The organism is Bacillus sp. FSL R5-0443, from assembly GCF_038608285.1.
Classification (GTDB): domain Bacteria; phylum Bacillota; class Bacilli; order Bacillales; family Bacillaceae; genus Bacillus; species Bacillus velezensis.
The window spans coordinates 717,232-832,574 of the sequence record NZ_CP152013.1; the positions used below are offsets into that span (position 1 = coordinate 717,232).

The following is a 115,343-nucleotide window of genomic DNA, read 5'->3' on the forward strand; positions in this document are numbered from 1 at the left end:
AGGCGTAAATTGGATTTCCACTCAAGATGTTGCATCTGCATGCTTAATCTCAAAAAAAGATGTAAATGTTCGCGCAGGGAAAGCCTTTGACCTAACCGGAGCGGAAGTTATTAGTATGGAAAGACTCAAAGATATATTTGAACAAGATTTGGAAATGCAGATAGATTTACAATGTAAAAATAAAGAGGAAGCGATTAGGATGCTGATGCAAAATAACATGCCACTGGATCTAATAGAATGGTTGGTAGAATATCAGATACTGTCTTCCGATGACCGACTAGAACCAACTACTAATATTCTGGAACAGATAATTGGGCATCCGCCAAATGCAGCTCAATTATTTGAAAATAAACAAATTAATTAAGGAGGAATACAGATGTCTCAACAAACTCAATCTATTCAAACGGTTGTAAGGTTCAAATTATCTCCTCATATTACTTTGGGAGAATTGGAAGGAAGCCTGTTAAGCTTTAAAGCACAATCCATTACAAAAGTTGATGGAGAAGGAATCGTTGAATTCTTTGAGGCAATTTCAGAATATCTTGTATGTGAGAATGGAGTCTCAATTGAAGAACTGCACCAAAGGTTCAACCTAGAGAAAGATCAGTTAAGAAACGTCTTCGATTTCCTGGTGACGAACGGATTGTGTATACAATCTACTTCTAATTTTGACATGACTGCTTTTTTGGCATATGAGAGGGCAGGGGGGCAAGTGGAAGTCAACCAGATCTTACATAGATTAAAGACAAGCATAGTGGAAGTTGTAGCACATGGGGAAAATAACCTAGCAATAACCCTTACTAATAGCTTGCAGGAAACAGGATTAAACATAGATTGGAAAGAAAAACCGGATAATGGGAAGCCTTCGATACGTATTGCTGTAGCAGCTTCACATTTGGACCCGCTGTTAGAACAAGTAAATGATCAGTCATTAGAAGATCATGTCCCTTGGTTGTGTGTTATTCCATACGATGGTCAGACAGCTTGGGTTGGTCCATTTTTCATCCCGCACAAGTCTGCATGTCTCCATTGTTATAACCTACGTAAATCAGCAAACTTTTCAGATGAGGTATTTCGTTCAGAATTGATGAAGGTCAAGCCAGTCAACGCTGCGAAACAACCGGTATATAATCAGCCAGTTCATTTGGTACAGGCAGGAATAGCGAATAATCTTGTCACAGAGTGGATTACACTAAGAGACTATGCACCAAGCGCCGTTCCAGGTGGTTTTATAACTGTCAATTTGGATGACAGGGGAGTTTCAGTTGATAACCATCGTGTATATAGAGTACCGAGATGCCAAAAGTGTTCTCCTGCCGCTGACACAGGGTTTCCTCAAGTATGGTATCACGGCGAGGTGGCCAAATAATTATGGTGAGTAAATGGACGACATTAGAAGATTCATGGAAAGTCCTTGATAGTCTTGCTGATCCATATGTAGGTATAGTGAGAAGAGAGTATCGGAAATTACGCGATGTAGATGACGTTTGGGGACACTCGTACGGTGCTCATGGGACAGACAGTAAAATTTTATTCGGAGTCCCCTCTAATTCTTATAATGGAGGCGGATCGGATAATGCGGCTGCGGCAAGACTAGCTGCTATTGGGGAAACGGTGGAAAGATATAGTGCAGCTTATCTTCCATTTGATTCTGATGTTGTATGTTTTGGATCACAAAAGGAATTAGAGAAGGAGAATAAGCGTTTCATTGGATATAAAGATTGGGAATTGTACGCTCCAACTCAATTCAAAGATCCTATATTTCCTCATGAAGTTTGGAATGAAAATACTAAGCTGTGGTGGAGAAAAGGGACATATGCTAAAACAAATGAGGAGGTATGGACCCCAGGGCAACTAATCCATATCGCCAATCATACGGAATGGCCTGGGGACACTAATATAGGTCATGCTACAAGTAATGGTCTTGCTTGCGGAATTACCTTTGTAGAAGCAGCAATTTCAGGTTTATTTGAAACGATTGAACGGGATGCTTTTATGCTTACCTGGTATAACAAGCTGAGCTTGCCCCAGATTGATGTGAATTCTTCTCCGAGATTAAAACGCTTTTATGAAAGATATATTAAACCAACATCATTGCGGCTGCACTTAGTTGATATGACTGTATTTTCAGGTATTCCTTCTGTGCTAGCAGTTGTCAGAAATCCTCATACGAATTTAGCCCCTTTTGCAATTGGAGCCGCCTCCTCCTATTCAATAGAAAGGGCTTGTGAAAAGGCAGCAATTGAAGGTATGTATACAAGAACTTGGGTCAAGACGGAACAACGTTTAGGTAACGCATTAGTGAATGCGGATTTTAATAGGGATATCAATAGTTTTGAGGACCATATTAAGCTTTACGCAGGAACCGATATCGTCAAGGAAGCTGATTTCCTTACAAGTAACAGCACTTTAGTTGATGTTAACCAATTTAAGTCATTCGATGATAGTTCTCCTGATGTACTTTGGAATAGTCTAAATGATCACCTATATGAAAAAGGTTTCAAAGTGGCTACATTTGATTTAACAAGTCCTGATATAAAAGATGCCGGAGCTTATGTAGTAAAGTCCATCATTCCAGGGTTTAAACCTATAGATGTCCTTTACAGGGGAAGAATGTTGGGTGGAGAACGTATATTACGACATTCTTACGATTTAGGGTTAGTACCAGACCCGTTTACAATCGAAACACTTAATCCAGTACCTCATCCATTCCCATAAATACTAAGGTGAAAGGGGTTAACGAAATGAAAGAGATTGAAAGGCATGCCACTAATTTGGTTGATGTAGTCTATGGCAATGAAAAACTAAGATTTGATGATCCTTCTGAGAACTGGTTTGAGGCTTCGAAAGTTTATCGAAGCTCTATGGCGTGGGACGCGCCAGGAGTAGCAGGCCTAATGAGATCTGCAACATTACAGAAGATCGCTACTCATGCAGGTAAACGATTTGATGACTTGCCATTGATTACATTACCTTCCCCATTGAGGACAAGTGTATCATTAGATGAAGTTATTCAAAATAGGAGAAGTATCGAACAGTTTAACGGTGGTAGTACAACATTAGCACAGCTTTCTACCATTCTGCAGGGTAGTTATGGATTAATAGAGCGCCCTGAAGGTCCTAGACGCCCTATTCCTTCTGGCGGAGCTCTTTATCCGTTGGATCTGTACGTTGTTAGCAACAAGGTGGATTCTTTGGAAAAAGGTCTATATCACTTTGATCCTTATCGTAAGAGCCTAGTTCATCTAGGTGAGTACTCTGAAGAGGATTTCGGAAGAATAATGTTACAAGAAGAAGCTGTAAAGGACTTTTCTTTCGCTGTAATCATATCGGCTAGCTTTTGGAGGTCAAGGTTTAAATATGGCCATCGTTCATATCGATTTATATTTATTGAAGCGGGTCATCTGATGCAGAATATGATTTTATTGGCCACAGCCCAATGTATCCAGAGCCGTCCATACGGAGGGTTTATAGATGATGAGCTCATGGATCTTATTGGTGGCCATAATGGAGTAGACGATGCCCCTATATATACTTTAGTTGCAGGAACATGATGGAGTTAAGGGCATGCATCTTTATAGGGATCCTGATTCATTTGATGGGTCCCTATGTTTCAAAGCTAACAGTTATGTATCAAATCAAGCATAGAACTAAGGAATATAAACTGACTCGTCATATAACACCGCAGCGCAGTTATGATATTATCACCGTTTTTGGTGGAATTATGTGTTGTAGCATCTTCTTATTAGATGATAACTTTTTTTTAATACATAGCAATAATGCGTACGGTGTTTTATTATTTAGTGCCCTAGGTTTCTTTTTTCCTTATGTTATCTGGAAGGGGAAAAACAAATCCGTTGTATTTGTTAAAAGAAAAGTAAATAAACTTGATACATTGATTTTCCTGCCTTTATGCGCAGTTTCAGAGGAATTAATATGGAGAATTTGTATTCCTTTTCTATTTAAACTATACTTCTTTGATTCTGTCTTATTGTGTACGTGTATTAGCTCGATAGGATTCTTACTGCTCCATATTCCCCTCGGTGGTGTAAAGTCAGCCCCCTATATGACTGTATTTACTGTAATAGCTGTAATAGCTGCACAATTTGATTTTTTATCAGCAGCTGCATTCCATATTGTGCATAATTTAACTATCCAGTATTTTCGTCCTGTCAGCAAAAAGAAAATAAATCCATCTTCGCCGACAATGTCTCAAGCAGAGTGGTAAACTCTTTGGAGGTGTCACAGTTATATGGAAATTGAAACAATTGTCAGAGAGTCAGAAGCCAACAGAATTCAAGCACAAACATGGTTTTCTCATCCTGAGAAAAGTAAAGTGAGCTTTCGGTATGATGAGAGGGAAACCTCATCCATTAGAAGTATTTCAATTGAAACATTTCTGTCGTTTTACTCCAGTAAATTTAATAGAGAGCCGTATTCTGTATTAGATATTGGTTGCGGACAGGGGCAAGTAATTCAATATTTGAACAGTCGGTTTCAAAAGATCGAACTGACAGGTATTGATTCCTCTGCCCAAGCAATTTCTTCAGCAAAAAAACTCGGTATTAATGCATCTTTTATATGTTCAAATGCAGAAAATATTATGCAATATGTGTCTAAGAAGCAAGACATTATATTCATACATCTATGTTTTGGACTCTTTAAGAATCCTATTGCTATTGTAAATACACTCATCCATCTATTATCAGATCAATCATGTATCTATATTGTAGACTTGGACAGGAACAGTTTGGGAGAGGGCCTTAACACAGCGCAATCTCGTGAGGAAGAAGCCTATTTAAAAGATCAATATCGTGCTTCTTTAACACTGGAAGAATTTAAACAGCTGCTGCATGTTGTGACCAAAGAACAACATGGGGTGTCATTTCAGGTGGGTAATTCCTTTATTGGCGGGTTTGATGAAACCAGTTCACAATTTTTTTCGCTAATGAGAAACAGAAATTTGCAAGACGCGTTAAGGACCAGTGTTGGAGAACAGTTAAAGCAGTCACAAATGCCAGCTCTGCTGCATGGTTGGATTATAAAAAACAAAAGGTAAACGTGAAGAAAGCATTTTTGTATATCTTTAGGGTCTAAGCGATAATTTGACAGGTAAAGGACTGGATGACTCCAGTCCTTTTTTTACATCAGCCAAAAAAACCTTCAAGTTTTTTAACCCCTTTGCATACAATAACTTCAGCCCGCCTGTTGGGCGGCTGTCTTTGATATTCATTGTTCGTTTTTAGAAGTTTGTGTTATTCTTATATTTGGTATCTCCTATTTTCAGACCCGGTCTGATACGGTACCTTTTAATGCCAGAAAAAAATGTGAAACGAAGAACGGATATCCTGCGTCTAATGGCTGGCGGGATAAGATGTTCAATGGGCATGACACGAATGATAAATATATCGTTTTTTTAAATGGTGTGTTTATGGGGCTGTGTGATGCTTTCGTTTTGCTCGGAAAGCAGGAATTGAAGCAAAAAGTAAGAATACAGATTTAAAGTGTTTAGGAAAGTAGAGGTTGCCATGAAGAAATTATTTTCTTACAGACTTAGTTTTTTTGTACTGGCTATTATTTTGTTTTGGGCCAAAACGTATTTAGCCTATCATGCTGAATTCAACCTTGGGGTGAAGGGTCCGACGCAGCAGTTTCTGCTTGTGATCAATCCGTTCTCAAGCGCCATTTTCTTTTTAGGACTGGCATTGTTTGCGAAAGGCCGCAAATCAGCGATTATCATGGTGATTATTGATTTCATCATGACGTTTATTTTGTATGCAAATATCCTATTCTATCGATTCTTCGATGATTTCTTGACATTCCCGAACTTAAAGCAATCCGGTAATGTGGGAAATATGGGAGACGGCATCTTCAGCATTATGTCCGGCCATGATATTTTATACTTTGTTGATATTATTATTTTAATCGCGCTTCTGGTGTGGAGACGTGAGCTGAAGGAATTCAAGCTGAAAAAACGGTATACGTCATTAATTATCGTGACGGGTATTGTTTTGTTCTTCGTGAACCTGGCGATTGCCGAAGAGGACCGCCCGGAGCTGCTGACAAGAACGTTTGACCGCAATTACATTGTAAAATACTTAGGCCTTTATAATTACACAATTTATGACGGCGTACAGACGGCGCAGACGGAATCACAGCGGGCATATGCCAGCAGCGATGACCTGACGAGCGTTGAAAACTACACATCGTCGCATTATGCGAAGCCGAACGCCGAGTATTTCGGCAAGGCCAAAGGCAAAAACATCATTAAGATTCACCTGGAGAGCTTCCAATCGTTTTTGATCAACTACAAACTTGACGGAAAAGAAGTCACGCCGTTCCTGAATAAACTCGCCCGCGGTGGAGAGGACATGACGTACTTTGATAACTTTTTCCACCAAACGGGCCAAGGTAAAACATCTGACGCCGAGCTGATGATGGATAACAGCCTGTTCGGACTGCCTGAAGGATCAGCCTTCGTGACAAAAGGGGAAAACACGTATCAATCGCTTCCTGCCATCCTTGACCAAAGTGAGGGCTATACAAGCGCCGTTTTACACGGTGACTACAAATCATTCTGGAACCGTGACCAGATTTACAAACATATCGGCTACGATAAATTCTTTGACGCCAGCACATACGATATGTCTGATGACAACCTTGTCAATATGGGACTGAAGGATAAACCATTCTTCAAAGAATCCATTCCGAAGCTTCAATCGCTGAAACAGCCGTTCTACGCGCATTTGCTCACGCTGACGAACCATTATCCGTTTACGCTTGATGAAAAAGACGCAACGATCGAAAAAGCGAAAACGGGCGACGCGACTGTGGATGACTATTTCCAGACGGCGCGTTATCTCGACGAGGCGCTTGAACAGTTCTTTAAAGACCTGAAGTCATCCGGTTTATATGACAACTCGGTGATTATGCTTTACGGAGACCATTACGGAATCTCTGAAAACCATAACCGCGCGATGAAAGAAATTCTCGGCAAAGAAATTACGCCTTATCAAAACGCGCAGAATCAGCGTGTGCCGCTTATGCTTCGCATCCCCGGCAAAAAAGGCGGGGTGAACCATACGTACGGCGGTGAAATGGACGTTGTGCCGACGATCCTTCACTTGGAAGGCATCGATTCTAAGAAATATATTAATTTCGGCACCGATCTCTTCTCGAAAGACCATGATGATACGGTGACGTTCCGTAACGGAGATTACGTCACGCCGAAATATACTTCCATCTCCAATGTCGTATACGATACGAAGACAGGAAAAGAACTGAAAGGCAATCAGGAAACGAAAAACCTGAAAGCCAGAGTCACAGAGCAGCTGAAGCTGTCTGACAGCGTGATGTACAAAGACTTGCTCAGATTCCACAAATTGAGCGACTTTACGCCGGTTGATCCGTCTAAATATCATTACGGCAAAGAAAAGCTGAATCAGGATAATAAATAATAGAAAGAGCCTTACGGAATTTCCGTAAGGCTCTTTTTTTGTGTGTATCTTCACCAATCTGAAAAAAGAGAGAGCTTTTGGTCACAAAGGGCGCCAATCTCTCATATCTTACAGTAGATTTTGAAACCGGTGATAGAGAATCGGACAAATTATCGGGTTGGTTTCTCTTATACGGGCGGTTTCGAATCCAATATTCACAGAGAAGAGGGGTAGAGATGAAAGCAGTCATTCTCTGCGGCGGAAAAGGAACGAGAATGAGCGAAATCACCAATGAACGTCCCAAACCGCTCGCCATGATAGGCGGCAAACCGATTCTATGGCATATTATGAAACTCTATCAATACTATGGCGTGAACGAATTTATCCTGCTTCTTGGTTTCAAAGGAGAGATGATTAAGGAATATTTCTTAGATTATGACTGGAAGAATCACAGCATGACGCTGGACAGCTCTACCGGAGAAGTGCGGATATTGGGAAAATCCGAGCCGTGGAAAATCACTTTTTTAGACACGGGGGAACACACGCAGACAGCGGGGCGGCTTTTACAGGCGAAGGACATCATCGGTGATGAAACCTTTCTTATGACGTACGGGGACGGACTGGCCAACATCAACCTGTTTCATCTGATCAGCTATCATCAATCAAAAGGGGCTGCGGTGACCGTCACCGGTATAGAAAAGACCTCGCAATTCGGAACGCTGACGGTTGAAGACGGTATGGCGAAAAGCTTTTCTGAAAAAACCTCAAGTGACGGCATCATCAACGGCGGATTTTTCGTGCTCAGCCCGAAGGTATTTGATTATCTGCCGAAAGACAGGGATGTCATGTTTGAAGAAGAACCGCTGAAGGAGCTGGCGAAAGACGGCGAATTGGCGGTATACCGGCATTACGGTTTCTGGACGGCGATCGATACGTATAAAAACCTGCTGGAAATCAACAAGATGTGGGACCGGGGACAACATGTATGGAAGGTATGGTGATCAAGTTTGAGTTTCTGGAAAAATAAAAATGTGTTTGTGACGGGATGTACAGGTCTTTTAGGAAGCTGCTTGGTGAAGGAACTGATCGATCAGGGGGCCAATGTGACGGGACTTGTCCGTGACACTGTGCCCAAGTCGAACCTGTATCAGGGAGAACAAGTGAAGCAAATGAATATCGTGCAGGGCGCGCTTGAAGATCTGGATGTGATTGAGCGGGCGCTGGGCGAATATGAAATTGACACGGTCTTTCATTTAGCCGCTCAGGCGATCGTCGGCGTCGCAAACCGCAATCCGATTTCCACATTTGAAGCCAATATTCTCGGCACATGGAACATCCTTGAAGCGTGCCGCAGGCATCCGCTCATCAAGCGGGTGATCGTCGCGTCCAGTGATAAAGCGTACGGCGACCAGCCGACACTGCCATACGATGAAAACATGCCTCTTCAGGGCAAACATCCGTATGACGTATCAAAAAGCTGTGCCGATTTGTTAAGCCACACATATTTTAATACGTACGGACTTCCGGTCTGTATTACGCGCTGCGGCAACTTGTACGGCGGCGGAGATTTGAACTTCAACCGGATTATTCCGCAGACGATTCAGCTCGTGCTGAACGGTGAAGCGCCGGAAATCCGCAGCGACGGCACATTTATCCGTGATTATTTTTACATCGAGGATGCGGTCGAGGCATACCTTTTGCTGGCGGAAAAGATGGAGGAGCTCAATCTTGCGGGAGAAGCGTTCAACTTCAGCAATGAGATTCAGCTGACGGTGCTGGAGCTTGTAGAAAAAATTCTTAAGGCCATGGACAGTGACCTCAAGCCGAAAGTGCTCAACCAGGGAAGCCATGAAATCAAGCACCAATATTTATCGGCGGAAAAGGCGAGGAAGCTTCTGAATTGGACACCCGCGCATACCATTGATGAAGGATTGGAAAAAACGATCGAATGGTATAAAGCCTTTTTTCAAAAGTAACAGAAACAGAGGTGAGAGAAAGACGTGACAAGCGCATATTGCACAGTTTTATCAAAAGGAAGGCTGTATCAGGCTATCGCTTTGTTCGGCTCATTGAAAGCGGTTCAGGCGGACGCCCCCATTTTTACTTTGTGTATGGATCAAGACACCTATGACGTGCTTCAGGCAATGCGGCAGGATAATGTCACCTTGATTCAGGTGTCCGCACTGGAAAATGAGGAGCTCCTTGAACTGAAGCGGACGAGGGATCAGAGCGAATACTGCTGGACGGTGAAGCCGGTATTTCTCGAATTCGTGCTGGACGGACATCCGGAATTAGAGCGTGTCACGTACATTGATGCCGATTTGTTTTTCTTCGCTGATCCGCGCGCGATTTTTGACAATCAGCCGGATTGTTCGGTGCTTCTGTCACGGGGCGATATCGTCATTCCCTCATTTGAAAAACAGGAAATCGACATGCTGCAGCGTCTTTTAGGCCGGTATAATTCCGGTTTTCTCAGCTTCAAAACCGACAGTGCCGGCACAGATTGTCTCAGATGGTGGAAAGAACGCTGCCTGGAAGAATGCAAAAATGCGCCGGGCGAAGGAAAATTCGGAGATCAAGGCTACTTGGATTACATGTCCGGCCTGTTCCCGAATGTGTGTGACATCACCACGCCCGGCGTGAATATCGGCCATTGGAATTACGGCCGCCACACGTTTTCATGGAAGGACGGGCGTCTTGTGCTCGAAGACGGAAGTCCGCTGATTTTCTATCATTTCAGCGGATACCGGATCGTTACAGCCGGCGACATTCGGCAGATTCATGAGACGGACCGGACCGACCTGCCGTTTGTCCATCAGCTTTATCAGGACATTCTGAAGCGGGTGATCGGGACGGTCAGCGCCGTCTGCCCGGAGTTCAGCGGCTTTGCATCTGAGGATGATAACAAATAAATGATCATATACAGGAAGTGAACGAAAAGTGAAGGCAAGCGTCATTGTTCCCGCATATAATTCCAAGGAGCGGCTTTATAACAGCCTGCTGTCCCTGAATGAACAGGAATGCACAGAGCCGTTCGAAGTGATTGTGGCTGACAACGGTTCGGAAGACGGAACCTTATCCATGCTTGAATCATTCAGCGCGAATTTTCCGCTGATTTTTGTGAGAATTAAAGAAAACAGAGGGATCGCTTACGGCCGGAATCAGGCGGTCCGCAATGCCAGAGGCGATATTTTGATCTTCCATGACAGCGATATGCTTGCCGAAAAGGATTTGGTGGCGAAGCATATCAAGGCTCATGAGAACCGGGACGATCTTGTCGTATGCGGTATGTTCTGGAAGCGGATTTACAGCTTTTATTATGACCGTTTTGAAAAAGAGCATAAGGAAAAACTCGCCGAACTGTATGAAGAGCTGCCGGGCGATAAAGAGCCGCTCCTTGATGAAAGTGATATCAGAGACGGAAGTTTTCTTGACCAATGTTTTGATTTAGATACCGACTTTATCCGGGTGCTGAAAAGCATTTTGGAAAAATACGGAGATGATTTGAACGGCTACCGTCTGCCGTGGCGTTTTTTCATTACGAACAATTCGTCAGTCAAGAGACAGCACGTGGCAGATCTCGGCCTGTTTGATGAAGGCATTGTCAGATACGGCTTTGAAGATTATGATCTCGGCATCAGGCTTCATCAGTCGGGAATGAGATTTCAGCTGCGGCGCGATATCATGAGCGTCCATCAGGAGCATCCGAGCAACTGCGCTTCCGTTGATGATATCAGGGCGAATATCGCGTACATGTGCGACAAGTACAATGACATTCATTCGCTTGACGTGCACCTCGCGTTTAACGGCCCGTTTGACGCGGAGTTAACCAACAGCATGATGGCAGACATCGAAGTGCTGCTTGATTATGAGAAATATGAAAGCCTGCTGCACATTTTTCTCGAGCTGCTGCACGCGGTTAAAGACCGCAACCTCGACCCGGACTGGAAGACGAAAAGCCCGCGGATCACGGCGAACAGCTTCAATCTGCCGGAGGTCGGAAAGCTTTTGGCAAAAGCGGAAAAAAAGCTGGGCGTCACGCACTTTGCAAGGGCGTTCAAAGCGCTGGCTGCTGATTTACTGCATGTGGATCTTAAATAAATTGGATGTGATATGGTGAGTAAATATCATTTTTCAACCATTGTTTCCAGAACGCATATCTTTAAACTGATGCCGATGATTCATTCTCTCCATGAGCATTGCCGGGATTTTCATCTGTATGTGCTGTGTGTCGATCAGAAAGCGTACGAACTGCTTCAGCAGGTGCCGTGGGAACATATCACGGCGGTTCAGCTCCATGAAATGGAGGACCCGGAGCTGCTTGAAGCAAAGGGCGGCCGGACGTTTCATGAATATTGCTGGACGCTGAAACCGGCATTTCTGTTCCATGTGATGACGGAGTATGATGAAGCCGAATATTTTGCCCACTTGGACACCGATCTCTTTTTCTTCTCAGATGCGGGCGAGCTGTTTGCGGAAAAGCCGGATGCTTCCCTTTTTCTGACGGATCACCGCAATTCAGAACGGTTTGCGTCTTATTACAAGCTGACAGGGCAGTACAACACCGGGTTTGTCGGCGCGCGGAATACCGGGGAAGCGTATCGGGCGGTCTGGCAGTGGAGGCAGGATTGCATCTCCTATTGTACGGTGGAGATGAATGAAGAAAAAAAGACATACGGTGATCAAAGGTATGTTGAAAAGTGGCCCGCGCAGTTTGAACACGTTCATGTCACGGAGTCGATCGGCGCGAATGCGGCGCTGTGGAATATTGAGCAATATGACGTCAGCCTGCGCGGCGGGGCTGTATATGTCAATGACACCCCGCTGATTTTTTATCATTTTTCAGGCTTTACGCTCGTCACGGAGAACGAATTCAATCTATGCTGGTACTATCACATTGATGACGAGGCGACAGTCAATATGATTTACGTGCCGTACATCAAAAACGTAAAAAAATGGATTGATGAAATTCAAAAAGCGTTTCCTGATTTCAGAGACGGGTTTATTCCGAAATATGCGGTTCCTGACACTCATTTTTATACGGTTGAAACATAAAATCCCTGCCTTTTCGGCAGGGATTATTTTTATGAATGCCATTCTTTTAATGTTTTGTCGCTCGGCAGGACAAAGGCGAGCAGACCTAAAACGGGCAGAAAGGCGACGGCAGTCATGGTCGGCGTCAATCCCGCTGAATCAATAAGAGCTCCGAGCGCAACGGCTCCGATCGCGCCCATTCCGAAGGCGAGCCCGACCGTAAGCCCTGACATCGTTCCGATTTTGCCTGGAACAAGCTCCTGCGCGTAGACAACAGTCACGGAGAAGCTGGACATCAGAACAACACCGATCAGCGCCAGTACGCCATAGGCGATGACAGGTCCCGCAAACGGAAGGAAAATCGTCAAGGGAGCCGATGCTATCATCGAAACGATGATGACGTTCCGCTTTCCGAAACGGTCTGCAAGCGGCCCGCCGAGAAACGTTCCGACAGCTCCGAAAAATAAAAAGACGAAGATGTAGCTCTGTGCCTGCTGAATGCTGACATGATAGGCATTCATCGCATAGAACGTATAAAAGTTGCCGATCGCGCTCACATACCAGGAGCGCGCGAAAATTAAGAAGATAATCATGATAAGGGCGAGAATAATCGGTTTTGTAATCACGGTCTGCACAGCGGAGGCCGGTGATTTTTTACTTACGGCGCGCAAATGAATAAGGCGGCCTTTATACCATTTGGCGATATAAATGAGAAACAGAACAGCGATTGCGGCGACTAGCGTAAACCAGACAGAGCCGAATTGACCGAGCGGAACGAGAATCAGCGCGGTAATCAAGGGCGCCATCGCCTGGCCGGTATTCCCTCCGACTTGGTAAATCGATTGCGCCAAGCCGCGCTTTTCGCCGGCGGCCATGTAGGCGACACGCGATCCTTCAGGATGAAAGACGGCGGAGCCAAGGCCGATAAAAAAGACACAGCATAAAATCGTCAGAAAAGACGGGGCGAACGCGAGACCTAAAATGCCGAGCATGCTTGCGGTGAGTCCGAGCGGCAAGGCATACGGCATCGGGCGTTTATCCGTATACCAGCCGATGACGGGCTGCATCACGGAAGACACCATATTCAGCGTAAAGGCGATAATTCCGAGCTGCGTAAATGTAAGATTCATGGAACGTTCCAAAATCGGAAACATCGCCGGAATCACCGCTTGCAGTGAATCGTTCAGCAGATGACAAATCCCGATAATGAACAAAATAGAATACATGGTTGTCTCGGGACGATGGACAGGTTTTTCTTTAAGCGGGGCGGCAATTGCCAAAGTGATTCTCCTCCTTTTTATGTAAACGAAGCATACACCATATTATTCATAAGGTGAATGAATGATCAAGTGCAAAAAAGGCTCTTCTTTCTCAAACAGAAAAAAGAGCCTCCCTTTTTATTTATTTAACAAACTGTGTTTTCTCGAATACATCATATAAACGACGATCCCGGCGGCGATCCAGATGACAAAGGCGAGCCATGTCACGCCCGGCAGGCTGCTTGCGAGATACAGGCATAAGCATGCGCTGATGATCGGCACAAAAGGCACGAAAGGAACACGGAAGGAAGATTTGATCTCCGGATGTTTCTTTCTTAAAACGATGACGGCGATCGCAATGACCGTAAAGGCCGCCAAGGTTCCCATGTTGACGAGATGCGCCAAGGTTCCCAAATCAATAAAACCCGCGATCCCGGCGGCAACGATCCCCGTCACCCATGTGTTTTGAAACGGTGTTTTAAAACGCGGGTGAACCTTGGAAAACATGCGGGGCAAAAGGCCGTCTCTGCTCATCGCAAATGTAAGGCGCACCTGAGCGTAAAGCAGAGCGAGCATGACCGTTGTAATCCCGATAATCGCGCCGACGGAAATAATGCCTGCTATCTTGTTCTGGCCGACAAATTGGAGCGCGAAAGATACCGGATCTCCGACATTCAGCTTAGTATACGAAAGCATTCCCGTCAGGACGAGCGATACCGTAATGTAAAGGATGGTGCAGATGGCAAGCGCACCGATGATTCCGAACGGCATTGATTTCTGCGGGTTTTTCACTTCTTCCGACGCGTTTGACACGGCATCAAATCCGAGATACGCGAAGAAAACGGTCGCGGCGCTCGTGATGACGCCTTTCATTCCGAACGGCATAAACGGCGACCAGTTTTCCGGTTTCACGTAGCCGAAACCGACGATGATAAACAGCAGAATGATCGCAATTTTCATCAATACAATGACATTGTTAAAGCGGGTGCTTTCTTTCACGCCCCTTGAAACAATCGCGGTAATGACCAAAATAATGATAACGGCCGGCAGGTTGAACACGGCACCCGTTTTGCTGCCGGGTGCGGCGGTCAGCGCCTCCGGAAGATGCAGCCCGAAACCCGCAAGAAGCGACTGGAAATAGGATGACCAGCCGGTTGCGACGGCGGCGAGCGCGATGACATATTCAAGCATTAAGTCCCATCCGATTAAAAACGCGAGACACTCCCCGAGAGTGACATATGAATACGTATATACGCTGCCTGAAATCGGAATGGATGAAGAAAATTCCGCATAACAAAACGCGGCGAGCGCGCAGGCAAGGCCCGCGAGCACAAACGACAGAATCAAAGCCGGTCCTGCGCCTGTCGCGGCCACAGTCCCGGTAATCACAAAAATCCCCGTGCCGACAACACAGCCGATTCCGAGCAAAACCAAGTCAAAAGCGCTTAACGAGCGGGACAGGCTGGTCTGTTTGCTCTGGGCCTTTAAGTCGGCCAGCGGCTTTTTCCGAAATAGTAAAGACATATGGGTCCTCCTGAAAATTCATAATATTCTTATCATTATATACACTGACGTTTGTATTATATTGTCGAAATTTCTCGCAGTCAATTAAAGAATTTTCCACTTTAAAAGGACAAAGCTAAAAAGCGTCGATGTACGGAAGGAACGGGAATTTTATTGTGAAATAGTTCAATTTTCTCACCTTAAGACCGATACAAAAGATGACTCATCAACTAATTTCAAGTTTCGGTGAAAGGGAGATGTTTTACATGTTTCAATATGAAGAACTAAATAAGCAGTTTATCGGCGGCCGATGGAGGGATGGGAGCAGCCGGAACGTATTGGAAAACAGAAATCCTTATACTCAAAAAGTCATCACCTCATTCCAAAAAGCGACGTCTGATGACGTGGATGCGGCATATTGCGCCGCGGCTCTTGCGAAACAAGAATGGGACAAAGTAAACCCTTTTAAAAAGCGGGCCATTTTGGAAAAAGCCGTTTCTTTCATTGAAGAGCACGAAGAAGCGATTATTTACTTAATCATGGAGGAGCTTGGCGGAACACGGCTGAAGGCTGAGTTTGAAATCGGACTTGTCAAAAATATGATAAAAGAAGCCGCAACATTTCCGGTGCGGATGGAAGGGAAAATTCTTCCGTCCACGATTGACGGAAAAGAAAACAGGCTGTACAGAATACCCGCCGGAGTCGTGGGGGTGATCAGCCCGTTTAATTTCCCGTTTTTCCTTTCGATGAAATCTGTTGCGCCGGCACTCGGCGCGGGGAACGGCGTCGTGCTGAAGCCTCATGAAGAAACACCGATCTGCGGCGGAACGCTTATCGCGAAAATTTTTGAAGCGGCCGGCGTACCGGACGGGCTGCTGAATGTTATCGTGACGGATATCGGGGAGATCGGCGACAGCTTTGTTGAGCATCCCGTCCCGCGGATAATCTCATTTACAGGCTCAACCGGAGTGGGCAGCTATATCGGACAGCTTGCGGTCAAACACTTTAAAAAACCGCTGTTGGAGCTTGGCGGAAACAGCGCGCTGATCGTGCTTGAGGATGCTGATCTTGAATACGCCGTCAATGCGGCTGTATTCAGCCGGTTTACGCATCAAGGCCAGATCTGTATGTCGGCGAACCGCGTGCTCGTTCACACATCTGTATATGACAAATTTACAGAGCTTTACGAAGCGAAAGTGTCATCGCTGAAAGTCGGCGATCCGATGGACCCTGATACGGTTATCGGCCCTTTAATCAATGAGAGACAGGCGGAAGGTTTGAGACGGTCTGTCGAAAAAGCGATAGAAGAGGGAGCGGTTCCGGTGCTGTCCGGCCGATTCAGCGGAACGGTCGCTGAGCCCGTCATTTTAAAAGATGTGAAACCTGAGATGAGCATTGCGAAGGAGGAGCTGTTCGGACCGGCCGTCTGCATCATGCCGTTTGAAACGGAGGATGAAGCGGTAAGCATCGCAAACGCGACACCGTTCGGTTTAAGCGGAGCCGTGCATACGGCAAACGTTGAGCGCGGCGTTGAGTTTGCTAAGCGGATCGAAACCGGCATGATTCACGTCAACGATACGACCATTAATGATGAACCGAACGTCGCGTTCGGCGGCGAGAAGCAATCAGGTCTCGGCAGGCTGAACGGCGAATGGAGCCTTGAAGAATTCACCACGCTGAAATGGATTTCGGTTCAGCATGAAAAACGGCAATTCCCATATTAAGAAGGAGTGAAAGAAATGAGTATACAGACGGAGCAGCAAACGCACAGCCTGCTTGACGCATTTGTCAAAGTTGCGCCTTTTTTAAACAGCCTGATCCAAGATGACATCACCATCGGAATTTATGATACAGAAAAATTAATCGTGAATATTCCGGCTAAAACGTTTTCTCTTAATGTAAAGCCGGGAGACCCGCTGCAAAAAGGGGACATCATTACAGATGCGATCCGCATGAATCAGAAGAAGACAAGCATGGTGCCGAAAGAGCTCTTCGGATTTCCGCTGATCGCCAGAGCGATTCCGCTTCACGATGAAAACGGAAAAGTCATCGGCGGCGTCGGTCTCGGCACGAGCCTTGAAAAATCAGCCAAGCTTCATGATGTCGCTGAAAGCCTGTCCGCCGTCGTGGAACAGACCGCTTCGGCCATCGCGGATATCTCAGAATCCATCAGCGGTTTCTCAGCACAGATGACCGGGATTTCCGCTCAGGCGAAACAAGTCAGTGAAAGCGCGGGAGAAATCGCCGACATTTCCGTCACTGTCAAGGGCATCTCGGATCAAAGCAATCTGCTCGGTTTGAATGCGGCCATTGAAGCCGCGAGAGCAGGAGAATCCGGCAAGGGCTTTTCCGTGGTGGCGGATGAGATCCGCAAGCTTGCCACTCATTCAAAAGACAACGTCGGCCAAATTGACCAGATTACGAAAAAAATCCACAGCCTGCTGAAAGGGCTGGAGGACTCTATTGAATCCATCAACCAGAACACAAACGGCCAAGCGGCGGCGGTTGAACAAATTTCTGCCACGATGCAGGAAATTTCGGGAAGCGCCCAGCATTTAGCGAAAATGGCTGAAAACGTACTCGGAGAGTCATAAAAAAAGGGAGCTTACGGGCTCCTTTTTTGTTTTCCCTTTACCAATCGGAAACTGCACTTACACGTTTGATCCGTCATGCTCAGGGGTACACATACGAATACATCACCAATGATAAAGGAGAGTCTTGTATGTCTGATGCAAATCTGCACAACCCGCTGACGAAATATGATCATGATGAATTTCCAAAACAATATCAAGAACCGCCCGGTTTGCAGAAAGAGATGAAGCCTGTGCCGGACTGCGGTGAAACGAGCTATAAAGGAGCCGGCAAGCTGAAGGGAAGAAAAGCCCTCGTCACCGGCGGCGATTCAGGTATCGGCCGGGCCGCCGCGATTGCTTATGCCCGGGAAGGGGCGGATGTGGCGATTAACTATCTGCCTGAGGAAAAGCCGGATGCTGAAGAAGTGAAAGCGTTAATTGAAAAAGAGGGAAGAAAAGCCGTTCTGCTGCCGGGAGATTTAAGCGATGAAGCGTTTTGCGGAGAATTGGCGGAAAAAGCGTATCAAGAGCTTGGCGGTCTTGACACGCTCGCTCTTGTCGCCGGCAAACAGCAGGCAGTGGATGATATCAGCGATCTTGCCACAGAACAAATCTATCAAACATTTGAAGTCAACGTATTCTCGCTGTATTGGCTCGTCAAAGCCGCGCTTCCGTATCTGCCGGAAGGCGCGTCTATTATCACGACAACGTCCGTAGAAGGGTATAATCCAAGCCCGATGCTGTTGGATTATGCCGCGACGAAACATGCCATTATCGGTTTTACCGTCGGCTTAGGAAAACAGCTGGCGAATAAAGGAATCAGAGTCAACTCGGTAGCGCCGGGGCCGATCTGGACGCCTCTGCAGATTTCGGGAGGACAGCCCGGTGAAAACATTCCGAAATTCGGCAAGGAAACACCGGCCGTTCCATTAAAGCGCGCCGGACAGCCGGCGGAGCTAGCAGGGATTTATGTCTTTTTGGCCTCAGAAGAATCGAGCTATGTGACATCCCAGATTTACAGTGTAAGCGGAGGAATTCCGACAGCGTAATCAATAAGGAGCTGCCCTTCATACGGGGCAGCTCTTTTTTTGATGTTATGTGCCGAGCACGTTTTGATTATACAGGACACTCGGATGTGACGGATGATAGGAGGCGGCTTTGTCGTTATGAATCTTCGCTTTTTCTCTGTCGCCGAGCTGCCAGTGGCAGACGCAGAGCTGAAGATGGGGATACCAGGTGGAATATTCGAGCTGGGTAAAGCCTGCATCACTGCTTTTGGCGGATAGGGCGAGCTCATACCAAAACACGCCCTGCCGGTATTGCCGTTTCTCCGCAAAATAGTCGCCGAGCCTGCAGCAGAACTCCGGACGCGGACAATCGATCAGAAATGATTTTAAGAGAGACGTCATGGCGGCCTCTTCATGGCCGACCGCCCTGTAGCAATCGGATAGATATTGGCACGTTCTGATCTCGTCTTCGATCCAGCACTGTTTTGTGGAAAGAAAATGGTGATAATACGTGATGGCGCGCTGATACTGGCCGTGATCCTTTAATTCATTCGCGAAGTAAAACAAATCGCGCGGTGTCATCGTTTCACTGTTTTCCGCCATTTTCTCATAAATCTTCAAGTTGCGGTCTGAGGGAGGTGAGTGCTTTTTCTCGGATTTCCGGTGTGTGACGGCAATATCGGTTTCTATGATGTTTCCGTATACTTCAAGATACTCATGCACGGCTCCGATCCAGCGGAATCCTTTTTCACGCTTGACGAGTCGGTTGCGGCGGTATCTGAAGCTGACCTCTCCCCGATCATCAAAGCCGACGTGATAATACATGGATACCGCATCCACCTCTTTTGAAAGCGACGCCTTCAGTTCAATCAGCTTTTCACGGTCCTTTTCCGTCAATATATCGTCGGCGTCCAGCCACAGAATATAATCCATTTCCGCTTTCGAAAACACAAAGTTACGGGCGGCCGCAAAGTGATCGATCCATTCAAAATCATAAATCTTATCCGTATAACGGGCCGCGATTTCTTTCGTCCGGTCGGTCGAGCCCGTATCAGCAATCACAATTTCATCCGCAATGTCTTTGACGGAATCAAGACAGCCCGCAAGCACTTCCTCTTCATTTTTCACGATAACGCACAAACTGACGCTGATCATGTCATCACCTCTTCCCCTCCAGTGTATAAAAGGAGAGGCGGAAACATTCTTCGGACAAAATGATCTCTTCCAAGAAATTTGTCTGTCCTTTTACTAGTTTTATTCCAGCGCCTGATTTAAAATGAACACATGAACTTACGTGAGGATTGATAGGAACCATGAGCATCATAAAAGCGGAAAACCTTTATAAAACATACGGAGATAAGACATTATTCGACCATATCTCCTTTCATATTGAAGAGAATGAAAGAATCGGTTTAATCGGCCCGAACGGAACGGGGAAGTCTACGCTTCTGAAAACCATTGCCGGCCTTGAATCAACGGAGGAAGGCGAGATTACGGCTTCAGGAAACGTGCATATTGAGTTTTTGCATCAGGACCCTGATCTTCCGGCCGGACAAACCGTACTTGAGCATATTTATTCCGGTGGATCAGCCGTCATGAGAACGATGAGAGAATACGAAAAAGCGCTTCAGGCGCTGAATGAAGAACCGGAAAATGACCAGCGCCAGAAACAGCTGCTTGATGCGCAGGCCCGAATGGACGCGAATGATGCGTGGGAGGCGAATACGTTAGCCAAAACGGTTTTAACCAAACTTGGCGTCACCGATCTGATGAAGGATGTCAGTGAGCTGTCCGGCGGCCAGAGAAAGCGCGTCGCGATTGCGAAAAACGTCATCCAGCCGGCTGACCTGCTCATTTTGGATGAACCGACAAACCACTTGGACAATGAAACGATTGAATGGCTGGAAGGCTACTTATCGCAATATCCGGGCGCCGTTATGCTTGTCACGCACGACAGATATTTTCTGAACAGGGTGACGAACAGAATTTACGAGCTTGAGAGAGGAAGCCTTTATACGTATAAAGGAAACTATGAAGTATTCCTGGAAAAACGGGCCGAACGGGAAGCGCTGGCGGAGCAGAAAGAAACAAAACGTCAAAACCTCCTGCGCCGCGAATTGGCGTGGCTCAGAAGAGGGGCGAAAGCGCGCTCGACGAAACAAAAAGCGAGAGTGGACAGAGCGGAGGCGCTCAAAGAGCAAAAAGGGCCGGCAGTCTCCGGATCACTCGATTTCGCGATCGGCTCCCACCGTCTCGGAAAACAGGTGATCGAAGCCGATAACGTCACCATTACCTATAACGGCCAAGCGCTGATCAGCCGGTTTAATGAGCTTGTCATCCCGGGGGAACGAATCGGCATCATCGGGCCGAACGGAATCGGGAAAACGACACTTTTAAACAGCCTCGCCGGCAGAATTCAGCCTGACAGCGGCAATATCACCATCGGGCAGACGGTCCGGATCGGCTACTACACCCAGGACCACAGCGAAATGAACGGTGATATGAAAGTCATTGAATATATAAAAGAGACGGCTGAAATCGTCAAAACGGCGGAAGGCGAGATCATCACCGCGGAACAAATGCTTGAGCGTTTTCTGTTCCCGCGTCCGATGCAGCAGACATATATCAGAAAGCTGTCGGGCGGGGAAAAGCGCCGTCTGTACTTGCTGAATGTACTGATGCAGGAACCGAATGTGCTGTTTTTAGATGAGCCGACCAATGATCTGGACACGGAAACATTAAGCGTGCTCGAAGATTATATCGAACAGTTCCCAGGCGTCGTCATCACCGTATCCCATGACCGCTATTTCCTTGACCGCGTCATTGACCGCCTGATCGTATTTGAAGGAAACGGTGTCATTTCCCGTTTCCAAGGTTCGTACAGTGAATACATGGAACACGCAAAAGCGAAGAAGACGGCGGTAAAACAGCCGGCCGAAGAGAAAAAGGCGGAGGAAGAGCCGAAGAAAAAGCGCAAAAAGCTTTCATATAAGGATCAGATCGAATGGGACGGCATCGAAGACAAAATCGCCGGCCTTGAAGAAAAGCATCAGCGTCTGGAAGCGGAAATCGCTGAAGCGGGAAGTGATTTCGGAAAGATTCAAGAACTGATGGCCGAACAGGCAAAAACGGCTGAAGAGCTTGAAGCGGCGATGGAGCGCTGGACCGAATTGTCACTGATGATTGAAGAACTTGAGAATTAAGAAAAGCCGGTACGGCCCCCGAGAAAGATGGCGGGTCATACCGGCTTTTTTTATCTTACACAGATGTCTCCCGGCGCTTTAAAGACAAACGTTTTGTCCAAGCAAAGTTTATCAGGCATAAAAAGTTAACGTTTACGTTAAGGTTCAAATGGTGTATAATAGAAACAGATACGACAAGAGGGGGATTCACCTTGGAATGGATGAAGATTGATCAAGTTGCCAAGCGAAGCGGATTGACAAAACGAACCATTCGTTTTTACGAGGAGATTGGTTTGATTCCTGCTCCTAAACGGACAGAAGGCGGCGTCCGGCTATACTCTGAAGATGATATGGAGGAGCTCGAAAAAGTCACCAGCACAAAAGAAGTGCTCGGTTTTTCCCTTCAGGAGCTTCAGCAGTTTATGGAGATGAGCCGTCAGCTGGAATTAAACAAAGAGGGGTACTTGTTGTCACTGGATCCGAAGGAACGGAAAGAAAAGCTGGAAGAGATTCAGCAGGCTTTGAACCACCAGCTTGAGATGATTGATGAGAAGATCAGCACATTTCAGCATTTTAAAACGCGCCTTAACGGAATGAAAGAAAAAGCTGACCGCGCCATTCAATCAATCGAATGATTTTGCTGTAAACGCTATGGATATAGCGTTTCTTTTAATGGATGAAACAGGAGGTCTGGTCAAATGGATACATCATCACAACAGAAAACAGGCTTATTCAGCCAGCCGAAAGCCGTTTGGGCGGTTGCGTTTGCCTGTGTTATTTCCTTTATGGGAATCGGTCTTGTCGATCCGATTCTTCCGGCGATCGCCGCACAATTACATGCTTCACCTAGTGAAGTATCTCTGTTATTTACAAGTTATTTGCTCGTTACCGGTTTTATGATGTTTTTCTCCGGCGCGATTTCAAGCCGGATCGGCGCAAAATGGACGCTGCTTCTCGGACTTATTTTTATCATCGTGTTTGCCGCCCTCGGCGGAAGCTCAAGTTCAATCGCTCAGCTTGTCGGCTATCGCGGCGGCTGGGGGCTTGGGAATGCTCTCTTTATTTCAACCGCGCTTGCCGTCATTGTCGGGGTATCTGTCGGCGGCAGCGCCAAAGCCATTATTCTGTATGAGGCTGCACTCGGCTTGGGGATTTCCGTCGGGCCGCTTGCAGGCGGAGAGCTTGGCAGCATCTCATGGCGCGCTCCGTTCTTCGGAGTGTCTGTCCTCATGTTCATAGCGCTTTGCGCGATTTCACTCATGCTGCCGAAGCTGCCGAAACCGGCGAAACGCGTCGGTGTGTTTGATGCGATGAAGGCGCTCAAATATAAAGGCCTTTTGACAATGGCAGTATCTGCATTCTTATACAACTTTGGATTTTTTATTTTGCTTGCTTATTCTCCGTTCGTGCTGGATTTAGATGAACACGGCCTTGGATACGTCTTCTTCGGCTGGGGTTTATTGCTGGCAATTACGTCAGTCTTTACGGCGCCGCTCGTGCACAAAGCGCTGGGAACAGTGGGTTCGCTCGTCGTTCTCTTTATCGCCTTTGCGGTCATTCTCATCGTCATGGGGATCTGGACTGACCATCAGACGTTGATCATTACGTGTATCGTTGTCGCCGGTGCTGTTCTCGGTATGGTGAATACGATCATGACAACCGCTGTGATGGGTTCTGCGCCGGTTGAACGTTCAATCGCGTCTTCAGCCTACAGCTCAGTCCGTTTTATCGGCGGTGCGCTCGCTCCGTGGATTGCGGGGATGCTGTCAGAACACTTCACTGCAAGCACTCCATATACAGTAGGCGGGATCGTCGTTTTTGTCGGCATGCTTGTCCTTCTCATGGGACGCAAACATCTCGCCGGAATAAAAGCCGGACATTAAGAAAAAAAGGAACTTCCGCATGGGCGGGAGTTCCTTTTTGTGTTTACAGCACTTTCGTCGTCCAAGATTCACAATTCCATGTTTCCGTCGCGATATCCATGTAGAACTCGGGTTCGTGGGAAATCAGCAGAATGGAGCCTTTGTATTCTTTCAGCGCGCGTTTCAGCTCTTCTTTCGCATCGACATCCAGGTGGTTTGTCGGTTCGTCAAGCACGAGCAGGTTTGTTTCTGAATTGATCAGTTTGCACAGTCTGACCTTCGCTTTTTCTCCTCCGCTGAGAACGGAGACGCGGCTTTCAATGTGTTTGGTCGTCAGGCCGCATTTGGCGAGGGCGGCGCGGATTTCATACTGGGTAAAGGAAGGAAATTCGCTCCACACTTCTTCGATGCACGTATTGTTATTGGTTTCTTTCACTTCCTGCTCGAAATAGCCCGTGTATTGATGCTCGCCCCGTTCCACCGTGCCTTCCAGCGGCTGGATTTCACCGAGCAGGCTCTTTAACAGCGTCGTCTTCCCGATGCCGTTTGCGCCGTACAGGGCGACTTTCTGTCCGCGTTCCATTCTGAGATTGAGCGGGCGTGACAGCGGAGTATCGTAGCCGATGACTAAGTCCTTCGTTTCAAAAATGAGCTTGCCTGACGTTCTCGCAGGCTTGAAATGGAATTCCGGTTTCAATTTTTCGGCCGCCAGTTCGATCATATCCATCTTATCAAGCTTTTTCTGGCGGGACATCGCCATATTTCTCGTGCTGACCCGCGCTTTGTTGCGGGCGACGAAATCTTTCAGCTCAGCCACTTCCTGCTGCTGTTTTTTATAGGCGGCTTCGAGCTGCTGTTTTTTCACTTCGTAGACTTCCATAAACTGATGGTAGTCGCCGACATAACGAGTCAGCTCCTGATTTTCCACATGATAAATCAAATTGATCACGCTGTTTAAAAACGGAATGTCGTGAGAAATTAAGATGAACGCATTTTCATATTCCTGCAAATAGCGTTTCAGCCATTCAATATGCTGCTCATCAAGGTAGTTGGTCGGTTCGTCCAACAGAAGGATTTCCGGTTTTTCCAAAAGCAGTTTGGCGAGCAGCACTTTCGTCCGCTGTCCGCCGCTTAAATCAGTGACGTCGCGGTCAAGTCCGACATCCTGCAGGCCGAGGCCGCGGGCGATTTCTTCAACTTTGCTGTCAATCACGTAGAAGTCATTGTTTGTCAGGGCGTCTTGAATGACACCGACATCTTCAAGCAGCTGCTCAAGCTCATCAGGGTCCGCTTCGCCCATTTTGTTGTAAATCTCATTCATTTCCTCTTCCATCGCAAATAAGTAATGGAACGCATCTTTCAGCACGTCGCGGATCGTTTTTCCTTTTTCAAGCACGGTATGCTGATCGAGGTAGCCGACGCGCACGTTTTTCGCCCATTCAACTTTACCCTCATCAGGCTCAAGCTTTCCGGTAATAATATTCATAAACGTTGATTTACCTTCGCCGTTTGCTCCGATTAAGCCGACGTGCTCCCCTTTTAAAAGACGGAACGATACATTGTTAAAAAGCGCACGGTCACCAAAGCCGTGGCTTAAATCTTTTACGGATAAAATACTCATCATTACACCTCTATCGTTATCAGACACGCTTTATTCATCATGTGTCTTTCTCATTTATGATTATAAAGGAGGAGACCGTTTGTTAAAAGGCTTGGAAGGAAAAAGAAAATTGCGTTTGGCGCGTGCATTTGAGATACTATGGAGTAGATTTTAAGAATTGAGGAGAACGACATGACCCAAACATGGCCATTTTTACAGCATACACAACCATTTATCGCCGAAAACTGGGAGGCCTCAGGTTTTCAGGAGCCGACCGTCATTCAGGAAAAAGCCGCTCAGGTGATTATGGAAGGGAAAGACGTCATCGCCGAATCCCCGACGGGAACGGGAAAAACATTGGCGTACACGCTTCCGGTTCTGGAGCGGATCAACCCGGAACAGAAACATCCGCAAGTGATCATTTTAGCGCCGTCCCGCGAGCTAGTGATGCAGATTTTTCAAGTGATTCAGGAGTGGATAAAAGGCTCTGATCTTCGCGCTTTGTCTTTGATCGGCGGAGCAAACGTGAAAAAGCAGGTGGAAAAGCTCAAAAATAAACCGCATATCATTGCGGGCACACCGGGCAGGGTGCTCGAATTGATTCAGGCGAAAAAGCTGAAAATGCATGAAGTCAAGACAATCGTTCTTGATGAAGCGGATCAGCTTGTGACACAGGAACACCGCGAAACGATGAAAAAAATCATTAAAACGACGCTGAAAGACCGACAGCTTTTAAGCTTTTCCGCTACGCTGCAGCCGGAAACAGAACAGGTGCTGAATACCATCGCACATGAACCGGCTGTTTTGAAAGTGGAGCGGAATACGGCGGAAAAAGCGCGCGTCACGCATCAATATCTCGTCTGCGATCAGCGGGATAAAGTAAAGCTATTACAAAAGCTGTCACGGCTGAACGGCATGCAGGCGCTCGTGTTCGTCAGAGATATCGGAAATTTAAGCGTCTATGCGGAAAAACTCGCCTATCACCATGTGGATCTCGGCATCCTGCACGGAGAAGCGAAAAAAATGGAGCGGGCAAAGATATTATCAGCGTTTGAACGGGGAGAATTTCCGCTGCTTCTGGCGACTGACATTGCGGCGCGCGGTCTCGATATCGATGATCTTCCGTACGTCATTCACGCGGACATCCCGAATGAAGACGGGTACATTCACAGATCAGGCCGGACGGGGCGGGCCGGTAAAGAAGGAACCGTACTCAGCCTTGTCACGCCGATGGAAGAATCCAAATTGAAAAAAATGGCCAAATCACTCGGAATTGCGCTGAAAGAGGCCGTTTATTCAGGCGGAAAATTATCTGAGAAATAAGAAACGGAGGGCGGGAAGCCCTTCGTTTTTTGTTGTAAAATAATAGAAAAGGTTCAGGCGGGGGCGGGTTGATGGTTTCAATAATCAGATTTCAAATATTGAAGGAACGTGAGCTAAAAATACTTGAACACTGGTTTAAGAACGATAATATCAGACGGAGAATGGATGCGATGCTGCCATTAGACGCATGGTATGCACGATTGAATAAAGATGAAGACGATACTGTCATTATGGCATATGACGGGGAGTGTCCGGCAGGCATGGTCTCTATAGAGTTTGTGGAGGAGCGGGCGTATATCGGATTGATCGTCAATCCTTTGTACCAGCTTCAAGGGTACGGAAAACAGATCTTGAAAAAACTGCTGACTGATCCTGGGTTTACCAGCGTGCGGGTATGGGCGGCAAGCATCGAAAAAGACAATCAAATCAGTTTAGCCTGCTTTCAAGCAGCGGGATTCACTTTGGAAGATACGGAGCCTGATGAAGACGGCTTTCTTACTTTGATTCTTCGCGGCTGATCCGAAAAAAAGAAAAGGAGGGGACAAAGCCCTCCTTTTTTCATCATTATGTTAACTTAGATCACTGACTTTGATGATCTGTTTGCCTTTGTTTTCTCCTTTAAACAGGCCGAGGAACGCGTCAGGAATATTGCTGAATCCTTCCGTAATCGTTTCTTCATAATGAAGCTTTCCGTCCTTGAGCCATTCGGCCAATTGTTTCGCGCCTTCGGAAAAGCGGTCAGCATAATCACTGACGATGAATCCCTGCATCAGCGCTTTTGTTTTGATCAGCTTCGGCTGGACGCGGGGGCCCATGTCTTCTTCTTCACTTTCGGTATTGTACGATGAGATTGCTCCGCATACCGGAATGCGGGCGAATTCATTCAGCAGGTTGATCACCGCATCTGAAATCGGTCCGCCGACATTGTCAAAATAGACATCGACGCCGTCAGGACATGCCTGTTCCAGCGCTTTTTGAATATCATCCGCCGTTTTGTAATTAATGGCTTCATCAAATTGAAGCTCCTCTTTCAAATACGCGATTTTTTCATCAGATCCGGCGATGCCGACAACCCGCGCGCCTTTGATTTTGGCAATCTGTCCGACTGTTGAGCCGACGGCGCCCGCCGCGCCTGAAACGACGACGGTTTCGCCTTTTTTCGGACGGCCGATATCGAGCAGCCCGAAGTAAGCGGTCAGTCCGGTCATCCCTAAAATGCCAAGATACGCCTGGGCGGGTGCGATATCCGTATCCAACTTGCGGAGGGCGGACTCATTGACGGCTGAATATTCCTGCCACGCGAGATTTCCGATCACAACATCTCCTTTTTTCAGCTTATCGCCGTCTGTCAGAACCTCGGCAATCACTCCGCCTGTTATGGCTTCATCTAAAGCGAACGGCTCTACATATGATTTTGTATCCTGCATCCGTCCGCGCATGTACGGATCAACGGACACATAACTCGTTTTCACAAGCACTTCGCCGTCTTTCGGTTCGGGCACGGCAATCGTTTCAAAGCGGAAATCGTCATGGGCGGGAACGCCTTTGGGGCGTCTTGCCAATTGAATTTGCTGCTGATGATTCGGCATACTGAATCCTCCTTCAAGATAAGTGGTTGTTCCAAATGTAACACGAACCATTTCCCGATTACAAAATCAAACCGTCAACGGTCATAAAAAAAGAAGGGCCCAGGGCCCTTCTTTCCTTATATGCATATTTAATAGAATAACCGGTACACATCGGTGTTTTTCTCATGTTCCAAATATTCATAGGCATTCGTTTTTGAAGAATGAAGCATGTCAGCGGTAACGACGGGCTGAAGCGCGGTCAGATAAGAACCCAGCCTATTTTCAATTTCTTTCGGCAGAACGGATTCGATATCACCGATATTGATAATGATAGAGAAAACGAAATCGATATTAATATGAAAAGTATCTTCAGCAAAGGCCGTAAGCTCTTTTATTCCATCCGGGCAGCGGGTATGCCGGCGGAATACCTGCTTCACTAAATCACTGACAACCCAAGCGTTAAATCGCTGTTCCGGTGAAAAGTAATGAATAGGAACCACCTCCCTGCTTAATCGGCTCATGAAGATTTTTATTTTTCTGATAAAAGTTGCTTTTTCTACTGTAACATGTCCCGCCAGAAAATATCCACCGACAATCTGCCCGTTTTCCCACTGAACTCTCTTTCTTTTGTTTGATCCTTGATTGATCGGGTAAACATCCAATATACAAAACAAAAGGGAGGACTTATCAATGAAACCGGTAGTAAGAGAATATACAAATGATCAAAAACTGATGCAGGACGTAAAAGAGCTTCAGCAATTGGGTGTCGCAAAAGAAGACGTATATGTGCTTTCTCATGATGACGACAGAACGGACCGCCTGGCCGATAATACTGATGTCAATACCATCGGAGCGAAAGAAACGGGCATTAAACACGCAGTCGGCAATATGTTTAATAAAAAAGGCGACGAGCTCCGCAACAAAATTCACGAAATCGGCTTTTCGGAAGAGGAAGCATCACAATTTGAAAAGCGCTTAGATGAAGGAAAAGTTCTTCTGTTTGTCACGGATAACGAAAAAGTGAAATCATGGGCGTAAGCTGAACAGATCCCAAGGGGTTTTCGGTCCCTTGGGATTTTTTTGCGGTTTCCGCAATAAAACCGAAAGGCACATTCTGTACATTTTCGGTGCTGTTTCTCAACTGATTTGATACAATTCGATTGTAATAAATTGGAACAGAGAATCAGGAGGAGCACAATTCATGAAAAAAATGTTATTTATGCTGGCGGTTTGTTTATGTATGATCCCTGCGGACGTCTATGCCGCTGATCTGGGACGGCAGACGTTAGGAACAAATGATGGCTGGGGAGCCGCTTCCGGCGGGACAACCGGCGGCGCGAAAGCCTCTTCATCGAATGTATACACCGTATCAAACAGACAGCAGCTCGTTTCTGCATTAGGGGGAAGCGCCAACAGCACACCGAAGATTATTTACATACAAGGCACAATCAATATGAATACGGACGACCGCAATAAAACGCTCGGCTTTGATGATTATAAAGATCCGGCATATGATCCGAACGCCTATCTGAAGGCGTACGACCCGGACAAATGGGGAAAAAAAGCGCCGTCAGGCACCCAGGAAAACGCCAGACAGCGATCGCAAAAAAACCAGAAGGCACGGGTCGTGGTTGACATTCCTTCAAATACGACGATCATCGGCTCGGGTTCAAATGCCAAAGTGACAGGCGGGAATTTTAATATTAAGAACGGCGTCGACAATGTCATCATCCGCAACATTGAATTTCAAGACGCTTACGACTATTTTCCGCAATGGGACCCGACGGACGGCAGCAGCGGCAACTGGAACTCGGAATATGACAATATCACCATTAACGGCGCGACGCACATCTGGATCGATCATTGCACCTTTAATGACGGATCGAATCCCGACAGCGGTTTTCCCTACTATTACGGGAGAAAATATCAGCACCATGACGGCCAGACGGATATAGCCAACGGGGCGAATTATATTACATTGTCCTATAATAAATATCATGACCATGACAAAGGCTCCGTCATCGGAAACAGCGACAGCAAGACGTCGGATGAAGGAAAACTGAAGGTGACCATTCACCATAACTATTACCAGAACATCGTCCAGCGCGCACCGCGGGTCCGGTACGGGCAGGTTCATATTTATAATAATTTTTACGCAGGCTCTAAAAGCGCCGCATACCCGTTCAGCTATGCGTGGGGCGCGGGCCACGCGTCGAAAATATATGCCCAGAATAATGTTTTTGAAGTGCCGGGACTGGCTGCTGATAAAGTCATCAGCGTCTTCAGCGGCGGAAAAGCGCTTCATGAAGACGGCACTCTTTTAAACGGCTCCTCCATTAACGCGTCGGCCGCCAACGGATTAAGTCAGTCCGTCGGCTGGACACCGTCATTGCACGGTTCCATCGGCTCATCATCAAATGTAAAATCAGATGTTATATCTAAAGCCGGGTCGGGCATATTAAAATAATAAACAAGAAGCACAAAGGAAAATATTCCTTTGTGTTTTTTAATTAACAAAAACGTTTATTAACTTAGTTAAGTAGTAAAATGGGGTAGGGGATGGAAGACAACAAAATAGGAGGAGACCTGTAATGGCTTCAGAAAAAGACGCAAAAAAACAGCAGGCAGTAAAAATCATTCCTTTGCTTATTACTGTTGCTGTGGGATTAATCATTTGGTTTATTCCCGCGCCGTCCGGACTTGAACCTAAAGCATGGCATTTGTTCGCTATTTTTGTCGCAACAATTATCGGCTTTATCTCCAAGCCCTTGCCAATGGGCGCAATTGCAATTTTTGCATTGGCAGTCACCGCGTTAACGGGAACGCTATCTATTGAAAATACGTTAAGCGGATTTGGAAACAAGACAATCTGGCTGATTGTCATCGCCTTTTTTATTTCCCGGGGTTTCATCAAAACCGGGCTCGGCGCCAGGATTTCTTACGTATTCGTACAACGGTTCGGGAAGAAAACACTCGGCCTTTCTTATTCACTGCTTTTCAGTGATTTAATTTTATCACCTGCCATTCCGAGCAACACGGCACGGGCGGGCGGCATTATTTTTCCTATTATCAGATCATTATCCGAAACTTTCGGATCAACGCCGGCAGACGGAACAGAGCGGAAAATCGGCGCTTTCTTATTAAAAACCGGTTTTCAAGGAAACTTGATTACGTCTGCGATGTTTTTGACGGCAATGGCGGCGAACCCGCTGATCGCCAAGCTGGCCCACGATGTCGCAGGGGTGGACATCACATGGACAAGCTGGGCAATCGCGGCCATTGTACCGGGATTGGCGAGCTTAATCATTACGCCGCTCGTCATTTATAAGCTGTATCCGCCGGAAATTAAAGAAACACCGGATGCGGCTAAAATCGCAACGGAAAAATTGAAAGAAATGGGTCCGTTTAAAAAATCCGAACTCTCCATGGTCATCGTCTTTTTATTGGTGCTTGCGCTGTGGATTTTCGGAGGAAGCTTAAATATTGACGCAACGACGACGGCCCTGATCGGATTATCCGTTTTGCTTTTGTCACAGGTATTAACATGGGAGGACATCAAAAAGGAACAAGGTGCATGGGATACGCTGACTTGGTTCGCGGCGCTTGTGATGCTGGCGAATTTTCTGAATGAGCTCGGCATGGTGTCTTGGTTCAGCAATATGATGAAATCTTCTGTTTCCGGTTTTTCATGGATTGTGGCATTTATGATTCTGATTGTCGTGTATTATTACACGCATTACTTCTTTGCGAGCGCAACCGCGCATATCAGCGCCATGTATGCGGCATTTCTCGCCGTCATCGTGGCGGCAGGCGCTCCGCCGCTGTTGGCGGCGCTCAGCCTGGCGTTTTTCAGCAACCTTTTCGGTTCGACGACGCATTACGGCTCAGGAGCGGCTCCGGTCTTTTTCGGAGCGGGTTATATATCGCAAAGCAAATGGTGGTCCATCGGCTTTATCCTGTCAATCGTCCATATTGTGACATGGCTTGTGATCGGCGGATTATGGTGGAAAGTATTAGGGTTATGGTAGAAGAAAAAAAGGCAGACTCAGGTCTGCCTTTTTTTTATTTCTGTAAGGAAGGGGAAGGGCCTGCACATGATGACTCCAGTGCGAATAGAATATGGACGGGGTGATAATATGAGCAGCGGCCGTAATCAATACATGATATTGAAACAGAAACCTTACAAATATATGAGCAGACATATGAAACGCCGGTATGAACAATTACCATGTGAACATGAAAGGCCGGAAACAGGGACAGAAAAACGGTTTCCGTCTTCAGATGAAAATCGATCTGCCTTGTGCGTACCCGGGCTGCGAGGTCCCGAAGGCAAAAGAGGACCCGCCGGCTCCCGCGGTCCGCAAGGGGAGGCGGGTCCGCCCGGTCCCCCGGGGCCTGAGGGTCCGCCGGGAGCGGTTCCTGCGGTAGCTTTTCAAAATACAGCAGACCAAATGATGATTCCGTTAGAAGGAACACCGATAAACGTGTTAAGCGCAGTGATAGCCGCGCCGACAGATCAATTGGTGAAAACGGATGCCGTCATACAAGTAAATGTGGAATTAGATCCGCTCGCGTCTCATTTCTCATTGGTCTTAGCTGTCGATCTGCAAAGAAATGGCGTATCGATACAAACACAGAGACAAGAGCGGAACCTCTTTTCTTCAGGCGGACAAATCATAGGAATTCCTTTTACGTACATCGACGAAATGAAGGCGGATGAAACAGCCGCGTACCAGCTCTATTTATCCGTCCTTTCTTCGAATTACGTAACACAAGTCGCAGCGGCAAACCGCTCCCTCATTGCGACGGGATTCCCCATTCAAGGATCGGATTAAGGTGATGAAAAGAAATCACCTTTTTTATTTAGATTGTCAAAACACAGCCCGTATTAATATGCTGTCTTAATAAGTAAGACGGTCAACAACGGGAAGGAGAGGGAAAAAGATTGAATGAATAATCCGATTATAAACGGAAGCTTTGAAACCGGTACATTAGCGGGGTGGAGTTCGGCAAATACCCAGATTAACAGTTTGTTTGCACATTCAGGGAGATATTCTGCGCAATTTATTGGAGCTCAGCCATATGCTTACCTCAGTCAAATCGTTCCAATTTCAGCCAAGTCAGTGACTCTATTCGTATCACTCGCAACGCTCGGAAATGAGCCAAGTCCCCAAGTAACTCTCCAGATCATCTATGTCAGCGCAGCAGGTGAACAAATCAGTTCCATTCAAGAAAATATTACACCCGGAAATTTGCCGAACGTGCTCTTTCACACATGGTCTGAAATCTATAAAACAAGCAGTGTGCCTTCTGGCGCGGCCTCTGCCGTCATTGTATTAAGTAAAGTTTCTTCCGGCACGGTTTTAATAGACGACGTTTCATTGGCGCAAACCGGGGGTGAACCTGGCGTAACGGGAATTACAGGTCCCACAGGAGTGACGGGCCCTACAGGAGTGACCGGAGCAAGAGGAGCGACGGGGTCGACAGGATCAACGGGTGTAACCGGCCAAACCGGAGTGACTGGTCCGACAGGAGTAACAGGGGCGACGGGAGTAACTGGAGCTACCGGCTCGACTGGTGTAACAGGAGCAAGAGGAGCAACCGGAACTACTGGCTCAACCGGAGTGACTGGAGCAAGAGGAGCGACCGGAGTAACTGGTGCAACGGGAGCAACCGGAACTACTGGCTCAACCGGAGTGACTGGAGTAACAGGAACAACTGGCTTGACTGGTGCAACAGGCCCAACTGGTTCAACAGGAGCAACCGGCTCAACTGGAGCGACGGGATTAACTGGAGAAACAGGCGCAACCGGGGGAACAGGTCCAACGGGTGTAACAGGAGAAACCGGTGCAACTGGAGTGACTGGTGTAACAGGTGCAACCGGAGAAACAGGTCCAACGGGAGTGACTGGCTCAACTGGTGTAACCGGCCGAACCGGAATAACAGGCTCAACAGGAACGACCGGCTCAACTGGTGCAACAGGCCCAACCGGATCGACAGGACCAACAGGATCAACAGGCCCAACCGGTGCAACGGGAGTAACAGGCCCAACTGGTGCAACGGGAGTAACAGGCCCAACTGGTGTAACTGGCTCAACCGGTCAAACTGGAGTAACTGGGGCGACGGGAGAAACCGGCTCAACGGGAGCAACCGGAGAAACCGGAACCACGGGCTCAACCGGCCCAACTGGAGTAACAGGAGCGACTGGTGTAACTGGGGCAACCGGAATAACAGGTCCAACCGGGCCAACAGGGTCGACTGGTTCAACTGGTTCAACCGGAGAAAACGGTGTAACAGGATCAACCGGCCCAACCGGAGCAACTGGAGAAATCGGCTCAACGGGAGAGACCGGTCCAACCGGATCAACAGGTTCAACCGGAGAAACCGGTGCAACAGGGATTACTGGCTCAACAGGTGAAACCGGTGCAACTGGAGCGACTGGTGCAACGGGGATAACAGGAGCGACTGGCGCAACCGGGGTAACAGGTTTAACCGGTGTAACAGGAGAAACCGGAGCGACTGGTGTAACAGGGTCAACAGGAATAACCGGTGTAACTGGAGCAACAGGAGTAACCGGGGCAATGGGAGAAACTGGCCCAACGGGAGAAATCGGCCCAACAGGCCCAACCGGCCCAACCGGAGAAACGGGTGCAACAGGATCGACAGGCGCAACAGGCCCAACTGGTATAACCGGAGAAACGGGAACAACAGGAGCGACTGGGGTAACGGGTGTAACCGGATCAACCGGTGCAACAGGATCAACGGGCGCCACTGGCATAACCGGAGCAACTGGTGTGACTGGCCCGACGGGGGTCACGGGATTGACAGGAGTAACAGGGGTAACCGGGGCAACAGGCCCAACGGGTGCAACAGGAGTAACAGGCATAACTGGTGGAACAGGCTCAACCGGAGTAACGGGTCCAACTGGAGTAACCGGAATAACTGGCCCAACCGGAGTAACTGGTCCGACTGGAGTAACCGGTGCAACAGGGATTACTGGCTCAACCGGGGATACCGGAGCTACTGGAGTAACCGGCCCAACTGGTATAACCGGAGCAACGGGTCCAACTGGAGCAACCGGGGCGATAGGAGAAACCGGAGCGACTGGTGCAACGGGGGTAACTGGAGCAACCGGAGAAACAGGCGCAACTGGTGTAACCGGCTCAACCGGAGCGACAGGAGAAACCGGCCCAACAGGCGCAACCGGAGAAACCGGTTCAACCGGCTCGACAGGCGCAACTGGCTCAACAGGTATAACCGGAGAAACAGGCTCAACTGGAGTAACAGGCCCAACGGGAGTAACAGGAGCGACCGGTGCAACTGGATCAACCGGCGCAACGGGTGCCACTGGCATAACCGGAGCAACTGGGGTAGCAGGTCCAATCGGAGTAACGGGGTTCACCGGCGCAACTGGTGTGACTGGCCCGACGGGGGTCACGGGATCGACAGGAGTAACAGGGGTAACCGGGGCGACAGGCCCAACGGGTGCAACAGGAGTAACAGGCATAACTGGTGTAACCGGATCAACAGGGTCAAGCGGAGAAACGGGCCCCACCGGAGTAACAGGGGCGACTGGTGTAACGGGGACAACTGGGGTAACAGGAGTAACAGGAGCGACAGGCACAACTGGCGCAGCAGGTCCAACCGGAGTAACGGGGTTGACAGGAGAAACCGGAGCGACCGGTGTAACTGGTGCAACAGGAATAACCGGAGCAACGGGATCGACAGGTTCAACAGGAACAACGGGAGAAACCGGCTCAACCGGTGCAACTGGTGTAACCGGGGGAACGGGAACAACCGGCTCGACTGGTGCAACAGGACCGACTGGAACAACCGGCCCAACTGGCCCAACTGGGGTAACAGGATCAACCGGTGCAACTGGAGTTACTGGCGCAACCGGAGTAACAGGCTCAACCGGCCCGACTGGTGTAACGGGATCAACTGGTGCGACGGGATTAATTGGAGAAACCGGATCAACAGGAGAAACCGGGGCGACCGGTGTAACTGGGGCAACAGGGATAACCGGCTCAACGGGTGCAACGGGATCGACAGGCACAATCGGTTCAACCGGATCAACCGGCTCAACAGGATCAACGGGCGCCACTGGCATAACCGGAGCAACTGGTGTGACTGGCCCGACGGGGGTCACGGGATCGACAGGAGTAACGGGGGTAACCGGGGCGACAGGCCCAACGGGTGCAACAGGAGTAACAGGCATAACTGGTGTAACCGGAGCAACAGGGTCAACCGGAGTGACTGGAGCAATAGGTGAAACCGGAGCAACGGGAGCCACCGGAGTAACAGGAGTTACTGGCCCGATCGGCACAACAGGATCGACCGGCTCGACTGGCCTAACTGGATCAACAGGAGCAACAGGAGAAACCGGAACCACGGGCTCAACCGGATCAACTGGAGTAACAGGAATAACCGGAGCAACAGGGTCAACTGGTTCAACAGGAGAAACCGGGCCAACGGGAGAGATCGGCCCAACAGGAGCAACCGGGTCAACAGGAACAACCGGCGCAACGGGCGCCACTGGAATAACTGGAACAACCGGCGCAACGGGCGCCACTGGAATAACTGGAACAATCGGCTCGACTGGTGCAACAGGCCCAACTGGTTCAACCGGAGAAACCGGTGCAACAGGGATTACTGGCACAACAGGAGAAACCGGTGCAACTGGAGTAACTGGGGCAACGGGAGAAACTGGCCCAACTGGAGTAACTGGGGCAACGGGAGAAACCGGCCCAGCAGGAGTAACGGGCACAACCGGTGTAACCGGAGCAACGGGAGTGACTGGGGCCACAGGAATAACCGGAGCAACCGGGACAACGGGAGAGATCGGCCCAACTGGAGTAACAGGAGCAACAGGCCCAACTGGTGTGACTGGCCTAACTGGGGCGAGTGGTGTAACTGGTCCAACTGGAGAAAGCGGGTCAACAGGAGAAACCGGATCAACAGGAGTTACTGGCCCGACTGGGGTCACGGGCTCAACTGGTGTAACCGGAGTAACCGGATCGACAGGAGAAACGGGATCAACTGGTGCGACGGGATTAACTGGAGAAACCGGCCCAACTGGAATTACAGGAACAACCGGAGCAACGGGATCGACAGGAGAAACCGGTTCAACAGGAACAACTGGAGAAACCGGCTCAACCGGTGCAACAGGGGCGACTGGAGTAACAGGCTCAACTGGTATAACTGGTTCAACCGGAGCAACTGGTCCAATCGGCCCAACAGGAGAAACCGGTTCAACTGGAGTGACTGGGGTAACTGGTGTAACTGGCGGAACGGGAACAACTGGCTCGACTGGTGCAACAGGCCCAACGGGAGAAACCGGCTCAACCGGAGCAACAGGGCCAATAGGAGTAACCGGTGCAACGGGAGTAACAGGAGCCACCGGATTAACCGGCCCAACCGGCGCAATAGGAGAGACCGGTGTAACAGGAACAACCGGAGCAACGGGATCGACAGGAGCGACTGGGGTAACTGGTGTAACCGGGGGAACGGGAACAACCGGCTCGACTGGTGCAACAGGACCGACTGGATCAACCGGAGAAACCGGCCCAACTGGGGTAACGGGCTCAACAGGAGTGACTGGAGTAACAGGCTCAACGGGAGAAACTGGCCCAACAGGTGCAACCGGAGCGACCGGCCCAACAGGAGTAGCCGGATCGACAGGAGAAACCGGATCAACTGGTGCGACGGGATTAACTGGAGTGACCGGAGTAACAGGTGCAACAGGAGCAACTGGCTCAACGGGAGAAACGGGTCCAACTGGTGTAACAGGCCCAACCGGATCGACAGGAGAAACGGGGTCAACTGGAGTGACTGGGGCAACCGGCCCAGCAGGAGAAACCGGATCAACTGGACCATCAGGAGCAACAGGATCAACAGGAGAAACCGGAACCACGGGCTCAACCGGATCGACTGGAGTAACAGGTCCAACTGGTGTAACTGGTGTAACTGGTTCAACCGGAGAAACTGGTCCAATTGGTGTAACCGGCTCAACCGGCCCAACTGGGGTCACGGGCTCAACTGGGGCAACTGGCTCAACAGGAGAAACGGGAGTAACGGGTCCAACCGGAGTAACCGGGTCGACAGGAATAACAGGAGCAACAGGAATAACCGGAACCACGGGCTCAACCGGCCCAACAGGAGCAACCGGCTCGACTGGTTCAACAGGCCCAACTGGTGTAACCGGCTCAACCGGTGCAACTGGAGTAACTGGAGCAACGGGAGAAACTGGCCCAACAGGAGGAACTGGGTCAACCGGTGCAACAGGGGTAACTGGAGAAATCGGTCCAACCGGAGTAATCGGTGCCACGGGAGAAACCGGCACAACCGGAGTAACAGGCCCAACTGGTATAACCGGAGAAACGGGCTCAACTGGAGTGACTGGGGCAACGGGGATAACAGGAGCGACAGGAGCAACCGGAGTAACAGGGTCAACAGGAGTAACCGGCGTAACGGGATCGACCGGAATAACAGGCGCGACAGGCTTAACCGGTGTGACTGGCCCAACTGGTCCAACGGGAGTGACAGGATCAACCGGATCGACAGGAGTAACCGGTCCAACAGGCACAACCGGAGTGACTGGTGCGACCGGAGAAACAGGATCAACCGGAGCAACGGGTGCATCCGGGGTAACGGGGTCAACCGGATCAACCGGCATAACAGGCCCAACAGGTGTAACTGGTATAACCGGATCAACGGGTGTAACAGGAGTAACCGGCCCAACAGGGTCAACGGGGGTAACTGGAGCCACCGGATCGACAGGCGCAACGGGCCTAACCGGCTCAACTGGATTAACAGGAGCGACAGGATTAACAGGCTCAACCGGCCCAACGGGAGGAACTGGGTTAACTGGTGCAACAGGAGTGACTGGCCCAACAGGTGTAACGGGATTAACAGGCTCAACCGGCGCAACAGGCTCAACAGGAGTAACTGGAGCAACTGGAGAAACAGGCTCAACCGGAGTAACCGGTTCAACGGGAGTGACTGGAGCAACAGGCTCAACCGGCTCGACTGGTGTAACCGGGGCAACAGGAGTAACAGGAGTAACGGGCCCAACTGGAGCAACAGGACCAACCGGCGCCACAGGCAGTACACCAACCTTGCTCTTCACAAGAACCAACGGGCCGCTCACTGTTTATCCGCCGTTAAATACAGAAGTTCCCATTGCTACGCTGGCAATCCCGGTTAACGCTTTGCAGAATGTAAAGCTTGATTATGCACTCAGTGTCGCGCTAACAACTGCAGCCAATTCAAACTTTGTTTTTGAGGTGAGATTATATAGGGGAACAGTACAAATTCATACAAGAACTCTGTCGCGAACTAGTACTACCGCAGCTACGGATAGTTTTTCGATTGCTGATACAACAGTGGATACAGCACAGACCGCAGGAACAAATACGTACCAGCTGAGAGTTATTTTCACAACTGCGAATAATATAACAACAGCGACAGCTCTCAATATCGATTTTAACAGCATTCGTTTCCCGACAACCTAATACAACAGCAGACTGATATTTTAAAGATGAAAGACCTGACTTATGCACAGTTAGGTCTTTTTTCTGTAAATGCTGCATGATGCAGCCTTAAAGAACATTTAAAAATTTGCCCAATAGAAGTGGGGTTTTGCCACACCTTTTTTTATCATGGAAATATTATGAAAATAGAGGTGGTGTAATGAGAAAAGGAGATACTTGGTATAACAGATACGACTCTTGGGATTACGACTGCCGGAATAGTAATGAGTGTTGCTGTCATTTTCAACATAAAAGAAGAAATCAAAGGCGCAGTTATCAAAATCGGGCACATTGCTGTGAAGGATTCTGTTGCGAAAACTCTTGCTGTCATGAAAGATGGTGTCCATGCTGTCATCCAAATCATTTTCATGTAAGAGGATTCACCGGAGCAACGGGGTGCACCGGAGCAACGGGGCTGACCGGAGCAACAGGGCTGACTGGAGCAACGGGGTTTACCGGAGCAACGGGCTCGACTGGGAATACCGGAGCGACTGGGGTAACCGGCGTCACTGGAGATCCCGGCGCCACGGGAGCAACGGGAGTAACGGGCTCGACCGGCGCCACCGGCGCGACTGGAATAACCGGTGCCAACGGGGTAACGGGAGCAATGGGATTAACCGGCGCAACGGGAGTAACAGGCTCGACTGGAATAACCGGTGCCACCGGGGTAACGGGAGCAATGGGATTAACCGGCGCAACGGGAGTAACAGGCTCGACTGGAATAACCGGTGCCACCGGGGTAACGGGAGCAATGGGATTAACCGGAGCAACCGGCGCAACTGGGGTAACGGGAGCCACGGGAGTAACCGGTGCAACTGGGATAACGGGAGCAACTGGGGTAACGGGAGCAACGGGATTAACCGGCGCCACCGGGGTAACGGGGGCAACTGGGGTAACGGGAGCAACTGGGGTAACGGGAGCAACGGGAGTAACAGGCTCAACCGGAGTAACAGGCGCGACTGGAATAACCGGCGCAACCGGGGTAACCGGAGCGACCGGAGTAACCGGCGCAACCGGGGTAACCGGAGCGACCGGAGTAACAGGTGCAACTGGGGTAACGGGAACAACCGGAGTAACAGGCGCAACTGGGATAACGGGAGCGACCGGAGTAACCGGCGCAACTGGAATAATGGGAGCGACCGGAGTAACCGGAGCAACCGGGCTCACCGGAGTAACAGGAGCCACCGGAGCAACCGGGGTAACGGGAGCAACCGGAGATACTGGATCGACTGGGGCAACGGGAGCCACTGGAGTAACGGGAGCAACCGGAGTAACAGGTGCAACTGGGGCAACGGGAGCCACTGGAGTAACGGGAGTAACCGGAGTAACAGGTGCTACCGGAGTAACAGGTGCTACCGGAGTAACAGGTGCTACCGGTGTAACCGGGGATACTGGAGTAACCGGAGCCACCGGAGCTACTGGAGCGACCGGAATAACGGGAGTAACCGGAGTAACAGGTGCTACCGGAGTAACAGGTGCTACCGGAGTAACAGGTGCTACCGGTGTAACCGGGGATACTGGAGTAACCGGAGCCACCGGAGCTACTGGAGCGACCGGAATAACGGGAGTAACCGGAGCCACCGGGGCAACCGGTGTAACCGGAGGTACTGGAGCAACTGGAGTAACCGGAGCAACTGGAGTAACCGGAGCCACCGGAGCCACCGGAGTAACCGGAGTAACCGGAGCAACTGGGATAACGGGAGCAACCGGAGTAACGGGAGTAACCGGGCTCACCGGCTCAACCGGAGTAACGGGAGCAACAGGGTTAACCGGAGCAACCGGGATAACAGGAGCAACCGGAGTAACGGGAGCAACTGGGTTAACCGGAGCAACAGGAATAACAGGAGCCACCGGAGTAACGGGATCAACTGGAGTAACGGGATCAACTGGAGTAACCGGCGCAACTGGGATAACGGGAGCCACCGGAGTAACGGGAGTAACCGGGCTCACCGGCGCCACCGGAGCAACTGGGATAACGGGAGCCACCGGAGCAGGCGCGATCATTCCTTATGCTTCAGGTCTTCCCACTGCCGTGACGACCATTGCCGGCGGATTAATCGGAACGGTGAGCCTTGTCGGGTTCGGCAATTCTGTAACGGGCGTCAATGTCGGAGGGGGAGGTGCAATTGATCTCACCGGGGCCGGAGGAACTCTGCTGAACTTTGCTTTTTCTGCTCCGAGAAGCGGAACCATTACATCAATTGCCGCTTATTTCAGTACAACCGCAGCATTGTCGCTTGTCGGCTCGACTGTTACGATAACCGCACAATTATACAGTTCCACAGTGCCGAACAATACGTTCACGCCGATCCCCGGAGCATCCGTCACTTTAGCTCCTCCCCTCACCGGCATATTGTCAATCGGCAGCATCAGCAACGGAATCACGACAGGGCTGAACATTGCGGTAACTCCTCAAACCCGGCTGTTAATGGTATTCTCCGCCACTGCGACAGGCCTTTCGCTTATTAATACAGTGGCGGGATATGCAAGCGCGGGAGTTACGATTTCTTAAGTGAAAACGGCCAGACTGGTGCGGATCATCTAAGCTTGGAGAAGATATCACTTTTTCTTCAAGCTTTTTTGTTTTTACGTCTTTTTGGGTAAATAAAGGCTGACGGGAATTCCCCGACAGCCGGCAGAAGTATTTACAAGCCTTCTGAAGTTAATCAGTATCTTAATGAAGACGTCTTTAGTGAGTTCGAATCATCCGTTGTGCCGGGAGTGTGAATCATCATCGAAACAGCGGTGCCCTCATCCGGGGTGCTGGTGATCGTCAATTCACTTCCGCAAAAATGCTTCAGCCGCCGATTAATATTTTTCAGGCCGACACTGCGATTAACGTCAGAAGACAAAATATCTTTCTGTATGTCCGGCATGATGCCGCTTCCATTATCCTCCACTTTGATAAAATACGTGTTTTCGCCTTGTTTTTTCGCTGTCAGCTTTATCCGTCCGCCGCCTCTTTTCTTACTGATCCCGTGATGAACGGCGTTTTCCACCAATGGCTGTATCATTAAAGGCGGAAGGGGGAAGTCAATGTCCTGTTCAATATCAAAAAGGATATCAATCCGTTTGCCGAAGCGTGTTTTTTCTATAGAAAGATATGACGTAATGATAGAAAGTTCGTTTTTGAATGAGCTGATGTCCGAAGTGTTTTGAAAATCAAAACTCATCCTTAAATAGTTTGTAAATGCAGCAGTCGTTTCCCGTGCTTTTTCAATATCCAAATGGCTGAGCGCGATGATCGTATTTAATACATTGTAAAGAAAATGAGGCTTAATCTGCGACTGAAGAAATGCCATTTCCAAATTTGTGGCTTGGTGAGCCGTATGCTTCATCAAAATTAAATTTTTAATACGCGCGGTGAATTCAGAGTAATGATAAGGCTTTTGTAAGATGTCGTTTGCTCCGGCATGAAACGCCTTGTATTTGTCATGGCTGATAATGGCTGCCGTAACGATAAGAACCGGCAGATCGACCATGCTGAATCTTTCGCGGATGTTTGTGCAGACTTCAAAACCCGTCATGTCGGGCATCATCAAGTCTAATATGACCAGGTCAAGCTTCGAGGAAGAGACAGCTTGAAGCGCCTCTTTTCCGCTTTTTACTGCGATTACGTTATAAGGAACACCTTCCAGCATATCAGTTAAAATTTTCAAACTCTCGATGTTATCGTCGACGATCAGAATCGTCGGAGCATCGATTTTTTCTGAGTGATAAGGCGTGACCAGCGAAATATCCGACATTCTCTGTCCGGGCTGTGATTCAGGAGGTTCGGTCTTTGCTTCCGGTAAAGAATCAATTTGAGCGGCGGGTAACGTAAAATGAAAGGCTGATCCGTGCGCCGCCGCTGACTCCGCCCAGATGTCCCCGTTTTGGAGCTTGACGAGCTGTTTCACAATACTTAAACCTAAACCCGTTCCATCTTCTTCTGTCCCTCCCGCTTGCTGAAAAGAATCAAAAATGGTTTCAAGATCAGCCTCAGGAATGCCGCTGCCGGTATCGGCCACCGTGATTTGAATCATTTTGTCATTCAGGCTTTCAGCAGAAAGAATAATGTTCCCTTCGGATGTGTACTTGATTGCGTTTTCAACAAGATTGGTTAAGATTTGCCGGAATCGGTTTTCATCTGCAAGCACCAAAGGGAGGCCGTCCGGCACATGATTAAGAATGGCAAGTTTTTTATGTTTGGATAAAAGCCGGTAGAAGTTCATCTCACTGCATATGACGGCATGCACATCGACGGGAACCGGACGAATCTGCAGCATACCCTGCTTCATTTTTTCCAAATCAAGAATATCATTTACGAGATCGGAAAGTCTGTAGCCCATACGGATGATCAGCTGCATATTTTCTTTCTCTTCCTCTATCGTCTTCTTTTTTCTGCCGGCTACAAGAGTTTGGCATATATTAATAATGCTGTTCAGCGGCGTCTTGAATTCGTGTGAAGTTTTGGCGATAAATTCATCTTTCAGTTGGTCGATTTTGACTAATTTCCGTGAGAGGACTTCATTGTCCCGGAAAGCTCCGGCGAATTGCTGCGCCATCAGAAGAACCACCGCCAATAAAGCGATGACTGTCGGCAATGAATAGAGCGAATTAAAAGAAAAAGCCGTTTTGCCGCTGTAAGCTGAAATGGTCGTAAGAATCACAAAAGCGCTCATCGAGACGGATGCGAGTGTAAGGTACGTGCTTCCTTTTATTTTTCTTATGGCGGCAATCGTAAAAATATATGTAATATAAAACAGAGTCGTAACGGCAAGCACAGAATGTAAAATGTATGAGAGATGGTCAATGAAACTTCCGGACATAAAATCAGTGATCAAGATGGTCCCGGATAAAGCGGTTAAAATGGTGATCGTCGTTTTTGAAACAATTTCTCTGTATGCATAAAAGAGATAAAGAAAAACCGCCATGCTGACAAGCACGGTTGAGATGATACGCAAGGAATTCAGCAATGAAAATGAAATAGACGGAAAGAGGAGAAAGATAATTCTTTCTTTCCCGATCATAAGAATAATGGCTGAAAAAAGCAGACACATCACGGAAAAGAACAATAAATGTTTATCCTTTGTCCGTTGCAGAAAAAAGCCGAGAAAATATAAACCGGTAATGAAAAAAGCCGTAATCATAATGGAATCATTGAAAAAGGAAATTTGATTCTCGCGTATAATTTGTTCTTGAGTCCCAAACGTTATCGGTTTTGCGATCCCCCAGCCGGGAACTTTTCCGAAATTCGAAAAATGCAGGACAAGTTCATTGTCACCCTTGTGAAGCCTGAAAAAGCTGCTGTACGGTTTGTTCTGCGCCTTAAAATCAGCTTTTTCTGAAGGATTGCCGCTCTGTCCGATTACTTTTCCATTAAGGTAAAGGCGGTTTGAACTGTAGATAAAAGATGTGCTGATCCCCAAGACCTGATTGTCTTCATTTGATCGGATTGTCAGTTTGTACGTCCCGTAATCCACATCGGCCGTTTTGCCGAACAGCTTCACATTGACAGGGACATCAACGAGTACGGGATTTTTTCCTTTTGCTGAATGAAGCGCCTGCGGTGACAGCATCTGATTTGGATATAGAATCCATTTCCCGTTCAGCTGGACATTTCCATCCTTTTGAAAATCCCACTTTTCCAGATTGATCACGCCCTGTTCCGCTTGGGGGAGGGATGATCCTGAAAAATGATTCAGGACCATAAAAATCATAAAGAAAGCAGCGTAGCCGCAAATAATCGAAATGGAAATAAATTTTTCTTTCACATCATTACTCCTTTATCCCATTCAGGGGCATTCTATTATCCTATGTAATGTATAAATATTGTAATCACAAACGTTGTAATACAACAAGAGAAAGAAAAAGAATCCAACTATATAGGGCATTGGACATGGTATAATTGAAATTATTTTCAGATATATCTATATTGACGGGTGGGATGCGGTTTGAAAGCGTTAATTGTGGATGATGAGGAACTGGCATTGCTTCATTTTAATCGTATGCTTGAGCGGACAAACGCCTTTCAATCTATTATAACGTTTCAAGATCCGGCGGAAGTTCTGGAGCATTCGGAGCTTTCATCAGCTGATGCGGTGTTTCTTGACATTGAAATGCCCGGGATAAACGGTATTGAGCTTGCTGAATCGATTCAGGAGGTCAATGAAAATATCCAAGTTATTTTTATCACCGCTTATAATGAATTCGCGATCAAAGCGTTTGAATTAAATGCTGTCGATTATCTTTTGAAACCGGTTGACAATGCCCGGCTGCTGACAACTGTTGAGCGGATCCGAATGAATAAAAAACTCAGGACGGCAGAAGAGAATACCGGGACGGATTATGTTATACAATGTTTTGGGAACCTGGACTTTTATCAATCGGTAAATGGTGTCAAAACATACATAACAGTCAAGTGGAGAACATCCAAAGCCCGTGAACTGTATGCATTTTTACTTCTTAATCAAGGGCGCACGGTCAGTAAAGACATGCTGATGGAGATGTTTTGGCCTGCTTATGATATATCAAAAGCAAGCACCCAGCTCTACTCGACAATATATCAGATACGGAAATTAATCGGTCAGCTGCCCTTCAGCCAATCAATAGAAAATACCGATATAGGATACATTCTCCGGCTTTCCGGGGTAAAGGTTGATACAGTTGAATGGGAAAAAACATTAAAAGAGGCTCCTCCGCTCAGCGCAGCTGCACTAACCCGGCACATGAACATTGTCATGTCATATGAGAACCATTATCTCATGGAGAATGGCTATCTGTGGGCGGAGCCGGAAAAAGCGCGTCTTGCCCATCTGTGGCTCAGCAAAGCGTACGAACTGATTGGTTTTCTCATCCAAAAGAAGAATGATCATCAAGCGATGGACATTTGCCTGCAGGTTGAGAAAATAGAGCCCGGTGACGATAAAATTATACAATACAAACTGCAGTTATTTAATAAACTGGGAAAGGTAGAAGAGGCGATAAAGGAATACGAACGCTATAAACAATTAAAAGATAAAATCAATTGACGATTGAATGACCGGACCGGCTGATGCCGGTTTTTTTTTATGCGCTATTTCTGAAATGATCCCATGTACAGAATTTGTATAGGCTGATTTCATACAATGTAGTTTGGTTCGGATAAGGAGAATCCCATGCTTACCGGCTTGTTCGAACGTAAGTCTATATAAAAGGGGAGGAATAAGACATTGGGAGTGAGGAACTTTTCGTTCAGCCCGAAAAAAAGCAAAAGGCTGAGGGCGGCATTAATTTCATGCTTCACGCTGTTTTTCATCTTCAGCCAAGTTGTCAGCTTTACTCCGATCGCAGCCGCTTCCGGATCACAACAAAGCGTGAGCGGGTTCTTTGATTCAGTTGCAGTCAAAGACGGCAGACAGCAGACTGTTGACGGGTCAAAAGCCAGTGAACCGGCTTTAGCACCGGGAGATAAAGTGACACTGACATACGAATGGTCACTAAAAAACAAGGAAGATGCAAGTGACCGGAATATCACCATAAAGATTCCGGAAAGTTTTACATTAGATAACGATGCCGAAGGTGAGCTGACATCAGCTGATCGGGTGATCGGTATATATAAAGCTGAAGCAGACAGCAGCACGCTGGAAGTGAAAGTGAACGATGCTGGAGCGGATGCCGGGGATGCCAAAGGCTCCATTACACTGTCGGCGAAGTTTACTCCCGACATAACAGATGAGACGAAAATGGCAAAAGCTCTTTTTCAACTGGATGCCGGCAAGACCCAGCAGGTGTTAATACCTGTGAAGAAAGACGGAACAACGGATTCCGAAACAGAAAAAAACACCTCTTCAACACCTGCTGAACCTCAGGAAAAGACAGAGAAAAAATCAGCATCTGCAGACGGCGGGGAGAAAGCAGAACAGACAACGAAACCAAAACCAAAACCTTCTGCTAAACGCAGTCAATCAAAAATGGCGGTTTCAAGCAAATCTGCCGCTAAAAGCCTTCAATCAGGCGGAAGCCAGATTACGCAAAATATTTTAACTGATGTGAAATTGACGGATGAAAAAGGAAAACCATATGACAAAAACAACCCTGCGAATACGAACTCTCCGGCAAATATCACCATTCAATGGGCGATTCCGAATGAGCTGGGGAAAACAATAAACGACGGGGATCGATATGAATTTGATCTGCCTAAAGAATTTATCATGCATAATGACATTACGAACCAGCCATTGACCGACGGCGATAGTACGTACGGAACTTTTTCCATTAATACGAGCGGCCATGTCATCATGACGTTTAATGGCGAGGTAAAAGAAGATTCTAACGTCAAGGGGTCATTGTATGTAAACACCCAATTCAATCAGAAAGAAATAAAAGGATCAACCACACAAAAGATTAAGTTTCCGGTTCACTCTGATACGCCGGACGTAACGGTTTATTTTAAACCGAATGTCAATAAAACCATTGAGAAATCAGGGTCATTGGATAAAGGTATTAATCCCGGAAAGGTAACGTGGACGGTTGATCTTAATAAAAAGGAAGAAGAAGTTAAAAATGCGAAATTGACTGAAAGCCTTCCGGACGAATTGATTTTCCGCTCTGTGAAAGTGTATGAACTTGATGTGAATATTGACGGCTCGGTGAGTCAGGGAAATGAGATAACTTCAGGTTATACCGTTGGCGAAAACGGTAATGTCACCTTCGCCGGGACGATCGATACAGCCTACCGGCTCATATATGACACGGAAATTAAAGATGAGGCAAAGCCGGGTAAAGGCGGAAACATCACGCTGACAAACAAGGCGGCATTCAGCGGAGACAATGCGGAGCCGATTTCTGCGGAAGCTTCCGTAACAGCGGGTTACGGAAAAATGATAGAAAAATCTTCGACAGGTTATAAAGGAGAATCCCAAACGTTCAGCTGGGCTGTTATGTACAACTACGGTGAGAAAAAGATTGATCAATCCAAAGCCGGCATCAAGGATACGTTCGGATCAGACGATCTGCATCTTGTTCCCGGTTCATTGAAAGTCCTTCCGATTACATTCAGCCAGAACGGCAGCGAACAAGAGGGCGCCCCATTAAAAGAGGGTGGGGATTATACGCTGACTGATAACGGGAACGGCTTTGAAATAAAATTCAAGCAAACTGTCACAGGAGCATATAAGATCATTTATCAATCTCAAGTCAACGATGGGGTCATTATTGACAGTCCTGTCAAATACACCAATACAGCAATGACAGATACAGGGGAATCAAAGGAAACTCCGGGAACCGCCATTCAGCAGAATCTGATTAAAAATTATTCAAATGCAGACTATGAGAAGAAGACGGTTGATTGGACAATCACAGTTAATAAAAACGGTTACACAATGAAAGACTGGACGCTGGATGATCAATTCACCAGCGGAGGACTGGCGCTCATTGACGATTCATTTCACATGCAAGACACGACTGATAACAAAACGCTGAAAGAAGGAACAGACTATACATTAACAAAAAAACCCGGAAATCAAGGCTTTACAATAGCATTGATCGGGGATTATGCAGAAACAAACAGTCAGTTTAAGATCACGTATAAGACAAAATTCAACGCTGACTTTTCAAACGAACCCATTAAGAATACGGCTGAGTCGACATGGACGGATAAAAACGGCGGCAAACGCACAAATAAGGAATCGAGCGGCTTCACACCGAACAATCAGACGTCCCATAATGGATTCAAAAACGGCTCATACAACGCCGTTTCAAAAGAAATCACATGGAAAGTCGGCATTAATTACAATGGCGAACCTTCAAAGAATCCTTATATAAAAGATACGATCACAGATGGTCAGCAATTTTTGCATGGGTCGGTTGCTGTTAAAACGTATACCATCAGCAAAAACGGCTCCATCACTGAAGGAGAGGCGCTGGATTCTTCAAAATATGAAATAGAGGAGCCGTCAGACGGCAACAAAAATACGTTAACCGTACATCTCAAAACAGATGACGCTTTACCATACCTGATTGAATTTAAAACGTCATTAAAAGGCCAGGTCATTAAACAGAGTCAATACACAAACAAAGCAGAGTACTTTAATAATGACCATGCAGACCGAACGCTGACGGGTTCAGTTTCCATCGCAAACGGAGGAAATCTGATTTCTAAAGGCGGCAAACAGAACGGAAACGATATCGATTGGAACATCAATGTCAATACCAGCCAATCGACACTGGATGACGTAAAAGTCAAAGACACACCGGATGAGAATCAAATAATAGATGAAGATTCTTTTAAAGTATATCAAGCAAAATATAATGAGAACGGCGTTATGAAAGACAGCAGCGGAAACCTTATTCCGGGTGATGTGAAGCTTGAAAAAGATAAGGACTATAAACTAGATATAAAAACTGACAATGCCACCGGCGAACAATCATTTCTCCTTACCTTTACAGGCAGCTATAAACAAATCGACCGCGCGTATGTCATACAATATCGTTCTCTCATTAATATTTCCGGCAGCAGCGGTCAGGTCAGCAACAAAGTGTCGATATCAGGGACAAATGTTGAGGAGCAGACCCAAGAGAACAACAGCTCAGTGTTTGTCGCCATTTCAAGCGGCGGCGGCTCAGGATCAGGAGAGAAGGGAAGCCTGACGATATCTAAAACAGGATCAGACGGAACATCTCTTTCAGGAGCCGGCTTTCAATTATGGTCTAAAGACGGCAAGCAGCTGCTGCGTACGGGCACAACAGACGATGCCGGTAAACTTACGTTTGGGAATATCCGTTACGGAACCTATGTACTGAAAGAAATAAAAGCTCCGGACGGCTACACCATCAGCGATGCTTATGTAAACGGGGTCTCCGTTACGATTGACGGCAAATCCTCCGCTGCAGGAGCACTCTATAAAGTCATAAATCAAAAAAATAAGGTGACGCTTATCAAAAAAGACGAAAACAACAAGCCTTTGGCCGGTGCTGTATTTAAGCTTGAGAAAAAATCAAGCGACGGCACCTATACTCTGATAAAAAATAATATTGAAAGCGATAAAAATGGGAAAGTTGAGATCAAGGGTTTGCCCGCCGGATACTATCGGCTGATGGAGACGAAAGCCCCATCAGGGTTTATCGTAAACACAAAAGCCATTCACTTCTCAATCGCAAAGAACGAAAAGAATCAAGTACCTGATGTTGAATTGGGATCAATGGTGAATTATAAAGGAAAAGCCGCTTTAACGAAGAAAGATGCAGACGGCGGGAATCTTGAAGGCGCAGTTTTCGAAATCGTCGACCGTGATGGTAAAACGGTTCAGAAAGATCTGGTTTCAGATAAGGACGGAAAAATAGAAACATCCGGCCTTGCACCCGGTCATTACGCCTTCATCGAAACGAAAGCGCCCAACGGATATGTGTTAAATACGGAGAAAGTGGAGTTTACCATCTCAGAATCGGCGGAAGGAAAGCCGGAGTCAACTGACGCAGGAACGGCCGTCAACTATAAAGGCTCTGTCCGGCTGACGAAGGAAGATGCGGAAGGCAAGAAGCTTGAAGGTGCAGTCTTCAAAATCGTCGACAGTGATGGAAAAACGGTTAAAGAAGATCTGGTTTCAGATAAGGACGGAAAAGTAGAAACATCCGGCCTTGCACCCGGTCATTACGCCTTCATCGAAACGAAAGCGCCCAACGGTTATGTGTTAAATACGGAGAAAGTGGAGTTTACCATCTCAGAATCGGCGGAAGGAAAGCCGGAGTCAACTGACGCAGGAACGGTCGTCAACTATAAAGGCTCTGTCCGGCTGACGAAGGAAGATGCGGAAGGCAAGGAGCTTGAAGGTGCAGTCTTCAAAATCGTCGACAGTGATGGAAAAACGGTTAAAGAAGATCTGGTTTCAGATAAGGACGGAAAAGTAGAAACATCCGGTCTTGCACCGGGTCATTACGCCTTCATCGAAACGAAAGCGCCCGACGGCTATGTGTTAAATACGGAGAAAAAAGAGTTTACCATCTCAGAAACAGCGGAAGGAAAGCCGAAGCCGTCTGACGCAGGAACGGCCGTCAACTATAAAGGCTCTGTCCAGCTGATCAAGAAGGATCAAGACGGAAACGTTTTAGACGGTGCAGTATTTAAAATCATTGACAGTGATGGAAAAACCGTAAGAGACGATCTGATGACAAAAGAAGGCGGCAAAATTGACGCCGGCGGTTTGGCGCCCGGAAACTATCAATTTGTTGAAACAAAAGCGCCGGATGGTTATCTGCTGTCAACAACCCCTGTGCCGTTTACGATTAAGGCTGAGAACAGCGGAAAACCGAATCAGGCTGCCCTGACTGCAGTTAACATCAAGAACAGCGTTGTTCTCACAAAATTGGATCAAGGTGACAAACGGAAAGTCCTGCAAGGTGCGAAGTTTAATCTGACAGATGCAAACGGCAAAGTACTGACAGAGGGTCTGACGACAGATGAGCACGGACAAATTATTGTACGGGGACTGAAAGCGGGCGAATATCAATTTATCGAAACAAAAGCGCCTGAACTTTACAGTTTGGATCAAACGCCAATATCATTCAAGATCACAAATACCGACATAAAACCAGTCGAAATCAGTGCGGAGAATACACTGACGCCTGGTGATGTCACACTGACAAAAGTGGACCATGACGATAAAAATAAGGTGCTGGAAGGTGCTGAATTCAAGATCACGGATTCTGCCGGACATCCGGTAAACACCGGCGGCAGCAAAGAACGGCCGGCGGTATGGAAGACGGATCAAAAGGGCCGGTTTACGGTGAAAGGATTAGCGCCCGGGCAGTATCGATTTATCGAAACAAAAGCGCCTGACGGCTATCAGCTGAACGAAAAACCAATTGAATTCACAATTGAAAAAGGACAGTTAAAAGCCGTTGAGGTCGTCGTTTCTAATAAGAAATTAAAAAATCCCGCACCTGGGAAAGACACACCGAATCATCAAACGAATCAAGGCGGGCATCATCCTGATACCAATGGTAAAACCAATCACTCGGATACAGGCAAAAACCTGCCGAAAACCGGTGATACGGACGGTATGATGCCGGTCACGGCCGGTATTCTGCTGCTATTAGCCGGCGGAGCCGCGGCTGTTGTATCAAGAAAGAAGAAAGCAAGGAATAGATAGACGTTATCGCACCTGATCATGTAAGAATCGATCAGGTGCTTTTTTAAAAAGAGAATCATTTCTCACCAAATATTCACCGCATGACGTACAAGAAAGGAATTTTCTTCATGGTTAAAAAAATGATCATTGCCGTTCTTATTTTGTCCGGGCTGCTTCTCATCTCCTCTCCTCTCATGAAAGGCTGTTTGATCGCGTACCTCAGTAAAAGCCAAATTGAATCGGAATTAACCGCAGAACAAGCGCGGAAAAATAACATGAAAAAAGCGGACTATGATTTTGAATCCATTCATCCGCCCGGTTTCAGGGAAACAGTTCAGTCAAGTTTTAATCGCAAACCAAAACCGATAATCGGACGGATAACCATCAGCAGCATCGATTTAGACCTTCCGATTTTAAAAGGCACAACCAATGAAAACCTGCTGATCGGCGCGGCAACTATGCGTCCGGATCAGGAAATGGGCGAGGGAAACTACCCGTTGGCAGGCCACCATCTGAAGCAGGAGAACCTATTGTTCGGCCCTCTTTTACACATAAAAAAAGGCGCGCAAATCGTGATGACCGACTTTAGAAAAGACTATATTTATTCTGTAACATCAAAAACCATGATTTCAGAAATAGAAGCAAACGCAATTCAGGAGACAAAAGATAAAGAGATTACATTAATCACATGCGACAAAGCGGTAAGAACCGAAGGACGCCTGGCCGTCAAAGGGAAATTGATTGATATTTCCGGTCATTCAAATGTATCTCGGCCATCATAGAGAAACACTTTTTCAACTGAATATACGTCCGCTGTTAAACATCCCGAGACTGGCTTCTGTCAGTCTTTTTTTGCGCAGCGATTATAAAAAGTTCATCCTTCTTATCTCTCTTGAGGAAAATTATACCAGATTGCACTTTTCGAAAGAAATGACAAGAGAAAAAGATCACGAAAATTCTCAAAAATGAGAAACAAAGATTTAAAAAGTGGTATGATTTTAGGAGGAAAGGACGGCTGGTGCTGTGTTGGAAGCAAAGCGGTTTTATGTCTCTCTGCAAATGAAAATCGCCGGATTAATTGCGGCTTTATTAATACTTGTCATCGGAACGCTCACAGTTATATTTGCCTTTCAGCAATTAAAGGAAGGGCAGAAGCAGGCTGAACAGCTGGCGGTGCAAACGGCGAAAACCATTTCATACATGCCACCTGTAAAAGAGGCGTTCCGGCTTGCGGATCAAGAAGCTTTTACAAAGTTAGACGTCATTGAACAAATGAAAGAACAGGCAGGCGCGCACGCCGTCTACATCACTGATCAAAAAGGGCATGTTGCATTTCATTCGGCCCGAAGCAGCATTCCGAAAGAAAATCAAAATCTGCAAAATAAAACCGTCATGTTCGGCGGGTCACCGGTTTCCGACGGAATGAAGGCTGTCCGGGGAAGCGCCCCGGTTATTTTGGAGGAAAAAAATCATAACGAAGTCGTCGGAACGGTGACAGTCGAGTTTTTACAAGATGAGATAGAAAAAGATATGAAAGCGCATCTGCGGCATTTAGGCTATTTTGCATGTTTGGTGTTTCTTATCGGCATCGGGGGAGCGGCGGCGCTCGCAAAAAGCATCCGTAAAGATACACTCGGCCTTGAACCGCATGAAATTGCAGCGCTGTACAGGGAGCGCAATGCGATGCTCCTTGCGATTAAAGAAGGGATTATCGCCGTAAACAAAGAAGGCGCGGTAACCATGATGAATTTATCTGCGGCTGATATGCTGAATCTTCCGGAACCGATGATCGGAAGGCATATAAAAGAAATCATGCCGGGCGCAAATCTCATGCCGGTGTTGGCAGGGGGAGAATTACCGCCGAACGTGGAGGTGCGTGCCGGAGATAAAGTATTTATCTTAAACGTGAAAGAAATGAAGCAGACCGGACAAGTATACGGAGCGGTGATCAGCTTCCGCGAAAAAACGGAGCTCAAGAAACTCATTAACAAGCTGACTGAAATGAAAAAATACTCAGAGGATCTTCGGGCGCAAACGCATGAATTCTCGAATAAGCTTTACGCGATCCTCGGTCTGTTAGAGCTGGGAGAATATAATGAAGCCATTGAACTGATAAAAGAAGAGTACGCCATCCAGAATGAACAGCACGAAATCCTCTTTCAAAACATTCATTCACAGCGGGTTCAGGCCATACTATTAGGAAAAATGGGAAAGGCGTCTGAGAAGAAAGTGAAGCTTTCAATAGATGAAAACAGCTTTTTAGAATCGCTGCCGGAGCATGTGGGTTCATCCCAGCTCATTACGATCATCGGGAATCTTATTGATAACGCTTTCGAAGCCGTCGCCGAAAAAGAGAAAAAAGAGGTCGCCTTTTTTATGACCGATATCGGCAGGGATATCGTCATCGAAGTGGCGGACTCAGGAGACGGCGTGCCTCAGGAAAAAACAGAAACGATATTTGAAAAGGGCTACTCTTCAAAGGGGACGAGGAGAGGATACGGCTTAGCCAATCTGAAAGAAGCCGTCAGTGAATTGCAGGGATCGATAGAGATTTCGCAGCAAAAGAGCGGCGGTGCCGTATTTACGGTGTTTATACCGAAAGAAACGCCAAAGGGGGAATCGGTGTGATTAACATCGCGATTGCAGAGGACGACTTTCGAATAGCGCAAATTCACGAAAAATTTATCGAACATCTTGATGGATTCAATGTCATCGGTAAAGCAATCAATGCCAAAGACACCATATCGCTGCTTGAGAAACGGCAGCCTGATCTGCTGCTTTTGGATATTTATATGCCTGATGAGCTGGGGACAGATCTGCTTCCCCTTATCCGCGGCCGTTTTCCTTCTGTTGATATCATCATTATTACGGCTTCTGCCGAAACAAGACTGCTGCAGGAAGCGCTCAGATCAGGCGTTTCCCACTATGTCATAAAGCCTGTGTCGGCACATAAATTTACAGAAGTGCTTTTGCAGTACCGGGAAAAAAGAGAATGGCTGCGCTCACAGCCGGAGCTGAGCCAGTCCGTTATCGACATGTTTTTCGGAAGCGGTCAGAAAGAACAAAAACAGCTCAATGATCTGCCGACCGGGATTAATTCGATTACACTTCAAAAAATCAAAAACGCGCTCAGGGCAGCCCAAAAAGGGTTGACGGCTGAAGAACTGGGCGAAAAAATGGGCGCCTCCAGAACAACGGCGCGGCGCTACGCCGAGTTTCTCGTTTCTCAGGAAGAAGCGCTCGCTGAATTAGAGTACGGCATTATCGGCAGGCCGGAACGGAAATATTATTTAGCACATGAATAAGGGATGGGAGAAATGAAGCGGTTGGGAGTGCTTCTTGTCATGCTGGCGGCGCTGGTTTCTTTTGACGGACGGCAGATGGCGGGCATCCGTTCAGCCGAAGGGCCGGTTGAAATTGTCGTCCCGGCAGCGCCTCAAGGGGGCTGGGACGTAACGGCAAAAGCTTTGCAATCGGTAATAGAGCGGAAGCAAATATTAGGCCGGCCCGTAAAGATCGTCTATAAACCCGGCGGAGGCGGAGACAGCGGCTGGAAATATGTAAACGAACGAAAAACGGATGTCATCAGTATGAATTCAAGCCTGCTGTTAAGCAATGAAATTTTGGGACAAAGCCGGCTGAAGGCAGCTGATTTTACGCCTTTGGCCATTATCGCAAAAGAGTGGCAGACCGTCGCTCTTCCGAAGGATTCAAAGATAAAAAGCGGAAAGCAGCTGCTCGGCGATATTAAAGCACATCCGGGGAGCATAAAAATCGGATTTGCGCCCGGCCTCGGAAATGATGACCAGCTCTCCTTTGCGAGAGCGGCGGAAATGGCCGAAATTTCTCCGTTTGATATCCGCTTTTTTCAATACGGGAGCAGCAATGAAGTCATTGAAGCTCTTATCAGCCACGAGATAGACGCCGCCTCAATGACCATTTCAGAAGCGAGAGACGCCTATCGGAAAGGGAAAATCACATTGGCGGCCGTTACGTCGGACAAAAGGCTCTCCGGCTTCAGCGATGTGCCGACATGGAAAGAGCAGGGGGTGCCGTTTGTCTTTGCGCACTGGAGAGGCATCATGGGGCCGAAAGACATGACCGAAGGCGAGATCGCCTATTGGGATCAGGCTTTGAAACAGATTACCTCATCCGCGGAGTGGAAGCAAATGTTGAAAAAACGGGATTGGGAGAGCTTTTATAAAAACAGCAGCGGCGCAAAACGCTTTTTAGAAGAGCAGACCGAGTTTTATAAAGAGATGATGAGCAGCGAAAAATAAGCCTTCCGCATATTTGCGGGAGGCTTTTTATTTATAAATGAACAAAATGAACGAAAAGGTTATAAAAAATTAAAAATCTTTAAAATCCAAAATATTTACTTCAATATCCAATTCTCATAAGATAGCAAAAAGGCGGATAAAGGGGATCGGGCCTTTAAAATGTAAGCGTATTCATGATAAGGGGGACATACTGTGTTAGCAATCTTAGGCTTTCTTATGATGCTTGTTTTTATGGTACTGATTATGACAAAACGGCTTTCAGTGTTAACGGCGCTCGTATTAACGCCGATCGTGTTTGCGCTGTTTGCCGGGTTTTCTTTTAACCGGGTCGGCGAGATGATGATTTCCGGGATTGAACAGGTGGCGCCGATTGCAGTCATGATTATGTTTGCGATTCTTTATTTCGGCATTATGATTGATACCGGTTTATTTGATCCGATGGTGTCGCGCATTTTAAAGCTGGTTAAAGGCGACCCGCTCAAAATTGTAGTCGGAACAGCCGTTTTAACCATGCTTGTCGCACTGGACGGAGACGGCTCGACGACGTATATGATTACGACAAGCGCAATGCTGCCTTTGTATATCATGCTCGGAATCCGTCCGATTATTTTAGCGGGAATCGCCGGTGTCGGCATGGGTATCATGAACACGATACCATGGGGCGGCGCGACGCCGCGTGCGGCGAGTGCGCTCGGCGTTGACCCGGCAGAGCTGACGGGGCCGATGCTGCCTGTCATTGCCAGCGGAATGGTGTGTATGATTGTGGTCGCTTATGTACTCGGAAGGATGGAAAGGAAACGGCTCGGGGTGATCGAATTAAAGCAGCCGTCCCATACAAATGAAACGGCTGCGGCTGCGGAAGATGAATGGAGGCGGCCGAAACTGTGGTGGTTCAATTTACTGTTAACGCTTTCTTTAGTGGGATTTTTAGTGTCAGGAAAAGTGAATTTAACCGTGCTGTTCATCATTGCGTTTTGTATCGCGCTGATTGTCAACTATCCGAAGCTTAACGATCAAAGGGAGCGTATTTCAGCCCATTCGAGCAATGTGCTTGCGATCGGTTCGATGATTTTTGCCGCAGGCGTGTTTACCGGAATTTTAACGGGGACGAAGATGGTTGATGAGATGGCCATTTCCCTCGTATCGCTTATTCCGGAACAGATGGGGGGATTTATTCCGGCGATTGTTGCCTTAACGAGCGGTATTTTTACATTTCTGATGCCCAATGACGCCTATTTTTACGGCGTGCTGCCCATTTTATCCGAGACCGCCGTGGCGTACGGTGTAGATAAGGTGGAAATCGCCCGCGCTTCGATCATCGGCCAGCCGATTCATATGTTAAGCCCGCTCGTGCCGTCGACGCATTTATTAGTCGGGCTTGCCGGGGTCACCATTGATGAACACCAGAAATTTGCCATGAAATGGGCGGTTCTTGCCGTTATCGTCATGACGGCCTTTGCGCTCATCATCGGCGCGATCACGATTTTTTAACATAAAACACCCGGTTCGTCGCACACTAAAGGCATCAGAGGAGGTGCCATGATGAGTGATCCGTTTATGCCGCTTTTTTCAGTGAGAAGCGGAGCCGGTTTTAAAGCGGCGGACGGCGTTTACGGACTGACCGTGCAGATTGCGAATGTTTACTTTATCGAAAATCCCTCAGCTCCGCGGGAAATCATTCTGGTTGATGCGGGAATGCCTCAATCGGCGGAGATGATAACAGAAGAAATGAAACGCCGATTCAAAGAGGGGTATCAGCTGAAGGCGGTCATTTTGACACACGGTCATTTTGATCATGTCGGTGCGATTGAAGAGCTGCTTGAACTTTGGGATGTGCCGGTTTACATTCATGAAAAGGAGCTCCCGTACGTCACGGGGAAAGCGGATTATCCGCCTGCCAGGCCCGATGCGAAAAAAGGGCTTGTCGCAAAGCTGTCACCGCTGTTTCCGCGCCATACGATCCGCATTCCGTCCGTTCAGGCACTGCCTTCAGACGGTACCGTTCCGTTTCTTGAAGAATGGAAATGGGTGCATACGCCCGGCCACACACCCGGCCATATTTCATTATTCCGGGATAAAGACCGCGTTCTGCTTGCCGGTGATGCCGTGATCACTGTTGAACAGGAATCGCTTGCGGACGTTGTCATTCAAAAGCAAGAGCTTCACGGGCCGCCCGCTTATTTTACAGCGGATACGCAGACGGCGGCCGCATCCGTTCAGAAACTGGCCGAACTGGAGCCGGAAGCGCTTTTGACGGGTCACGGAATTCCGATGACGGGAAAAAACTACCGTGAGGATTTGCTTACACTGGCTGAAAAACTGCATTCCGTTTTGTAAAACACCTGCGAACATCACAGGTGTTTTTTCTTTGCAGTTTCCAGTATGATACAAAAAAACCATTGTGTTCACTCCTAAAAACGATACAATGGGAAACAGATGTAAATTGAAGGAGAGAGTTTTTTGAAACATACGGAAATACTTTGGGATGAGGCGAAGGATTTTATTGATGTCTGCTATCAGGAACTCGGAATGGAATCGCAAATCAACGCGCGTCTGCACGCGATAAAAGATGAGATAGATCGGACGGGAAGTTACGTCCATACGGCGGAAGAGCTTGAACACGGGGCGAAAATGGCGTGGCGCAACAGCAACCGCTGTATCGGGCGTCTGTTCTGGCAATCGCTGAACGTCATTGACCGGCGCGGTGTGAACACGAAAGAAGAGGTGCGCGACGCATTATTTGAACATATCAAAATCGCCACGAACGGCGGAAAAATTAAACCGACGATTACGATTTTCCCTCCTGAGAAGAATGGGGAAAAACAAGTGGAGATCTGGAATCACCAGCTCATCCGCTATGCGGGATATGAGACTGAAAAAGGAAGAGTCGGTGATCCGGCATCATATGAGCTGACGGCTGTCTGCGAAAAACTCGGCTGGCGCGGGAAGCGGACCGATTTTGATATTCTGCCGCTGCTTTTCCGGATGAAAGGGGACGGGCAGCCGGTCTGGTATGACCTGCCTCAGACGCTCGTGAAAGAAGTGCCGATCACCCATCCGGATATTGAAGAGTTTGCCGATTTAAATCTCAGATGGTACGGGGTTCCGATTATCGCCGATATGAGGCTTGAAATCGGCGGGCTGTCGTACAACGCGGCGCCTTTTAACGGATGGTATATGGGAACCGAAATCGGCGCAAGGAACCTTGCTGACGAAAAACGGTATGATATGCTCAAAAAAGCCGCTGCGGTCATGGGGATTTCCGCCAGCCTGAATACCGACCTGTGGAAGGATCAGGTGCTGGTGGAACTGAATAAGGCAGTGCTCTATTCATACAAAAAACACGGTGTCAGCATTGTCGATCACCATACGGCGGCGAATCAATTTAAACGCTTTGAAGAACAGGAACAAGACGCGGGCAGAAAGCTGACGGGCGACTGGACCTGGCTGATTCCGCCGATCTCGCCGGCTTCCACCCACATTTTCCATAAATCATATGACAATACAATTGTGAAGCCGAATTATTATTATCAGGACAAGCCTTATCAGTAACTGATGGTAAAAGTGCGGTACCCTTTCAGACGGTGTGATTCTTCGATGGTTACGCCTGTGACATTTGAGAAGGGGCTGCCTTTTCTGACTGCTTCGGCAAATTGTTTTAACGACTCTTCAGGACCTTCGGCAAGGATTTCCACCCGGCCGTCATCACGGTTTTTTACCCAGCCGGCTACCTTATGTCTGTCGGCTTCCATCTGGACGAAGTAGCGAAAACCTACGCCCTGAACCCGGCCGTCTGCAATCATATGATATTGAAGCATGGAAAAACCACCTTTTTCTTACTATGATAAAGGAAAGATATGAGATTTCGCAAAGGATGTGAACGAGGTGACGCAAGACTATTCTGTCTTATCTATCAATCTCGGAAAGCCCGCAATTCATGAATTTGCCGGCAGACAAATCAATTCCGGCATCATAAAGCGGCCCGCAGATTCTCCCGTCATGCTGTATAAAACCCATTTTGACGGGGACGGGCAAGCCGACTTGAAGCATCACGGAGGCCCCGATAAAGCGGTGTGCGTGTATCCCGCCGAGCATTATTCATATTGGGAAACAACGCTCGCGAGAAAACTTCCCGCCGCCGCGTTCGGGGAGAATGTAACGGTCAAAGGACTTGCCGAACAAGACGTGTGGATCGGAGACGTCTTTCAGCTGGGGGAAGCCGTCGTTCAAGTAAGCCAGCCGCGCCAGCCCTGCGTCAAACTCGCGCTCAAATATGGCATCAAAGATATGGTGCTCCGTGTACAGCAGACGGGATTTACCGGCTTTTATTTCAGGGTGCTTGAAGAAGGATATGTCGATCCGCGTCCCGTCCTCAAGCGTCTGTCGAGAGGAAAAGAAAGCATTTCCGTCTGGTATGCGAATGAAGTGAAATATCGTGATTCCGGCAATCTGTCAGCGATTGAAGAAATACTGCGGGAAGAAGCGCTGTCAGAAAGCTGGAGGGAGTCCTTCCTTAAAAAAAGAGACAGGCTCACTAATGTATAGAAAAAAGCCGTGCTGCACTGACAGCACGGCTGATTTACGTTATGCTTGTTTTTTTGTTTCCAGCAGATTGGCAAGGAAGTACTTTTTGAAGCTTTGAAGCTTTCTTCCTTCATAGTGGGTAATTCCTTTTTTCTTTAACTCTTCTACATACCAGCCTTTACTGCCATAATGCATGTCAGAAAACTCCTTTCTCCGTTCTCCCGCTGGGGAGGTTTCTTCAGTTTTTGCCAAACTTTTGGCATTGTAACATCTATAAAAAGACGCTGAAAAGGGATAACGCAAAAACTGAGACTTTCGATTCAGAGATGTAAAGCTTTCTTACATATATATGTAAAGGGCGGTCTTTTCATGCTTAATGGCCGGTTAATTTTAACAGCACCGTTCCGAGTGTCATGATTCCGAAAACGACGCCGAAATAAATCAGCATCCCCTTCTTTTTCTTCACTCCGTAAACGGTGAGAATGATGCTTTCAATAAAGAAAATAAACCCGAAGATAATAAACCACATGTTGAAAAATGGCTCCTTTCACAGACATATGTCCAGTGTAGCACAACTCTTATAACGGAGCATAAAAAAGCCGGGCACTGTATCAGTGTCCGGCAAGTTTGACGAGAAGCTGGGCCAAATGCTGTTTTTCATTGTCATCCGCAATGTCCCACAGTTCTTGTAAGAGTTTTTCTTCCGCATTGCGGGGCTCCTCGTGTTTGGCGAGATAGTCCCCGAGGATGGCGGCGCTTTTGATGATTTTGCTGTCATCCAGACCCAGTTTTTTTCCGGCGGAAATTTTCTGATGAAGGTACGCCTTAAATTCCTCGAAATCCTCTAAAATCTGCTGTTTCGTTACGCCGTGCATGGCGTGTATTTCGTTTTCGATTTTGATTTTTTCTTTATCTTTTTTCATGCGTCTCCCTCCTTCGGGTTAGTTGTTGTATACCTGTTTGGAAGGGAGATGAAACATTACAATGCAGTTAAAATAATCGGTTTGTCTTTTGTGATCACGATGGTGTGTTCCACTTGGGCGACAAGGCTTTTATCCGGCGTTTTAAACGTCCAGCCGTCTCCCGCTTCAACAATCGTTTCCGCTTTCGTGGAAATAAACGGCTCAAGCGCGATCACGGTTCCGTTTTTAAACAGCGCGTTATCAAACGGATCATAGTAATTCATGATGTGGTTCGGCGCTTCATGGAGGTTTCTGCCGATTCCGTGGCCCGTCAGCGTTTTAATAACGGTAAATCCATTGGAGCGGGCTTCATGATAGACGGCTCTGCCGATCTGGTTTTGGCGTTTGCCGGCTTTTGCCTGATCCAATCCTTTCTGAAATGCGGATGCTGCGCAATTACAAAGCTTTTGCAGACGTTCATCGCCTTCTCCGAGTACAAATGAAATTCCCGTATCGGAATAAAAACCGCCGAACTCCGCCGAAATATCGATATTTACAAGATCTCCGGCTTTTAAGATTTTAGAGGCGCTCGGGATGCCGTGAGCGACTTCGTCATTTACGCTGATGCATGTCACGCCCGGGAAATCGTATTCCTTCTCCGGAGCGGAAGCGGCTCCGTGCTCGTCAAGCACCGCCTTTCCGATCAGGTCAAGATCTTTCGTGCTCATGCCGGGCTCGGCTTTTTTCTTCATTTCTTCACGCGCCAGCGCGACGATTCTGCCGATTTTTTTAAGGCCTTCTAATTCTTGATCGTTCGTTACAATCATTGTCATTCCCGCTTTCTATTTTTAATCATCTGATTCAAGCTTACCACAACTGGTTTATAAATAGAAAACCAACAAGCCTTATGTGAATAAATGAAGGAAAATTGGTATAGATCACTAGATAACTTATGTGGTATATTTAAGAAAAAAGAAGGGGGATGGGTAAAATGCTTCAATTTTTGCAAAAACTCGGAAAATCATTTATGCTTCCGATTGCCGTTCTGCCCGCCGTTGGTATTATTTTGGCCATCGGCAGAGAGGACTTATTAAATATTCCGTTCATTTACGCGGCGGGGACCGCGGTATTTGATCATCTGCCGCTGATTTTCGCGATCGGAATCGCGATCGGGATTTCGAAAGACAGCAACGGGGCCGCCGCTCTGTCGGGAGCAATTTCTTATATCATGCTGGACGCGGCTGTAAAATCAATCAATTCGACAAATAATATGGCCGTTTTCGGAGGGATTATCGCGGGGTTAATTGCGGGATACACGTATAATCGCTTTAAAGATACGAAGCTGCCCGAATATCTCGGGTTTTTCAGCGGGCGCAGGCTCGTTCCGATTGTAACGGCGCTGATTACCATTATTTTGGCGGGGATCTTCGGATTTGTGTGGCCGCCGATTCAGTCGGTGATTACGTCTTTCGGGGAATGGATGATCGGGCTTGGCGGAATCGGCGCCGGGATTTACGGGATTTTTAACCGGCTTTTGATTCCATTCGGCCTTCATCATGTGCTGAATAATATTTTTTGGTTCCAGTTTGGCGATTTTCACGGAAAAACGGGAGATCTGGCCCGCTTCTTTGCGAAGGATCCGACGGCGGGAACTTATATGACGGGATTCTTCCCGATTATGATGTTCGGGCTTCCTGCCGCATGTCTGGCAATGATTGCCGCGGCTAAGCCAAGCAAGCGCAAAGCGACGGCCGGAATGATGATCGGTCTCGCGCTGACGGCATTTATTACCGGAATTACAGAGCCGATTGAATTTGCATTTATGTTTTTATCACCGCTTTTGTACGGGGTTCATGCTATATTAACCGGGTTCTCTTTATTTATCGTGAATGTTCTCGGAATCAGGTCAGGTTTTTCATTCTCGGCGGGGGCGATCGATTATCTCCTCAGCTACGGCATTGCCGAAAAACCGCTTTTGCTGCTCGTTGTCGGGCTTTGTTATGCAGTGATCTATTTTGTCGTCTTCTATATGCTCATCAAAACGTTAAACTTGAAAACGCCGGGACGGGAAGATGATGAGGAAGAGGAAGAAGTGCTTAGTGAAGATACGGTCGGTTCCGTCGAAGAACATGCCATGCTCAAGGGGCTCGGCGGCAGGCAAAACCTCGAAACGATTGATCACTGTGCGACCCGCCTCAGGCTGACCGTGCAGGATACGTCTCTCATTAATGAAGCGGCGCTTAAAAAAGCGGGAGCAAAAGGGGTTATCAAAACGGGGAATAAAACGGCGCAGGTCATTATCGGGCCGAACGTCGAATTTGTCGCGGAAGAGCTGAGAGAAGCCGTCCGCCGTGACGACCAGAAGCAGACTTGAAAAATCCGGATCACCTATGTGATCCGGATTTTTTTTGAACATATATCAAGTTTCACATAATGTACAAAAAACAACGTTTTCTTCTATGTTAAGATTCATGTAGAACAAGTATGGAGATGATGTAAGGTGACATGGATTGCAGTTGTTTCAATTGTTGTCATAAGCCTGATTAAGATTGTGCTGACATGCCTTCCTACCGGAGCGGTGGAATGGATCCTCCGCAAGTTTGAAACCCATTCAAAGCTCAGTGACGCGTCCGCTGCCGTTTCCCTCGGCGGAAAACGTCTGGAAGGCGAAGACAAACGCCGGGTGATTGATGATTTTAACGAAGCCGTGTTTATCGAACGGCATTATATATACCCAGGGGATGAAGAGCGTTATCTTCATCCGCAAAACGGAGCCGATCCGCTTGTCATTAAGACGAGAAAAGGAAAAAAAGATGTGACGGTGTTTGTATACAGCTACGAAGATCATGTAGATGTCGTCAAACAGCAGAAAAAGAAAGTCGTCGCTTATTCAGTTCTTTCCGACAGCCTGCAAAAGCGCTCTATGGCCGCCGCCGGGAGCTGAACATAAAAAAGCCAGATCATTGATATGATCTGGCTTTTGTTTATTCTTTTTGATCATCTGCTGAGGAATCTTCACGCTTCGTATAATCGAATTGTGAAGGATCCACTTTCTTAAAGCCTTTCGGCTGATAGAAACGAAGCAGATCGCCGTTGATGATCTTATCAGACATTTCAAGCTCAGTCTTGACGAGAGAGTCTTCTTTTTTGTCGACTTCTGAATCATCTAAAAGTCTTCCGGTTTTCGTATCGTAATACTTGCCGGACACTTTCGTATAGTTCGGTGAGATGAAGTCTCCGTTACGGAACGGAATGACTTCTCTGTGCTCTTTCGATAAGATATCTGAACCTGACATGAGATAATCTTTCGTATCGACGCCGAGCAGATGAAGAACGGTCGGCGCGACATCGACTTCACCGGCAAATTTGTGATTGCGGCCGCCTTTCACGCCGGGAGCGTGGATAAAGAGCGGCACCCGCTGAAGCTGGGCATTGTCGTATTCAGTGATCTCATCTTTGCCGAGCACTTTCGCCATCGCTTTATTATGGTTTTCGGAGATGCCGTAGTGGTCTCCGTACATCACGATAATCGACTTATCGTACAGGCCGTCTTTTTTCAGGTCATGAAAGAACTGTTCAATTGATTCATCCAGATAGTTCGCGGACTGGAAGTAATTATTAACGACTGAATCACCAAAGTCTCCCGCCGGGAAGTCCGTGTCTTCTTTATCCATTCCGAACGGGAAGTGGTTTGACAGCGTAATGAACTTCGTATAGAACGGCTGCGGCAGGCTCTTTAAGAGCGGCATGGATTCTTTGAAATACGGTTTGTCTTTCATGCCGTAGTTTTTCGTGTTTTCTTCGCTCATGTCATAATAAGCGGAATCGAAAAACTTATCGATGCCTTCCGCTTTGTACATTTCGTTACGGTTCCAGAAAGTCTGCGTATTTCCGTGGAAAGCGGCAGACGTGTACTTTTTGCCTTTTAAGATCGCAGGAACGGACTGCAGCGTGTTTTGCGCTTTATTGACGAAAACCGAACCTTGCGAAAGCGGGTACAGAGAGTTCTCCATCATAAATTCCGCATCAGATGTTTTACCTTGTCCCGTTTGGTGGAAAAAGTTATCAAAGTAGAATGTTTGATTATCGTGCGCCAGCTTATTTAAAAACGGCGTCACTTCCTTGCCGTTAATTTTATAGTCAATGATAAAGGATTGCAGAGACTCTAATGAGACGTAGATGACGTTTTTTCCTTCGGCTTTTCCGAAGTAGACGTTATTCGGCACGTCATAGTTGGCCTTCATATAGTTTTCCACATCCGTTACATCGCTTGAATCGGCAAGCGCGCGCTGGCTGTTTGATTTCACATTCTGCACGGCATCGTAAATCGTAAAGTTGTACGTGCCCAAGTATTTCACCAGATAGTTTCGGTCAAATGAGCGTGTCAAAAGCTCAGGACGGTCGGATTCCGCGACGGCGAGGTTGATCAGGAACATAAGCACGGCGGAAGCCAAAACGATTCTGAATGATTTCTTCGCCGGTTTTTCAGCCGGTTTTCTCATCTTAAGGGCCAAAATAATCAAAATGACGGTATCCAGGAAGTAGAAGGCGTCTGTCCATCTCATTAACGAGAACGCGCTGTCTCCGAGCTGGCCGCCGTTTGTCTTTGCCTGCATCATGACCGGGATGGTAATGAAATCATTAAAGAATCTATAATAGACGATGTTTGCAAAAAGCAAAAAAGACAATAAAAAATGAATCACAATAATGGCTGTCTGCTGTAATTTTTTCTTGAAAAGAAGCCCAAATCCAAGAAAGAACAAGCTGGAGCTCAGCGGATTCACAAAAAGCAATATTTTCTGGATCGTGTTGTCTATGCCGAGGTTAAAGTTTAAAATATAAGCGACATATGTTTTCACCCACAATAACACGACCGCTATCAAGAAGAAGGCAAGTCCTCTTTCTTTTATAAATGTTTTCATTGTTACACTCCTTTTTTCCGATCACGGTTTACACGGAACGATAGAAAAAACGAACGTAATCAATATACCATGAAACCAGCAAATAGAAAAGGTGGAAAAGGCTCATCGGAAAAAGGGCGAAAAACGCTGTCGCAACGGGGGTTGATCTGTTGAATGACAGCTTTAAAACATATAAATGGCACAAACTGGGCTTTGTGTTTCCGTTTAATCATACCCGGTTCTATTGAAAAAAGAGGTGAACAGTGATGGATATTGCCCATATCGTGGCTGAAGATAAAATCAAGCGCGCCATTAAGGATGGAGAGTTCGCCGGCATCAAAGGAATGGGAAAGCCCCTGCCGAAAGACGATGCCGCACATCTTCCGGAGTCGCTCAGAATGGGCTACCGCATATTAAAAAACGCCGGGATCGCCGAGGATGAGGGCGCGCTGAAGAAAGAGCTGATGACGCTCGATTATTTGATCGCCAAGTGCCGCAATGAACAGGAGCGGGATCACTTGCGGAACAAACGGACGGAAAAACAAGTCAGACTCGACAAACTGACGGAGGAGAAAGCCATGTTCTCAAAACCCGCATCTTCTCATTATAAGGAGAAAGTGTACAGACGGCTGGGCCGCCCGTAAGCCGGCTCTTTAGATTTTTTTCTGAAAAGGAATGTGCTCCATAAGGCGCGGGTAGGAAATGTGGAGCAGGCCGTTTACGCACTGCGCCTGTAACAGGTGGGGCTCAGCCGGTTCAGGAAGCTCAATCGTCTCATCGATTTCCCCGTAATACCGGTTTTGGCAGACGCCCATGTTCTTTGGAAAAAGGGGTGTGATGTTTCCTCTGATATGCAGCCGTGTTCTTGACAGCAGCCTCAATGTCAATTCTTCTTCGTAAACGCCGGGCATTTCCACAATGACGAATGTGTGCTGTTCATCCTGATAAATATCATAAGTCAGGGTGTTTTTTTGTAAGGAGAAAAAATCTTCGGGAGATTTCCGTTTCAGGACATTGGTCCAAAAGTCGCTGGGCTTGTGCTCGTTCGTAATCTCAAGCCACTTTCTCATTTTTTCGATATCCACTTCGGCAGAACCTCCCTATATTTGATTTGCGATCGGCATTGACGGGTTGGCGATCTGATCCTGATCGCTCACGTCAGGGTCAAGATGGCCCGAATTCAAACATCCGGCGGCCGGCGAAAAATCCCCTAAAGAAAAGTTCGCGCCGACAAATTTGCTGTTGGCGGTGTGGCTGTTTTGTACGGTCTGACCGATATCGACGTTTCCGTTTTGCGTTGCTCCGTTTACTTTTATATTGACGACGTTAATTTGGTAAGGCATTCATAAAAACCCCTTTAATCTATAATGGGCGGCACCGGCGTAATATTTGCGGTATCTGCGGTTCCGATGGCTGTCTGGTCGTTGACATCAGGATCATTTAACAAGTTCTCCATCATCGATTCTATAGGTGACGTATCGCCGAATGAAGAGTTCAGTCCTTGTGATTTGTTATTTGTGGTGGGACTGTTGTATGCCGCTTCCCCAATCGTAATAGATCCGTTGCCAGAAATACTGTTAATCTTCAAATAGTACAGGTTGATAACAGTGGATGGCATCTCTTCACACCTCTTTAACTTAGTTGTACAGTACTGTATGCTTTTTGTGCTCCTGTTGTGAATTCCGCCCGGACATGTTCCCGATAAAACAAGAAGTCAAGGCCCGGTTCCGGCGGGGCTTTTTTTGTTTCAGGGTCTTTCGCAGTATATTTGTGATGAAAGCGCTATAAAAATAGATTGACGACATGTATATACATCATTACAATAGAGTCATAAACATGTATATACAAGTTTGAAAGACAAAATGAAAACGGTTACGGAGGGGTTGGCATGGGTGAGTTTAACCGGGCTGCGCGGCAGATCGCTGAAGCTGTCGGCGGAATCGAAAATATTGAGGCGGCGACTCATTGTGTGACGCGTTTGCGGTTTGCATTAATAGATGAAACCAAAGTAAACCAAAAAATGCTTGATGCAATAGACATTGTCAAAGGATCTTTTGCGGTAAACGGGCAGTTTCAAGTCGTGATCGGGCAGGGGACGGTCAACAAAGTATATGCGGAATTAGTGAAGGAAACGGGGATGGGCGAAGCGTCCAAGGATGACGTGAAGAAGGCGGCGGCGCAAAAAATGAATCCTTTACAGCGTGCTGTGAAAACGCTTGCGGACATCTTTATTCCGATCTTGCCGGCGATCGTCACGGCCGGGCTTTTAATGGGTCTGAACAACATCTTAACGGCGGAAGGCATTTTCTACAGCGCCAAATCGATTGTCCAAGTGTATCCGCAATGGGCGGATCTCGCCAATATGATTAATCTGATCGCGGGGACGGCCTTCGCTTTTCTGCCGGCTTTAATCGGCTGGTCGGCAGTGAAGCGGTTCGGAGGAAGCCCGCTCTTGGGTATCGTGCTAGGGCTGATGCTGGTGCATCCTGATCTGTTAAACGCATGGGGCTACGGGGCTGCCGAGCAGAGCGGCGATATTCCGGTGTGGAACCTGTTCGGCCTTGAGGTGCAGAAAGTCGGGTATCAAGGTCAGGTGCTCCCAATTCTGCTGGCGTCTTATTTACTTGCCAGGCTTGAGCTCTTTTTGACGAAACGGACGCCGGAGGGCATTCAGCTGTTAGTCGTCGCGCCGGTGACGCTTTTGGTCATCGGTTTTCTATCCTTTGTCATCATCGGTCCGATCACCTTTGCGATCGGTAACGCGCTGACGGCGGGATTGATTGCCGTTTTCGGCCAATTCTCCGCCATCGGAGGCCTGCTGTACGGAGGGCTGTATTCGGCGCTTGTGATCACGGGGATGCACCATACGTTTCTCGCAGTCGATCTTCAATTAATCGGATCAAAGCTCGGCGGCACATTTTTATGGCCGATGCTCGCATTGTCAAATATCGCTCAAGGATCGGCAGCTTTGGCCATGATGTTGATCACAAAAGATAAAAAACAGCGGGGGCTTTCACTGACGGCCGGCATTTCCGCATATTTGGGCATTACCGAACCGGCGATTTTCGGCGTGAATCTGCGTTACAAATTTCCGTTTGTGATCGCCATGATCAGCTCGGGAATCGCGGGGATGTTCATCTCCGTCAAAGGCGTTCTCGCAAGCTCGGTCGGAGTCGGCGGCGTGCCGGGGATCTTCTCCATTATGAGCCGGTACTGGGGTCCGTTTGCGATCGGAATGCTGATCGTGCTGATTCTCCCGTTTGCGGGAACATACGGGTATGCGCGGCTGAAACGGCAAAAATAAAAAACCTGCGGGGCGCCTTCTATCAGGCTGTCCCTTTTCCCTTTCAATTCAAAACATTACAGGCGGTGAAGAAAAATGAAAACAGACAGCACACCATGGTGGAAAAAGGCAGCGGTATATCAAATTTATCCGAAGAGCTTTAATGATACGACGGGAAACGGGATCGGTGATCTGAACGGTATTATCGAGAAGCTTGATTATTTGCAGAAGCTTTTGATTGATGTCATTTGGCTTACGCCGATTTACGATTCGCCGCAGAATGACAACGGTTATGACATTCGCGATTACTGCACCATTTATGAAGAATACGGAACGATGGAGGATTTTGAACGCCTCCTCGATGAAGCGCACAAAAGAGGAATCAAGGTCGTCATGGATCTTGTCGTAAACCATACATCAGTCGAGCATCTGTGGTTCAAAGAAGCGGTCTCGTCACCCGACAGTCCGTATCGGGATTTTTACATTTGGAAAGACGGAAAGGAAGACGGCCGGGCGCCGAACAACTGGGAATCAAAATTCGGCGGTTCCGCTTGGGAGCTCGACCCGGCGTCAGGCCAGCACTATCTGCATTTATTTGATGTGTCGCAAGCCGATTTGAACTGGGAAAATGAAGAGATGAGAAAACAGGTTTACGACATGATGCATTTTTGGTTCCGGAAAGGGATCGACGGCTTCCGGCTGGATGTGATCAACCTCATTTCTAAAGACCAATCGTTTCCTGATGCCAAAGATGGGCGTGACGGGCGCCCTTATTATACGGACGGGCCGCGCGTGCACGAATTTCTCCATGAGATGAACCGGGAAGTGTTTTCGAAATATGACAGTATGACGGTCGGTGAAATGTCCTCGACAACGGCTGACCACTGCATCCGGTACACAAACCCTGAGAATAAAGAACTCGATATGACTTTTAACTTTCATCATTTAAAAGTGGATTATCCGAATGGTGAAAAATGGGCGCTCGCTCCGTTTGATTTTCTGAAGCTGAAACGGATTTTAGCGTTTTGGCAGACGGAGATGCAAAAAGGCGGAGGCTGGAACGCATTATTCTGGTGCAACCATGACCAGCCGCGGGCCGTATCCAGATACGGAGACGACGGCGTATACCGGACGAAATCAGCCAAAATGCTGGCGGCGGCCATTCATATGATGCAGGGCACGCCTTACATTTATCAAGGTGAAGAGATCGGCATGGGCAATCCGAAATTCGATGACATCGGCTCATACCGCGATGTCGAATCATTGAACATTTACAAAAAGATGAAGGAAGAAGGCGTGCCCGAAAAAGACATTATCGCCATTTTAAAAGAGAAATCAAGAGACAATGCAAGAACCCCCATTCAGTGGAACAGCGGGCTGCACGGCGGTTTCACGACGGGAACGCCTTGGATTCCGGCGGCGGATGATTATCGGGACGTTAACGCGGAAGCTGCTTTGCGGGACCCGGATTCAATTTTCTATCATTATCAGAAGCTCATCAAGCTCAGAAAAGAATATGACATCGTGACGGAAGGAACGTTTGAGCTGCTTGCTGAAGACGATCCGGCGGTTCTGGCGTACGTCAGACACGGCAAGGATGAAAAACTGCTGTGCATCAACAACTTCTACGGGAAAGAAGCGGACTTTACGGTTCCGCTTAAAGACACGGACGGCTGGCGGTTTACGGTGCTGCTGACGAATGATGAACCGAGGGAAGGGCGGCCGGAACGATTGACGCTCCGTCCGTATGAATCGATCGTTTATCATCTGACAAAAGCGTGATACACTAATCTGGGTGGTCAAATGAAAGTGAATAAATACATCACAATCTATAAAGATATGGTGCGGCAGATCGAAAGCGGCCAGCGGAAGGCTGAAGACGTTCTTCCGTCTGAAAATGATTTGTGCGATCAATACGGCACATCACGAGAAACCGTCCGCAAAGCGCTCAATATGCTGGCGCAAAACGGCTACATCCAGAAAATCAAAGGCAAAGGCTCCGTCATATTAGACAGAGAAAAAATGCGTTTTCCCGTCTCAGGCCTGATCAGCTTCAAAGAGCTTTCGGAAACACTCGGAAAAGAGACGAGAACGACGGTTCACCGTCTCGGGCTGATCCTGCCTCCCTCAGAAGCCGCAAAAGAGCTTGGTACAGAAGCGGATGAAAAGGTGTGGGAAGTCGTCAGATCAAGACGGATTGACGGAGAACATATTATTTTGGACAAGGATTACTTTGTGAAAAAACATGTGCCTCTATTGACGAAGGCGATTTGTGAAGATTCGATCTATGAGTATCTCGAAGGAGAGCTCGGCTTGTCCATCAGCTACGCGCAAAAGGAAATTGTCGTGGAGCCGGCGGGGGAAGAGGACCGGAAGTATTTGGATCTCGGCGGATTCAGCCATATGGCGGTCGTGAAAAACCGCGTCTTTTTGGAGGATACCAGCCTCTTTCAGTACACGGAAAGCCGGCACAGGCTCGATAAATTCCGTTTCGTCGACTTTGCGAGAAGAGAAAAATAAAAACGGACTGCCGCGGCAGCCCGTTTTTTTGTCAGTATCAAAATGAATACTATCCAACAAAAATGTGCGTACTGGTACTTTCAAAAATAATGGCTACAATAGTACATAACGATTGAAAAGGAGAGATCATGAATGTCAGATAAAAAACAGCAGATCATCGAAGCGTATCAATTCAGACACGCCACAAAGGAATTTGATCCTGAGAAAAAAATTTCAGAAAGCGATTTTGAATTCATTTTAGAAACGGGAAGATTATCCCCAAGCTCACTCGGTTTGGAGCCTTGGAAATTTGTCGTCGTTCAAAATCCGGAACTTCGTGAAAAACTCCGCGAGTTCACATGGGGCGCGCAAAAGCAGCTGCCGACCGCAAGCCATTTCGTACTTCTGCTTGCCCGGACGGCAAAGGATATCCGTTTTGACGCCGACTATGTCAAAAATCACTTGCGGGAAGTCAAAAAAATGCCGGAAGATATGTATGAAGGCTATATCAGCAAAACGGAAGACTTCCAGAAAAATGATTTCAATTTGCTAGAATCAGATCGCGCGCTGTTTGACTGGGCATCCAAACAGACTTACATCGCCCTCGGCAATATGATGACAGCCGCTGCGCAGATCGGAATCGACTCCTGCCCTGTAGAAGGCTTCAACTACAAAGAAATTCACCGGATTCTTGAAGAAGAAGGGCTTCTGGAAAACGGAAGTTTCGACATCTCTGTTATGGCCGCATTCGGCTACCGTGTCAGAGAACCGCGCCCGAAAACAAGATCTGCCTCAAAAGACGTTGTAAAGTGGGTATAAGATAAAAAAGGCTGCCGGGCGTGTCCCGGCAGCTTTTAACGTTTATTTGGTTTTGCTAAAAAACAGGCGGTGATCCAGGACGTAACGGGAATGATGATGCCGATCCCGATTCCGGCACAAAGAATGGTAACGGCTTCCGCACTGAATACTTTTGAGTTCACTATTTTTTCAGCTGAGTATGATAAGTCTTTAAACCAGATAATTAAAGCCAAATAGCTGCCGAAAAAAGCAAAGAATAACGTATTCGTATTCGTTCCTAAAATATCTCTCCCGATGCTTAATCCGAATGTGTACAGATCTTTTCTGCTCATGGACGGATTATGACTGTAAATTTCCCGCATGGGTGAAGTAATGGAAATCGCGACATCGGTAATCGCCCCTATCGTGCCCATGATGATCATGGCTGCGGTAACCTTCACAAAATCCACCCCGACAAACAGTGTGAATATGCCGATATCACCCAATTCTTCTTCACCGAATCCCTGAATTGAAGTATGTTTTGTTACAGACATAATAAAAAACAGCAGCAGTACAATCGTCAGCATTGCAGAAATAAAGGCGGTTACGGTTTTGACGTTTCCTCCATTAATATAAAAAAGAGTAATGCTGCAAATCACGGCGGAAGAGAGCAATGTTAAAACAATCGGATTGATATGCGGGTCTGTCATGAAAATGATGGTGAGAAAGAGAACACCGAAATTTAAGAATAACGCAATAAAAGACCTCGCTCCTTTTTTTCCGCCGATGATGACCATCAATAGAAATAAAATCGCCGCGAGAATTACGATGACATTCATGAGCTTGCCTTCTTTCGTTTAATAAAAAAGATAGAAGCATACAGACTGGCGGGTATGGCTAATACAATTCCGATCCCTCCGGCCAATGCTCTGGCTATTTCCAAGGAAATGTTCATAGAAAGAGTGAATCCTATCGGGGAATCATTTTTCAAATACAAAAGCATCATCGGAATAGAGCCGCTTATATAAGCAAAAAACAGAATATTGGTCATCGCCCCCATGATGTCTTTTCCGATCTCCATCCCTGAACGTCTGAGAGCTTGTAATGAGATACCGTTGTTTTCTTCATATAATCCGAAGACAGATGACGTCATGGTAATGGCTACATCCATGACCGCTCCCAGTGATCCGATAAATACCCCGGCCATGAACACCGTGTGATAAGGGCGGGTTAAATACTGCATTTCCTCATATCTGAGACCTTTCTCTCCGGTTGCCAGCATCACCAGATACGTAATCAGCAGGGAAACGAAAGTGCCTGCGAGCGTCGCGGCAATGGCAGCGTATGTTTTCGCGTGAAAACCGCTGACAAGCAGCAATGAGATGACAGTAAAGATGAGAATACAGATACCGCAGATGAAAATTAACCCTATATTAGGATGCTTCCTGTACAAATCTAATGCAAACGACAGTAAAACGGCGTTAAACATCAGGCTGACGATCGAAAAGAAGCCTTGTTTTTTGCCGACGATAAGCAAGGTGAAGATGAAAACCCAAGCGATCAGCAAAAGCTGTTTATCCCGTTTTTTATCTATAATGCTTCCCGATATATCCTTGTTTGATGGTTTCCCTTTATCAATAGAAACGAATACTTCATCGCTAATCGAATATTTCTGATCGTTCGCTCCGGATGATGAATACTGATTGGACAAATGAATGAGCTGTCCTTTCTGACTGCCGTTTTCAAGTCTGGCAGTGATCGTCTGATTGAAAATCTTATCTTTGTTTTTATGCATGTCCTGTACGTCAGACTGATGTTCCAATGTTGTTTTCGTCACTTTGGCAATCGGCCGCTCATAAAAAGAAGCGTTGTGAGTGACGAAAATGAGCGAGCTGATAAAACAGAGCGCTGTTATCACGTAAAACAGCTTTTTCTTGTAAGACATGCGGTTTCGTTTGTTTCCTGTAATCTTCAAAAAAAGTCCTCCAAACAGGCGGCGCCGTATGAAAGAGAGGCCCTGCCGTGAAGTGTTAAACGATGCGGATGTATGTCTCTCGCGAATAACGTTCATATTTTATCACTCGGCCGTACGGCTGTCGACTCAGAGGGGGACCGAGAGAAAAAGCTCCCCTGATATCAGATCAGGAGAGCTTTTGGGATGAACCGCCCGATAAAAGCGGTCTTTTTATGCGTCGTTCACTTTTTTTGCTTTTCTTCTTTGATGCAGATACAGTGCCGTTCCGAGCGCGCTGATGAGTAACCCGGCAAGAAGGATGGAATACATCGTTGTGGCCGTATCAGGAAGCAGGCCGCCCGGCGATACTCCGTCCTGCGCAGGGCCGGATGACGGTTTTTGTCCGCTTGGCTGCTTTCCGGAGCCTTGGTCTCCGCTTGGCGGCGGCGCGCTCTTCGTGTTTGCGTTTAATATGGTGTATTCACTGAAATGATTTGTATAGCCCGTGACGAGATCGTGTGAAACCGAACCGTTGTCTGTTTTTGTATAGACGTTCTTTTTCCGGTCTACATGGTAAATGCCGGGCTGCTTCGCCTTTTTCGTATTCTCAATGCGCAGGGTGAGCTTTACCGGCGCTTTGAATGTTTTGATGTCTTTGTTTTTCTGCTTCATTGTAAAGTCGTATACATTTGAAAGCGCCCCGCTTACTTTTCCTTTCGGCGTCACGCCGAATCGTGTATCAGCTGAAGCAGCGTTTGCCATCGGCATTTTCATGCTGAACTTGTCATGCAGGATCGTAAGGGAAGAATCCGATGTTCTGTCCTTTAACAGGCCGATTTGTTTTTTGGTCACGCTGAGATCAATCGGCTTTTTGGCGCCGTCATTCTTATCGTAATACACGATCGGCGTGTTTGCGTTTTTGGCATAGGCGGCAAATGCGCTGTCATCTTCAAGCGTCCACGAACCGTTTTTTTGTTTCGTCGGCAGGTACACTTCCTGCGCGCGGCCGTCAACTTTCGGTTCCACCGCTTTTCCCGCTTTTTCAAGCTGCTCGGTGAAGACCTCATAGTCGACAAAGCCAAGGTCTTCTTTATGGGACGCTTCGTTAAAGACGGAATATCCGTCTCCGCCTTCACCGACAAAGTTACTGGTGGCGACTCTGTATGTCTTCTTATCAGAAATCGGCTTTACGCTGCCGTCATCCTGTACGGCCGCAGCTTGAAGAACGCGGTGTCCCGGCTTTTTATTCAGTGTAAACGTGTATGTTAAACCGGCAACTTGAGGGAAGGCGCCGCCTTGAGCCTCAATTCCGCTTAACCCTTGTTCCAAGGCTTGTTTGATCTGTTTTCCGGTTAAATCCGCGACGTAAAGCGTGTTGCCGAACGGCATCACATTCAGCACATCGCCGAGTGTGATGTCTCCTTTATCAATGCCCGCGCGGATGCCGCCCCCGTTTGTGATCGCGATTTGGGCGCCGGCCGCTTCCTTCGCTTTTTGCAGCATGCCGTCCGCGATGAAGTTTCCGAGATTGGTTTCTTTGGAGCGGACATGCTCGCGCTGGCCGTCAAGTGCGACCTTCGTTGAGCCGACTTTTTCATTTTTGACTGAGACGAGCTCTTTTTTAAACGGATCAAGCTCTTTTTTCAGATCCGGGTCTTCTTTCGTCTGCTCGTTCACCGGAATCGCCTGAAGAGAGGATTGTTCCGGCAGGACGACGCCGTTTTTGTCAAAGGCGACATCTGCCCGGCCTAAATATTCGCCGTATTCTTTTGCCTGGGCGACGATGGTCGGCTCTTCGTTTTTGACAACTTCCATTTTATCTACAAGCGTATGCGTATGTCCGCCGACGATCAAGTCGATGCCTTTTACCTTTTTGGCGAGATCGAGATCACGCTGATGCCCGATATGGGTCAGGGCGATAATTTTATTGACATGTTCCTTGTTCTGTATTTCTTTTACCGTATCTTGTGCGGATTGGAAGGCATCATGAAAGACAATGCTTTTTCCCGGGCTTGATGTGACGGACGTATCTTCTGTCGTTAAGCCGAATACGGCGACTTTTTCTCCGTTTACATCAAGCAGAATGTATGGATAGATGCCTGCTTTTTTCTTTTTCCCTGCAGTAAATGTGTCTGCTTTTTTCATGAATGGTCTGAGTTTTGACTCTTTGGACACATCGACATTTGAGCTGACGAGCGGAAAGTCAGGCGCTTGAAAATTGTATTTTCCGGACGGGTCAGCCGCGCTACCGTTCCCGCTCAGGAAGCTGGCGAGAGCACCCGGTCCTTTATCAAACTCATGGTTTCCGAAGGTCATTGCGTCGTAGCCCATGCGGTTCATCAATTTTAAATCAGCCAGCCCCTGCCACTTTGTGAAATAGAGATCGCCTGAGAAAACGTCTCCCGCATCCAGCAAAATGCTGCGGTCGGTTTCGCTTCTGATTTCTTTGATTTTCGTCATCCGCCTCGCCGCGTTATCAAGGTGGGCGTGCGTGTCGTTTGTATGCATAACGGTGAGTTTCCATGCGTCATCTTTCGGCGGATCTGTGCCCGGTTCATCATCTTTGAATTGGAGCTTGTACTGTCCGTAGCCCGCGTTTTGTGATTCACCGATATAGGCGACGTCATCTGCGCGGTCGGCAAACGGCTTTGCGGCCAAGGAAGATTCAAATGTCAGGTTTGTCCCTTTGACCGGAAGGATGGACCAGTTATGATCAGCCTGCGGATTAATCGTTTTCTGCTGGATGATGTAATCCATTAAGACCTGCCTGTTCTCATCGGCAGAAGAGTATACGATTTTATCATTGCTTAAGTGAGGGAATCCTCCGCCGCCTGAAGCGCGGTAATTATTTGTGACGATCAGAAATTCCTGCTTGGCGCTGACGGGCTTTCCTTGATAAGAAAGGTTGACGATCCGGCTTGCATCGGGATGAATGACTGTTCCGTTTTCGTTGTATTTCGCCGGTTTTGTGACATCGACCTGATAGGTGACACCGTCAATGACATCAAAATTGTATGAGCGGTAGGCGTCATTTAAAAGCGCTTGGCTGCCGCCTTTTGCCTGATCGATCTGATTAAATTGCCCTGCGGACATTTCGAGCCAGTCCTTCACTTCGCTTCCGTTCAGCTTGACGATCTGAACCGTGTTGTCATACAGGTACAAATCGCCGATATTTTTGATGGCGAGGTCGCCAGCGGAAATGTTTGTATAGTAGTTTGAGCCGTTCCGCCCGCCGGCTTTAAACGGGGCGCCCGCCGAGAGGATAGGCAGATCTTTGTATTCCGTATCCTTCATCTTATTTTCGGCGTACCATCTTTGCGCATCCGTTACGATTTGAATGGACGGATCATCTTTGACTTGGGCGAAGAAACTGTTGATATCGGCTTTTGTCTGGCCGACGGGTTCTCTGATGTATTTCAAAGTGCCTTCGTGCGCTTTTTTGACGGTATTGACGACGGTTTCGTTTTCCGACGTCACATTGCCGGCAATCGGCTCGATGCTGCCTTTTGCATCTTCCACATGCCACGCGCTGTCTGTTTTTTCAAGCCGGAGGTCGATGACGCCCGCATATTTGCCCCAGCTGCTTGACATGACAACGGGGATGCCGTTAATCGTGCCTTTATCGATGTCAAATTGATCAGCGCCTTTGTATTCGGCATCAGGGAAAAGCCCGTGCTGATGGCCGGATACGATCGCATCAATTCCGCTGACTTTTGTTGCCAGGTCAAAAACGGCGTTTTCCGCTCCGGAAGACTGCGCTTTTTTTTCGATGCCGCTGTGGGCGAGGGCGATGACGATATCGGCTCCTTCAGCTTTCATTTTCGGAACGGTTTTCTTTGCGGATTCCACAATGTCTTCGACCTGAACGCGGCCTTCGAGATTTTTCTTATCCCACGTCATGATCTGGGGAGGAACAAAGCCGATGTAGCCGACTTTTATCTGATGCTTGCCGCCGTTTTCATCCGTGACGGTTTTGTCTTTTATGACATAAGGCGTATAACGGTTTTCGCCGCTTAATGTTTTCACATTGGCGTTAACGATCGGATAATCAGCGCCTTTGATTGTCCCGTCCAGAAATTCAAGCCCGTAATTAAATTCATGATTGCCGAGTGTTCCTGCGTCATAATGCAGACTGTTCATCACTTCAATGATCGGATGGGTCTTTGCGCCTGAAATAATATCATTTTTCTCATATTTTACGGCGTATTCTCCGAGGGGATTCCCCTGAATCAGGTCTCCGTTATCGACAAGCAGCGTATTCGGGTTTTCGCGCCTGTGCTTCTCAATAAGCTGAGCCGTTCGGGCCAGCCCGAATTCCGTTGTCGGTTTGTCGCTGTAGTAATCGTAGTCCATCATGTTAGCGTGAACGTCAGTTGTGGCTAAAATGCTGAGATTCACACTGGAGGATTTGTTTTCTTCTGCTTTAATGGGTGATGTTGGGAGGATTAGACTAAGTATCATAACTAGTGGCAGCAGAATACGGAGTGTCATATTGACGCTGCATCGTCTTTTCTGTATTCTCACCTGTTCTCCACCTTTCAACAAATTTTGTCATGCAGTACCATTGTAAGAATATTTTGTGAAAGTTTATATAGATTTCATGATGATTCTTGTAAAAAGATGAAAAATGAGGATAATGACCTATGTGAAACGGATGAGCGGCAAACGCGTTACCTATGTTTGATGTTAGTGTGGCTGGGGTACATGGATTTATGTAGACTTCATCAAGCAGGAGGTAGTAACTATGGGTAAAAAAATTGCAGTTGTATTAACCGATTATTTTGAGGATGTCGAGTATACTGAACCTGCGAAAGCTTTTAAAGATGCGGGTCATGAATTAACCGTAATTGAACAGGAAAAAGGAAAAACAGTCAAAGGCAAACAAGGGGAAGCGGAAGTGAAAGTGGATGCGTCCATCGATGATGTAAATCCGAAAGACTTTGACGCATTGCTGATCCCGGGCGGATTCTCTCCTGACATGCTGCGTGCGGATGACCGTTTCGTCCAATTTGCCAAAGCGTTTATGGATGATAAAAAACCGGTGTTCGCCATCTGCCACGGACCTCAGCTTCTCATCAACGCGAAAGCATTGGACGGGCGCAAAGCGACAGGGTTTACATCAATCCGAATCGACATGGAAAACGCGGGCGCAAATGTGGTGGATGAAGAAGTCGTCGTCTGCCAGAACCAGCTGGTCACAAGCCGCACACCGGATGACATACCGGCATTCAACCGCGAATCATTAAAACTGCTTGCGTAATATAAAAGCGGAGCGCCGTATCAGGCGTTCCGCTTTTTTTGTGAAGATTCCCGGATAACCAGCTCAGGCGCCAGAATAATGCGTTGTTTTTTGTGCTGGGAACTGGTGATTTTATGATGCAGCAATTGAGCTGCTTCTTTTCCCGACTGCCGCGGAAAGGAAGAAACGGTTGTAAGCGGGGGATAAGAAATTTCAGCTTCCGGCACGTTATCAAAGCCGACAATGTCAATATCTTCGCCCGGAATGAGCCCGGCTTTTCTGATCCCTTGCATGACGCCGAACGCGACCAAATCACTGAAGCAGAAAATCGCGGTCGGGCGCTCAGACCGGCGGAGGAGCTCCGTCACGGCTTCACAGCCTGCTTCGCGGGTTGGCACGCTGTCAATGACATAGTCATTTTTTACTTCCAGATCCGCTTCACGGAGCGCTTTTTTAAACCCTTTCATGCGCTTCGTCCATGTTGACGAGTGCTTCACGCCGCCCAGAAACGCAATCTCCTGATGGCCTTTCTCAATGAAATGACGCACTGCCTTATAGGTGCCTTCCTCATAATCGGCTCCGACAAAATCACAGTCGGCATCGGCAATCTCCCTGACGGCGAGCACGACCGGAATGTCAAGCTGCTCAAGGCGGGAAAGGGTTTCCTCAGCCGTACCTGAAACCGGGCACAAAATCAATCCGCCGACCCTGTGCTCCAGCATGGTTGAGATCAGCTGCTCCTGCTTGGCGACGGAATCAAATGTCGTGCCTAACAGCACCGTTAATCCGACTTCCTCAAGCGTATTCTGAACGCCGATCAGAAACTCTGAGAAAAACGTATTGGAAATGTCAGTAATAATCAATCCTACCGTTGTGGACGTCTGTGATCGTAAATTCGCGGCGACCCGATCATATACGTACCCCAGCTCCCGCATGGATTGCAGCACTTTCTCACGGGTCGCTTCGGAAATTCGCGGATTATTGCGGACGATTAATGAAGCGGTGGATGTTGAGACGCCGGCATGTTCAGCGACCTGCTGCAATGTCACCCGGCGTTTTTTTTGCTGTTTCATACGTCGCATTCCTCACTTGGTTTTTATTCGTTACATCCATTATAAGCGTTTTGGCGCATGAGAAGAAAGAGAGAGGGGGAGAAAATGATAAAGCGCCGGAAGACGGATTGTCCTTCGGCGCTTCTGTCACAATAGGTTATTCAAACATTTGCTCTTTAATATACTGAACAGGCATTTCTCGGCCTGTCCAATATTCAAACGCCATGGCGCCCTGCCAAAGCATCATGCCGAGGCCGTTAATGGTTTTGCAGCCGGCCGCTTGAGCTTGTTCAAGCAATTTCGACGTAACGGGGTTGTAAACGACGTCTGTCACAATCAAATCAGGACGGAGCATGGATGTATCTTCAATGACGCTCAAGCCTTCAAGCGGTTTCATGCCGACACCCGTTCCGTTTGTGAAAATATCGCTTGAAGCGATCTCAGCACGCAGCGCATCTTGATCTTCGAGCGGGAAGACTTTCGCTTTGCAAGAAGATCCCTTCATTTCTTCATTGATGATGCGGACGTTTTCTTCCGCTTTTTCGAAAAACGCGTCATTGCGGGCGAAAATAGAGATTTCTCCGAGGCCTTCCAATGCGGATTGAATCGCTATCGGAGTGGCGGCCCCGCCGGAACCGACCAGCGTCATTTTTTTGCCCGTGATATCGATGCCGTGTTCTTTTAAGTTGCGGACGTATCCCATACCGTCAGTGGAGTGTCCGATCAGTCTTCCGTTTTCATTAACGACTGTATTTACCGCGCCGGTGAATTTCGCTGAATCCGCGAGTTCATCGAGGTAAGGGAGAATGTTCATCTTGTTCGGCATCGAGACATTGAAGCCTCTGACGTTTAAGGCGCGCATTCCCGTTACCACATCTTCCAGCTGTTCATTGCCGACTTCAAACGCGAGGTAAGCGTAGTTCAATCCTAATTTTTTAAACGCCAGGTTGTGCATCGCCGGAGATAAAGAGTGTCCGATCGGTGTTGCGAATAATCCGATAAGCTGAGTTTTTCCGTTAATCCGTCCTAAATCTTTCTTCATGATGTATTCCTCCGTTAGTCCATTCATTTGTTTTTCATCCCGCTTTGAGGGCAGAAAAACGCTGATTACATATGTTTATTTAAAATGCTGAGTACGCTGCGCAATTCTTCAACGGGAATCTGTCCGGGCGCTGATGCTTCTTTCCCCGCGCCGAACGTGCACGCTGAGCCGAAGACTTCGCCGGCCAGGCGGCTGATCAGGCCTGTTCCCGCCATTGACATCGTGATGATCGGCCGGTCTGCGTATTGTGTTTTCATCGTATGAGTGGCATCCAATAAGACGAAAACATCTTCAGTGCTTTGCGGCATCACCGCGATTTTCGGAATGTGCGCGCCGTACGCCTGCATGTTCCGCAGCCGGGAAATGATTTCTTCTTTTTTCGGTGTCTGATGAAAATCATGATTGGACATGACGACATATACGCCGTTGTCTTCAGCGGTTTTCACAATTGATTTGACTTCCGCTTCTCCCGTAAACAACTCAACGTCTGCAAGGTCAATGTGTTTTGTTCCGATGGCGGTTTTAAGCAATTCAATGTAAAAGCGGTCATCAATAACTTTATTTCCGCCTTCTTTATGAGTTCTGAATGTGAAAAGCAGCGGTGTTGCGCCTGCGACTTTCCGCAGCTTTTCAAGCATGCCTTTTACGGCGTCCAGGCTGTCAACGTGCTCGTACACATCCGCCCGCCACTCAATGATATCCGGGCGAAGCCTGTTGACGGCTTCAATTTCTTCGAGCAGTTCTTTCTCTCCGGCCGCCATCAGCGGCACAATGATCTTCGGAAGCCCTTCGCCGATGACCGTGTTTCTGATCGTGATAGATTGCATGATAAATCCTCTCCCTTAAAAAATAGTCAGGCTTTCATCACTTGCTTAAAGCGGATTCCGATAAACAATGCGAGAAGGGCGCTGACGGCCGCAATTCCGATATCAAGCAGAAAAACAGGCGTCAGGCCGGCCGCTTTGGATATCGCTCCCGTTACAAGCGGAATGACAATAAAAGATAAGCTTGATGCTATATTAACAAAAGATGTGATTGTACCTTTATTTTTAGGGAATAAAACAGCCATAACCGTCATCGCCAATTGCAGAATGCCCGCAGTTGAAAGTCCGATGACAAAGGAGCTGATGACTGATACGGCCGGCTGATGGATGAAAATCAGAGCAAGCAGCGCGATTGCCGCGATCACAGGGTACAGCACCATTACCGTAATCGGCTGAATCACTCTGTTTAACAGCACGGCCAGCAATAACACGGACACAAGCGCACCGATGCTGTAATAGCTCAGCAATTTGACAGCCTGCACCTCAGGCATGCCCAAAACGGTTTGCCCGAACTTAGGAAGCCATACTTGAACGAGCATAAACAGCGCCGTAGATGAAAAGCCTAACAGAATGATCGCAAGGCCTTCACGCCATATCGACGGCTGTGATGTGAACGCGTCATCAGACGGAGAGGCTTCCGTCCGGCCGCCGTCTTCTTTTTGCTTATGATTCGGAAACGGAACTTTTAACAGGAAAAAGCCGTTCAGGAAGAAAATAATGCCCGGTACGAAAAACGTCCAGCCGTAAAACAAATGCCTGTCCGCAATAAACGCGATAAAAAACGGAAGCACCGTCGCGCCGATGGATACAAACGCTTTGATTAACACGGTTGCAGAGCTTGCGTTTTTCGGAAATCCTTCAATAAGCGCCGGATATGTCCCGGAATCCAAGAAGGAATTGGCGATCCCGGCGAAAATGGCGAAGATAAACGCGGCCGTATAGTTTGTCGAAAGCGGAATTCCGATTAGGAAAATCAGATACAGAAAGGCGCCCGATACGATAAACGGCCGTCTCCCGAATGTATCCGAAAGCTTCCCGGCAAACAGAAGCGAAATCAGCTTCCCGATCCCGATGGCGGAGACCAAATAGCTGACCCCGGCTGCGGATGTATGAAGCTGTTTTGATAATGCCTCCATATTGGATGCGATAATAATATTGATCATGCCCAGCAGGAAATAATTAATATAAAGACCCGCTGCCATTTTGGTGTATATGTTTTTCATGATGACATCCCCTAATGCGGTTAATAAAGAATTAAATTAATTTTTAAATTAACAAAAGCACAGAACCATTCCCCTTTATTGAACCACTGCCTTTCTTTGAAAACTGGTTTGATAAAACGGTTGCAGAGACAAACTTGAATAACGCTGATATCACAACGAGTATATCGTTCTACTAAATAAAAAAAGATAAGCGGCCCGCTCTTTTAGTATATCGTTCTACCAAGTTCACAGTTACTATACTCCTTCTTTTTATATGTGTCAAACCGATGAACTTTTATTTTTCACTTTTTTAAATGAAAAAAAGACCCGCCGTTTTTCGGCAGGTCTGACATGGGTTTATTTTCTGAGAGAGGCGAGCTCCTCGGCAATGGCCTGCATTTCACTCGGGCTGAATGATGCTTTTTTCATGACCATTTGATGAAGGTATGTAAGATCTTCTATTTTTTCATCACTGAAATCTTCCGCTCTGATGACGCCGACATTGAGCATGTTGAGCTTTTGCGAAATGTCTTCAATCATTTTGTTTAACGTTTCTGTTTGTTGGCTCGGCAAATTCATGCATCCTTTCATGACCGTTTTCGTCCCCTTTATTCTAACAGAATTCATTTAGAATAAAAGCTTATTTCCACAGCCGCAGAAAAGTTGCTAAGATGATGATAAGGTTTTTGATCCTCAAAATGCGGGGAAAGAATAGGGAGGTTATCGATATGATACATGTGCTGTTTGTCTGTCTGGGAAATATTTGCCGGTCGCCTATGGCAGAGGCGGTATTTTCTGATATGGTGAAGAAAAACGGGCTGAACGGGCAGATTAACATTGATTCAGCGGGAATCGGCGCCTGGCATGCGGGAAATCCGCCGCATGAAGGGACAAAGGAGATCCTGAAGAAGAAAGGGATCAGCGCAAGCGGCATCACGGCGAGGCAGGTGCGTGAGTCTGATCTGACCGATTTTGATTACGTCATTGCGATGGATGCAGAAAATATCGGACATCTGCGCAGCATGGCCGGTTATAAAAAAGCGGCGCCGCGTATTGCAAGGCTGCTTGATTATGTACCGGAGTCGGACCTTGCGGACGTGCCCGATCCGTATTATACCGGGAATTTCAGCGAGGTGTACGCTTTGGTCGAGTCCGGGTGCCGTCATTTGCTGGAGACAATAAAGAAAGATCATCATTTATAAGGGGGATTGACCGATGAAGCAGACACGCATCATGGCAAAAGCGATTCTGATCGGCGCTGCCGCCGGCGGAGCACTGTCCTTATTACATAAGCCGACAAGAGAGGCATGTTTCCGGAACATGGACGCGTGCAGGCAGCGTGCGGCATTTTACCGAAAACATCCTGAAGTGCTGAAACAGCAGGCATCTGCAAAACTGGATCAAGTGAAAATCATCGCCAATACCGTATCGGAAGATCTGAGTTTTTTAAACGGGCAGATCACCAAGCTGAAGCAGACGACGCCGCAGGTCATTGACCTGTTAAAAGAAACGAAGGAGCATTTTTCGAAAAACGATCATTGAGGTGGGATGTCATGAGTTTTATAAAGGAGCTGTTTGCAAGGTTTTCTCTCCATGAAGGACAAAGTAAATCGGCGGAGCTGGCGTATTTTTTCCTGCTGTCATTGTTTCCGTTGATGATTTTCATGCTGACGCTCACCGCCTATCTTCCCATATCGGCAGAAGACGTGCTCGGGGCGGTCGATCAATACGCGCCCGACAGCGCCATGTCCATGGTGAAATCCATAACGGAGCAAACGCTGAACAAGCGCAGCGGCGGACTTTTGTCATTCGGGATTATCGCCGTCATCTGGTCGGCTTCGAATGGTATGAACGCGATTGTCAGAGCATTTAACCATGCCTACGAAGTCGAGGAAAACCGCTCATTTATCATCATTCGCCTGACCTCAATTTTTTTAACCATCGCGATGGTGGTCACGATTTTAATCGCATTGCTTCTGCCGGTGTTCGGCAGAGAAATCGGAATGCTGGCCGCAGATTTTATCGGCGCCTCCGGCCTGTTTTTGCAGGTGTGGTCGGTTGTCCGCTGGGGTATCAGTCCGCTTATCCTTTTAATCGTGTTTACCGCGCTTTACATTTTCGCGCCGAATAAAAGGCTTTCCCTCCGTTTTGTGCTGCCGGGAGCCGTATTTGCGGCAGCCGGCTGGATTATCGTCAGTATGCTGTTCTCATTTTACGTCGGCACCTTTGCCAACTACAGCGCCACATACGGGAGCATCGGGGGAATTATCGTCCTTATGATCTGGTTTTACCTTACGGGAACACTGCTGATTTTAGGAGGAGAAATCAACGCGCTTTTACATAAACGTAAAAAGCTTCCTGATGAAAATCCGTACCGCGGGAGCAAGCTATAGAGGAACGGAGACGTTCAAGCTGAAAAACGGAGGGGAATCGATTATGACCAAGCATACGAAAAAAGGCGGAAGCCATAATAAACAAAACTCCAAAAACGGCCCGAAGAATAAAACAAGCGGAAGCGCTAACGGGCAGAACGGATACCACTAGAAAGCAGCCGCCTGACTTAGATCAGGCGGCTTTTTTTATGAGGCCGGAAAAGAATGGGATTCGGATGCGGGGCTGTGCTTTGTTTTCCCGAAGACCAGCGCAAGCCAAATACAGACCAGAATCACCGTAATAAAGTAAAACAAATTGGCGCTTTCAAACCGCTGCATATACCAGCCGCCCGCCACCGGGCCGATCATGCTGCCGAGGCTGAAAGAAATGCCGCAGAGCAGATTGCCCGCCGGCAGCAGATGGGACGGCAGCAGGTCGCTCATATAGCTGATGCCGAGGGAAAACATACTGCCGACCGCCATTCCCGCCGTGAAAAAGCAGCAGCCGATGACAGAAGGCGACGGAAACAGTCCGGCCGTCAAAAAGCAAAGGGCACCCGTTAATAAGATGACGAGCAGGACACGTTTTCTCCCGAATCGATCGCTTAATAAACCGAGAGGGAACTGGAATACAATACTCCCGATGGCAAAAGCGGGCAATATCAGCGCGACGGCATCAACGGATATGCCTAAGCGCAGGGCGTACACGGGAAAGCTTCCGTTCAGCGCCGTTTCTAAAAAACCGTACCCGAAAGCCGGGAGAAAAGCGACCCAGCCGAAAAGAAGGGCGCGGTAAAACCGTTTTGCGCTGTTGTCCCCGGATGTTTCATCCGGACCTTGCGCCGGGTACTCGTTACGTAAGACAAATACAAACAGCCAGGCGGCAAGACTGATACAGCCGGATACGATAAACGGAAGGGACGGACTTGTTTTCACAAGAGGGACCATGAACGGGCCGACAGCGAATCCAAGCCCGAAGGACAGTCCGTACAGCGAAATGTTTCTTCCTCTGTTTCGGGGCGTTGACTTTGACGTCACCCACGTTTGGGTTGAAAAATGCAGCATATGATCCCCGATTCCGATAAGCAGCCGAAGAAAAAACCATAACCATATGGATTGAAGCCAAATAAAACTGAATAAGCTGATGATAACAAGAAATCCGCCCATGACCATCAGAGGTTTGAATCCGAGCTTGCGCAACGGGGCCTCCATAAACGGCGACGCCAGAAGCACGCCGATATAAAGGCCGGTTGCGTGAAGTCCGTTTATAGCGGCTGATTCCCCGTTCGTTTCAAAAATGACGGAGATCACCGGCAGAAGCATGCCTTGGGAAAATCCGGAGATGGAAACAAGCAGAACCAAAATAAAGAAGTACAGTCGTGACATCGCGTATTTCTCCTTCTTCAGTATCTTTCTTGATCGTACACGGATTTGCTGCGTCCGGCAACCTGAAAATGCCAATTCGGGCTGCCGCGGAAGTGTAATTGAGGGAGTTTTTGAGAAGGATATAAGAAGACTCATTCGAAAAAAGGAGCCAGGCAGATATGAATCGGATTTTTTTCTTTACGGCTGCGGCGGGAGTGCCGCTTTCAGTCATCGGCGGCCTGATGCACTGGCCGTCAGCGGTTTTGTTTATTATTTATTGCTTGACGATTATTGCGCTTGCAAGTTATATGGGGAGAGCGACCGAATCTCTTGCCATTATCGCGGGACCGCGGATCGGCGGTCTGCTGAATGCCACGTTCGGCAATGCGGTAGAGCTAATTATATCGCTTTTCGCCTTAAAAGAAGGGCTGACGGGCATCGTGCTTGCTTCACTGACCGGTTCGGTGCTCGGCAATCTTCTGCTCGTCGCGGGACTGTCGTTTTTTATCGGCGGTTTGAAATACAAGCGGCAGGAATTCAATATTCATGATGCCCGGCATAATTCAGGCCTGCTGATTTTTGCCATTATCGTTGCTTTTGTCATTCCTGAAGTGTTTTCCATGGATATGGGGGAAAAAAACAAGCTTGATTTGAGTGTCGGCATCAGCATCATCATGATCCTTTTGTACGTGGCAGCTCTTTATTTCAAGCTCGTCACCCACCGCGGTGTTTATCAGCCGAATCAGCTGGAGGCAAAGGAAGAAGAGGAGCAGCCTGAGTGGTCGGGGAAAAGAGCGACAGCCGTCTTATTTATTTCAACCATTATCGTCGCCTACATATCTGAAAACCTTGTCCATACGTTTCATGCGGTGGCTGAACAGTTCGGCTGGAGCGAGCTGTTTATCGGAGTGATTATCGTCGCAATCGTCGGAAATGCCGCAGAGCATGCGTCGGCGATTATTATGGCGTACAAAGACAAGATGGATGTCGCCGTTGAAATCGCGGTAGGCTCGACTTTGCAGATCGCCATGTTTGTGGCTCCGGTTCTTGTGATCTGTTCCATCTTTTTTCCGGTCAATATGCCGCTTGTATTCACATTGCCCGAGCTTGTCGCGATGATCTCATCCGTCCTTTTGATGACAATGATTTCAAATGACGGTGATTCGAACTGGTTTGAAGGGGCTACGCTCCTTGCCGCTTATGTCATTATGGCGATCGGTTTTTTCCTGCTTTAACCTGTAAAAAATGCGGATAACAACGATTGCGGAGGAAAAGACTAAAGGAAAATGCTATAGAAAGAGTGATATGATGAGAAAGCTGTTTCATGCCACACTGATTCTGCTGTTATCCTTTAGTTTTTTCGCAACGCCGTCTGCCGCTGCAAAAAAACCGTTTAAAGTTCCCAACTCTGTCGTAAGCATTTCAAAGGAAAATACGTATCCGAATGCTTCACAGGACCAGCCGATGCTTCAGCCGAGCAAACTGGCGAAGGAATTGTTAGAGACATCAGAGATCAATATCGAAAATCCGCATCTGATAAAGATGCTGAATGAATCCTCGGTTTCCGGTTCCCCGCTTGCCATCGGATACCGGGCGACAATATTTCTCGGGAAATGGGCGCTTGGCTATCAATCGAACGAAACGGTCGCCAACTGGGAATATAAAAAAATCAACACAAACAGAGCGGATAACCGGGGCGGACAGCAAACCGCGGTTATCTCATACGCCCAAGAACAGCAATACAAAATCAAAGGCGGGCTCACAGCGAAGGTGCCGAACGCAGAAGACCTAAAAAGCATGATGATGCAAAAAGCGATGAAGAAAACAAAACTGCCGCTCGCGTTTGAAACGGTTATCGGCGCAGGCACAAAACGCGATCAAACCTACAAAATTTCTCCGCAGCGGCTCGGCTACCTGCATGCCTACGCTCCGGCCGTTAATGAAAAAGGAAAAGTAACATACGGTGAAGTGTATTTGGTGCTGAAAGGCAGCAAGCGGAAACTTGTCGTCAAAAATGTGACTTCGCAAGGAATCGGGGCTTGGATTCCGGTGCAGGATCACGTCACATTCGGTTTTCAAATGACAGCGCAGCCGAGATAAATAAAAAAAGCTGATTCCGGTTCGGGAATCAGCTTTTTTGTGTGTGATACATTTCCTCGAGCAATTGCACATTGTTGTTGTACAGCTCCCGGGCAAGAACGCGTCTCACCGCAAGGCTCGCCGAGAAGTATTCTGTGTCTTGAACCATGCCTTTTACTGTAAATTCAATGCCTCTGGTTAATTTGTTCAGACTCATAATTCCATGCACTTGAAACGGCTCCGTCGCATTGAGAAATTCATCCCGCTTCAGTGAATCGCGAAGCTCATCATTGAGCATGTCGCAGGCTTTTTCTAAGACGGCATATACCCGCTCGGGATCTTCCTTGTAACTGATCACGACGGACTCGGTAATCCGCATAAAATCAATGTTATAGTTTTGAAGCTGTCTGACCTCACCGTTAGATATGGTAAGCAGCTTGCCGGTCCACTCACGGATCTGGAGGGAACGGAGTCCGATTTCTTCGACTGTGCCGTTGAACAGATTGTTAATCGTCACATAATCGCCTTTATGAAGCTGGCGTTCGTATATTAAAAAGACACCGGCCAATATGTCCTTGATTAACGACTGGGCGCCGAAACCGATGACGATACCGGCAACACCCGCCCCGGCTAAAATTCGGCCGAAATCATGAACGAATAAAGAAATGACGTAAAAGATAAAACCGATCGTCGCCGTATACTGGGTGATGGATCGGACGAGGCTTTCAATCGTTTTCCCTTTCCGTTCCTCCAAGAAATCCGTGCGTTTAAATAACACCTGGACAAAGCGGTTGATCAGAAAAACACCGGCGTAAAGCACGAGAGCGACGATGATGATCTCAACCACTTTGCTTTTCAAAATGTCCGTAATTGTCGTTTCCATCTTTTGTTAACCTCTGGCTTTTCGTAATGAAAAATCTGTGTCCTGATAATAACTGTTTTTGACAAGGACGTTCGGGCCGAGGCACCGGACGTTTGTGCAGCGGCAGTTCAGCTCTTTGCTCAGCTTCGTCTGTCTCCACTTGTCATATGCTTCGGGAAGGCTGTCTGTTTTAATATTGCCGAGCGGCGGTGTATCGCCGAAATCCGTGACAATGATATTTCCGTCAAAAATGTTGACATTCAGGCGGGAGCGGCCGTCAGGGTCGTTTCGCACCGTAACGTTTTTCGCTTCCCGCAGGCGGCGGAGGAGCTTCTGGTCTTCTTCATCAGGGCTGCATGCGTAAAACGGGAGCGTACCGAACAGCATCCATGTCTCTTCATCGCGTATGTCGAGCAGATGATGAATGGCCTGTCTCATGTCCGTCAGACTGAGTGATTCAAGCGCGCTGGCGAAATCACTCGGATACATCGGATGGACTTCGTGCCGCTGGCATTTCATTTCTTCGGTAATTTGCCGATGAATATGTTCAATATGCGGCAGCGTCCGTTTGTTCAGCATCGTTTCCGCTGAAACCATTACGCCTGCTTCGACCAGCGTGCGGCTGTTTTCAATCATTTTGTCAAAATAGCGCGCCCGCTGTTCAAATGTCGGTTTCTTCTCCATCATCGCAAATCCGATGTCGGCAAAGTCCTCGACCGTTCCCCAGTTGTGAGAAATGTGAAGGACGTCCAAATAAGGAATAATCCGTTCGTAGCGCCCGATATCAAGCGTCAGGTTTGAATTGATCTGTGTGCGCACGCCGCGTTCATGGGCATATTTCAAAAGCGGGACGACGTATTCCTTTACCGATTTCAGCGAAAGCATCGGTTCGCCGCCCGTAATGCTGATAGAGCGTAACAGAGGAATTTCATCAAGCCGCTTTAATAAAAGGTCGATCGGCAGCGCATTCGGGTCTTTCGGCTGGAGCGTGTACCCGACGGCGCAGTGCTCGCATCTCATATTGCACAAAGTCGTCGTTGTGAATTCAACGTTCGTCAGTTTCATATCTCCATACTGGTCGACATCCATGTACGCTTCCCAAGGATCGTACTCCGGTGTGATCGGACGCAGTGTTGTGTTTTGTGTCATGACTATCTAACTCCTTTATAAATGGGGCATACTAACGTCTGCCAACTGTTAATTTTAGACCTGATCTGCCAAGATCGCAAGTAGCGGAACCATTGAAAAACGGCAAAAAATACGCTACCATTATAAAAAATGAATGGAGTGGAAGTATGGGGAATGCAGTAAACAGCAAAGATCAGCAGCTCGATTACCTGAAGAACAGACTCGATATGTTTATGAATGTCATTGATTCATTAGACCCTGAATCAACGGACGTTGAAGATATAGACCGGCTCATCGGCATGCTTGATGATCTGGAAGCAAAATATGAACGCTTTAAAAAGGATTGGGAATAAACCCCGGCGGATGCCGGGGTTTTTCTTTTTCCATAATGCGGCTGTATAAAAGGGCAGGGCCTACTGCAAAATAAGGAAAAATGCAGAAGGAGTGCTGGTCATGAAATGGTTTTGTTCAATTTGCTGCATGGCCGTTTTACTTGCGGGGGGCATCAACAGCGCAGAAGCCGTGCCGAATGAACGGATAAACTGGGGATTTAAACGCAGCGTCAATCATCAGCCGCCGGATGCCGGCAGACAGCTGGACAATCTGGTCAAAAAATATGATGCCTTTTATTTGGGCAATACGAAAGAAAAGACCATCTATTTAACGTTTGATAATGGATATGAAAACGGGTACACCCCGAAAGTGCTTGATGTGTTAAAAAAACATCACGTCACGGGCACTTTTTTTGTCACGGGTCATTTTGTGAAAGAGCAGCCTGATTTGATTAAACGGATGTCAAAGGAAGGCCATATCATCGGCAATCATTCTTTTCATCATCCTGATCTGACGACAAAAACGGGCGATCAGATTCAAGACGAACTCGATTCCGTCACGGAAGCTGTGTACAACATTACCGGAAAGCGGGACAACCTGTATCTCCGTCCGCCGCGCGGCGTATTCAGCGAATATGTCCTGAAAGAAACGAAGCGCCTCGGCTACCAAACCGTTTTCTGGTCCGTCGCATTTGTCGACTGGAAGGTTAACGAGCAAAAAGGGAAACAATACGCCTATGATCACATGATAAAGCAGGCTCATCCCGGCGCGATCTACCTTCTCCACACCGTTTCAAAGGACAATTCAGAAGCTCTGGACGATGCCATTACCGATTTGAAAAAAGAAGGCTACACGTTTAAAAGCATTGATGACCTGATGTTTGAGAAAGAAATGAAGCTGCCGCGCCTGTAGAAAACACCTCTCCTGGTAATGGAGAGGTGTTTTGTTATTTCAGGCATTTAATCAAAGCGGCCCAATCCAGATCCCCGAAGCCTTGTGCGATCCCGCTTTCAAAATGGCTCTTGGCCAGTTCGGCAAGAGGGAGTTTTGCAGAAACCTGTTCTGCGGCGGCGAGCGCCAGATTGGTATCCTTCAGCCCTAAAGACATTTTGAAACCGGCCGGCTCAAATTTCTCCTCAGCCATAATCGTGCCGTAATTTTGATAGACGGGAGAGCCAAAGAGCGCGCCGGCGATTTCTAAAAATTGTTTTTGCTCTAACCCGTACTTCTCCATCATTAAGAACGATTCAGATAACGCCTCAAGCATGGACACCAGCAAGAAATTGACGCTGATTTTCGCGGCATTGGCCGTTTTTGTTTCTTCACCAGTGTCAAATACTTGCTGACTCAGGATGTTAAGCAGCGGTTCGGCCTTTTTCTTCGCTTCCGCCGGTCCGGCTGTGATGATGCGAAGCTCGGCCTTCTCGGCGGCATCGGGGCGGCCGAGGACGGGAGCGGCAATAAAGGACTGCCCTCTGCCCGAATGTGCGGCGGAAAGTTGTTCTGACAGCGCCGTACTGATCGTGCTCATTGAAATATGAATGCCGTTTTCAGATAACCCTGCAATAATGCCGCAAGCTCCGAACGTTACATCTGTTACGGCGTCATCGTCTGACAGCATGGACAGCACGATGTCCGCATGTTCAGCTGCCTGTCGGGGCGTTTCGGCATATTCTGCCCCTTTATCCAGCAGGTCAGCCGCTTTTTCTTTCGTCCGGTTATATACAGTCAGGCTGTATCCGGCTTTCATGATATTTTCGGCGATGGGGCGGCCCATATTGCCGAGTCCGACGATGGCGATCTTCATTTGACAGTCCCTCCAATGAAAAGTTTTCCACCATTATACATGCAAAATGGTTAATCTGCTGTGTACAGGATTGCCACTTTCAGTTCAGGTTCTGAAGACCATCCGGAGTCTGAGGCGGCTTTCCCCTTATAAAATCCGGTAAATCGGGTTTTGATGATTGTTTTTGAACGGGGTTTTACAGTGAATGTTTTTGATTTGAATGTGACGTCCTTTATGTTTTCTGATAAATCCGGGGTGACAGAAATGGTTTGTTCCCCTTTTCCGTAATGATTGATATAAAGCGTGCAGCTCATGCCCGCTCTTTTTCGCTCAACCAGATGACTGCATTCGCTGCGGTGCTTCAAATACTCGACAGCCTCTTTTTCGGGCGCGAACTGTTTTAAGGAAAAAACGGCATATTCGGTGGCAGGACTGATACCGGAAGCGGCCCCCATACTGAGAAAGATCAGAAACAGCCCCGCCGCGGGAAGCGTCCGCCTGAACGCGGCGGCACACCAGATTAACGCCGCAAAGTAAAGCACGACCCCGGGAATGACGGAGATATGGGCTCCATCTTCCGGCCAAGAGGAAAAGCCGAGTAACTCAAAGATGTAATCAGACACCGTACGGCCGTTATACAGCGGGGCAATGGACATGACACTGAAAGCCAGGAGGACAGAAGAAATGATTTTGTGAGAAAGGATGGTAACGGCGCACACCTCTTTACGTTTTTTTCCAGACTATCATGTTTTCTCAAAAAAAAGAACAGCCGGCAGCCGTTCTTACTTGAAAATATTAAACCAGCCTTTGCGGGCGAACCAAAACAGCATGGCGGCCACAAGAACGGCCATTACGCCCAAAACGATAAAATACCCGTATTTCCAATGAAGCTCAGGCATGTTATCGAAATTCATGCCGTAAACCCCTGCGATGAACGTCAGCGGGATAAAAATGGTCGAGACGATGGTTAATGTCATCATAATGGCGTTCATCCGGTTTGAATTCAGCGTCACATAGCTGTCCCGCAAATCTGACGTCATATCACGGTTTGACTCGATCAGCTCAGCCAGTTTTAACAGGTGGTCATAAATATCGCTGAAATACGCTTTCGTTTCACGGCTTTCTTTTACATGGTCAAGGCTCAAAATCCGGTACATTAAATCGCGCATCGGAATGATCGTCCGCCTCAGGTTCAAAAGATCAGTCCGCAATTCAAACACTTCATTCATTAAAGTGCCGTAAGATTTATGTGTTCTGCTGTCTTCAATTTCATTCAGCCGGTCTTCAATTTTGTACAGCACGGGGAAATATTCATCGACAAGCTGATCCATAATCATATAAGTGATGTGCCCGGGCCCTTTTTTGGCTAATCCCGGAGAAGCGAAAAACCGTTCTCTCACCTTTGAGACGCCGGGCGATTCGTGCAAATGGAAGCTGACGATGAAACGGTCGGACTGAAAAATGTCCACCTCTTCCATTTCCAGTGTGTCCGGGTTCAAGGCGTGGAGCACATAAAAACGGTAGCCGTCATAATGGTCGATTTTCGGCCGCTGCATATGCTGAAAGCAATCCTCGATCGCAAGCGGATGAAAGTGAAAATAATCACGCAACAGCTCGGTTTCATGCATCTCAGCGCCGAAAAAATCAATCCAGTACCATGCGATGTCCGGTTGTTCTGTACGTGATAGGGGGATATTATCTAATATCTCATTATGTGTTGTGATTGCGGTTATATGTATCATAAACAACCCTCCGCCTGCCATTATATCATGCGGCGTTATGAAGAAAAGTATACGAATTGCCGCCCGGCCGCTTCATGATATACTTGGACAAAAAGGGGTGGAGCATATGTGGAAGGAAACGGTTTCGGTCACACCGCCGTATCATTTTGATAAAGTCCTTGAAAGGCTGTCGCTCGATCCGCTGAATGCGGTCGATCTTCATGCAAGATCAATCAAAGTGCCGCTCAGAACACGGGACGGCAAACTGTCCGTCATCACGGTTCAAGCGGAAGGCACCGCCGCAGACCCGGTCTTCCTCGTCAGCGGAGAAACGGACCGCGAGGAGATGATTGAACGGATCAAACACATTTTTCAGTGGGAGCAGCCGCTTCAGCCTGTGCTTGATCATTTCTCAAAAACAAATCTGTCGGCGCTTTTTGAGGAGCATGCGGGAACCCCGCTCGTCTTGGAATATGACGTCTACAACTGTCTCATGAAATGCATCATCCACCAGCAGCTCAACCTGTCCTTCGCTTTTACTTTAACGGAACGGTTCGTCCATGCCTTCGGTGAACAAAAAGACGGTGTCTGGTGCTATCCCGAGCCGAAAACGATCGCGGCGCTTGATTATCAGGACTTGCGGGAGCTCCAGTTCAGCATGAGAAAAGCGGAATATGCGATTGACATTTCACGGATGATTGCAGACGGAGCGCTCAATCTGGCGGAACTTACCCATTTGTCGGATGAAGACATTATGAAAAAGCTGATCACCATCAGAGGCATCGGCCCGTGGACCGTCCAAAACGTCCTCATGTTCGGCCTCGGCCGCCCGAATCTGTTTCCTTTGGCGGATATCGGCCTGCAAAACGCCGTCAAACGCCGCTTCGCCCTAGAGGATAAACCGTCAAAAGACGTGATGCTCCAGGTAAGCAGCGAATGGGCGCCGTATCTAAGCTATGCGTCCTTATATTTGTGGAGAAGTATTGAATGATGAGGATTTTTGGAAACTTCCAGTGAAAAACATGAAGGAACCGCCGGCTGCATGTTATACTGAAAAGATGTGATATTTCAAATCAGCCGTTTTCCCAGGAGGAAGGCTTTATATAGAAACGGAGAGAAAAAAACGTGAATCAACATCAAAAAAAGGCGCCTGCCGAATTGAAAATCGGACAGACATTTCCGCTGACCATCAAACGTCTCGGCATTAACGGAGAGGGCGTCGGCTATTTTAAGAAAAAAGTTGTCTTCGTTCCCGGCGCTCTGCCCGGTGAAGAAGTCGTTGCCGAAGCGACAAATGTGCAGCCGAAATTTTCAGAAGCACGTGTCAAAAAAATTCGCAAGCCGTCTGAACACCGCGTCACGCCGCCATGCCCGGTCTATGACCAGTGCGGCGGCTGTCAGCTTCAGCATCTGGCATACACCCAGCAGCTTCGCGAAAAACGCGACATCGTCATTCAGTCTCTGGAACGTCATACGAGATTCAATGTCGAAGAAATGAACATTAAAGATACGATCGGAATGGACAACCCTTGGAATTACCGGAACAAAAGCCAGTTCCAAGTCGGACGCTCGCAAAGCGGCAGCATCATTGCCGGCTTATACGGACTTGATTCCCATAAAATCGTTCCGATTAAGGAATGCATTGTCCAGCATCCGGCGACAAACAAAACAACGGGTATCGTCCGCCGTATTTTGGAAAAACACAACGTATCCGTTTATAACGAACGGACCAAAAAAGGCGATGTCCGCACCATCGTGACGAGAGTCGGTTTTGAAACAGGCGAAGTGCAGGTCGTGCTTGTCACCGCGAAAGAGACACTGCCGAATAAAGACGAGATCGTCAAAGCCATTCAGAACCGTCTGCCGGAAGTGAAATCGATTATTCAAAACGTCAACGGCGCGCGCACATCCGTCATTTTCGGTGACAAAACAAAAGCGCTGGCCGGAAGCCATGCCATTCAAGAAGTGCTCGGTGACGTGTCATTTGAACTGAGCGCCCGCGCCTTCTTCCAGCTCAACCCTGAGCAGACGGTCAAGCTGTATGACGAAGTGAAACAAGCGGCTCAGCTGACAGGAAAAGAAAAAGTCGTAGACGCGTATTGCGGCGTCGGTACGATCGGCATGTGGGTTTCAAACGGCGCAAAAGAGATCCGCGGCATGGACGTCATTAAAGAATCAATTGACGATGCGAAGAAAAACGCCAAAAAACACGGCATCAAAAATGCGGCATATGTCACAGGAACAGCCGAACACTGGCTCCCGAAATGGACGAAAGAAGGCTTCCGTCCTGACGTGGTCATCGTCGACCCGCCGAGAACCGGCTGTGACAGAACATTTTTAGATACCATCAAAAAAGTAAAACCGAAACGCTTCGTCTACGTATCCTGCAATCCTTCCACACTGGCGAAAGACTTGCAGACGCTGTCGAAGGACTATCGCGTCGAATATATTCAGCCTGTTGATATGTTTCCGCAGACGGCTCATGTAGAAGCTGTGGCGAAGCTTGTGTTGAAATCGTCTAACTAAAATAAACAATTCGTAATCAGACCTGGATTTCGGTAAATTAAACAATTCCGATTTCCGGGTTTTTCATGTTTTGCCCTTGTCCTATCTGTCTTTTGTCTTTATTTAACTGCTAAAAAGAGTTGAAAAAACGTATGGAAAAGCAAGTGAAAAACAGCCAAGTAGGCTGCTTTCTATTAACACTTTCTTTTTTCCGTTTGGAAACGGCATTACAGACAAAATATGAAGATCTTGTTGTGAACCAGAAGCAATAACAAGTCGTTCAAGTTCCGTGAATACTTGTAATTTTAGTCAATATTTTGTAAACTTCTTTCTTAAAGAATAAAGTCCCGACACTCATCGGCACATCTACTATTGGCGATAGTTGTAATAAATGATAAGGAGGTGAAACCGAATGAGAGATATTGGAACCTCAACAACTGAACGAAGGTTCTGAAGCAGAAGCTGTAAAAGGCAAGGCTGCTTACTTACACTAATCACAACGGCAGTTGGCACAACTACTATTAGCAACAACTGTGGATAAAAGATCAAACACACTAAAAAAGCATGTTTGGCCGTTATACATGATATGAAAGCCTAAACAGGAAAAAAGGACCCCGATTATTTTCCTTATTCCCAAAGAAGAAATAAATCCGAGGCGGAAACGCAAGTGATAACAACTATTACAGTAATACCTGCGATGGTTATATCCTTAATAAGTAATTATTGCGACAATCATGCTTCATCATATAATGATGTTAGATTGTCACTTGGCTAAAAAGTATTGCAGAAAAGGAAATAGATAATGAAATGGATAAAGTAAACAAAAAACGACCGTTGTATAAAAAAAGTTGGTTTCTCACGGTTTTGGCATTTTTAGTTTCACAGCTTTATTTTAATTTTGCAGAATTAACGGGATGGGGTCCTAATTATAGAGAAATGAATGGATTCCCAGCAAACATAGCTGAACTGGATTTCTTTCAAACATATCTTTCATTCTATGATAATCCATGGTTTAATATTGTCACTGTTTTCTTGGGGGTTTTCACTGTTATACAAATCATTACAGGTATAACAAAGGATATTCGAAATGAAAGCAATAACTTCTGATGCCTTATTTAATGGTGAAAGAAACTTTCTTATTAATCTTATGAATGAAGACTGCGACACTTAGTCAGCAGTCTATTTTATTGGTTTTGGATCAGGATTACCGAATCGTAACCTTATACAAACATTTATAGGTGATTTCTGTGGCACCTTATAAATGTAATTATTTATTTTTTTTTATGCAGATATTTTGTTTATAAGTAATAACTTTAAAACTAAAACGTTATAAAGATATTGACATATGGCCAATTATTTTGCATTGGTAATAGGGAGAACTCATATGATATTCTATTTAGGTTGGAATTCTTTTTGTCCAAAAAGAGCAAAAGTAAGGCTGCTAAGAAAGGTGAAGGTCAGCGCTACTATTAATAAACCACAATATAAATAAAAAATAGGTGTAGATAATCAGCACACTTTTTTCTCTTTCGAACCGATTATATGGTTAAGGAGTTGGCTGAGTTGATCAGAAATGAACGATATGGGGTTAACTATAGCGATAGTCTATTACGTTAACTCAATTAAGGTGTTCTGCTTCAGTTTGCTTTTCACTTTTTCACGTGTAAAAAGTGAAATGTTCAAAATTTACTATCGTTTGATAAGAAGTGCTGACACATGCTATAAGTGTAAAAGAAGCATGGTCAGTTTTTAATTTTGGGATCAAGGTTTGGCTGTATCCCATCATGAAAGGATTTGGATTTGTTATGACAGATAATTTCTGGCGTGAATTACCACGGCCATTTTTTGTACTGGCACCAATGGAAGATGTGACGGATGTCGTTTTTCGCCATGTTGTGAGTGAAGCCGGCAGACCTGATGTGTTTTTCACAGAGTTTACAAACTCAGAAAGCTATTGTCACCCGGATGGGAAGGATAGTGTGCGCGGCCGTTTGACTTTCACGGAGGATGAACAGCCGATGGTTGCCCACATATGGGGAGATAAGCCTGAAAACTTTCGCCAAATGAGTATTGGGATGGCGGAATTAGGGTTTAAGGGCCTGGATATCAATATGGGCTGTCCTGTACCTAATGTGGCGGGGAATGGAAAGGGAAGCGGCCTGATTTGCCGTCCTGAAGTTGCAGCCGAATTAATACAGGCGGCGAAAGCAGGAGGTCTGCCGGTAAGTGTGAAGACCAGACTTGGCTACACGGATATAGAAGAATGGCGCGGCTGGCTGACACACATACTGAAACAAGACATTGCGAATCTTTCCATTCATCTGCGTACAAGAGCGGAAATGAGTAAAGTAGATGCGCATTGGGAGCTCATCCCGGAAATCAAGAAACTTCGTGATGAGATAGCGCCGGATACCCTATTGACGATCAATGGGGATATTCCTGACCGTGAAACCGGCTTGAAACTCGCTGAACAATACGGTGTTGACGGGATTATGATTGGACGAGGCATTTTTACTAATCCATTCGCCTTTGAAAAGGAGCCGAGAGAGCATAGCAGTAAGGAATTGCTTGATCTTTTGAGATTGCACCTGGATCTTCATGATGAATATTCAAAAACAGAAGCTCGAGCATATAAACCGCTCCCTCGCTTTTTCAAGATATATCTCCGCGGATTCCGTGGAGCAAGTGAATTAAGAAATCAATGCATGAATACAAAGTCAACAGATGAAGTGCGTGCATTGCTCGATGACTTTGAGAGAAAGTATCTTGATGGGATGGAGCAAGAGTGACATAAATAACTCTTCATCCGGCCCGGATTTCGGTTTGAATTCCGGGTCTTTTTGTGTGCAGTTTTTACCCAGACAGATCCATGGCCAGTTTCGTCATGCAGAAATAAACGAATCATGGTACATTGATAGGACATACATCATAAAGGGGAGAGAAAAATGAAACGACTGTGCATCATCCCCTGCGGCAAGAAAAAAATTTGGGATGTCCATTCAGATACAGGGCCGGTAAGGGCGGAAGACGCTTATCTCAGCCCGTTTCATCAGGCGTGCGAGCGATATGCGAAAGCATTTTTCGATGAGTGGGTAATTTTGTCGGCAAAGCACGGATTCCTTCGTCCGGATGATATGGTTCCCGGAAATTACGATGTCACTTTTGGAACCGGTCATCCGGAGATCATGGCAGCGGACGAGCTGCGCCGTCAATTTCATGAAAAAGGCTTTTCCGACATCGAAGAGCTTGTCATGCTTGGCGGGAAAAAATACCGAAGCGTCCTAAACGCCGTCATCGGAGAGCATCAGCATATCACCTGGCCTTTGTCATCGTATAAAGGCATTGGCTACATGCTTCAAGCGCTGAATCGGGCTGTTGAAGAAAAGCATGAACTGCAGCACGCGGATATGAAAAAAAAAGAGTGTAACCACTCAAACGCCGCGATAGACTGTATGCAGAAGAATGAAGCAGTTAAAAGATTTCCGAGGAAATAAATACGTCGATCATTGTCAAAGACAGGGTCATGCCCGGTCTTTTTTGTATGCCATAAAACGAGACAAAGGGAACAGATCGAGACAAAATGAGACACCTGTCTCAAACTGTCTCCATTGTAAAAATAAAAACATTCATTTTACGGGCTTCAAAGGCTGGCATGCTTCTTGCATTCATAAGTGTGAACCCTAAATAGAAGGAGGCGCACAAAATGGAATTGTTAAAACGAGAAGGCTTGTCATTAACTGAGGAGAAAGCGCTGTGGATGTACCAAAAGATGCTGGAAATCAGGGGCTTTGAAGACAAAGTGCATGAACTGTTCGCGCAAGGAGTGCTTCCCGGATTCGTCCATTTGTATGCCGGTGAAGAAGCGGTAGCTGCGGGGGTGTGCGCTCATTTAGATGATGGCGACAGCATTACAAGCACACACAGGGGACATGGCCATTGTATCGCCAAAGGCTGTGATCTGGACGGCATGATGGCGGAAATATTCGGAAAAGCGACCGGACTGTGTAAAGGCAAAGGCGGTTCTATGCACATTGCGGATCTTGATAAAGGCATGTTAGGCGCAAATGGAATCGTCGGGGGCGGATTCACGCTCGCATGCGGATCAGCGCTCACGGCTAAATATAAACAAACTAAAAATGTAAGCGTTTGCTTTTTTGGGGATGGAGCCAATAACCAAGGGACTTTCCATGAAGGGCTGAACTTAGCGGCAGTATGGAATCTTCCTGTCGTGTTCATCGCCGAAAACAACGGTTACGGCGAAGCCACGACATTTGAGTACGCATCAGCCTGTGATTCAATCGCCGATCGGGCGGCTGCCTACAACATGCCGGGGGTCACGGTGGACGGAAAAGATATTTTAGCAGTTTATCAGGCAGCCGGGGAAGCGATAGAAAGAGCAAGAAACGGCGGAGGCCCGTCTTTGATTGAATGTATGACTTACAGAAACTACGGCCATTTCGAAGGGGATGCCCAAACTTATAAAACAAAGGATGAAAAGACTGAGCATCTTGAAGAAAAGGATGCCATTCAAGGCTTTAAAAACTATCTTCTAAAAGAAACAGATGCAAATAAACTGTCAGACATCGAACAGCGTGTCAGCGAATCGATTGAAAAAGCCGTCTCGTTCAGCGAAAAGAGTCCATATCCGAAAGAGTCAGAGCTGTTGACAGACGTCTACGTGTCATATGAAAAAGGGGGAATGTGAGATGGCGAGAGTCATAAGCATGTCGGACGCGATCAATGAAGCAATGAAGCTTGCGATGAGAAAAGACGACAATGTGCTTGTAATCGGTGAAGATGTCGCCGGGGGAGCGGCGGTCGATCACTTGCAAGATGATGAAGCATGGGGCGGTGTACTGGGGGTCACAAAGGGGCTCGTACAGGAATTCGGCAGAAGCAGGGTGCTGGACACACCAATTTCTGAGGCGGGCTACATGGGTGCGGCCATGGCTGCGGCATCCACGGGGCTGAGACCGATTGCGGAACTGATGTTTAACGATTTTATCGGAACGTGCTTTGACCAAGTGATCAACCAAGGGGCGAAATTCCGCTATATGTTCGGCGGTAAAGCGCAAGTGCCGATCACCGTCCGCACCACATACGGAGCGGGGTTCCGGGCAGCCGCTCAGCATTCGCAGGCGCTGTATGGCCTGTTCACGAGCATCCCTGGACTGAAGACAGTTGTGCCGTCCAATCCGTATGATGCCAAAGGTCTTCTGCTTGCAGCAATAGAAGACAATGATCCGGTATTCTTTTTTGAAGATAAAACGTCCTACAACATGAAGGGCGAGGTGCCGGAAGATTATTATACAATTCCCCTCGGAAAGGCGGATATCAAACGCGAAGGCAATGATGTCACGCTCTTTGCAGTCGGCAAGCAGGTCAATACCGCGCTTGAAGCGGCTGCGCAGCTTTCTGAGAAAGGCATCGACGCCGAGGTGCTTGATCCCCGGAGTCTGTCTCCTTTAGATGAGGAAGCGATTTTCACATCGTTAGAAAAAACAAACCGGCTGATCATCATTGACGAAGCCAATCCGCGCTGCAGCATCGCCACGGATATTGCTGCGATTGTCGCCGATAAGGGCTTTGATTTGCTTGATGCGCCGATTAAACGGATTACAGCGCCGCATACACCAGTGCCGTTTTCGCCGGTGCTTGAAGATCAATATTTGCCGACACCAGACCAAATTGTCAGCGTCACGCTTGAATTGCTTGGCGAGCTGGCAATGAATTAAAGGAGGGATATAGAATGGCTGTAAAAGTAGTAATGCCGAAGCTGGGAATGGCGATGAAGAAAGGTGAAGTATCCGTCTGGAATAAAAAAGTCGGCGACCCGGTTGAAAAGGGAGAAAGCATCGCCAGCATCAACTCGGAAAAAATAGAAATGGAAATAGAAGCGCCTGAAAGCGGCACGCTTCTCCATATTAAAGTCAAAGAGGGAGAAGGAGTCCCGCCGGGAACGCCCATCTGTTATATCGGGGAAAACGGCGAAGAAGTGCGGGAGAAGGAGACGCCGGCTCCTGAAAATGCAGGGAAACCGCAATCTGAACCTGAACATATTCCCGCTCCCAAAGCCGTGCAAAAGCGTAAACACCGCGTGAAAATATCTCCCGTTGCCCGAAAAATGGCGGAGAAAGCCGGGTTGAAAGTTGATACGCTGAACGGGACGGGGCCCGGAGGCAGAATCGTAAAAGCTGACGTCATCAAGGCCATGAAGACGGAATCTGAACCGCAGTCTTCGGTTCAGACGGCACAGCCGGAGGAAAAACCGGCTTCAGCGATGAGAAAAGTAATTGCAGACCGAATGCACAAAAGCCTGCAAAACAGCGCCCAGCTGACGCTGACGATGAAAGCGGACATTACGGAGCTTGTGAAATGGCAGCAGCAGCTCGCCGACAGCGTGAAAAAGCGGAGCGGTGTTAAACTGACGGTCACACATTTCGTATCCCGGGCCGCAGTGCTTGCGCTGAAACAGCATCCTGAGCTGAACAGCTCTTATCAAGAGGAGCGGATCATCACCTATCCATATGTCCACCTCGGGATGGCGGTTTCTCTTGAAAACGGTCTCGTCGTGCCGGTGATTCGGGATGCGGAAAAGCTTTCATTCCTTGAGCTTGCGGATCACATCAGCACATCGGCACGCCGGGCGCGGGAAGGCAATGCTTCCGGAGATGATCTGCACGGATCGACATTTTCTATTACAAATCTCGGGGGTTACGGAATTGAGCATTTCACCCCGATTCTTAATCCGCCTGAAGCCGGTATTCTCGGAGTGGGCGCAAGCTATGAAACGCCTGCGTTTAAAGGAGATGAGCTTGTCAAAAGCATCATGCTGCCGCTGAGCCTTACCTTTGATCACAGAGTATGTGACGGCGCACCGGCTGCGGACTTCCTGAAAACGGTCAAAGCGCTGCTTGAAGAGCCGGCCGGATTGATTTTATAGAGAGGGTGAAGAGATTGACACTAGCCATTATCGGCGGCGGGCCTGCCGGATATGCAGCTGCCGTGACTGCCGCGCGGAGGGGAGAAGAAGTCGTTCTGATCGACAAAGGGCCGCTCGGAGGCACTTGTCTCAATGAGGGGTGCATCCCGACAAAGTCGCTTTTGGAAAGCGCGAATGTGCTCGATAAAATCAGGCACGCAGATACATTCGGCATCGAACTGCCGCAAAACATTACACTCAATTGGGCCCGCATGCAGGGGCGCAAACGGCAAATCGTCAGCCAGCTCGTGCAGGGAATTCAATACTTAATGAAAGCAAATCAGATTAAAGTCATCAGCGGGACAGCCTCATTTCTCACAGAGCAGACATTGCTTGTTGAAGGAGAAGGAGGCGCAAAAGACATTCTGGAAGCGGATCGGATATTGATTGCATCCGGATCTGAACCGGCGGAGCTGCCGTTTGCCCCATTTGACGGCGATTGGGTGATCGACAGCAAAGACGCGCTTTCTTTACAGCAAATTCCTTCTTCTCTGCTTATTGTCGGGGGAGGTGTGATCGGCTGTGAATTTGCCTCTTTATTCAGCCGGTTTAAAACGAAAGTGACGGTGATTGAATCGGCTGACCGGCTGCTCCCGGCAGAAGACGGAGAAATCGCCGCCGTTTTCGAAGACTCTTTAAGAGACAGCGGGGCTGATATTCAGACGAAAGCCGCCCTTCAGCGGATTGACAAAGAAAGGAAAACCGCGGTGTGGACAAAAGACGGCAAAGAAATTGAGGCGCAGGCTGATCACATTTTGGTTGCAATCGGGAGAAAGCCGCGTTTGCATGGCTTGAATCTGGAGCAGGCCGGCATCCGGTATTCTCCGCGCGGCATTGAAGTCAATGACCATATGCAGACCAATGTGCCTCATATATACGCGTGCGGCGATGCTGCCGGAGGAATGCAGCTCGCGCATGCCGCCATTCATGAAGGAATCACAGCCGCCGCGCATGCCTCGGGAAAGGACAGCAAAGTCAATATGCATGCAGTGCCCCGCTGTATTTATACATCGCCGGAAATGGCCGCTGTCGGGCTGACGGAAACACAGGCGAGAGAGACATACGGAGATGTGAAAATCGGAGAATGCTCATTTTCTGCTAACGGAAAAGCCTTAATTAAACATCAGCATGGCGGCAAAATGAAAATCATTGCCGAACCGGAATTCGGAGAAATCGTCGGCGTGTCAATGATCGGGCCGGACGTGACGGAATTGATCGGTCAGGCGGTCATGATGATGAACGGTGAAATGACGGCTGATATGTCGGAGCACTTTATCGCGGCGCATCCGACTCTGTCAGAAACGCTTCAGGAAGCCCTGCTGAATGTCACCGGACTTGCGGTGCATTCCGTATAACCGGAATACCCTTTCTCAGATGAGAAGGGGTATTTTTCGTTGAAAGCGCTTTATTTTTCCCCTACAATATATGAAAAGATGGTCTGAACAGGGGGGAGCGAATACAATGAATGTCATTCGGAATGATTTTAAAACCTGGAAGCGCTTTGTGAAAGAAGGCGTGCTTGATGAATCCCGTATTCAGAAGCGGGTGGCCGCCTCATGGCACCGCTGCAAAAAAGCCGACGTTAACCCTTATCTCGAAAAGGGGCCGAATGTAATGCCGGCAGATCATTTAGAAAGACAGGCCGAAAAGCATGCGTTATTTTTAGCGGCCTCAACGCCGTATGCAGAAAGAATGAAAACGGCGATGCGGGAAATGGAAATGATGGTTCTCCTGATTGATTCAGACGGCGTTGTCCATTCAGTTGACGGCCACCCGCGCACCATTCATGAAGCGAACCGCATCAATTTCTTAAAAGGCGCCCGCTGGACGGAAACAGCCGTCGGCACGAATGCGATCGGGACGGCTCTTTATACAAATGAGCCGGTCATGATACACGGTTCTGAACATTATTCGCTCGCTTCTCATCAATGGAGCTGTTCCGCCGCGCCGATCCGTTATGAAGACGGGAGGCTGGCGGGTGTCATTGATATTTCTTGCCCCGCCGCCCGCGCTCAGCCGTTTATGCTCGGAATTGCCTCCTCCATCGCTTATACGGCGGAACGGGAGCTTGCCCTAAAGATCAAAATGACAGAACTTGACATGATCAGCAAGTTCGCCGGGCTTACCCGGTCTCACGATCCGATCGTGCTTTGCAATGAAATGAGCCGGGTTATCGCCGCAAGCCGTCCCGTTCAGCATTTTACCGGACATATGCTGCGCGAGCTTGAGGAACATGGCTATCACATCAAGCAGGCGAAGCGGGAGGAGAACGGCTTCTCGTGCATTTACTTATCCAAACGAGAAGAAAAGCCGTCTTTTATATTCCATGGTGCGGCAGGCAAAAGCCCGTCATCCCGACATATGCTTCAGCAGCTGGAGCTTGTCGCCCGCACGGACGCAACCGTTTGTCTTACGGGAGAAACCGGGACGGGAAAGGAGGTTGCCGCCCGGGCGATTCATAACAACAGCTCCAGGAAAAACGGCCCGTTTATCGCCGTCAATTGCGGAGCGGTCCCCGAAAAGCTGATTGAAAGCGAACTGTTCGGCTACTCGGAAGGCGCCTTCACCGGGGCCAAACGGAAAGGACATAACGGCGCTTTGCAAAAAGCCGATAAAGGCACGCTTTTCCTCGATGAAATCGGAGAAATAGCACACTCCATGCAGGTCGCTCTGTTACGGGTGCTGCAGGAACGGAAAGTCACCCCGGTCGGCGGGACAAAAGAGATTCCCGTTGACATCAGAATCATCACTGCCACCCACACTGATCTGAGACAGCTTGTCGAGTGCAAAAAGCTGAGAGAAGATTTATTTTACCGGCTTCACGTCTGTCCGATCCACCTCCCTCCATTAAGAGAACGCACCGAAGACATTCCCGGCCTCTTCCTTGAATTTCAGCGAAATCGCGGCTGGCGCGGGGAGCTTCCTGATGACTTTTTAGACCTATTAAAGAGCCGGAAATGGCCGGGGAATATCAGGGAATTGTTTAATGTATTTGAACGTCTTTCCGTCATGTTCCCGGACGGACGGCTGTCAGAACGCCCCATCGCAGCCCTGCTTGAAGCGTCAGGTCTTAAAGAGGCGGCCGAGTCTTATGAACAGGAAGAAGCGCCCCCTGTCTCCATCCGGGAGCACATTCAGAAAAACATCATCGTAAACGCGCTTGAATCGGCGAAGGGGAATGTCACGCTGGCCGCCAAAATGGCCGGAATCCCGCGGAGCACGTTTTACAAACGTCTCAAAAAATTCAAACTCACCGCCGGACAATTGTAAGAAACAAGCATACTTCTCTTGGCTGCCGGACACGTTATGTGTGAGGCCTAAAGGAGGTTTGAGACGTGAATACACAGCGTGCGAAAGACATTTCAGAATCCGCCGCCATGGCGTATGTGACGTACGAAGGAGTTCCGATTTATATTCAGCATGTCAACGAAGACAAGGAAACAGCCAGAATTTTTCCGATCGGAAATCCGCAATTTGAGCAGGAAGTGCTGCTTTCTGATTTACAAGAGCATTTTTGAGAATGGGTCTGCTGATGACAGCAGGCCTTTTTCGTACCTGTGGGAACTTTCCCGCTTTTTGAGAAAAATAACTAAAAATGATTAAATGATCTAACTCCTCCAAACCCGGTACAGATCGGACCTTCTCATGATATAAATAAAATGTAAACGTTATCAGAGGAGGGCTTCACATGACAGACAAATCATTCTCAATCGTTATTGCAGGCGGTGGCAGCACATTTACCCCCGGAATTGTATTAATGCTTTTGAATCACCTGGAAGAGTTTCCGATCAGAAAGCTGAAACTTTATGACAATGATAAAGAAAGGCAGGAGCGGATTGCGGGTGCGTGTGAGGTATTTATAAAAGAAAAAGCGCCGGACATTGAATTTCTGGCGACTGATGACCCAGAGACGGCTTTTACGGATGTTGACTTCGTCATGGCGCATATCCGCGTCGGAAAATATGCGATGCGCGCGCTCGATGAACAAATCCCGCTGAAGTACGGCGTGGTCGGCCAGGAAACATGCGGGCCGGGCGGAATTGCATACGGCATGCGCTCTATCGGCGGTGTTCTGGAGATTCTTGATTATATGGAAACGTACTCGCCCGACGCATGGATGCTGAATTACTCCAATCCGGCGGCGATTGTGGCCGAAGCTACACGGCGCCTCAGACCGAATTCAAAAATATTGAACATCTGCGACATGCCGGTCGGAATTGAGGATCGCATGGCGAACATCCTCGGATTATCTTCACGGAAAGAAATGAACGTCCGTTACTACGGCTTGAACCACTTTGGCTGGTGGACGTCCATCACAGACCGGCATGGCAATGATTTAATGCCGAAGCTGAAAGAGCATGTCCGTGAATATGGCTACGTTCCGAAGACGGAGGCCGAACAGACTGAAGCAAGCTGGAATGACACATTCAAAAAAGCGCGCGACGTACAGGCGGCTGATCCGGATACGCTTCCGAACACATATCTGCAATATTACTTATTCCCGGATGATATGGTGAAAAAATCAAACCCGAACCATACGAGAGCCAACGAAGTCATGGAAGGGCGGGAAGCTTTCATTTTCAGCCAATGCGATATGATTACGCGCGAACAATCGTCGGAGAACAGTGAAATTAAAATTGATGATCATGCTTCCTATATCGTCGACCTTGCCCGGGCCATCGCTTACAACACAGGGGAGAGGATGCTGTTAATCGTTGAAAATAACGGCGCGATCGCAAACTTTGATCCGTCAGCCATGGTTGAGATTCCTTGTCTCGTAGGCTCAAACGGACCGGAACCGCTCTCAGTCGGGAACATACCGCAATTTCAAAAAGGCCTGATGGAACAGCAGGTGTCTGTTGAAAAACTGACGGCTGAAGCGTGGGAAGAGCGGTCATTTCAAAAGCTGTGGCAGGCGCTGATCCTGTCAAAAACAGTGCCGAACGCCCGTGTGGCAAGACTGATTCTTGAAGATCTGATGGAGGCTAACAAGGACTACTGGCCTGAGCTTGATGTAAGTCCGTCTCCTATTTCCTGATGACAATCTTCCCCGTTTTCTTTATCTGTTATTCTATATAATAGAAAGAAAACGGGGGGATTTTTGGGATGAGTCTTGAAGAACTGGTTAATCAGCATTACGCGAAATTAAATGATAACGATTTTTATATTTTAAAATATATATTGAATCATAAGCATACGTGCTATCATCTCGGTATCAATGACATGGCGAAAGCCTGCAATGTCTCTCGGTCTTCCATCCTGCGGCTTGCCCAAAAACTGGGCTTCAGCGGCTATAGTGAATTCCGGGTTTTTCTGAAATGGGAGGATCAGCCTGAAGAGGGCGAGAATATGACGTTTGAAAAGCTGCTGGATGATATTGAAGCCAATGTAAAATACGTGAAGTCAAAAGATATGACGGAGATGTGCCGGCTGATAGATGAAGCAAAACGGATTTTCGTTTACGGATCGGGCACGGCTCAGAGGGTGTGCGCCCGTGAGCTGCAGCGGATGTTTGTATCCCGGCGGAAGTATCTGATTTTAATTCAGGACATCACAGAGTTTGATATCATGTGTGATGATTTTACGGTTGATGACGTATTCATCATTATTTCTTTATCAGGCGAAACACCCGAATTAATTCCGCAGGTTAGGACCCTGTCCGCAAAGGGAGTTCCGTTTATTTCAATCACCAATCTGAAAAACAACGTACTGGCGCAAACGACGCCGTATAATCTTTATGCGACCAGCAAGCCGGTGACGTTAAGCGATAAAACGGAAATCGTCGCATTCGCCCCGTTTTTTCTGGTGGGCGAAGCGTTATTCCGTGCATATGTTGATTATAAAGAGCTCGAAAATTTTGATAAATAGCGGGAGGTCACGTGAAATGATGCAAAAAGTCCAGCGCTTCGGCAGCGCGATGTTTGTGCCTGTTTTATTATTTGCATTTTCCGGTATTATTGTCGGTCTGAGTACGCTGTTTAAAAATAAAACGCTGATGGGGCCGCTGGCTGATCCTGACGGGCTTTGGTATCAATGCTGGTACGTCATTGAACAGGGCGGCTGGACCGTCTTTAACCAAATGCCGCTCCTGTTTGCGATCGGCATACCTGTCGCCTTAGCGAAAAAAGCGCAGGCGCGGGCTTGTTTGGAAGCGCTTACAGTTTATCTGACATTCAATTACTTTATCAATGCGATTCTGACGGTTTGGGGCGGAGCTTTTCATGTCGATATGACTCAGGAAGCGGGCGGAACGAGCGGGCTGACGATGATCGCCGGGATCAAAACGCTTGATACGAATATTATCGGCGCCATCTTTATTTCATCTATTGTCGTGTATTTGCACAATCGTTATTTTGATAAAAAACTGCCGGATTTTCTGGGGATTTTTCAAGGATCTTCCTACATCGTTATCATTTCTTTCTTCATTATGATACCGATTTCACTTGCGGTGGCATACGTATGGCCGATGGTTCAGTCCGGAATCGGCTCGCTGCAAAGTTTTCTCGTTTCTTCCGGGGCGATCGGCGTGTGGATTTACACGTTCCTGGAGCGGATTTTAATTCCGACCGGCCTGCATCATTTTATTTACTCTCCGTTTATTTACGGTCCGGCTGTGGCTGAAGGCGGTATCGTCACCTATTGGGCCCAGCATCTCGGGGAATACTCTCAAAGCGTCAAACCGCTGAAAGAATTGTTCCCGCAGGGGGGCTTCGCGCTTCACGGCAACTCGAAAATCTTCGGCATTCCGGGAATCGCGCTCGCTTTTTACGCCACGGCTTCAAAGGAAAAGAAAAAAATCGTCGCCGGCCTATTGATCCCGGTCACCTTGACGTCCATTGTCGCGGGAATTACAGAGCCGATTGAATTTACATTCCTTTTTATCTCGCCGTTTTTATTTGCGGTTCATGCTTTGCTTGCCGCTTCCATGGCAACCGTCATGTATATGGCCGGCGTCGTCGGAAATATGGGAGGCGGTTTGATCGAAGCTGCGACCTTGAACTGGATCCCGCTGGCGTCAAGCCACGGCTTGACGTATGTATACCAGATCATTATCGGATTGTGTTTTACCGCTGTTTACTTTTTTGTCTTCCGTTTCCTCATTCTCAAATTCAACATCGCCACACCGGGCAGAGAAAAAGAGGAAGGGCAGGAAACAAAGCTCTATTCGAAAAAGGAGTACAGAGAACGGAAGCAGGCTTCAAAAGAAACAGCGGCGGCAGACGAAACACAGCGGGATACAGCCGCTTTGTATATTGAAGCGCTGGGCGGAAAGGACAATATTACGGAGGTCACCAATTGCGCCACCCGTCTCCGCGTCACTGTCGCTGATGAATCAAAGGTCAAAAGTGACGCCGATTTCAGAGAGCTGGGAGCCCACGGGGTCGTCAGAAAAGGCAGGGCGCTTCAGGTCATTGTCGGATTAGGCGTTCCGCAAATGCGGGAGCGTGTCGAGAAAATATTGAATGGTTAAAATACTGCAGCAGCAGATTATGTGCAGAGCGCTTGTTAATCCGGCGCTCTTTTTATGTTTTGAAGAAATGTATGAATTTGTCATACCTTTGCCACCTGTACATGCAGGAGTGAAAATGAGAGGGTGCAAAAAACGAAATGACTTCTGCGGTATTTTAAATAGCAATTAACAAATAGGAGGCAAGACAATGACAAACTATACGACTTTCTTAGGACTTTACAAACCCGATAAAGCCGAAGGGATTGAAGTTGAAAGCATTGCTCAAAACTTTGAAGCGATTGACAGCAAAATCGGTGCTGCGCTTAGCAATGGCACGTCAACTTATGAAAATTTAAACGAAAGACTTAACATGTATGAAAACAGATTTGAACATGTGACAGAGCGGAACGTTATGGATTTTGGAGCTAAAGGAGACGGCGTAACGGATGATACGCAGGCATTTCATGATGCCATGGCCGACGGAGGTTATGTCGTAACAGTTCCCGCGGGTGTATTCAGAACATCGGGATTGTTTGTTCCGTCAAATACAATGCTTGTCGGAGCAGGCAAGAAAAGAACGGTCATTAAATTATTAGACGAAACACCGGTCGGCCATTCTGTTCTGACCAACAGTGATTATACGAACGGTAATGAAAATATTTACGTCGGCCATCTCACTTTGGATTGGAACAAGGATACGCGTCCTTCCGGCTGGAAGATTCCGAAAGGCCCCACTTCAAGCTGTTTGCTTTTTGCGAATGTTGACTATTCTTTTGTCGAGCATGTGTTTGCGAAGAACGCCGGCCTGCACGGCTTTGATTCTACAAGCCCGAACTATAACAGACATGGAGAAAAAGATGATCCAACTTATTATCAGCCCAACGGCTGTAACTTTGTAACGTTTTCACATTGTGAAGCAACAGGGTCCGGGGATGATAACTTTACTTGTCACTTTGGGAAACACACGACTTTCAGTCATTGCCTCTCTTATCATCCAATGGGGCTAAACGATGGAACTTCTAACACGAACTGTTTTGAAATTGATGACGGCTCTCAAGACGTAATGATTGATAGTTGTATCTCAATTGGAGGAGTCCGAGGCTTTGAGATTAAGGCACACGGTTATGCACCGGCTGCGAAGAGAGTACAGCTTGTTAACTGTCGCGCATACGAAAATGCCATTGGATATAGCATTCGCCATATCGGTCACCACACAGCAAGCGATCCTCAGTCAGCGACAGCCCATGATGTGCAGCTTGCGAATTGTATCGCATATAACCCTAAGCCGAATGATCTTTACAAAGGGGCGGGTCCA

At 47.6% G+C, this 115,343-nt stretch carries 97 protein-coding genes and 1 pseudogene (2 of these 98 only partly in view); 67 read left to right on the forward strand and 31 right to left on the reverse strand.

Annotated elements, in window-relative coordinates; translation table 11 throughout:
- The 12 genes from NYE28_RS03745 to NYE28_RS03800 form a co-directional block, all read left to right on the forward strand.
- Nucleotides 1-364, forward strand: the 3' portion of a protein-coding gene (locus tag NYE28_RS03745) for a hypothetical protein (protein ID WP_342490301.1). 341 nt of this gene lie to the left of the window's left edge; only the last 364 of its 705 coding nucleotides appear in the window; the start codon falls outside the window, past its left edge; its stop codon occupies nucleotides 362-364.
- 12 nt (nucleotides 365-376) lie between these two features.
- Nucleotides 377-1,369: a TOMM precursor leader peptide-binding protein gene (locus NYE28_RS03750; protein ID WP_076425521.1), complete on the forward strand. Its 993-nt coding sequence runs from the start codon at nucleotides 377-379 to the stop codon at nucleotides 1,367-1,369.
- Between the two features lie 2 nt (nucleotides 1,370-1,371).
- The gene (locus tag NYE28_RS03755) at nucleotides 1,372-2,718 is read left to right on the forward strand and encodes a YcaO-like family protein (RefSeq protein ID WP_015239353.1); all 1,347 of its coding nucleotides are present in this window, start codon (nucleotides 1,372-1,374) and stop codon (nucleotides 2,716-2,718) included.
- Between the two features lie 26 nt (nucleotides 2,719-2,744).
- The gene (locus NYE28_RS03760; protein WP_076425519.1) at nucleotides 2,745-3,554 is read left to right on the forward strand and encodes a SagB/ThcOx family dehydrogenase; all 810 of its coding nucleotides are present in this window, start codon (nucleotides 2,745-2,747) and stop codon (nucleotides 3,552-3,554) included.
- Nucleotides 3,554-4,228: a CPBP family glutamic-type intramembrane protease gene (locus NYE28_RS03765; RefSeq protein ID WP_227749529.1), complete on the forward strand. Its 675-nt coding sequence runs from the start codon at nucleotides 3,554-3,556 to the stop codon at nucleotides 4,226-4,228. The genes NYE28_RS03760 and NYE28_RS03765 overlap by 1 nt, the downstream gene beginning before the upstream one ends.
- 24 nt (nucleotides 4,229-4,252) lie before the next feature.
- Complete coding sequence (locus tag NYE28_RS03770) at nucleotides 4,253-5,059, forward strand: class I SAM-dependent methyltransferase (protein WP_160222900.1); 807 nt, start codon at nucleotides 4,253-4,255, stop codon at nucleotides 5,057-5,059.
- A 469-nt stretch (nucleotides 5,060-5,528) separates the two neighbouring features.
- The gene (locus NYE28_RS03775) at nucleotides 5,529-7,457 is read left to right on the forward strand and encodes an LTA synthase family protein (RefSeq protein WP_003155677.1); all 1,929 of its coding nucleotides are present in this window, start codon (nucleotides 5,529-5,531) and stop codon (nucleotides 7,455-7,457) included.
- Between the two features lie 215 nt (nucleotides 7,458-7,672).
- A complete protein-coding gene (locus NYE28_RS03780) occupies nucleotides 7,673-8,437 on the forward strand; it encodes a glucose-1-phosphate cytidylyltransferase (protein ID WP_015239357.1) in 765 nt (254 codons plus the stop codon).
- Between the two features lie 6 nt (nucleotides 8,438-8,443).
- Nucleotides 8,444-9,412 carry a GDP-mannose 4,6-dehydratase gene (locus NYE28_RS03785; protein ID WP_012117042.1) on the forward strand — a complete coding sequence of 323 codons (969 nt, stop codon included), beginning with the start codon at nucleotides 8,444-8,446 and terminating at the stop codon, nucleotides 9,410-9,412.
- A gap of 24 nt (nucleotides 9,413-9,436) precedes the next feature.
- The gene (locus tag NYE28_RS03790) at nucleotides 9,437-10,348 is read left to right on the forward strand and encodes a putative nucleotide-diphospho-sugar transferase (protein ID WP_015239358.1); all 912 of its coding nucleotides are present in this window, start codon (nucleotides 9,437-9,439) and stop codon (nucleotides 10,346-10,348) included.
- 28 nt (nucleotides 10,349-10,376) lie between these two features.
- Entirely contained in the window at nucleotides 10,377-11,537 is a 1,161-nt protein-coding gene (locus NYE28_RS03795) for a glycosyltransferase family 2 protein (RefSeq protein ID WP_007408950.1), read from the forward strand.
- Nucleotides 11,538-11,552: 15 nt separating this feature from the next.
- Nucleotides 11,553-12,491, forward strand: a complete 939-nt coding sequence (locus NYE28_RS03800) for a hypothetical protein (RefSeq protein ID WP_342490302.1) — start codon at nucleotides 11,553-11,555, stop codon at nucleotides 12,489-12,491.
- A 29-nt stretch (nucleotides 12,492-12,520) separates the two neighbouring features.
- Here the strand turns inward: NYE28_RS03800 and NYE28_RS03805 are convergent, their stop codons facing one another.
- Together NYE28_RS03805 and NYE28_RS03810 are read right to left on the reverse strand one after the other, a co-directional pair.
- Complete coding sequence (locus NYE28_RS03805) at nucleotides 12,521-13,750, reverse strand: MFS transporter (protein ID WP_007408952.1); 1,230 nt, start codon at nucleotides 13,748-13,750, stop codon at nucleotides 12,521-12,523.
- Nucleotides 13,751-13,867: 117 nt separating this feature from the next.
- Nucleotides 13,868-15,253: an amino acid permease gene (locus NYE28_RS03810; RefSeq protein WP_080130718.1), complete on the reverse strand. Its 1,386-nt coding sequence runs from the start codon at nucleotides 15,251-15,253 to the stop codon at nucleotides 13,868-13,870.
- Nucleotides 15,254-15,498: 245 nt separating this feature from the next.
- On the opposite strand from NYE28_RS03810, the gene NYE28_RS03815 reads away from it, so the two are divergent.
- The 3 genes from NYE28_RS03815 (at nucleotide 15,499) to NYE28_RS03825 (ending at nucleotide 18,854) form a co-directional block, all read left to right on the forward strand.
- Nucleotides 15,499-16,956 carry an aldehyde dehydrogenase family protein gene (locus NYE28_RS03815; RefSeq protein WP_025284398.1) on the forward strand — a complete coding sequence of 486 codons (1,458 nt, stop codon included), beginning with the start codon at nucleotides 15,499-15,501 and terminating at the stop codon, nucleotides 16,954-16,956.
- 15 nt (nucleotides 16,957-16,971) lie between these two features.
- The gene (locus NYE28_RS03820; RefSeq protein ID WP_007408955.1) at nucleotides 16,972-17,826 is read left to right on the forward strand and encodes a methyl-accepting chemotaxis protein; all 855 of its coding nucleotides are present in this window, start codon (nucleotides 16,972-16,974) and stop codon (nucleotides 17,824-17,826) included.
- Between the two features lie 128 nt (nucleotides 17,827-17,954).
- On the forward strand, nucleotides 17,955-18,854 hold the full coding sequence (locus tag NYE28_RS03825; protein WP_136396191.1) for an SDR family oxidoreductase: 900 nt from the start codon (nucleotides 17,955-17,957) through the stop codon (nucleotides 18,852-18,854).
- A gap of 45 nt (nucleotides 18,855-18,899) precedes the next feature.
- Here NYE28_RS03825 and NYE28_RS03830 read toward each other — a convergent pair whose 3' ends face one another.
- On the reverse strand, nucleotides 18,900-19,967 hold the full coding sequence (locus tag NYE28_RS03830; RefSeq protein ID WP_020955481.1) for a glycosyltransferase: 1,068 nt from the start codon (nucleotides 19,965-19,967) through the stop codon (nucleotides 18,900-18,902).
- A 158-nt stretch (nucleotides 19,968-20,125) separates the two neighbouring features.
- On the opposite strand from NYE28_RS03830, the gene NYE28_RS03835 reads away from it, so the two are divergent.
- The 3 genes from NYE28_RS03835 to NYE28_RS03845 all read left to right on the forward strand — a co-directional run bounded on the left by NYE28_RS03835 (nucleotide 20,126) and on the right by NYE28_RS03845 (nucleotide 23,877).
- On the forward strand, nucleotides 20,126-22,015 hold the full coding sequence (locus NYE28_RS03835; RefSeq protein WP_342490303.1) for an ABC-F family ATP-binding cassette domain-containing protein: 1,890 nt from the start codon (nucleotides 20,126-20,128) through the stop codon (nucleotides 22,013-22,015).
- Nucleotides 22,016-22,206: 191 nt separating this feature from the next.
- Nucleotides 22,207-22,629 carry a MerR family transcriptional regulator gene (locus tag NYE28_RS03840; protein ID WP_012117050.1) on the forward strand — a complete coding sequence of 141 codons (423 nt, stop codon included), beginning with the start codon at nucleotides 22,207-22,209 and terminating at the stop codon, nucleotides 22,627-22,629.
- Between the two features lie 63 nt (nucleotides 22,630-22,692).
- A complete protein-coding gene (locus tag NYE28_RS03845) occupies nucleotides 22,693-23,877 on the forward strand; it encodes an MFS transporter (RefSeq protein ID WP_007408959.1) in 1,185 nt (394 codons plus the stop codon).
- Between the two features lie 43 nt (nucleotides 23,878-23,920).
- Here the strand turns inward: NYE28_RS03845 and NYE28_RS03850 are convergent, their stop codons facing one another.
- Nucleotides 23,921-25,477, reverse strand: coding sequence for an ABC-F family ATP-binding cassette domain-containing protein (locus tag NYE28_RS03850; RefSeq protein ID WP_342490304.1), 1,557 nt, complete (start codon nucleotides 25,475-25,477; stop codon nucleotides 23,921-23,923).
- A 171-nt stretch (nucleotides 25,478-25,648) separates the two neighbouring features.
- On the opposite strand from NYE28_RS03850, the gene NYE28_RS03855 reads away from it, so the two are divergent.
- Nucleotides 25,649-26,779, forward strand: a complete 1,131-nt coding sequence (locus NYE28_RS03855; protein WP_007408961.1) for a DEAD/DEAH box helicase — start codon at nucleotides 25,649-25,651, stop codon at nucleotides 26,777-26,779.
- A 71-nt stretch (nucleotides 26,780-26,850) separates the two neighbouring features.
- Nucleotides 26,851-27,297, forward strand: coding sequence for an N-acetyltransferase family protein (locus NYE28_RS03860; RefSeq protein WP_342490305.1), 447 nt, complete (start codon nucleotides 26,851-26,853; stop codon nucleotides 27,295-27,297).
- A 51-nt stretch (nucleotides 27,298-27,348) separates the two neighbouring features.
- Here the strand turns inward: NYE28_RS03860 and NYE28_RS03865 are convergent, their stop codons facing one another.
- Both NYE28_RS03865 and NYE28_RS03870 read right to left on the reverse strand, forming a co-directional pair.
- Nucleotides 27,349-28,368, reverse strand: a complete 1,020-nt coding sequence (locus NYE28_RS03865; RefSeq protein ID WP_015239367.1) for an NADP-dependent oxidoreductase — start codon at nucleotides 28,366-28,368, stop codon at nucleotides 27,349-27,351.
- A gap of 128 nt (nucleotides 28,369-28,496) precedes the next feature.
- A complete protein-coding gene (locus NYE28_RS03870) occupies nucleotides 28,497-28,847 on the reverse strand; it encodes a DUF3212 family protein (protein WP_007610002.1) in 351 nt (116 codons plus the stop codon).
- Nucleotides 28,848-29,037: 190 nt separating this feature from the next.
- On the opposite strand from NYE28_RS03870, the gene NYE28_RS03875 reads away from it, so the two are divergent.
- From NYE28_RS03875 to NYE28_RS03905, 7 genes are all read left to right on the forward strand, one after another.
- Nucleotides 29,038-29,385 carry a general stress protein gene (locus NYE28_RS03875; RefSeq protein ID WP_003155650.1) on the forward strand — a complete coding sequence of 116 codons (348 nt, stop codon included), beginning with the start codon at nucleotides 29,038-29,040 and terminating at the stop codon, nucleotides 29,383-29,385.
- Between the two features lie 163 nt (nucleotides 29,386-29,548).
- Nucleotides 29,549-30,814 carry a pectate lyase gene (locus NYE28_RS03880; protein WP_167340552.1) on the forward strand — a complete coding sequence of 422 codons (1,266 nt, stop codon included), beginning with the start codon at nucleotides 29,549-29,551 and terminating at the stop codon, nucleotides 30,812-30,814.
- Nucleotides 30,815-30,938: 124 nt separating this feature from the next.
- Nucleotides 30,939-32,375 carry an anion permease gene (locus NYE28_RS03885; RefSeq protein ID WP_007408966.1) on the forward strand — a complete coding sequence of 479 codons (1,437 nt, stop codon included), beginning with the start codon at nucleotides 30,939-30,941 and terminating at the stop codon, nucleotides 32,373-32,375.
- 108 nt (nucleotides 32,376-32,483) lie between these two features.
- On the forward strand, nucleotides 32,484-33,182 hold the full coding sequence (locus tag NYE28_RS03890) for a hypothetical protein (RefSeq protein WP_025284405.1): 699 nt from the start codon (nucleotides 32,484-32,486) through the stop codon (nucleotides 33,180-33,182).
- A 114-nt stretch (nucleotides 33,183-33,296) separates the two neighbouring features.
- Nucleotides 33,297-39,860: an NTTRR-F1 domain gene (locus NYE28_RS03895; protein ID WP_342490306.1), complete on the forward strand. Its 6,564-nt coding sequence runs from the start codon at nucleotides 33,297-33,299 to the stop codon at nucleotides 39,858-39,860.
- Nucleotides 39,861-40,102: 242 nt separating this feature from the next.
- The gene (locus NYE28_RS03900) at nucleotides 40,103-40,252 is read left to right on the forward strand and encodes a hypothetical protein (RefSeq protein ID WP_015239372.1); all 150 of its coding nucleotides are present in this window, start codon (nucleotides 40,103-40,105) and stop codon (nucleotides 40,250-40,252) included.
- Between the two features lie 233 nt (nucleotides 40,253-40,485).
- Nucleotides 40,486-42,390, forward strand: coding sequence for an exosporium glycoprotein BclB-related protein (locus NYE28_RS03905; protein WP_342490307.1), 1,905 nt, complete (start codon nucleotides 40,486-40,488; stop codon nucleotides 42,388-42,390).
- Between the two features lie 154 nt (nucleotides 42,391-42,544).
- Here NYE28_RS03905 and NYE28_RS03910 read toward each other — a convergent pair whose 3' ends face one another.
- Both NYE28_RS03910 and NYE28_RS03915 read right to left on the reverse strand, forming a co-directional pair.
- Nucleotides 42,545-43,624, reverse strand: a complete 1,080-nt coding sequence (locus tag NYE28_RS03910) for a response regulator (protein WP_258381543.1) — start codon at nucleotides 43,622-43,624, stop codon at nucleotides 42,545-42,547.
- 72 nt (nucleotides 43,625-43,696) lie between these two features.
- Nucleotides 43,697-45,580: pseudogene (locus NYE28_RS03915) on the reverse strand (sensor histidine kinase); the annotation flags it as partial.
- 234 nt (nucleotides 45,581-45,814) lie between these two features.
- Between NYE28_RS03915 and NYE28_RS03920 the strand changes: the two are divergent.
- The 9 genes from NYE28_RS03920 to nosA all read left to right on the forward strand — a co-directional run bounded on the left by NYE28_RS03920 (nucleotide 45,815) and on the right by nosA (nucleotide 60,798).
- The gene (locus NYE28_RS03920; protein WP_043020659.1) at nucleotides 45,815-46,891 is read left to right on the forward strand and encodes a response regulator; all 1,077 of its coding nucleotides are present in this window, start codon (nucleotides 45,815-45,817) and stop codon (nucleotides 46,889-46,891) included.
- Nucleotides 46,892-47,071: 180 nt separating this feature from the next.
- Nucleotides 47,072-52,987 (forward strand): SpaA isopeptide-forming pilin-related protein, encoded by a 5,916-nt coding sequence (locus NYE28_RS03925; RefSeq protein ID WP_342490308.1) that lies wholly within the window; start codon nucleotides 47,072-47,074, stop codon nucleotides 52,985-52,987.
- A gap of 107 nt (nucleotides 52,988-53,094) precedes the next feature.
- On the forward strand, nucleotides 53,095-53,748 hold the full coding sequence (locus NYE28_RS03930) for a class A sortase (protein WP_251248704.1): 654 nt from the start codon (nucleotides 53,095-53,097) through the stop codon (nucleotides 53,746-53,748).
- Nucleotides 53,749-53,989: 241 nt separating this feature from the next.
- Nucleotides 53,990-55,594, forward strand: coding sequence for a sensor histidine kinase (locus NYE28_RS03935; RefSeq protein WP_039062765.1), 1,605 nt, complete (start codon nucleotides 53,990-53,992; stop codon nucleotides 55,592-55,594).
- The gene (locus NYE28_RS03940) at nucleotides 55,591-56,271 is read left to right on the forward strand and encodes a response regulator (protein ID WP_160222907.1); all 681 of its coding nucleotides are present in this window, start codon (nucleotides 55,591-55,593) and stop codon (nucleotides 56,269-56,271) included. The genes NYE28_RS03935 and NYE28_RS03940 overlap by 4 nt, the downstream gene beginning before the upstream one ends.
- Before the next feature lie 12 nt (nucleotides 56,272-56,283).
- Nucleotides 56,284-57,246 (forward strand): tripartite tricarboxylate transporter substrate-binding protein, encoded by a 963-nt coding sequence (locus NYE28_RS03945; protein WP_160222908.1) that lies wholly within the window; start codon nucleotides 56,284-56,286, stop codon nucleotides 57,244-57,246.
- 192 nt (nucleotides 57,247-57,438) lie between these two features.
- The gene (locus NYE28_RS03950; protein ID WP_007408485.1) at nucleotides 57,439-58,737 is read left to right on the forward strand and encodes a citrate:proton symporter; all 1,299 of its coding nucleotides are present in this window, start codon (nucleotides 57,439-57,441) and stop codon (nucleotides 58,735-58,737) included.
- A 51-nt stretch (nucleotides 58,738-58,788) separates the two neighbouring features.
- Nucleotides 58,789-59,583 (forward strand): MBL fold metallo-hydrolase, encoded by a 795-nt coding sequence (locus NYE28_RS03955; protein ID WP_007408486.1) that lies wholly within the window; start codon nucleotides 58,789-58,791, stop codon nucleotides 59,581-59,583.
- Between the two features lie 123 nt (nucleotides 59,584-59,706).
- Complete coding sequence (gene nosA / locus NYE28_RS03960) at nucleotides 59,707-60,798, forward strand: nitric oxide synthase (RefSeq protein ID WP_007408487.1); 1,092 nt, start codon at nucleotides 59,707-59,709, stop codon at nucleotides 60,796-60,798.
- On the opposite strand, the gene NYE28_RS03965 is transcribed toward nosA, so the two are convergent.
- Nucleotides 60,792-61,064: an acylphosphatase gene (locus tag NYE28_RS03965; RefSeq protein WP_015239384.1), complete on the reverse strand. Its 273-nt coding sequence runs from the start codon at nucleotides 61,062-61,064 to the stop codon at nucleotides 60,792-60,794. The genes nosA and NYE28_RS03965 overlap by 7 nt on opposite strands.
- Before the next feature lie 67 nt (nucleotides 61,065-61,131).
- On the opposite strand from NYE28_RS03965, the gene NYE28_RS03970 reads away from it, so the two are divergent.
- Complete coding sequence (locus NYE28_RS03970; RefSeq protein WP_015239385.1) at nucleotides 61,132-61,791, forward strand: MOSC domain-containing protein; 660 nt, start codon at nucleotides 61,132-61,134, stop codon at nucleotides 61,789-61,791.
- A 39-nt stretch (nucleotides 61,792-61,830) separates the two neighbouring features.
- Here NYE28_RS03970 and NYE28_RS03975 read toward each other — a convergent pair whose 3' ends face one another.
- The 4 genes from NYE28_RS03975 to map all read right to left on the reverse strand — a co-directional run bounded on the left by NYE28_RS03975 (nucleotide 61,831) and on the right by map (nucleotide 63,499).
- Nucleotides 61,831-61,965 carry a YflJ family protein gene (locus NYE28_RS03975; protein WP_003155609.1) on the reverse strand — a complete coding sequence of 45 codons (135 nt, stop codon included), beginning with the start codon at nucleotides 61,963-61,965 and terminating at the stop codon, nucleotides 61,831-61,833.
- 178 nt (nucleotides 61,966-62,143) lie between these two features.
- On the reverse strand, nucleotides 62,144-62,299 hold the full coding sequence (locus NYE28_RS03980) for a hypothetical protein (protein WP_003155608.1): 156 nt from the start codon (nucleotides 62,297-62,299) through the stop codon (nucleotides 62,144-62,146).
- Nucleotides 62,300-62,381: 82 nt separating this feature from the next.
- The gene (locus tag NYE28_RS03985) at nucleotides 62,382-62,693 is read right to left on the reverse strand and encodes a DUF3243 domain-containing protein (RefSeq protein ID WP_003155607.1); all 312 of its coding nucleotides are present in this window, start codon (nucleotides 62,691-62,693) and stop codon (nucleotides 62,382-62,384) included.
- 56 nt (nucleotides 62,694-62,749) lie between these two features.
- Entirely contained in the window at nucleotides 62,750-63,499 is a 750-nt protein-coding gene (map, locus tag NYE28_RS03990; RefSeq protein ID WP_007408490.1) for a type I methionyl aminopeptidase, read from the reverse strand.
- Between the two features lie 164 nt (nucleotides 63,500-63,663).
- Here map and nagE point away from each other — a divergent pair, with 164 nt between their 5' ends.
- Both nagE and NYE28_RS04000 read left to right on the forward strand, forming a co-directional pair.
- Nucleotides 63,664-65,046, forward strand: a complete 1,383-nt coding sequence (gene nagE, locus NYE28_RS03995) for an N-acetylglucosamine-specific PTS transporter subunit IIBC (RefSeq protein ID WP_342490309.1) — start codon at nucleotides 63,664-63,666, stop codon at nucleotides 65,044-65,046.
- A 126-nt stretch (nucleotides 65,047-65,172) separates the two neighbouring features.
- Nucleotides 65,173-65,616 (forward strand): YfmQ family protein, encoded by a 444-nt coding sequence (locus NYE28_RS04000; protein WP_007408492.1) that lies wholly within the window; start codon nucleotides 65,173-65,175, stop codon nucleotides 65,614-65,616.
- 40 nt (nucleotides 65,617-65,656) lie between these two features.
- Here the strand turns inward: NYE28_RS04000 and NYE28_RS04005 are convergent, their stop codons facing one another.
- Nucleotides 65,657-67,594, reverse strand: a complete 1,938-nt coding sequence (locus tag NYE28_RS04005; protein WP_007610031.1) for an LTA synthase family protein — start codon at nucleotides 67,592-67,594, stop codon at nucleotides 65,657-65,659.
- Between the two features lie 245 nt (nucleotides 67,595-67,839).
- On the opposite strand from NYE28_RS04005, the gene NYE28_RS04010 reads away from it, so the two are divergent.
- The gene (locus NYE28_RS04010) at nucleotides 67,840-68,217 is read left to right on the forward strand and encodes a DUF1992 domain-containing protein (RefSeq protein ID WP_007610033.1); all 378 of its coding nucleotides are present in this window, start codon (nucleotides 67,840-67,842) and stop codon (nucleotides 68,215-68,217) included.
- Between the two features lie 9 nt (nucleotides 68,218-68,226).
- Here the strand turns inward: NYE28_RS04010 and NYE28_RS04015 are convergent, their stop codons facing one another.
- Genes NYE28_RS04015 through NYE28_RS04025 form a run of 3 tightly spaced genes read right to left on the reverse strand, consistent with a single transcriptional unit; the run spans nucleotide 68,227 to nucleotide 69,191 of the window.
- Nucleotides 68,227-68,658 carry an Hsp20/alpha crystallin family protein gene (locus NYE28_RS04015; protein WP_003155596.1) on the reverse strand — a complete coding sequence of 144 codons (432 nt, stop codon included), beginning with the start codon at nucleotides 68,656-68,658 and terminating at the stop codon, nucleotides 68,227-68,229.
- A gap of 15 nt (nucleotides 68,659-68,673) precedes the next feature.
- Nucleotides 68,674-68,916, reverse strand: a complete 243-nt coding sequence (locus tag NYE28_RS04020) for a spore germination protein (protein WP_003155595.1) — start codon at nucleotides 68,914-68,916, stop codon at nucleotides 68,674-68,676.
- A gap of 14 nt (nucleotides 68,917-68,930) precedes the next feature.
- Nucleotides 68,931-69,191, reverse strand: coding sequence for a spore germination protein (locus tag NYE28_RS04025; RefSeq protein ID WP_007408496.1), 261 nt, complete (start codon nucleotides 69,189-69,191; stop codon nucleotides 68,931-68,933).
- Between the two features lie 270 nt (nucleotides 69,192-69,461).
- Here NYE28_RS04025 and treP point away from each other — a divergent pair, with 270 nt between their 5' ends.
- The 4 genes from treP to NYE28_RS04045 all read left to right on the forward strand — a co-directional run bounded on the left by treP (nucleotide 69,462) and on the right by NYE28_RS04045 (nucleotide 74,174).
- On the forward strand, nucleotides 69,462-70,877 hold the full coding sequence (gene treP, locus NYE28_RS04030; protein WP_025284416.1) for a PTS system trehalose-specific EIIBC component: 1,416 nt from the start codon (nucleotides 69,462-69,464) through the stop codon (nucleotides 70,875-70,877).
- Between the two features lie 75 nt (nucleotides 70,878-70,952).
- Nucleotides 70,953-72,638, forward strand: coding sequence for an alpha,alpha-phosphotrehalase (gene treC / locus NYE28_RS04035; protein ID WP_160222910.1), 1,686 nt, complete (start codon nucleotides 70,953-70,955; stop codon nucleotides 72,636-72,638).
- 21 nt (nucleotides 72,639-72,659) lie between these two features.
- Nucleotides 72,660-73,376: a trehalose operon repressor gene (gene treR / locus NYE28_RS04040; protein WP_012117069.1), complete on the forward strand. Its 717-nt coding sequence runs from the start codon at nucleotides 72,660-72,662 to the stop codon at nucleotides 73,374-73,376.
- A gap of 132 nt (nucleotides 73,377-73,508) precedes the next feature.
- The gene (locus tag NYE28_RS04045) at nucleotides 73,509-74,174 is read left to right on the forward strand and encodes an NAD(P)H-dependent oxidoreductase (RefSeq protein WP_003155588.1); all 666 of its coding nucleotides are present in this window, start codon (nucleotides 73,509-73,511) and stop codon (nucleotides 74,172-74,174) included.
- 35 nt (nucleotides 74,175-74,209) lie between these two features.
- On the opposite strand, the gene NYE28_RS04050 is transcribed toward NYE28_RS04045, so the two are convergent.
- The 3 genes from NYE28_RS04050 to NYE28_RS04060 all read right to left on the reverse strand — a co-directional run bounded on the left by NYE28_RS04050 (nucleotide 74,210) and on the right by NYE28_RS04060 (nucleotide 80,610).
- Entirely contained in the window at nucleotides 74,210-74,971 is a 762-nt protein-coding gene (locus tag NYE28_RS04050) for a YibE/F family protein (protein ID WP_007408500.1), read from the reverse strand.
- Complete coding sequence (locus NYE28_RS04055; RefSeq protein ID WP_072588901.1) at nucleotides 74,968-76,107, reverse strand: YibE/F family protein; 1,140 nt, start codon at nucleotides 76,105-76,107, stop codon at nucleotides 74,968-74,970. Before NYE28_RS04055 ends, NYE28_RS04050 begins: the two co-directional genes overlap by 4 nt.
- A gap of 210 nt (nucleotides 76,108-76,317) precedes the next feature.
- The gene (locus NYE28_RS04060) at nucleotides 76,318-80,610 is read right to left on the reverse strand and encodes a multifunctional 2',3'-cyclic-nucleotide 2'-phosphodiesterase/3'-nucleotidase/5'-nucleotidase (RefSeq protein ID WP_337681364.1); all 4,293 of its coding nucleotides are present in this window, start codon (nucleotides 80,608-80,610) and stop codon (nucleotides 76,318-76,320) included.
- Between the two features lie 220 nt (nucleotides 80,611-80,830).
- Between NYE28_RS04060 and NYE28_RS04065 the strand changes: the two genes are divergently transcribed.
- On the forward strand, nucleotides 80,831-81,346 hold the full coding sequence (locus NYE28_RS04065; protein WP_003155578.1) for a type 1 glutamine amidotransferase domain-containing protein: 516 nt from the start codon (nucleotides 80,831-80,833) through the stop codon (nucleotides 81,344-81,346).
- A 20-nt stretch (nucleotides 81,347-81,366) separates the two neighbouring features.
- Here NYE28_RS04065 and NYE28_RS04070 read toward each other — a convergent pair whose 3' ends face one another.
- The 5 genes from NYE28_RS04070 to NYE28_RS04090 all read right to left on the reverse strand — a co-directional run bounded on the left by NYE28_RS04070 (nucleotide 81,367) and on the right by NYE28_RS04090 (nucleotide 86,018).
- Nucleotides 81,367-82,398, reverse strand: a complete 1,032-nt coding sequence (locus tag NYE28_RS04070) for a LacI family DNA-binding transcriptional regulator (RefSeq protein WP_100001301.1) — start codon at nucleotides 82,396-82,398, stop codon at nucleotides 81,367-81,369.
- A 136-nt stretch (nucleotides 82,399-82,534) separates the two neighbouring features.
- Nucleotides 82,535-83,419, reverse strand: a complete 885-nt coding sequence (locus NYE28_RS04075) for a shikimate dehydrogenase (protein ID WP_025284421.1) — start codon at nucleotides 83,417-83,419, stop codon at nucleotides 82,535-82,537.
- Nucleotides 83,420-83,484: 65 nt separating this feature from the next.
- Entirely contained in the window at nucleotides 83,485-84,246 is a 762-nt protein-coding gene (gene aroD, locus NYE28_RS04080; RefSeq protein WP_337681365.1) for a type I 3-dehydroquinate dehydratase, read from the reverse strand.
- Between the two features lie 26 nt (nucleotides 84,247-84,272).
- On the reverse strand, nucleotides 84,273-85,466 hold the full coding sequence (locus tag NYE28_RS04085; protein ID WP_007408506.1) for an MFS transporter: 1,194 nt from the start codon (nucleotides 85,464-85,466) through the stop codon (nucleotides 84,273-84,275).
- A gap of 336 nt (nucleotides 85,467-85,802) precedes the next feature.
- A complete protein-coding gene (locus tag NYE28_RS04090; RefSeq protein ID WP_003155571.1) occupies nucleotides 85,803-86,018 on the reverse strand; it encodes a DUF1128 domain-containing protein in 216 nt (71 codons plus the stop codon).
- A 155-nt stretch (nucleotides 86,019-86,173) separates the two neighbouring features.
- Between NYE28_RS04090 and NYE28_RS04095 the strand changes: the two genes are divergently transcribed.
- Genes NYE28_RS04095 through NYE28_RS04105 form a run of 3 tightly spaced genes read left to right on the forward strand, consistent with a single transcriptional unit; the run spans nucleotide 86,174 to nucleotide 87,838 of the window.
- On the forward strand, nucleotides 86,174-86,647 hold the full coding sequence (locus NYE28_RS04095) for a low molecular weight protein-tyrosine-phosphatase (protein WP_012117078.1): 474 nt from the start codon (nucleotides 86,174-86,176) through the stop codon (nucleotides 86,645-86,647).
- Nucleotides 86,648-86,660: 13 nt separating this feature from the next.
- The gene (locus NYE28_RS04100; protein ID WP_169510132.1) at nucleotides 86,661-86,987 is read left to right on the forward strand and encodes a hypothetical protein; all 327 of its coding nucleotides are present in this window, start codon (nucleotides 86,661-86,663) and stop codon (nucleotides 86,985-86,987) included.
- 11 nt (nucleotides 86,988-86,998) lie between these two features.
- On the forward strand, nucleotides 86,999-87,838 hold the full coding sequence (locus NYE28_RS04105; RefSeq protein ID WP_007408509.1) for a YihY family inner membrane protein: 840 nt from the start codon (nucleotides 86,999-87,001) through the stop codon (nucleotides 87,836-87,838).
- A 186-nt stretch (nucleotides 87,839-88,024) separates the two neighbouring features.
- On the opposite strand, the gene NYE28_RS04110 is transcribed toward NYE28_RS04105, so the two are convergent.
- A complete protein-coding gene (locus tag NYE28_RS04110) occupies nucleotides 88,025-89,203 on the reverse strand; it encodes an MFS transporter (RefSeq protein ID WP_025284425.1) in 1,179 nt (392 codons plus the stop codon).
- A gap of 158 nt (nucleotides 89,204-89,361) precedes the next feature.
- Here NYE28_RS04110 and cax point away from each other — a divergent pair, with 158 nt between their 5' ends.
- Nucleotides 89,362-90,417 carry a calcium/proton exchanger gene (cax, locus tag NYE28_RS04115; protein ID WP_160222912.1) on the forward strand — a complete coding sequence of 352 codons (1,056 nt, stop codon included), beginning with the start codon at nucleotides 89,362-89,364 and terminating at the stop codon, nucleotides 90,415-90,417.
- 70 nt (nucleotides 90,418-90,487) lie between these two features.
- Complete coding sequence (locus NYE28_RS04120) at nucleotides 90,488-91,282, forward strand: YfkD family protein (RefSeq protein ID WP_342490310.1); 795 nt, start codon at nucleotides 90,488-90,490, stop codon at nucleotides 91,280-91,282.
- A gap of 28 nt (nucleotides 91,283-91,310) precedes the next feature.
- Here the strand turns inward: NYE28_RS04120 and NYE28_RS04125 are convergent, their stop codons facing one another.
- Together NYE28_RS04125 and yfkAB are read right to left on the reverse strand one after the other, a co-directional pair.
- Entirely contained in the window at nucleotides 91,311-92,144 is an 834-nt protein-coding gene (locus NYE28_RS04125) for a mechanosensitive ion channel family protein (RefSeq protein WP_007408513.1), read from the reverse strand.
- Nucleotides 92,145-92,150: 6 nt separating this feature from the next.
- Nucleotides 92,151-93,272: a radical SAM/CxCxxxxC motif protein YfkAB gene (gene yfkAB / locus NYE28_RS04130; protein WP_032872324.1), complete on the reverse strand. Its 1,122-nt coding sequence runs from the start codon at nucleotides 93,270-93,272 to the stop codon at nucleotides 92,151-92,153.
- A 146-nt stretch (nucleotides 93,273-93,418) separates the two neighbouring features.
- On the opposite strand from yfkAB, the gene NYE28_RS04135 reads away from it, so the two are divergent.
- Entirely contained in the window at nucleotides 93,419-93,604 is a 186-nt protein-coding gene (locus tag NYE28_RS04135) for an SE1561 family protein (RefSeq protein ID WP_003155558.1), read from the forward strand.
- Between the two features lie 100 nt (nucleotides 93,605-93,704).
- Nucleotides 93,705-94,496 carry a delta-lactam-biosynthetic de-N-acetylase gene (gene pdaA / locus NYE28_RS04140; protein WP_003155556.1) on the forward strand — a complete coding sequence of 264 codons (792 nt, stop codon included), beginning with the start codon at nucleotides 93,705-93,707 and terminating at the stop codon, nucleotides 94,494-94,496.
- Between the two features lie 34 nt (nucleotides 94,497-94,530).
- Here the strand turns inward: pdaA and NYE28_RS04145 are convergent, their stop codons facing one another.
- The 3 genes from NYE28_RS04145 to corA form a co-directional block, all read right to left on the reverse strand.
- Nucleotides 94,531-95,391, reverse strand: coding sequence for an NAD(P)-dependent oxidoreductase (locus NYE28_RS04145; protein WP_015417037.1), 861 nt, complete (start codon nucleotides 95,389-95,391; stop codon nucleotides 94,531-94,533).
- A 50-nt stretch (nucleotides 95,392-95,441) separates the two neighbouring features.
- Nucleotides 95,442-96,089 (reverse strand): hypothetical protein, encoded by a 648-nt coding sequence (locus NYE28_RS04150; protein ID WP_015239402.1) that lies wholly within the window; start codon nucleotides 96,087-96,089, stop codon nucleotides 95,442-95,444.
- Nucleotides 96,090-96,152: 63 nt separating this feature from the next.
- A complete protein-coding gene (corA, locus tag NYE28_RS04155) occupies nucleotides 96,153-97,112 on the reverse strand; it encodes a magnesium/cobalt transporter CorA (RefSeq protein WP_007408518.1) in 960 nt (319 codons plus the stop codon).
- Nucleotides 97,113-97,218: 106 nt separating this feature from the next.
- On the opposite strand from corA, the gene NYE28_RS04160 reads away from it, so the two are divergent.
- The 15 genes from NYE28_RS04160 to NYE28_RS04230 all read left to right on the forward strand — a co-directional run.
- Nucleotides 97,219-98,082, forward strand: coding sequence for a DNA-3-methyladenine glycosylase (locus NYE28_RS04160; RefSeq protein WP_337681366.1), 864 nt, complete (start codon nucleotides 97,219-97,221; stop codon nucleotides 98,080-98,082).
- A 134-nt stretch (nucleotides 98,083-98,216) separates the two neighbouring features.
- Nucleotides 98,217-99,617 (forward strand): 23S rRNA (uracil(1939)-C(5))-methyltransferase RlmD, encoded by a 1,401-nt coding sequence (gene rlmD / locus NYE28_RS04165; RefSeq protein ID WP_021493862.1) that lies wholly within the window; start codon nucleotides 98,217-98,219, stop codon nucleotides 99,615-99,617.
- Nucleotides 99,618-100,403: 786 nt separating this feature from the next.
- A complete protein-coding gene (locus NYE28_RS04170; RefSeq protein ID WP_020955510.1) occupies nucleotides 100,404-100,703 on the forward strand; it encodes a YfzA family protein in 300 nt (99 codons plus the stop codon).
- 698 nt (nucleotides 100,704-101,401) lie between these two features.
- A complete protein-coding gene (locus tag NYE28_RS04175; RefSeq protein WP_342490478.1) occupies nucleotides 101,402-102,385 on the forward strand; it encodes a tRNA-dihydrouridine synthase in 984 nt (327 codons plus the stop codon).
- A 156-nt stretch (nucleotides 102,386-102,541) separates the two neighbouring features.
- Nucleotides 102,542-103,090 (forward strand): DUF6884 domain-containing protein, encoded by a 549-nt coding sequence (locus tag NYE28_RS04180; RefSeq protein WP_342490311.1) that lies wholly within the window; start codon nucleotides 102,542-102,544, stop codon nucleotides 103,088-103,090.
- A gap of 209 nt (nucleotides 103,091-103,299) precedes the next feature.
- Nucleotides 103,300-104,301 carry an acetoin:2,6-dichlorophenolindophenol oxidoreductase subunit alpha gene (acoA, locus tag NYE28_RS04185; protein ID WP_003155540.1) on the forward strand — a complete coding sequence of 334 codons (1,002 nt, stop codon included), beginning with the start codon at nucleotides 103,300-103,302 and terminating at the stop codon, nucleotides 104,299-104,301.
- A gap of 1 nt (nucleotide 104,302) precedes the next feature.
- Entirely contained in the window at nucleotides 104,303-105,331 is a 1,029-nt protein-coding gene (gene acoB, locus NYE28_RS04190) for an acetoin:2,6-dichlorophenolindophenol oxidoreductase subunit beta (RefSeq protein WP_337681368.1), read from the forward strand.
- A gap of 14 nt (nucleotides 105,332-105,345) precedes the next feature.
- Nucleotides 105,346-106,539 (forward strand): dihydrolipoamide acetyltransferase family protein, encoded by a 1,194-nt coding sequence (locus tag NYE28_RS04195; protein ID WP_160222917.1) that lies wholly within the window; start codon nucleotides 105,346-105,348, stop codon nucleotides 106,537-106,539.
- Between the two features lie 14 nt (nucleotides 106,540-106,553).
- Entirely contained in the window at nucleotides 106,554-107,933 is a 1,380-nt protein-coding gene (gene lpdA / locus NYE28_RS04200; protein WP_082999107.1) for a dihydrolipoyl dehydrogenase, read from the forward strand.
- A gap of 106 nt (nucleotides 107,934-108,039) precedes the next feature.
- The gene (locus NYE28_RS04205; RefSeq protein ID WP_043020678.1) at nucleotides 108,040-109,848 is read left to right on the forward strand and encodes a sigma-54-dependent Fis family transcriptional regulator; all 1,809 of its coding nucleotides are present in this window, start codon (nucleotides 108,040-108,042) and stop codon (nucleotides 109,846-109,848) included.
- Nucleotides 109,849-109,913: 65 nt separating this feature from the next.
- On the forward strand, nucleotides 109,914-110,096 hold the full coding sequence (locus tag NYE28_RS04210) for an H-type small acid-soluble spore protein (RefSeq protein ID WP_003155535.1): 183 nt from the start codon (nucleotides 109,914-109,916) through the stop codon (nucleotides 110,094-110,096).
- Between the two features lie 170 nt (nucleotides 110,097-110,266).
- Nucleotides 110,267-111,616: a maltose-6'-phosphate glucosidase gene (gene glvA, locus NYE28_RS04215; RefSeq protein ID WP_007610111.1), complete on the forward strand. Its 1,350-nt coding sequence runs from the start codon at nucleotides 110,267-110,269 to the stop codon at nucleotides 111,614-111,616.
- A 68-nt stretch (nucleotides 111,617-111,684) separates the two neighbouring features.
- Entirely contained in the window at nucleotides 111,685-112,446 is a 762-nt protein-coding gene (locus NYE28_RS04220; RefSeq protein WP_033574995.1) for a MurR/RpiR family transcriptional regulator, read from the forward strand.
- A 16-nt stretch (nucleotides 112,447-112,462) separates the two neighbouring features.
- The gene (locus tag NYE28_RS04225) at nucleotides 112,463-114,049 is read left to right on the forward strand and encodes an alpha-glucoside-specific PTS transporter subunit IIBC (RefSeq protein WP_012117097.1); all 1,587 of its coding nucleotides are present in this window, start codon (nucleotides 112,463-112,465) and stop codon (nucleotides 114,047-114,049) included.
- A gap of 187 nt (nucleotides 114,050-114,236) precedes the next feature.
- Nucleotides 114,237-115,343 carry the start of a peptidase G2 autoproteolytic cleavage domain-containing protein gene (locus NYE28_RS04230; protein WP_012117098.1) on the forward strand. 1,221 nt of this gene lie beyond the right edge of the window, so only the first 1,107 of its 2,328 coding nucleotides appear in the window; its start codon is at nucleotides 114,237-114,239; the stop codon falls past the right edge of the window.

Coding starts and splice junctions, on each gene's coding strand:
- NYE28_RS03895 (WP_342490306.1), top strand. CDS start 33,297: ATGAATAATCCGATTATAAACGGAAGCTTTGAAACCGGTACATTAGCG.
- yfkAB (WP_032872324.1), bottom strand. CDS start 93,272: ATGACACAAAACACAACACTGCGTCCGATCACACCGGAGTACGATCCT.
- NYE28_RS04025 (WP_007408496.1), bottom strand. CDS start 69,191: ATGCCATCCACTGTTATCAACCTGTACTATTTGAAGATTAACAGTATT.
- NYE28_RS04135 (WP_003155558.1), top strand. CDS start 93,419: ATGGGGAATGCAGTAAACAGCAAAGATCAGCAGCTCGATTACCTGAAG.
- NYE28_RS03875 (WP_003155650.1), top strand. CDS start 29,038: ATGAAACCGGTAGTAAGAGAATATACAAATGATCAAAAACTGATGCAG.
- NYE28_RS03860 (WP_342490305.1), top strand. CDS start 26,851: ATGGTTTCAATAATCAGATTTCAAATATTGAAGGAACGTGAGCTAAAA.
- map (WP_007408490.1), bottom strand. CDS start 63,499: ATGATTGTAACGAACGATCAAGAATTAGAAGGCCTTAAAAAAATCGGC.
- nagE (WP_342490309.1), top strand. CDS start 63,664: ATGCTTCAATTTTTGCAAAAACTCGGAAAATCATTTATGCTTCCGATT.
- NYE28_RS03885 (WP_007408966.1), top strand. CDS start 30,939: ATGGCTTCAGAAAAAGACGCAAAAAAACAGCAGGCAGTAAAAATCATT.
- NYE28_RS03955 (WP_007408486.1), top strand. CDS start 58,789: ATGAGTGATCCGTTTATGCCGCTTTTTTCAGTGAGAAGCGGAGCCGGT.
- NYE28_RS04160 (WP_337681366.1), top strand. CDS start 97,219: ATGTGGAAGGAAACGGTTTCGGTCACACCGCCGTATCATTTTGATAAA.
- NYE28_RS03810 (WP_080130718.1), bottom strand. CDS start 15,253: ATGTCTTTACTATTTCGGAAAAAGCCGCTGGCCGACTTAAAGGCCCAG.
- corA (WP_007408518.1), bottom strand. CDS start 97,112: ATGATACATATAACCGCAATCACAACACATAATGAGATATTAGATAAT.
- NYE28_RS04005 (WP_007610031.1), bottom strand. CDS start 67,594: ATGAAAACATTTATAAAAGAAAGAGGACTTGCCTTCTTCTTGATAGCG.
- NYE28_RS03945 (WP_160222908.1), top strand. CDS start 56,284: ATGAAGCGGTTGGGAGTGCTTCTTGTCATGCTGGCGGCGCTGGTTTCT.
- NYE28_RS03780 (WP_015239357.1), top strand. CDS start 7,673: ATGAAAGCAGTCATTCTCTGCGGCGGAAAAGGAACGAGAATGAGCGAA.
- acoB (WP_337681368.1), top strand. CDS start 104,303: ATGGCGAGAGTCATAAGCATGTCGGACGCGATCAATGAAGCAATGAAG.
- NYE28_RS04105 (WP_007408509.1), top strand. CDS start 86,999: ATGAGTTTTATAAAGGAGCTGTTTGCAAGGTTTTCTCTCCATGAAGGA.
- NYE28_RS04120 (WP_342490310.1), top strand. CDS start 90,488: ATGATGAGAAAGCTGTTTCATGCCACACTGATTCTGCTGTTATCCTTT.
- NYE28_RS04070 (WP_100001301.1), bottom strand. CDS start 82,398: ATGAAACAGCAAAAAAAACGCCGGGTGACATTGCAGCAGGTCGCTGAA.
- NYE28_RS04145 (WP_015417037.1), bottom strand. CDS start 95,391: ATGAAGATCGCCATCGTCGGACTCGGCAATATGGGCCGCCCCATCGCC.
- NYE28_RS04195 (WP_160222917.1), top strand. CDS start 105,346: ATGGCTGTAAAAGTAGTAATGCCGAAGCTGGGAATGGCGATGAAGAAA.
- NYE28_RS04125 (WP_007408513.1), bottom strand. CDS start 92,144: ATGGAAACGACAATTACGGACATTTTGAAAAGCAAAGTGGTTGAGATC.
- NYE28_RS03845 (WP_007408959.1), top strand. CDS start 22,693: ATGGATACATCATCACAACAGAAAACAGGCTTATTCAGCCAGCCGAAA.
- NYE28_RS04010 (WP_007610033.1), top strand. CDS start 67,840: ATGGATATTGCCCATATCGTGGCTGAAGATAAAATCAAGCGCGCCATT.
- NYE28_RS03770 (WP_160222900.1), top strand. CDS start 4,253: ATGGAAATTGAAACAATTGTCAGAGAGTCAGAAGCCAACAGAATTCAA.
- NYE28_RS03760 (WP_076425519.1), top strand. CDS start 2,745: ATGAAAGAGATTGAAAGGCATGCCACTAATTTGGTTGATGTAGTCTAT.
- NYE28_RS03965 (WP_015239384.1), bottom strand. CDS start 61,064: ATGCTTCAATATCATATGATTGCAGACGGCCGGGTTCAGGGCGTAGGT.
- NYE28_RS03980 (WP_003155608.1), bottom strand. CDS start 62,299: ATGTGGTTTATTATCTTCGGGTTTATTTTCTTTATTGAAAGCATCATT.
- NYE28_RS03910 (WP_258381543.1), bottom strand. CDS start 43,624: ATGTCGGATATTTCGCTGGTCACGCCTTATCACTCAGAAAAAATCGAT.
- NYE28_RS04180 (WP_342490311.1), top strand. CDS start 102,542: ATGAAACGACTGTGCATCATCCCCTGCGGCAAGAAAAAAATTTGGGAT.
- treC (WP_160222910.1), top strand. CDS start 70,953: ATGAAAACAGACAGCACACCATGGTGGAAAAAGGCAGCGGTATATCAA.
- NYE28_RS04175 (WP_342490478.1), top strand. CDS start 101,402: ATGACAGATAATTTCTGGCGTGAATTACCACGGCCATTTTTTGTACTG.
- NYE28_RS04075 (WP_025284421.1), bottom strand. CDS start 83,419: ATGAAGAAAGATTTAGGACGGATTAACGGAAAAACTCAGCTTATCGGA.
- aroD (WP_337681365.1), bottom strand. CDS start 84,246: ATGCAATCTATCACGATCAGAAACACGGTCATCGGCGAAGGGCTTCCG.
- NYE28_RS03825 (WP_136396191.1), top strand. CDS start 17,955: ATGTCTGATGCAAATCTGCACAACCCGCTGACGAAATATGATCATGAT.
- NYE28_RS04170 (WP_020955510.1), top strand. CDS start 100,404: ATGGATAAAGTAAACAAAAAACGACCGTTGTATAAAAAAAGTTGGTTT.
- NYE28_RS04100 (WP_169510132.1), top strand. CDS start 86,661: ATGAAGCAGACACGCATCATGGCAAAAGCGATTCTGATCGGCGCTGCC.
- NYE28_RS04020 (WP_003155595.1), bottom strand. CDS start 68,916: ATGCCTTACCAAATTAACGTCGTCAATATAAAAGTAAACGGAGCAACG.
- NYE28_RS04050 (WP_007408500.1), bottom strand. CDS start 74,971: ATGAATGTCATCGTAATTCTCGCGGCGATTTTATTTCTATTGATGGTC.
- NYE28_RS03880 (WP_167340552.1), top strand. CDS start 29,549: ATGAAAAAAATGTTATTTATGCTGGCGGTTTGTTTATGTATGATCCCT.
- cax (WP_160222912.1), top strand. CDS start 89,362: ATGAATCGGATTTTTTTCTTTACGGCTGCGGCGGGAGTGCCGCTTTCA.
- NYE28_RS03820 (WP_007408955.1), top strand. CDS start 16,972: ATGAGTATACAGACGGAGCAGCAAACGCACAGCCTGCTTGACGCATTT.
- NYE28_RS03985 (WP_003155607.1), bottom strand. CDS start 62,693: ATGAAAAAAGATAAAGAAAAAATCAAAATCGAAAACGAAATACACGCC.
- NYE28_RS03775 (WP_003155677.1), top strand. CDS start 5,529: ATGAAGAAATTATTTTCTTACAGACTTAGTTTTTTTGTACTGGCTATT.
- NYE28_RS03855 (WP_007408961.1), top strand. CDS start 25,649: ATGACCCAAACATGGCCATTTTTACAGCATACACAACCATTTATCGCC.
- treR (WP_012117069.1), top strand. CDS start 72,660: ATGAAAGTGAATAAATACATCACAATCTATAAAGATATGGTGCGGCAG.
- NYE28_RS03835 (WP_342490303.1), top strand. CDS start 20,126: ATGAGCATCATAAAAGCGGAAAACCTTTATAAAACATACGGAGATAAG.
- NYE28_RS03900 (WP_015239372.1), top strand. CDS start 40,103: ATGAGTGTTGCTGTCATTTTCAACATAAAAGAAGAAATCAAAGGCGCA.
- NYE28_RS03905 (WP_342490307.1), top strand. CDS start 40,486: ATGGGATTAACCGGCGCAACGGGAGTAACAGGCTCGACTGGAATAACC.
- glvA (WP_007610111.1), top strand. CDS start 110,267: ATGACAGACAAATCATTCTCAATCGTTATTGCAGGCGGTGGCAGCACA.
- NYE28_RS03815 (WP_025284398.1), top strand. CDS start 15,499: ATGTTTCAATATGAAGAACTAAATAAGCAGTTTATCGGCGGCCGATGG.
- NYE28_RS04085 (WP_007408506.1), bottom strand. CDS start 85,466: ATGAAAAACATATACACCAAAATGGCAGCGGGTCTTTATATTAATTAT.
- NYE28_RS03750 (WP_076425521.1), top strand. CDS start 377: ATGTCTCAACAAACTCAATCTATTCAAACGGTTGTAAGGTTCAAATTA.
- NYE28_RS04205 (WP_043020678.1), top strand. CDS start 108,040: ATGAATGTCATTCGGAATGATTTTAAAACCTGGAAGCGCTTTGTGAAA.
- NYE28_RS04065 (WP_003155578.1), top strand. CDS start 80,831: ATGGGTAAAAAAATTGCAGTTGTATTAACCGATTATTTTGAGGATGTC.
- NYE28_RS03930 (WP_251248704.1), top strand. CDS start 53,095: ATGGTTAAAAAAATGATCATTGCCGTTCTTATTTTGTCCGGGCTGCTT.
- NYE28_RS04220 (WP_033574995.1), top strand. CDS start 111,685: ATGAGTCTTGAAGAACTGGTTAATCAGCATTACGCGAAATTAAATGAT.
- NYE28_RS03830 (WP_020955481.1), bottom strand. CDS start 19,967: ATGATCAGCGTCAGTTTGTGCGTTATCGTGAAAAATGAAGAGGAAGTG.
- NYE28_RS03765 (WP_227749529.1), top strand. CDS start 3,554: ATGGAGTTAAGGGCATGCATCTTTATAGGGATCCTGATTCATTTGATG.
- NYE28_RS03975 (WP_003155609.1), bottom strand. CDS start 61,965: ATGCATTATGGCAGTAAAGGCTGGTATGTAGAAGAGTTAAAGAAAAAA.
- acoA (WP_003155540.1), top strand. CDS start 103,300: ATGGAATTGTTAAAACGAGAAGGCTTGTCATTAACTGAGGAGAAAGCG.
- NYE28_RS04045 (WP_003155588.1), top strand. CDS start 73,509: ATGTCAGATAAAAAACAGCAGATCATCGAAGCGTATCAATTCAGACAC.
- pdaA (WP_003155556.1), top strand. CDS start 93,705: ATGAAATGGTTTTGTTCAATTTGCTGCATGGCCGTTTTACTTGCGGGG.
- NYE28_RS04095 (WP_012117078.1), top strand. CDS start 86,174: ATGATACATGTGCTGTTTGTCTGTCTGGGAAATATTTGCCGGTCGCCT.
- NYE28_RS04110 (WP_025284425.1), bottom strand. CDS start 89,203: ATGTCACGACTGTACTTCTTTATTTTGGTTCTGCTTGTTTCCATCTCC.
- treP (WP_025284416.1), top strand. CDS start 69,462: ATGGGTGAGTTTAACCGGGCTGCGCGGCAGATCGCTGAAGCTGTCGGC.
- NYE28_RS04225 (WP_012117097.1), top strand. CDS start 112,463: ATGATGCAAAAAGTCCAGCGCTTCGGCAGCGCGATGTTTGTGCCTGTT.
- NYE28_RS03865 (WP_015239367.1), bottom strand. CDS start 28,368: ATGCCGAATCATCAGCAGCAAATTCAATTGGCAAGACGCCCCAAAGGC.
- NYE28_RS03755 (WP_015239353.1), top strand. CDS start 1,372: ATGGTGAGTAAATGGACGACATTAGAAGATTCATGGAAAGTCCTTGAT.
- NYE28_RS03890 (WP_025284405.1), top strand. CDS start 32,484: ATGAGCAGCGGCCGTAATCAATACATGATATTGAAACAGAAACCTTAC.
- NYE28_RS03850 (WP_342490304.1), bottom strand. CDS start 25,477: ATGAGTATTTTATCCGTAAAAGATTTAAGCCACGGCTTTGGTGACCGT.